This window comes from Nostoc sp. LEGE 12447 (genome assembly GCF_015206985.1).
Classification (GTDB): Bacteria; Cyanobacteriota; Cyanobacteriia; order Cyanobacteriales; family Nostocaceae; genus Nostoc.
On the sequence record NZ_JADEXT010000014.1, the window covers coordinates 1 to 115343 of the forward strand.

At 41.1% G+C, this 115343-nt stretch carries 93 protein-coding genes and 3 pseudogenes; 47 read left to right on the forward strand and 49 right to left on the reverse strand.

Annotation, left to right across the window (positions count from 1 at the left end; genetic code table 11):
* Positions 1-420: pseudogene (locus IQ274_RS16090) on the forward strand (hypothetical protein); the annotation flags it as partial.
* A gap of 239 nt (positions 421-659) precedes the next feature.
* On the opposite strand, the gene IQ274_RS16095 reads toward IQ274_RS16090, so the two are convergent.
* A complete protein-coding gene (locus IQ274_RS16095) occupies positions 660-1298 on the reverse strand; it encodes a Uma2 family endonuclease (RefSeq protein ID WP_194142851.1) in 639 nt (212 codons plus the stop codon).
* A 387-nt stretch (positions 1299-1685) separates the two neighbouring features.
* Positions 1686-7613: an AAA family ATPase gene (locus IQ274_RS16100; RefSeq protein ID WP_194142852.1), complete on the reverse strand. Its 5928-nt coding sequence runs from the start codon at positions 7611-7613 to the stop codon at positions 1686-1688.
* Positions 7614-7972: 359 nt separating this feature from the next.
* On the opposite strand from IQ274_RS16100, the gene IQ274_RS16105 reads away from it, so the two are divergent.
* The 4 genes from IQ274_RS16105 to IQ274_RS16120 all read left to right on the forward strand — a co-directional run bounded on the left by IQ274_RS16105 (position 7973) and on the right by IQ274_RS16120 (position 10833).
* Complete coding sequence (locus IQ274_RS16105) at positions 7973-8698, forward strand: pyridoxine 5'-phosphate synthase (RefSeq protein ID WP_194142853.1); 726 nt, start codon at positions 7973-7975, stop codon at positions 8696-8698.
* A gap of 118 nt (positions 8699-8816) precedes the next feature.
* Positions 8817-9536 (forward strand): SnoaL-like polyketide cyclase, encoded by a 720-nt coding sequence (locus IQ274_RS16110; protein WP_194142854.1) that lies wholly within the window; start codon positions 8817-8819, stop codon positions 9534-9536.
* A gap of 65 nt (positions 9537-9601) precedes the next feature.
* A complete protein-coding gene (locus IQ274_RS16115; RefSeq protein ID WP_012410129.1) occupies positions 9602-9931 on the forward strand; it encodes an MgPME-cyclase complex family protein in 330 nt (109 codons plus the stop codon).
* 224 nt (positions 9932-10155) lie between these two features.
* Positions 10156-10833, forward strand: coding sequence for a hypothetical protein (locus tag IQ274_RS16120; protein WP_185585794.1), 678 nt, complete (start codon positions 10156-10158; stop codon positions 10831-10833).
* A 111-nt stretch (positions 10834-10944) separates the two neighbouring features.
* Here the strand turns inward: IQ274_RS16120 and IQ274_RS16125 are convergent, their stop codons facing one another.
* The 3 genes from IQ274_RS16125 to folD form a co-directional block, all read right to left on the reverse strand.
* A complete protein-coding gene (locus IQ274_RS16125; protein ID WP_163938860.1) occupies positions 10945-11406 on the reverse strand; it encodes a divergent PAP2 family protein in 462 nt (153 codons plus the stop codon).
* 269 nt (positions 11407-11675) lie between these two features.
* Positions 11676-12608 (reverse strand): geranylgeranyl diphosphate synthase CrtE, encoded by a 933-nt coding sequence (gene crtE, locus IQ274_RS16130; protein ID WP_163938862.1) that lies wholly within the window; start codon positions 12606-12608, stop codon positions 11676-11678.
* A 187-nt stretch (positions 12609-12795) separates the two neighbouring features.
* On the reverse strand, positions 12796-13674 hold the full coding sequence (gene folD, locus IQ274_RS16135; RefSeq protein ID WP_163938864.1) for a bifunctional methylenetetrahydrofolate dehydrogenase/methenyltetrahydrofolate cyclohydrolase FolD: 879 nt from the start codon (positions 13672-13674) through the stop codon (positions 12796-12798).
* A gap of 250 nt (positions 13675-13924) precedes the next feature.
* On the opposite strand from folD, the gene IQ274_RS16140 reads away from it, so the two are divergent.
* The 3 genes from IQ274_RS16140 to IQ274_RS16150 all read left to right on the forward strand — a co-directional run bounded on the left by IQ274_RS16140 (position 13925) and on the right by IQ274_RS16150 (position 16104).
* Complete coding sequence (locus IQ274_RS16140; protein WP_175586993.1) at positions 13925-14413, forward strand: hypothetical protein; 489 nt, start codon at positions 13925-13927, stop codon at positions 14411-14413.
* Positions 14414-14437: 24 nt separating this feature from the next.
* Positions 14438-14872, forward strand: a complete 435-nt coding sequence (locus tag IQ274_RS16145; RefSeq protein WP_179074001.1) for an NUDIX hydrolase — start codon at positions 14438-14440, stop codon at positions 14870-14872.
* Between the two features lie 128 nt (positions 14873-15000).
* On the forward strand, positions 15001-16104 hold the full coding sequence (locus IQ274_RS16150) for an AI-2E family transporter (protein ID WP_163938901.1): 1104 nt from the start codon (positions 15001-15003) through the stop codon (positions 16102-16104).
* 65 nt (positions 16105-16169) lie between these two features.
* Here IQ274_RS16150 and IQ274_RS16155 read toward each other — a convergent pair whose 3' ends face one another.
* On the reverse strand, positions 16170-17642 hold the full coding sequence (locus IQ274_RS16155) for a sensor histidine kinase (protein ID WP_194142855.1): 1473 nt from the start codon (positions 17640-17642) through the stop codon (positions 16170-16172).
* A gap of 520 nt (positions 17643-18162) precedes the next feature.
* Here IQ274_RS16155 and IQ274_RS16160 point away from each other — a divergent pair.
* The gene (locus IQ274_RS16160) at positions 18163-19764 is read left to right on the forward strand and encodes an alkaline phosphatase D family protein (RefSeq protein ID WP_194142856.1); all 1602 of its coding nucleotides are present in this window, start codon (positions 18163-18165) and stop codon (positions 19762-19764) included.
* Positions 19765-19889: 125 nt separating this feature from the next.
* Here IQ274_RS16160 and IQ274_RS16165 read toward each other — a convergent pair whose 3' ends face one another.
* The 7 genes from IQ274_RS16165 to IQ274_RS16195 form a co-directional block, all read right to left on the reverse strand.
* Positions 19890-20141, reverse strand: a complete 252-nt coding sequence (locus tag IQ274_RS16165) for a hypothetical protein (protein ID WP_194142857.1) — start codon at positions 20139-20141, stop codon at positions 19890-19892.
* A 27-nt stretch (positions 20142-20168) separates the two neighbouring features.
* Positions 20169-20762 carry a Uma2 family endonuclease gene (locus tag IQ274_RS16170; protein ID WP_194142858.1) on the reverse strand — a complete coding sequence of 198 codons (594 nt, stop codon included), beginning with the start codon at positions 20760-20762 and terminating at the stop codon, positions 20169-20171.
* 28 nt (positions 20763-20790) lie between these two features.
* Positions 20791-21153: a PIN domain-containing protein gene (locus IQ274_RS16175; RefSeq protein ID WP_322745237.1), complete on the reverse strand. Its 363-nt coding sequence runs from the start codon at positions 21151-21153 to the stop codon at positions 20791-20793.
* 35 nt (positions 21154-21188) lie between these two features.
* On the reverse strand, positions 21189-21548 hold the full coding sequence (locus tag IQ274_RS16180; RefSeq protein ID WP_194142859.1) for a CopG family transcriptional regulator: 360 nt from the start codon (positions 21546-21548) through the stop codon (positions 21189-21191).
* A 62-nt stretch (positions 21549-21610) separates the two neighbouring features.
* On the reverse strand, positions 21611-22642 hold the full coding sequence (locus tag IQ274_RS16185) for a GTPase (RefSeq protein WP_194142860.1): 1032 nt from the start codon (positions 22640-22642) through the stop codon (positions 21611-21613).
* A gap of 153 nt (positions 22643-22795) precedes the next feature.
* Positions 22796-23110, reverse strand: coding sequence for a hypothetical protein (locus IQ274_RS16190; RefSeq protein WP_194142861.1), 315 nt, complete (start codon positions 23108-23110; stop codon positions 22796-22798).
* A 219-nt stretch (positions 23111-23329) separates the two neighbouring features.
* Positions 23330-25543, reverse strand: a complete 2214-nt coding sequence (locus IQ274_RS16195; RefSeq protein ID WP_194142862.1) for a phosphoketolase — start codon at positions 25541-25543, stop codon at positions 23330-23332.
* 189 nt (positions 25544-25732) lie between these two features.
* On the opposite strand from IQ274_RS16195, the gene IQ274_RS16200 reads away from it, so the two are divergent.
* From IQ274_RS16200 to IQ274_RS16225, 6 genes are all read left to right on the forward strand, one after another.
* Positions 25733-27115 (forward strand): cytochrome P450, encoded by a 1383-nt coding sequence (locus IQ274_RS16200; RefSeq protein WP_194142863.1) that lies wholly within the window; start codon positions 25733-25735, stop codon positions 27113-27115.
* Between the two features lie 489 nt (positions 27116-27604).
* Positions 27605-28981, forward strand: a complete 1377-nt coding sequence (locus IQ274_RS16205) for a cytochrome P450 (protein ID WP_194142864.1) — start codon at positions 27605-27607, stop codon at positions 28979-28981.
* Between the two features lie 102 nt (positions 28982-29083).
* Positions 29084-29842 (forward strand): DUF2993 domain-containing protein, encoded by a 759-nt coding sequence (locus IQ274_RS16210; RefSeq protein WP_194142865.1) that lies wholly within the window; start codon positions 29084-29086, stop codon positions 29840-29842.
* A 104-nt stretch (positions 29843-29946) separates the two neighbouring features.
* Positions 29947-31641: a beta-carotene ketolase CrtO gene (crtO, locus tag IQ274_RS16215; protein WP_114081230.1), complete on the forward strand. Its 1695-nt coding sequence runs from the start codon at positions 29947-29949 to the stop codon at positions 31639-31641.
* Between the two features lie 821 nt (positions 31642-32462).
* Positions 32463-33206, forward strand: coding sequence for a tetratricopeptide repeat protein (locus IQ274_RS16220; RefSeq protein ID WP_163932245.1), 744 nt, complete (start codon positions 32463-32465; stop codon positions 33204-33206).
* A gap of 78 nt (positions 33207-33284) precedes the next feature.
* Complete coding sequence (locus tag IQ274_RS16225; protein ID WP_194142866.1) at positions 33285-34148, forward strand: SDR family oxidoreductase; 864 nt, start codon at positions 33285-33287, stop codon at positions 34146-34148.
* Positions 34149-34242: 94 nt separating this feature from the next.
* Here the strand turns inward: IQ274_RS16225 and IQ274_RS16230 are convergent, their stop codons facing one another.
* The 4 genes from IQ274_RS16230 to gcvT form a co-directional block, all read right to left on the reverse strand.
* Positions 34243-35697 (reverse strand): hypothetical protein, encoded by a 1455-nt coding sequence (locus IQ274_RS16230; protein ID WP_194142867.1) that lies wholly within the window; start codon positions 35695-35697, stop codon positions 34243-34245.
* Positions 35698-35940: 243 nt separating this feature from the next.
* Entirely contained in the window at positions 35941-38922 is a 2982-nt protein-coding gene (gene gcvP, locus IQ274_RS16235) for an aminomethyl-transferring glycine dehydrogenase (protein WP_194142868.1), read from the reverse strand.
* 189 nt (positions 38923-39111) lie between these two features.
* Positions 39112-39501 (reverse strand): glycine cleavage system protein GcvH, encoded by a 390-nt coding sequence (gene gcvH / locus IQ274_RS16240; RefSeq protein ID WP_069072677.1) that lies wholly within the window; start codon positions 39499-39501, stop codon positions 39112-39114.
* A gap of 125 nt (positions 39502-39626) precedes the next feature.
* Positions 39627-40763, reverse strand: a complete 1137-nt coding sequence (gene gcvT, locus IQ274_RS16245; RefSeq protein ID WP_163932257.1) for a glycine cleavage system aminomethyltransferase GcvT — start codon at positions 40761-40763, stop codon at positions 39627-39629.
* 199 nt (positions 40764-40962) lie between these two features.
* On the opposite strand from gcvT, the gene IQ274_RS16250 reads away from it, so the two are divergent.
* Positions 40963-41460, forward strand: coding sequence for a pentapeptide repeat-containing protein (locus IQ274_RS16250; protein WP_163932260.1), 498 nt, complete (start codon positions 40963-40965; stop codon positions 41458-41460).
* Between the two features lie 103 nt (positions 41461-41563).
* Here IQ274_RS16250 and IQ274_RS16255 read toward each other — a convergent pair whose 3' ends face one another.
* On the reverse strand, positions 41564-43330 hold the full coding sequence (locus tag IQ274_RS16255; RefSeq protein WP_194142869.1) for a tetratricopeptide repeat protein: 1767 nt from the start codon (positions 43328-43330) through the stop codon (positions 41564-41566).
* A 355-nt stretch (positions 43331-43685) separates the two neighbouring features.
* On the opposite strand from IQ274_RS16255, the gene IQ274_RS16260 reads away from it, so the two are divergent.
* Entirely contained in the window at positions 43686-44993 is a 1308-nt protein-coding gene (locus IQ274_RS16260) for a lipid-A-disaccharide synthase (RefSeq protein WP_163932266.1), read from the forward strand.
* A gap of 41 nt (positions 44994-45034) precedes the next feature.
* Here IQ274_RS16260 and IQ274_RS16265 read toward each other — a convergent pair whose 3' ends face one another.
* The 4 genes from IQ274_RS16265 to IQ274_RS16280 all read right to left on the reverse strand — a co-directional run bounded on the left by IQ274_RS16265 (position 45035) and on the right by IQ274_RS16280 (position 51391).
* Entirely contained in the window at positions 45035-45421 is a 387-nt protein-coding gene (locus IQ274_RS16265; protein ID WP_163932268.1) for a hypothetical protein, read from the reverse strand.
* A gap of 149 nt (positions 45422-45570) precedes the next feature.
* On the reverse strand, positions 45571-48204 hold the full coding sequence (mutS, locus tag IQ274_RS16270) for a DNA mismatch repair protein MutS (protein ID WP_194142905.1): 2634 nt from the start codon (positions 48202-48204) through the stop codon (positions 45571-45573).
* A gap of 466 nt (positions 48205-48670) precedes the next feature.
* On the reverse strand, positions 48671-50221 hold the full coding sequence (locus tag IQ274_RS16275; protein ID WP_194142870.1) for a metallophosphoesterase family protein: 1551 nt from the start codon (positions 50219-50221) through the stop codon (positions 48671-48673).
* A gap of 198 nt (positions 50222-50419) precedes the next feature.
* The gene (locus IQ274_RS16280; RefSeq protein WP_194142871.1) at positions 50420-51391 is read right to left on the reverse strand and encodes a YegS/Rv2252/BmrU family lipid kinase; all 972 of its coding nucleotides are present in this window, start codon (positions 51389-51391) and stop codon (positions 50420-50422) included.
* Positions 51392-51583: 192 nt separating this feature from the next.
* Here IQ274_RS16280 and IQ274_RS16285 point away from each other — a divergent pair, with 192 nt between their 5' ends.
* Positions 51584-52006, forward strand: a complete 423-nt coding sequence (locus tag IQ274_RS16285; RefSeq protein ID WP_194142872.1) for a lysozyme inhibitor LprI family protein — start codon at positions 51584-51586, stop codon at positions 52004-52006.
* A gap of 176 nt (positions 52007-52182) precedes the next feature.
* On the opposite strand, the gene IQ274_RS16290 is transcribed toward IQ274_RS16285, so the two are convergent.
* A complete protein-coding gene (locus IQ274_RS16290) occupies positions 52183-52860 on the reverse strand; it encodes a response regulator transcription factor (protein WP_012410149.1) in 678 nt (225 codons plus the stop codon).
* Positions 52861-53235: 375 nt separating this feature from the next.
* Between IQ274_RS16290 and IQ274_RS36560 the strand changes: the two genes are divergently transcribed.
* Both IQ274_RS36560 and IQ274_RS16300 read left to right on the forward strand, forming a co-directional pair.
* A complete protein-coding gene (locus IQ274_RS36560; RefSeq protein WP_228058218.1) occupies positions 53236-53421 on the forward strand; it encodes a phycobilisome rod-core linker polypeptide in 186 nt (61 codons plus the stop codon).
* A 512-nt stretch (positions 53422-53933) separates the two neighbouring features.
* Positions 53934-54484 (forward strand): annotated as a pseudogene (locus IQ274_RS16300) (Uma2 family endonuclease).
* A 44-nt stretch (positions 54485-54528) separates the two neighbouring features.
* Here IQ274_RS16300 and IQ274_RS16305 read toward each other — a convergent pair.
* The gene (locus IQ274_RS16305) at positions 54529-55095 is read right to left on the reverse strand and encodes a Uma2 family endonuclease (protein WP_194142873.1); all 567 of its coding nucleotides are present in this window, start codon (positions 55093-55095) and stop codon (positions 54529-54531) included.
* Between the two features lie 106 nt (positions 55096-55201).
* On the opposite strand from IQ274_RS16305, the gene IQ274_RS16310 reads away from it, so the two are divergent.
* The 3 genes from IQ274_RS16310 (at position 55202) to glgA (ending at position 60153) form a co-directional block, all read left to right on the forward strand.
* On the forward strand, positions 55202-57466 hold the full coding sequence (locus IQ274_RS16310; RefSeq protein ID WP_194142874.1) for a PAS domain S-box protein: 2265 nt from the start codon (positions 55202-55204) through the stop codon (positions 57464-57466).
* A 143-nt stretch (positions 57467-57609) separates the two neighbouring features.
* Positions 57610-58581: a hydroxymethylbilane synthase gene (gene hemC, locus IQ274_RS16315; RefSeq protein WP_179074031.1), complete on the forward strand. Its 972-nt coding sequence runs from the start codon at positions 57610-57612 to the stop codon at positions 58579-58581.
* 132 nt (positions 58582-58713) lie between these two features.
* A complete protein-coding gene (gene glgA / locus IQ274_RS16320) occupies positions 58714-60153 on the forward strand; it encodes a glycogen synthase GlgA (RefSeq protein WP_163935250.1) in 1440 nt (479 codons plus the stop codon).
* A 319-nt stretch (positions 60154-60472) separates the two neighbouring features.
* Here the strand turns inward: glgA and IQ274_RS16325 are convergent, their stop codons facing one another.
* Positions 60473-61771 carry a HEAT repeat domain-containing protein gene (locus IQ274_RS16325; protein ID WP_194142875.1) on the reverse strand — a complete coding sequence of 433 codons (1299 nt, stop codon included), beginning with the start codon at positions 61769-61771 and terminating at the stop codon, positions 60473-60475.
* 281 nt (positions 61772-62052) lie between these two features.
* Between IQ274_RS16325 and IQ274_RS16330 the strand changes: the two genes are divergently transcribed.
* From IQ274_RS16330 to IQ274_RS16340, 3 genes are all read left to right on the forward strand, one after another.
* Positions 62053-62853 (forward strand): DUF1838 family protein, encoded by an 801-nt coding sequence (locus IQ274_RS16330; RefSeq protein ID WP_194142876.1) that lies wholly within the window; start codon positions 62053-62055, stop codon positions 62851-62853.
* Positions 62854-63306: 453 nt separating this feature from the next.
* On the forward strand, positions 63307-63546 hold the full coding sequence (locus tag IQ274_RS16335) for a hypothetical protein (RefSeq protein ID WP_163935259.1): 240 nt from the start codon (positions 63307-63309) through the stop codon (positions 63544-63546).
* A 32-nt stretch (positions 63547-63578) separates the two neighbouring features.
* Complete coding sequence (locus tag IQ274_RS16340) at positions 63579-64484, forward strand: HEAT repeat domain-containing protein (protein WP_194142877.1); 906 nt, start codon at positions 63579-63581, stop codon at positions 64482-64484.
* 87 nt (positions 64485-64571) lie between these two features.
* Here IQ274_RS16340 and IQ274_RS16345 read toward each other — a convergent pair whose 3' ends face one another.
* The 4 genes from IQ274_RS16345 to IQ274_RS16360 form a co-directional block, all read right to left on the reverse strand.
* Positions 64572-65180, reverse strand: coding sequence for a HEAT repeat domain-containing protein (locus tag IQ274_RS16345; protein WP_194142878.1), 609 nt, complete (start codon positions 65178-65180; stop codon positions 64572-64574).
* 231 nt (positions 65181-65411) lie between these two features.
* Positions 65412-65906 carry a bleomycin hydrolase gene (locus tag IQ274_RS16350; RefSeq protein ID WP_012410161.1) on the reverse strand — a complete coding sequence of 165 codons (495 nt, stop codon included), beginning with the start codon at positions 65904-65906 and terminating at the stop codon, positions 65412-65414.
* An 86-nt stretch (positions 65907-65992) separates the two neighbouring features.
* Positions 65993-66550, reverse strand: a complete 558-nt coding sequence (locus IQ274_RS16355) for a bleomycin hydrolase (RefSeq protein ID WP_163935266.1) — start codon at positions 66548-66550, stop codon at positions 65993-65995.
* A gap of 340 nt (positions 66551-66890) precedes the next feature.
* On the reverse strand, positions 66891-67061 hold the full coding sequence (locus IQ274_RS16360; RefSeq protein ID WP_012410163.1) for an NblA/ycf18 family protein: 171 nt from the start codon (positions 67059-67061) through the stop codon (positions 66891-66893).
* 299 nt (positions 67062-67360) lie between these two features.
* Between IQ274_RS16360 and IQ274_RS16365 the strand changes: the two genes are divergently transcribed.
* The 3 genes from IQ274_RS16365 (at position 67361) to IQ274_RS16375 (ending at position 69715) form a co-directional block, all read left to right on the forward strand.
* A complete protein-coding gene (locus IQ274_RS16365; protein WP_194142906.1) occupies positions 67361-67978 on the forward strand; it encodes a phycobiliprotein lyase in 618 nt (205 codons plus the stop codon).
* On the forward strand, positions 67975-68520 hold the full coding sequence (locus IQ274_RS16370) for a hypothetical protein (RefSeq protein WP_194142879.1): 546 nt from the start codon (positions 67975-67977) through the stop codon (positions 68518-68520). Before IQ274_RS16365 ends, IQ274_RS16370 begins: the two co-directional genes overlap by 4 nt.
* Positions 68521-68947: 427 nt before the next feature.
* Positions 68948-69715, forward strand: coding sequence for a phycobilisome rod-core linker polypeptide (locus tag IQ274_RS16375; RefSeq protein WP_163930099.1), 768 nt, complete (start codon positions 68948-68950; stop codon positions 69713-69715).
* A 242-nt stretch (positions 69716-69957) separates the two neighbouring features.
* On the opposite strand, the gene IQ274_RS16380 is transcribed toward IQ274_RS16375, so the two are convergent.
* The 4 genes from IQ274_RS16380 to IQ274_RS16395 form a co-directional block, all read right to left on the reverse strand.
* Positions 69958-70875: an RluA family pseudouridine synthase gene (locus IQ274_RS16380; protein WP_194142907.1), complete on the reverse strand. Its 918-nt coding sequence runs from the start codon at positions 70873-70875 to the stop codon at positions 69958-69960.
* A 418-nt stretch (positions 70876-71293) separates the two neighbouring features.
* Positions 71294-71623, reverse strand: coding sequence for a DUF952 domain-containing protein (locus IQ274_RS16385; RefSeq protein WP_194142880.1), 330 nt, complete (start codon positions 71621-71623; stop codon positions 71294-71296).
* Complete coding sequence (locus IQ274_RS16390) at positions 71620-72069, reverse strand: KGK domain-containing protein (RefSeq protein WP_190963773.1); 450 nt, start codon at positions 72067-72069, stop codon at positions 71620-71622. Before IQ274_RS16390 ends, IQ274_RS16385 begins: the two co-directional genes overlap by 4 nt.
* Positions 72070-72245: 176 nt before the next feature.
* Positions 72246-73760: a thioredoxin-like domain-containing protein gene (locus tag IQ274_RS16395; protein WP_194142881.1), complete on the reverse strand. Its 1515-nt coding sequence runs from the start codon at positions 73758-73760 to the stop codon at positions 72246-72248.
* Between the two features lie 33 nt (positions 73761-73793).
* Between IQ274_RS16395 and IQ274_RS16400 the strand changes: the two genes are divergently transcribed.
* Positions 73794-74708: a glutaminase gene (locus IQ274_RS16400; protein ID WP_194142908.1), complete on the forward strand. Its 915-nt coding sequence runs from the start codon at positions 73794-73796 to the stop codon at positions 74706-74708.
* Here IQ274_RS16400 and IQ274_RS16405 read toward each other — a convergent pair.
* Positions 74685-76334 (reverse strand): hypothetical protein, encoded by a 1650-nt coding sequence (locus IQ274_RS16405; protein ID WP_194142882.1) that lies wholly within the window; start codon positions 76332-76334, stop codon positions 74685-74687. The two genes, IQ274_RS16400 and IQ274_RS16405, sit on opposite strands and share 24 nt — an antisense overlap.
* Positions 76335-76872: 538 nt before the next feature.
* On the opposite strand from IQ274_RS16405, the gene psaA reads away from it, so the two are divergent.
* Both psaA and psaB read left to right on the forward strand, forming a co-directional pair.
* Positions 76873-79131, forward strand: a complete 2259-nt coding sequence (psaA, locus tag IQ274_RS16410; RefSeq protein ID WP_114081191.1) for a photosystem I core protein PsaA — start codon at positions 76873-76875, stop codon at positions 79129-79131.
* A 120-nt stretch (positions 79132-79251) separates the two neighbouring features.
* On the forward strand, positions 79252-81477 hold the full coding sequence (gene psaB / locus IQ274_RS16415) for a photosystem I core protein PsaB (RefSeq protein ID WP_114081190.1): 2226 nt from the start codon (positions 79252-79254) through the stop codon (positions 81475-81477).
* 154 nt (positions 81478-81631) lie between these two features.
* Here the strand turns inward: psaB and IQ274_RS16420 are convergent, their stop codons facing one another.
* The gene (locus IQ274_RS16420; RefSeq protein ID WP_194142883.1) at positions 81632-82051 is read right to left on the reverse strand and encodes a hypothetical protein; all 420 of its coding nucleotides are present in this window, start codon (positions 82049-82051) and stop codon (positions 81632-81634) included.
* 107 nt (positions 82052-82158) lie between these two features.
* Here IQ274_RS16420 and IQ274_RS16425 point away from each other — a divergent pair, with 107 nt between their 5' ends.
* From IQ274_RS16425 to IQ274_RS16435, 3 genes and pseudogenes are all read left to right on the forward strand, one after another.
* The gene (locus IQ274_RS16425; protein WP_194142884.1) at positions 82159-82365 is read left to right on the forward strand and encodes a hypothetical protein; all 207 of its coding nucleotides are present in this window, start codon (positions 82159-82161) and stop codon (positions 82363-82365) included.
* The gene (locus tag IQ274_RS16430) at positions 82365-82712 is read left to right on the forward strand and encodes a type II toxin-antitoxin system PemK/MazF family toxin (protein WP_194142885.1); all 348 of its coding nucleotides are present in this window, start codon (positions 82365-82367) and stop codon (positions 82710-82712) included. Before IQ274_RS16425 ends, IQ274_RS16430 begins: the two co-directional genes overlap by 1 nt.
* 27 nt (positions 82713-82739) lie before the next feature.
* A pseudogene (locus tag IQ274_RS16435) lies at positions 82740-82992 on the forward strand (DNA methyltransferase); the annotation flags it as partial.
* 131 nt (positions 82993-83123) lie between these two features.
* On the opposite strand, the gene IQ274_RS16440 reads toward IQ274_RS16435, so the two are convergent.
* Positions 83124-83318 (reverse strand): hypothetical protein, encoded by a 195-nt coding sequence (locus IQ274_RS16440; RefSeq protein WP_073640193.1) that lies wholly within the window; start codon positions 83316-83318, stop codon positions 83124-83126.
* 707 nt (positions 83319-84025) lie between these two features.
* Here IQ274_RS16440 and IQ274_RS16445 point away from each other — a divergent pair.
* Together IQ274_RS16445 and IQ274_RS16450 are read left to right on the forward strand one after the other, a co-directional pair.
* Positions 84026-85081, forward strand: coding sequence for an SGNH/GDSL hydrolase family protein (locus tag IQ274_RS16445; RefSeq protein ID WP_163930078.1), 1056 nt, complete (start codon positions 84026-84028; stop codon positions 85079-85081).
* Positions 85082-85166: 85 nt separating this feature from the next.
* Complete coding sequence (locus tag IQ274_RS16450) at positions 85167-85529, forward strand: DUF4864 domain-containing protein (RefSeq protein WP_194142886.1); 363 nt, start codon at positions 85167-85169, stop codon at positions 85527-85529.
* Positions 85530-85554: 25 nt separating this feature from the next.
* Here the strand turns inward: IQ274_RS16450 and larE are convergent, their stop codons facing one another.
* Positions 85555-86388 (reverse strand): ATP-dependent sacrificial sulfur transferase LarE, encoded by an 834-nt coding sequence (larE, locus tag IQ274_RS16455; RefSeq protein ID WP_163930074.1) that lies wholly within the window; start codon positions 86386-86388, stop codon positions 85555-85557.
* A gap of 198 nt (positions 86389-86586) precedes the next feature.
* Positions 86587-88416 (reverse strand): hybrid histidine kinase/response regulator HrmK, encoded by a 1830-nt coding sequence (gene hrmK, locus IQ274_RS16460; protein WP_163930072.1) that lies wholly within the window; start codon positions 88414-88416, stop codon positions 86587-86589.
* Between the two features lie 205 nt (positions 88417-88621).
* Between hrmK and IQ274_RS16465 the strand changes: the two genes are divergently transcribed.
* Positions 88622-89488, forward strand: a complete 867-nt coding sequence (locus IQ274_RS16465) for a branched-chain amino acid ABC transporter permease (protein WP_163930070.1) — start codon at positions 88622-88624, stop codon at positions 89486-89488.
* Positions 89489-89509: 21 nt separating this feature from the next.
* On the opposite strand, the gene IQ274_RS16470 is transcribed toward IQ274_RS16465, so the two are convergent.
* Positions 89510-89659, reverse strand: a complete 150-nt coding sequence (locus IQ274_RS16470) for a photosystem I protein PsaX (protein ID WP_012410182.1) — start codon at positions 89657-89659, stop codon at positions 89510-89512.
* 206 nt (positions 89660-89865) lie between these two features.
* Positions 89866-90786 (reverse strand): lipoyl synthase, encoded by a 921-nt coding sequence (gene lipA / locus IQ274_RS16475; RefSeq protein WP_163930103.1) that lies wholly within the window; start codon positions 90784-90786, stop codon positions 89866-89868.
* Between the two features lie 332 nt (positions 90787-91118).
* Between lipA and IQ274_RS16480 the strand changes: the two genes are divergently transcribed.
* Positions 91119-91805 carry a response regulator gene (locus tag IQ274_RS16480; RefSeq protein WP_194142887.1) on the forward strand — a complete coding sequence of 229 codons (687 nt, stop codon included), beginning with the start codon at positions 91119-91121 and terminating at the stop codon, positions 91803-91805.
* Positions 91806-92603: 798 nt separating this feature from the next.
* On the forward strand, positions 92604-98279 hold the full coding sequence (locus IQ274_RS16485) for an ATP-binding sensor histidine kinase (RefSeq protein WP_194142888.1): 5676 nt from the start codon (positions 92604-92606) through the stop codon (positions 98277-98279).
* A gap of 170 nt (positions 98280-98449) precedes the next feature.
* On the opposite strand, the gene IQ274_RS16490 is transcribed toward IQ274_RS16485, so the two are convergent.
* Positions 98450-99841, reverse strand: coding sequence for a cytochrome P450 (locus IQ274_RS16490; protein WP_194142889.1), 1392 nt, complete (start codon positions 99839-99841; stop codon positions 98450-98452).
* A 169-nt stretch (positions 99842-100010) separates the two neighbouring features.
* On the reverse strand, positions 100011-100979 hold the full coding sequence (locus IQ274_RS16495) for a terpene synthase family protein (protein ID WP_194142890.1): 969 nt from the start codon (positions 100977-100979) through the stop codon (positions 100011-100013).
* 641 nt (positions 100980-101620) lie between these two features.
* Here IQ274_RS16495 and IQ274_RS16500 point away from each other — a divergent pair.
* From IQ274_RS16500 to IQ274_RS16520, 6 genes are all read left to right on the forward strand, one after another.
* Entirely contained in the window at positions 101621-102943 is a 1323-nt protein-coding gene (locus IQ274_RS16500) for a response regulator (protein ID WP_228058214.1), read from the forward strand.
* Positions 102944-102972: 29 nt separating this feature from the next.
* Complete coding sequence (locus IQ274_RS16505) at positions 102973-104124, forward strand: FIST signal transduction protein (protein ID WP_163929262.1); 1152 nt, start codon at positions 102973-102975, stop codon at positions 104122-104124.
* 6 nt (positions 104125-104130) lie between these two features.
* Positions 104131-105174, forward strand: a complete 1044-nt coding sequence (locus IQ274_RS16510; RefSeq protein ID WP_194142891.1) for a sensor histidine kinase — start codon at positions 104131-104133, stop codon at positions 105172-105174.
* 153 nt (positions 105175-105327) lie between these two features.
* On the forward strand, positions 105328-105453 hold the full coding sequence (locus IQ274_RS37375; RefSeq protein ID WP_265578548.1) for a hypothetical protein: 126 nt from the start codon (positions 105328-105330) through the stop codon (positions 105451-105453).
* A gap of 108 nt (positions 105454-105561) precedes the next feature.
* Complete coding sequence (locus IQ274_RS16515; protein ID WP_163929260.1) at positions 105562-106104, forward strand: methanogen output domain 1-containing protein; 543 nt, start codon at positions 105562-105564, stop codon at positions 106102-106104.
* Positions 106105-106188: 84 nt separating this feature from the next.
* Complete coding sequence (locus tag IQ274_RS16520; protein WP_194142892.1) at positions 106189-107550, forward strand: ATP-binding protein; 1362 nt, start codon at positions 106189-106191, stop codon at positions 107548-107550.
* A 353-nt stretch (positions 107551-107903) separates the two neighbouring features.
* Here the strand turns inward: IQ274_RS16520 and IQ274_RS16525 are convergent, their stop codons facing one another.
* Positions 107904-109508, reverse strand: coding sequence for an NAD(P)H-quinone oxidoreductase subunit N (locus IQ274_RS16525; RefSeq protein WP_194142893.1), 1605 nt, complete (start codon positions 109506-109508; stop codon positions 107904-107906).
* A 3-nt stretch (positions 109509-109511) separates the two neighbouring features.
* On the opposite strand from IQ274_RS16525, the gene IQ274_RS16530 reads away from it, so the two are divergent.
* Positions 109512-109691: a hypothetical protein gene (locus IQ274_RS16530; RefSeq protein ID WP_163929257.1), complete on the forward strand. Its 180-nt coding sequence runs from the start codon at positions 109512-109514 to the stop codon at positions 109689-109691.
* 159 nt (positions 109692-109850) lie between these two features.
* Here the strand turns inward: IQ274_RS16530 and IQ274_RS16535 are convergent, their stop codons facing one another.
* The 6 genes from IQ274_RS16535 to IQ274_RS16560 all read right to left on the reverse strand — a co-directional run bounded on the left by IQ274_RS16535 (position 109851) and on the right by IQ274_RS16560 (position 115170).
* Positions 109851-110123: a hypothetical protein gene (locus tag IQ274_RS16535; RefSeq protein ID WP_163929256.1), complete on the reverse strand. Its 273-nt coding sequence runs from the start codon at positions 110121-110123 to the stop codon at positions 109851-109853.
* A 78-nt stretch (positions 110124-110201) separates the two neighbouring features.
* Complete coding sequence (locus IQ274_RS16540; protein ID WP_163929255.1) at positions 110202-111260, reverse strand: WD40 repeat domain-containing protein; 1059 nt, start codon at positions 111258-111260, stop codon at positions 110202-110204.
* Positions 111261-111394: 134 nt separating this feature from the next.
* Entirely contained in the window at positions 111395-112366 is a 972-nt protein-coding gene (locus IQ274_RS16545; RefSeq protein ID WP_163929254.1) for a CobW family GTP-binding protein, read from the reverse strand.
* Positions 112367-112735: 369 nt separating this feature from the next.
* Entirely contained in the window at positions 112736-113644 is a 909-nt protein-coding gene (locus tag IQ274_RS16550) for an alpha/beta fold hydrolase (RefSeq protein ID WP_163929266.1), read from the reverse strand.
* 94 nt (positions 113645-113738) lie between these two features.
* Positions 113739-114179, reverse strand: a complete 441-nt coding sequence (locus IQ274_RS16555; protein WP_012410198.1) for a SufE family protein — start codon at positions 114177-114179, stop codon at positions 113739-113741.
* Between the two features lie 472 nt (positions 114180-114651).
* Positions 114652-115170 (reverse strand): RNA recognition motif domain-containing protein, encoded by a 519-nt coding sequence (locus tag IQ274_RS16560; RefSeq protein WP_114081172.1) that lies wholly within the window; start codon positions 115168-115170, stop codon positions 114652-114654.
* Positions 115171-115343 lie beyond the last annotated feature (173 nt).

Here is a 115343-nt window from a genome sequence, read left to right on the forward strand (position 1 = left end):
AACAAGCGTCATTATTTAAATTACTACAAAAGGGGAATGAAGGGGCTGCCGACGGCAGCCCCTTCATTCCCCTCTAAAATGATTATCATTATTGGTGATGGAATAGTTTATTTTCTGGAAGTCCCTAGAGTTAAGACTTTACCTATTATTAACACGGAGGGTAAAACCTTCTATCCATACCAAAGACAAAACTTCGTGTCACCTGCTCAATGTGGTGCTGGTAAGCGTAACCGAGTTAATATCGAAGCAATTTACAGTAGTGAATATCCATTACCTGCTATTTTCTACGTAGTAGTTAAGCAAAATGGTCAAAGAGAACAGCAAGCTGGTCAAGCCTATGCCAATCTAATTTTAACAAAACAAGGGCAAGAGATGATAAAAAGTCTTCAACAAACTGGGAGTCTTGACGAAAATAATTAGGTGCTGATGCTTCTCTTTGCTGAATTTTTGCACAAAAACTCTATTGTACAGTTACCATTTTCGAGTTAGTCGTTAAACAGTAAAAATTCACTTTTCATCTGGCAATTGCACAAATCATGATATCAAATTAGTTAAAATTAAACAAAATAACTTTGTGCCGATTCAACCTGAATTTGGCAACTTTATTTAATAGCGATCACACTTCTTGATTTTTATATTTCAAAATAGCGATCACATTGTTATAAATTATCTTTAACCCAATCTCGAAAATTACGCATAGCTTGGCTTCTACCAATTGTTAAACACTGCTGTACATATTTATTCACTAATTCAATAATTGGAATATTAGGAAAATTAGGACTAGAGCCAGATTTTATATACTTACTTTCTTTTAGCAAATAAATCTCTAAACCTTGTTGTGTATGTCGCCAAAGTTCAGGAACTCCCAAAATTTTATAATTTTCAAATCGAGTGCGAGAAGTAATATCAATTTCGATTGCTAAATCTGGTGGTGGGTCTATAGTTAAATCAATGCGATTTTTTCCAATAACAGCAGCTTGATTTTGAATATAAAAACTAGTATCTGGTTCTACTGCTTGTTGCATCCGCTCATTTTGAAGCGTAGTCGAGCCAAAAGGTTCAAAATCTATTTGCAAAATTTCTAACAAAATTTTGACTAAATCACCAATAAGTTCTTTATCTTTTTCGTGTTCTGGTAGGGGAACCATAATTTCTAACCAACCATGACTATAAGAGATACGTGCAGCACGTCTTTCCCCCATTTCTTCTAAAATGTTTTCTAACTGCTGCCAACTAATATCTTTGAGCAACATTTGTTGACCAGGTTTAACAATAATTTGTTGCAGTTTTAAAAGCATATCACCTCAGAGAGTTGATGTAGTAGCTGTTACAGCAGATTAAATTCAAAAATCAACTTTCTTAAAGTATATCGTCTTTGAGAATGAGGGTAGAAATTAGCCAAAAAATCACTTGTATGATTTTTGTCTAGGTTTGTTGATAAAGCTTGAACAATAGCGATCGCACCACAACAAAATTTGCCAAAGTTTTAATTTCTGGCTTCTGAATGGCTAACCAATTATTAATATCATTCTCACCTTGCCGTGTTTTTAACAGTGCTTGCTGCTTGAAACTATCAGGTTTTTTCCTTCCCTTTACCCCAAAAACCGAAAAGTATTGAAGTGGAAATTACTCTAGCACTCAGCACGGGCTAAACGCCCCGCTACCGCTAAAGCACTCAGCACTAATTATTGTTGTTGAGTAGAAATTTGAATGACAAACTCTGTGCCCTGTCCAAGTTCTGAAGTGCAGGAGAGTGAACCGCCATGTCCTTCTACCACGATTTGACGAGCGATCGCTAATCCTAATCCAGTGCCTTTTCCTACAGGCTTGGTAGTGAATAAATGGTCAAATACTCGTTCCTTGACCTCCGGTGACATCCCCACCCCATTATCGGCAATCTTAATCAAGATATCCTGACCTGAGTTTGCTACACGGGTTTGAATGGTGATGCAATTGGGGTTAGCTAGAATTGCTTCCAAACTCCGTTCTGTATTGTATTGTTCAAGGGCATCAATGGCATTTGCTAACAAGTTCATAAACACTTGATTAAGTTGTCCAGCAAAGCATTCGACTAGGGGGAGTTTGCCATAATTCTTCACCACCTCAATTGCCGGACGATTTTCGTTAGCTTTTAAACGATGTCTCAGAATTAGAATAGTGCTGTCAATGCCTTCGTGAATATCAAAAGGAACTTTATAATCCTTATCTGCTCTGGAAAATGTTCGCAAACTGGTACTGATGCTGCGGATACGCTGAACACCCAATTTCATTGAGTCCAGTAATTTAGGTAAATCTTCACGTAAATAATTCAGGTCGATGGCATCAATTTCGTCTTTAATATCTGAGCCAGGATTAGGAAACTTCTCTTGATAAAGATTAATCAGTGCAAACAAGTCTTTAATATAATCTTTGGCTGGTTCAATGTTGCCGGCAATGAAACCAATAGGATTGTTTATTTCATGGGCGACACCTGCCACCAGATTACCAAGAGCAGACATTTTTTCACCTTGCACCAATTGCAATTGCATCGTTTGGAGTTCTCGCAAAGCTTGTTCTAATTGTTGCTTTTGCTGTTGCAGCAATTGTTGTGCTTGGTAGTATTCGGTGATGTCTTCAGAAGTACCAAGAATGCCAAAAACGTTTCCTTCTTTATCTCGTAGCGGAATTTTATTGGTATTCGACCAGATTTGTTTTCCGTCAGCTTTCAGCACGGTTTCTATAATGTTGAGTTCAGCTTGTCCAGACTCCATAATGCGGCGATCGCACTCTACAAAAGAATCTGATTGCTCACGAGTCCAGGAAAAGTCGTAGTCTGTTTTACCAATAACATTTTCAGACACTCCATTCTCAAAAGTTTGAGCATACTTATGGTTACAGCCTAAATAAACACTATTGCGGTCTTTCCAGAAAACAGACTGCGGGATATTATCGATAATTAACCGCAAAAATTGTTCCGTCTGTCTAAGGTTTTCTAAAATATCTTGTGCTTGCTGATAAAGTCGGGCGTTTTCCAGGGAGATTGCAGCTTGAGTACATAACAAATTGAGAATTTCGACGCGATCGCTGCTAAACGCCCCAGCAACCAGATTGTTTTCTAAATACAAAATCCCTAATAGTTTGCCTTGATAGAGAATCGGTGTACACAGCAAGCTTTTGGGTTGCTGACGCATGATGTAGGGATCAGCCATTAACATCGGATGCACTGTTGCATCAAGGATGACGGTAGGTTGCAGGCTGCGTTTAACCGCATAAATTAGGCTATGAGGAATGTCTGCGCTATCTTCTACAAAAATGGACTGTAACAACCTTGATTGCTGTCCAACTTCAGTGGTCGCCTCAACTAGCAATTTACCTTCTTTGAGCAGTAGTAACGCACACTTATCGGCTCCAGCATTTTCAATTACCACTTGTAGCAGCTTCGTAAGTAATTTATCCAGTTCAATTTCACTAGAAAGAGTTTGAGAGGCTTTGAGAACCGTTGCCAAATCTAGCATTACTGATGCACTGCTGCTAGATGTTGGTGATTTATTAGTGCTTGAGTGCAAGGTAGTAATGCTGTCAATATTTGCGATCGCAGAGTCACTTCGTGAACGCGTCTGTTGTAAAATAGGCGCTAGAAGCCTTGGATAACGTTGTTCTAAATCATCAACTTTGGCTTTAGCACCCCAGCGAGTGTAACAATAATAAGCATTAATCAAATATTCTTGGGCAATGCGTTCTTTGCCCCATTCTAAATAAAACTTAGCTGTGAGTTCATTAGCTAAAGCTTCCTCGTTGAGGTATTCGTTTTCTTTGGCTTTAGCAATGGCGCGATCGTAATACTCAATTGCTTCGGCTTTTGCCCCCAAAACTCGACATTTTTCCGCAATAACTAAAGCATGGCGGTGAGCTTGATTGCTTGGTGCATAATCCGCCCAAATGCTGAGTTTTTCTTGATGACCCCTCACGCGTTCTATAATGCTGATTTGGTCTGTCTTACTGGCAGTTGGGTAAACCGCTAATCGAACTAGTGCATCATAAAAGTAAAACAGAGGAAGAATCACTAGTCCTGTGATTGCGCCCAAATACGGTTCTGCAAGTTGGGCGTTTTGTAGAGCTTTTTCATAGTCTTGGAAAAGGTAGGAAAGGAAAAGTTTATTGAAATAAACCTGATATAGTCCTGCTCCCTGATTCGTTTTGACGTAAAGCTGAATTATTTCATCTTCGTGGCAGTATTCGCCAAGCAATCGCTCAGGTTCAAGCACAGCCTCCAACAAATTGACTACAACCTGATGATAAATACTTTGTGTGTGCAGACAGGTATCCTGGCGCAATTGCTGAATGACCTTGCGATGCACATCTATCGTTTGTCTTAAGGCAGATAGTTCCTGACCACTCCAGTAAGCTGTGTAGCAATAACACATCAGGCTGAGAGCGACATACTCGATATCACCGCTTTCTAGCCCACTGGCATAGGCTTGCAAATATCCTTCCAAGGTATATTTTGCAGGTTCTTGCCAATGTCTAAGGAAGCAGTTAAAGGCAAAAATGGTTTTAGCAGTTAGCTTGGGGGCATAGATGCGTTGCATAAGATTCATCCCCAGTTGCCCAAACCGATAGCCTGCGTCAATATCTCCCAATGTAGCAACCAAGGTCAACCCATACATTACATAGCCATGAGTCGATTCTGGAGCATTGCCGTATTCTACTGATAAATCGAATTCGGCAAAGATCACTAGAGGCAAAAGTTCAGGAGCAGCTTGGTAAGCCGCAGAAATAATACTGGATAAAATAACCATTGCCGCTTTTTTCTCCGGTGCGGCTATTTGCGGTAATTCCAACAAAGATTCAATTGACCTGCCATTAAGCAAGGTTTGGGTGTGCCTCAGTGCCTGTTCGATGTCTACTGAGGTGGGTTGTTCCGGCAAATACACTCCCAGATGCTTGAGGATTTCTCGTGCTAATTGCAAGGCTTCTAGCTGCTGATGTTGTGCCATACAAGCCTGGATTTTAATACTGTAGATATTTACCCGATCTAGCCAGGATTGAGCATGATTCAGTACCACATCAGCTAACTGTTCCATCTGTTCAAAATCGGTGCAGAGGTAAGCTGATTCTGTTGCTCCTTCATACAAGATGAGGGCGAGATTGTATTGGCTGTGCCAGCAATTACTCGTTAGTATGGCAATACCTGTGTTGAAATAGTTTAAAGCTGCTGCATAAGCTGTTGCACCCTTGGCTTTATGTCCAGCAGCCAGGTTTAACTGCGCGAGTTCCTGTTGCTCCTGCTGATCGCTAATCAAAGTGACCCCTTGATTAAGGTGGTTGACGATCGCAAAAATTTTCTCATCTCGTTCATTTACAGCCGTCGCTTGTTGCAGCAAACGTCCAATGTGCAGGTGAGTAACTTGCTTTTGATTGTCAGGAATTAGTAAATAAGCAGCTTGCTGAATGCGATCGTGAAGAAATTTGTAGCTGCTGGTTATTTTTCCATAGTCATTGTGACTATTTACCAATGATTGTTGTTGATAGAATTTGTAAACGTCACTGCTAGGAATAATAAATCCTTCTTGAAGTGCTTTCCATAACTTATCTGCCGTTTTTGCCTCAGACTGTTCAGAGACGATCGCTAACGTGGCTAAATCAAATTGGTTTCCCACACAAGCCGCTAATTTCAAAACTTCTTGAGTTTCTATTGACAACTTTTCAAGCTGAATTGCCATAAACTCTACTACATCATCAGTAAGGGCGAGCGATCGCACTTGAGCAACATCACATTCCCAACCCCCTTGACTTCCCGCCTTGGTAAGGGGGGACTGAGGGGGGTTAAATGTAATTAGTTTTTCTTGATGTAGAGCTTTGAGAAACTGGGTGCTGAAGAAAGGATTACCTTTAGTTTTGCTCAATATCAACTCTGTTAACGGTGTGGCTAATGCTAGGGAGCAGCTCAATGTATCTGCAACCAAGTGATTAACAGACGTTTGATCGAGAGGAGTTAAGGTAATTGTATTGACTGTAGCACCCAACTTCTGAATCTCTTGCAAAGTCAGCATCAGGGGATGTACTGGATTAACTTCGTTATCTCGATAAGCACCAATTAATAGTAGATAGCCGATGTCAACTTCACTCATTAACAAGTGCATTAACTTTAAAGAAGCAGAATCTGCCCATTGCAGATCATCAATAAAGATTGCCAATGGATGTTCTAAGGCAGTGAAGACTTGAGTGAATTTCAAAAACAGCGACTTGAAGCGATTTTGTGCCGCACTCCCAGAGAGTTCCGGCGCAGGAGGCTGTTTACCAATCATACTTTCCAGTTCTGGAATCACCTCAATCATCACTTGTCCGTTGTCACCCAAAGCAGAGAGAATTTTGCACTTCCACTGCTCGAATTGAGTGTCAGTTTCACTCAGCAGTTGCCTGATTAAGTCTCGAAAAGCTTGCACAAAGGCAGAGAAAGGAATGTTGCGTTGGAATTGGTCAAATTTACCTTTAATGAAGTAACCTCGTTGTCGCACGATTGGCTTGTGGACTTCGTTAACCACAGCAGTTTTGCCAATACCAGAGAAGCCTGCTACTAACATAATTTCAGTGCTTCCCTGACTGACTCTCTCAAAGGCATTCAGTAAGCTTTCAACTTCGTCTTGGCGACCATAGAGTTTTTCTGGGATGATGAAGCGATCGCAAATATCCCGCTCACCTAATTGAAAGGATTTGATTTCTCCAGTTTCTTGCAATTGAGACAAACATTTTTCTAAATCAAATTTCAGCCCTAATGCACTCTGATAGCGGTCTTCAGCATTTTTCGCCATCAATTTCATCACAATGTCACAAAGAACTTGGGGAATCTCTTCTTCCCCCCTGCCCCCTGTCCCACTTCGACTACGCTCAGTGACCACCTGCCCTCTGCCCCCTAATTTTTCTGGTTCCTTGGCAATATGACAGTGAACCAACTCCATCGGATCGTTAGACTCGAAGGGTAAGTGTCCAGCCAGCAATTCATAGAAGGTAACGCCGAGAGAATAGTAATCACTGCGATAGTCAATTCCGCGATTCATCCGTCCGGTTTGTTCTGGAGAAAGGTAGGCAAGAGTACCTTCTAAGACATTAGGACTGTGAATTTCTTGGGTTTCTCTGGGTAAAAGAGAGGCAATACTAAAGTCAATGAACTTGACTTGCTGAGTTTCTGAGTTGATGAGGATGTTAGCAGGCTTGATATCTTTATGGATAATCCGATGGCGATAGAGTCCGTCGAGAATATTGCTTAGAGCGATCGCAATTTCCAAAAACTCTGTCAAAGTATGTTGCTTACCCCTTATTGTTTCGTTCATCCAATCTCTGAGGGAAATACCACCAAAATCCTCCATCACCAAAGCATAGCTGTTACGGTAAGGTTCCAGGCTGTAGGGATGAACAATACCAGGTAAGTCAATATTTTTAGCGATCGTGTATTGATTGCGGAATAGCAGCAGATCGTTGAAGGTAGGATACTCCTGCTGTAGCAGTTTGATTACAACCGGAAGTTGATCAGCCTCTCGAATTGCACGATAAACTAAGGTTCTAGAGCCTGCATAAAGTTGTTCGCTAATTTGATAGTTAAAAAGCTTGTCCATCGGCTTAACTGCTATATTCATACTTCATCAACTCTTCATAAATTAGCTATTTATTTAAAGTATTGTGCCCAAAAAGTAGCTTTTGCTAACTCAGTTTTGTCAATGGAGGCAAGGGGGAGGAGGCAGAGGGCAGGGGGAGGAGGCAATACGGTTCGATTAAAGGGGAAAGGGAAAAGGTTTTGAATAAATTTTTACCCTTTACCCCTTACCCAGACCTCAAGGAAAGTGAAAAATGCTTATCCAAACCGTATTGGGGGAGGAGGTAGGAGATAGAAACTCTTTATATGTGACGCGTAAGCCCTATTTAAATCTCAAGCAAAACTTCCCCAATTTCCGGTAAAATCAATTTCTGAGGATTGTGGAATTGGGAGAAATTTGGGGTGCCTACACTTGGCGTTAACATTGACCACATTGCCACCATCCGGCAAGCGCGGCGGACGGTAGAACCAGACCCGGTAGCGGCGGCGGTGCTGGCAGAATTAGCGGGCGCTGATGGAATTACGGTACATCTGCGCGAAGATCGGCGGCATATCCAAGACCGGGATGTGCGTATATTGCGGCAAACAGTGCGATCGCATCTTAATTTAGAAATGGCCGCAACAGAAGAAATGCTAGCGATCGCTCTCGATATCAAACCAGATTACGTGACTTTAGTCCCCGAAAAGCGCGAAGAAGTCACAACAGAAGGCGGACTAGATATTATTGGCCAAATTGCTAGAATAGGTGAGATAGTCGATAAATTGCAAAGCGCTAGCATTCCAGTTAGTTTATTTATCGATGCCGAACCAGCACAAATCGAAGCATCTGTCAAGATACAGGCGCAGTTTATCGAATTGCATACCGGACAATATGCTGAGGCTAAGGATGAAAAAAATCGCCACCGAGAATTAGCCATATTAGCTAAAGGTTGTCAACAAGCGATTCAAGCTGGATTGCGAGTCAACGCTGGTCATGGACTCACCTATTGGAACGTCTATCCGGTGGCTGCGCTTCCAGGCATGGAAGAACTGAACATTGGTCATACCATCATCAGTCGGGCAGCATTAGTAGGTATAGAAAGGGCAGTCCGCGAGATGAAACAAGCTATCAGAGGTGACAGGGGATAGGGAATAGGGAATAGGGGAAGAAACTATAACCTATAACCTATAACCTGTAACCTATAACCTAGAGGGGTTGTCACTGCGAAATCTGGAAATTGGGATCAAATCTTCAGCAAAAACTTCTATGAGCGCAACACAGTCTAACAACCTGCCACTTTGGGTACAGGATAGAGATAAAGTGATAGCAGAAAGCACTGATGTCGAGTGGCGCTATCAGACACCGCCTGATTATTCTCGTTCCAAAGAAAATCTTGCCCAAGAAAGTATCCACAATCACCTTGAAGGTACACTGGAAGCGATCGTACAAAACTTAGTGCGAACCTTCGAGATGGAGGTATCTTTCAAAGCTAACCCACAACAGTGGTTATCTATTGTCAATGAACAGTTTCGAGTGAGTACCAATGGCGGAGTAGAGTATACCGCAGCAGATTTATCAGCCCAAGGTACTTACAATCTATTTATGCCTGATTCAGAGCATTACAAAGCTTCAGAAGAAACCTTTGAATCATCCGCAAAAGTCTTCCATACAACATTTCCCCAAGGATTTCCTTGGGAAGTTCTGGAAGTTTTCTCAGGGCCACCAAATGTCACATTCAAATGGCGGCATTGGGGACATTTTAACGGAGAATATAAAGGCCATGCACCTACTGGAGAGACAATAGAAATTATCGGCATGAGCATTGCAAAAGTTACCGATGACTTGAAGGTTATTTCCTTAGAACATTACTTCGACAATAATCTGTTCTTGGAAAAGCTAACATCTGGTGGCAAACAGACAAATGCCCAAAAGTCGGGAAGTGCTTGTCCGTTCAGTTCTTGGTTCAAGAAATCCCGTAAGAGTTAGTTGATAAGGGTACAGAATGTCGTACTGTGCCCTTACATTATTCACACAGCAACCAAAGGATGAAAATGCAAACATACTATTACGTTTTGGCTAGCCAACGCTTTCTTCTCCAAGAAGAACCTATACATGAAGTTATCAAAGAACGCACTCGTCACTACCACGAACAAGAAAAACAAATAGATTTTTGGTTGGTTGAGCAACCAGCTTTTTTGGAAGCACCCCAATTTGCACAAATCAAGGCAAAGTGTCCCCAACCATCAGTAGCAATTATTTCAACTAATCCCCAATTTATTACTTGGTTAAAACTGCGTTTAGAGTACGTTATCACTGGAGAATTCCAGGCTCCTTCTGAGACAATACCAGATGCTTTGGCATCGCTTGCTACCGTATCTTAAAAATGAGGAATGGGGCATGGGGAAGAGGTGATAGGTGACAGGTTATAGGGAATAATCTGTACCCTGTAACCTATAACCTATTCCCTTCTTTACTCCAATTTTATTTGCTAAGAAGAAAATATGTTTTGTAACAGTCCTTCCATTCCCACACTGAAGTAAGTAGGTTTTCAGCTTTTTTCTTATAAAATCTTCTAAGACACCTTGATTTACATAATCTAACTTTTGTGCATAGATTTCAGACTTTACCAAGTGTTTTAGGATTAGCGATTGCAGGGTTGATTGGTGGCATGAGTTCTGTTTTTGCCCAACAAGCCATTCCTGCTTGTCAACCACCGACTTCGGGTGAGTATCTTTTATTGGTAGTCAGTCCCACAGCTGATAATCAAAAGCAGTTGCGTAGCGCCTTACCGCCTGAACTCAAAACCATTACCTGCAAATATCTCAACGAAACTGTGACGCGGATAGGGGGGTTTAAAAAGATTGATGATGCCAATCGATGGGCAAGGTATGTAAGTAATATTGTTGGCTTGTCTGCTATCATCACCACTCGACCAACAACGGCAGATGTACAGCCGCCACAAACACAGGCACAAACACAGCCACAACTACAGCAACAGCCACTTCAGCAAACAGTTAACTATAATCCTCAAGCATTAGGAGAGGGTTATGCAGTTTTGGTAGATTATTACAATCGTCCTGAACTAGTAAATAGCGTACAGCAAGCAGTAGGAGGCAACGTCGGTTTTGTTTCTTATGGACAACGCCCTTACTTGTTGGCAGTTTATACCACCAATCAAAGTGAAGCATACAATACATTGCAGAAGCTGAACAATGGCGGTTTTGTTGCCAGCATAGTAGATAGCCGTAAAGTGATTCTGCTGCGCTCAACTGTGCGATTGTAGTGATATTAAGTTTTCTAGAATACTGATGCGATCTACCAAGTTGGTAATTTGTCAGCTGACAAATTACCAGTTCCCAATTAAAAATAGTCGCTCAAACAAGGATTTATTACCCTAGTTTAAATAAGCAAAACTAGCTAACCAACAAATGGTTATACCCAAAGCCGACCCAGCTATTACCTGAACTGGTGTATGTCCGAGTAATTCCTTCAGACGGTCTTGGCTAAAGTCTGGTTTTTCATGAAATAATTCATCAATCATTTGATTGAGGATACGAGCTTGCTTACCAGCCGCTTGGCGAACTCCGGCTGCATCGTACATGACGATGATGGCAAAAACCATCGCAACGGCAAAATCAGGAGATGCCCAACCAAGTGTTTGCCCTACACCAGCCGCTAGAGCTGTAACTAAAGCTGAATGGGCACTGGGCATACCTCCCGTTGTCACTAAAACACGGATATTCAGTTTGCGATTTTTGATGATCTCGACTACGAGCTTTAATGCTTGAGCAATTAAACAAGCGACCAGAGCAACCAGCAGCACCCGGTTGTCTAAAATGTTGCCTATGTCCTGCATGGTATTTTGGTTAGGTTAGTAAATATTAGCAGCGTTTGTTGGTTGAGGAAACATTTAGATTCAACCCAAAATCCAAAATTAACCTAGTACATCACGGCGAAAACAGATGAATTATTCAAAATTGTCTAAAAGCTGATTAAATTAGCTTTTTGAATTTTGAATTTTCAATTCTGCTGGGCGGTAGTAGTACAGTATCGTGTAAAGAAACCACCCATTCCCAATCAATGAAACCCTTACGGGATAAGAATTTAGAATTCCGCAAAGCGTTGCTAGTTATTGCGGCTAGTAATGAAATGAGCGATCGCTTGGAGTGGCTTGGCTCTGTCTCCAAATGGTTCTAATTCTGCACAAGCTACTTTAACTAGCTCTTGGGCTTTTAAGCGTGATTCTTCAAGTCCCCAAAGGCTAGGATAGGTCACTTTTTTTGCTTTTTGGTCTTTACCAGCTGTTTTGCCTAATTGCTCTTTTGTAGAAGTGATATCCAGAATATCATCTATGATTTGGAATGCTAGCCCAATATTTTCAGCATAACGGGTTAGTCGCTGCACATCTTCAGTTGATGCCCCAGCGATGATCCCGCCAGAAACTACGCAAGCTTCCAAAAGGGCGGATGTTTTGTGTCTATGAATGAAATTTAGCGTTTCTAGAGAAATATCTGATTTCCCCTCGCACTCTAAATCGACAACTTGACCACCGACCAAACCCGCTGCCCCCAGCGCCCGACCAAGACGAACAATTACCTGCAAGGTTAGCTCTCTGTTAACGCTTTGGGGGGTTTTGAGGGCAACCAACTCAAAAGCGAGTGCCAACAAGCCGTCCCCAGCCAAAATCGCCACATCTTCGCCATAGACTTTATGATTTGTCAGCTTTCCCCGACGGTAATCGTCATTATCCATCGCTGGGAGATCGTCATGAATCAAAGACATTGTGTGGATCATCTCCACAGCACAAGCTGTTGGCATAGCCATTTCGATAGTGCCGCCCATCATTTCACAGGTAGCAAGGCAAAGAATGGGACGTACACGCTTGCCGCCAGCTAATAACGAGTAGCGCATCGCCTCATAAATCTTTTCTGGATAAATGATGGGGATAGCCTGATCTAAAGCATTATCACAAAGCTTTTGTCGCTCTTTGAGATAGGCTACTAAGTTAAATGTGGCTTCCTCTGGTGGTGTCTTTTGAACGTTATCAGTTGCTACCATTCTTCAATTCCTGACACTTTGGGATTTTTGTCTTATACGTCACAATTTTAAGGTGCTGTGGGGCTGAAAAAATGAAGAGTTCACAATTATGAGTTAGGAATTAGGAGTTAGGAGTTGAGACGCGATTAATCGCGTCTGTACAAGAGTTAGGATTAATAATTCTTAACTTTTAACTCATCACTCTCTTTCATTTTCTTGCTGCTCTGGAATAGCTGGTGAAAGTATTTTGTAACAATATGGCAACAGTCATAGGACCAACACCACCAGGAACGGGGGTGATAAATCCTGCTACACCAGCAGTTGATTCAAAGTCAACATCGCCAATTAAGCGACTTTTGCCACTAGCATCGGTGACACGATTCATTCCCACATCTACCACAACAGCACCTGGTTTTACCATATCAGCAGTGATGAGTCCGGGACGACCTGCTGCTGCAATTAGAATATCAGCATTTTGGGTGATGCTTTTGAGGTCATGCGATCGCGAGTGAGCGATCGTGACTGTAGCATCAGCTTCTAGTAGCATCAGCGCCATAGGTTTACCCACCAAAATACTCCGTCCCACCACTACTGCCTGTTTTCCTTGCAATGGAATCTCATATTCCTGCAAAAGCCGCATCACACCATCCGGGGTGCAGCTGCGTAAACCGATTTCTCCCCGTACTAATCGCCCTAAATTAACTGGGTGCAGTCCATCAGCATCTTTATCGGGATCAATTTGATGTAACAGAGCCACACCATCCAAGTGCTTAGGTAAGGGTAACTGCACAAGAATTCCATCCACCCGTTCATCGTGGTTTAGTGCAGCAATGACCTCTTGTAACTCCCCAAAGGTAGTTTCGGTAGGAAAATGCTTACCAAAAGAGGCGATGCCAACTTTTGCACAGGCTTTTTCTTTATTGCGGACATAAGCGGCTGACGCTGGGTTGTCGCCAACCATTAACACTGCTAAACCAGGGGGTCGTCCAATTTCTGGTTGTAATTGTGTAATCGCTACAGAAAGTTCTTGCTGAATTTTTGCGGCTATTGCTTTCCCATCAAGGAGTTTGGCAGTTTTTGTTTCCATAAAAATTCCTAACTATAAATTAATTCGCTTTTTATCCAAAAGTCTAGAAGAAAAATATTGCTTATTGACTTTTAACTATTATTGTGTATTTGCTTGATGTTGTAGCGTTTCTCTCACAGTCAATCCATAATGCTTATTTTCTCAGATCAACGGCTTTATCTGAAGAATAAAGAATTGCAGGCTGAAATTCAGAACATTTTTTGCTCAGTTGAGAGCGTGTTTCTGAAACCGCAGAGAAAGAATATTATAGATGGGAACTGACCTAATGAAACTGGCGACAAAGCAAGCAGTGAAGCAAAAATTTGCTCAATCAGTGGCTTTCATGCAACAAACAAGAAATTTGTCCCTTTCGTTCTTATCCGCGCATAGTATTGTTTCCTACCGCCTGGGGTTGATTTTTTTATTGGTGGGAGGACTTTGTAGTTGTGGTAGTTTAACCTCATCAGGCTTGAATGGGACTAATTTCCAAATTGGTAGCAATGTCACGCCAATTCGAGAAATTAAACCAAAACAAGACAATCGGACTACAGTTTACATCCAAGGTCAGGTAGAAAAACAAGCTCCTCTGATGAAGCAATGGGCTTATCAAATTAATGACTCGACTGGCAAAATTTGGGTTATCACCAATCAAAAAAATCTAGCGAAGGGAGCGCAAGTGGTGATTAAGGGTAAAATTCGCTACCAAAGCATCCCTTTAGGTGGTAAAGAATTGGGGGAAGTTTATCTAGAAGAAGAGTAATCAGCAATTAAAAATTAATAATATATGAACAATCAACCGGTGCATGTAGCGATCGCAATTCTCTATCAAGAAAACAAGTTTCTCATGCAACTACGCGATAACATCCCCGGTATTCTCTACCCTGGTTACTGGGCGCTATTTGGCGGTCATATCGAACCTGGTGAAACCCCAGATGTCGCAGTGAAGCGAGAAATTTTAGAAGAAATCGGCTATGAGCTACCACCCTTTGTGGAATTTGGCTGTTATACCGACGAAAGAGTTGTCCGTCATGTCTTTCATGCACCACTATTGGTGGAATTAAATCAACTGGTTTTAAATGAAGGTTGGGATATGGGATTATTGACCCCAGAAGATATTCACCAAGGTAACTGTTATTCGCAAAACGCCCGCGAAGTACGCCCTTTGGGGAATACGCATCGGCAAATTATGTTGGATTTTATGGAGAGAAATCAATCTTAATAGGAATTGGGAATTGGGCATTGGGCATTGGATTATTAATTTTTCTCCCCCTGCTCCCTGCCCCCTGCCCCCCTGCCTCCTCTCCTAGCAGCCAAAATAAAGTTATAACTCTTGTGGAGTCATCACTAATGCAATCAGCAAACAAACTACCGCGATGGTTAACTATAGGATTGGCATTTCCGATTATTATTCTCAACGGTTGGCTATTGCTCCAGGTGGTGCAGTATTTTCAGCCATTGATTAGTATTATTGCCGCCGCCATTCTACTGGCATTTGTCTTGAACTATCCAATCCAGTTTTTGCAAGAACAAGGGGTAAAACGTAACCTAGCGATCGCAGGAGTGTTGCTTTTAACTCTAGTGATTTTAGTAGCTTTAGGCATTACCTTAGTTCCCTTAATTATCCAACAACTCGTTGAGCTAGCCAATATTTTGCCAAGTTGGATTGATTCTGGTACTCAGCAACTCCAAACTTTCCAGGATTGGGCGTTAAGTCAGCAACAGCTTCCCATTAATTTAAGCGGGTTATTTACCCAAGTTCTGGAACGATTATCTAACCAACTTCAGTCTTTCACTGGTAGAATTCTTGGTTTTGCCGTTGACACCATTGGTATTGTTCTCAATGTGTTGCTGGCGGTAGTGCTAACTGTCTATCTAATATTAAATGGCGAACGTCTTTGGGACGGAATATTTCAGTGGTTTCCCCATAACATTGGGTTAAGATTGCGGGAATTACTGCGAGAAGACTTCCACAATTACTTTATTGGTCAAGCAACATTGGGAGCCGTATTGGGGGTGACAATTACACTGGCGTTTTTGACGCTGCGAGTTCCCTTGGCTTTACTTTTTGGTATCGGGATTGGTTTATTTTCTCTCTTCCCCTTTGGTACAGGATTCGGTATTGCCATAGTAAGCCTTTTGGTGGCATTGCAAAACTTTTGGTTAGGAGTTGAAGTATTAGGTATAGCCGTTGCAATCGACCAAGTTAATTCTAATTTTGTTGCACCTCGAATTCTGGGTAATTTAACTGGTTTAAATCCTGTATGGGTAGTGATTTCTTTGTTGTTGGGGGCAAAGTTAGGAGGGGTGCTGGGTTTGTTAATTGCAATTCCTATTGCTAGTTTTATCAAGGATACAACAGATAGCTGGCGGGCTGGAGAGTTTAATAAGATAGATGATATCGTGTCAGAACCTGTTACAGTAACAAGTGAAACAGCAGGGACTTATAGTTAGAATTCAATATTTAAATAAAGAAAAACTGACTAAGAATGTCCCTTCTTTGGTTATTGTTTGTTTTTCTAAACAAGCTCAGAATTTAGGTGAATCGGAATTTCAATAATAAACTCAGTCCCTTTGCCAAAAGTTGATATACATTGCAGATGACCACCATGTTTTTCCACAATAATTTGATAACTAATAGATAAACCTAATCCAGTTCCTTTACCAACGGGTTTAGTAGTAAAAAAGGGATCAAATAATTGCTTTTGCAAATTCTCTGGAATTCCTGGGCCATTATCGGAAATGCGAATAATTACTTGATTGTCATTAGTGAGTTGAGTCCGAATACAAATTTTTCCTTTTTTATCCCTTACCAATGACGTAGGCGCTTCTCTACGAGACGCTGCGCGAACGCCTTCCCGCAGGGTATGACTAATGACAAATGACTCTTCTATAGCATCAATAGCATTCACCAAAATATTCATAAATACCTGATTGAGTAACCCAGCGTAGCACTCCACTTGGGGAAGATCGCCGTATTCTTTAATTATGTTGATGTTTTCACATATTTGGTTATTTTGAAGACGACTTTGTAAGATTATTAGCGTACTATCAATACCTTCATGGATATCAACTAATTTTTTTTCAGATTCATCAAGACGAGAAAAATTTCGTAAAGAAAGAATAATTTGCTCGATTCGTTTGGTACCAACCTGCATAGAAGTGAGAAGACGGGGGAGATCGGTAGTTAAAAAATCCAGTTCAATTTGTGCGATCGCAGTTTTAATTTCCGTTTCTGGTTCAGGATAAGATTGTTGGTACAATCTAATAATATTGAGCAGATTTTGACTATATTCGATGGCGTGAACAAGGTTCCCAGCAATAAAATTGACAGGATTATTGATTTCGTGTGCAATACCAGCAACAAGTTGTCCTAATGCAGCCATTTTCTCATTCTGAATTAACCGCGTATAGTTTTCTTGAAGATCACGAAAGCCTGCTTTAGCAACTCTAGATTGTTCCTCTACTTGTTGTAGCTGAACGAGTGTTAATACATGAATTTGGGAGTAGGCTAAGAGTAATTGATGAAAATCGACTAGCTTATATTTTCCACACGTGGTTTTGATCAAAATTGGCTCGTATGCAATTTGAGGTGGTCGTTGCAAAGTTATCTCAGTTGCTTTAACAATAGACGTATCCTCAGAAATTGCTAATATCTCTGTCTGGAAAAACTTGTAAAGAATTTTAATCGGTTTTGTAGAAAATAAAGCCAAACTGTAGGGGGAACTCATATACTCAAAAAATTTCCGCCGTGAAATCATCCCTACATACTCTTGATTATTATTGAGGATAATTCCTGGTAATAAAGGCTCTTGCTTAAAGAGCGTAACTAAATCATTCCCTGGACACTCTATTTCAATATGAACTTCCCAAGAGAGTAATTCTTGCAACGTTGACTCTAATCGCAAATTTGACTCATCAGTATTTGTTGTACTGCTAATAGTCGATATACTCTCATGTCTTGACTGTTGAGGTAATATTTCTGGCAACATTATGAATACCCGTCTCTATAATTTCAAAATTCATCAATCGTTATAAACTTATTTTTCCCAGATTGCTAACCAAAATTACAGTGTAGATGTGGGAATATAGAGTACCTCATCAAATCCAATACTTTTATGAAAGCGTAGACATTTAGCGGCTTATCATTAAAGGCTATTTCTCAGGTAAATTTTAATTAGGGTGCGTTAGTCTAAAGCAATAACACACAATTTTTATAGCGATGTGTTAAGCGCTACAAGCGTCTTTTTAGCTGCAAATTACATCAAAATATTCACTTAATAAAAAGGTTAAAATATAACCTTTTTATTGATGTTCTCTTTCTATTTAATATTAAACCAAGACCACTAGTAACAAGAGTACCACCTAATATTGTAGACTCAGGTACTTTATCTGTAAGACACACATTAAAAAATTTTATTAACCCTTAGATAACTAAATCTTTACTTTTTATTATAAAAAAAGTGGTAGAAGCTTATTTTGTAATACTTTTTAAAATTGCCATTATTTAATATGGAATCTCATAACCCATTGAGGCTAAACCGTCGCCAGTTTTTGCTACGTTCAGCGATTACGGCAGGTGGAATTATATCCACAAATTTGGCATCAAAATCACAAGTTTTTGCTGAAGCGCCTGCAATTATCACCTCAGATAAAATGCGTCCTGCTATACCTTACGGCGTAGCTAGCGGAGATATTTCTAACGATAGTATTGTCATTTGGAGTCGTTGCGATCGCCCCGCCAAAATGATCGTAGAATACTCTACCAGCGAATCTTTTAGAAATGTGCAGCGAGTTGTCGGGCCCAATGCTTTACAAAATAGCGACTTTACAGCACGACTTTATCTGAGAAACCTGCCACCAGACCAACAATTATTTTATCGGGTAATCTTCCAAGACTTAGATTATAAAGGCACTTACAGCGCTCCTGTCAAAGGCTCTTTCCGAACTCCCCCCAAATTTGGGCGAGATATATTCTTTGTTTGGGGTGGCGACACCGCCGGTCAGGGATGGGGAATTAATCCTGATTTTGGTGGGATGAAAATTTACGAAACCATGCGTCAACTTAATCCCGACTTTTTCATTCATTCTGGCGATAATATTTATGCTGATGGCCCCATTCAATCAGAAGTGAAGCTAGACGACGGCACAATCTGGAAAAACATTACCACACCAGAAAAATCAAAAGTAGCAGAAACTCTTACAGAATTTCGTGGCAACTATATTTACAATTTGTTGGATGAAAACATCAAGCGTTTCAACGCTGAAGTTCCGATATTGGCACAGTGGGACGACCACGAAACAAGAAACAATTGGTATCCTGGACAAATTATCCTCAATGATGACCGTTATACAGTTAAAGATGTTAACTTGCTAGCTCAAAGAGCAAGGCAAGCATTTTTGGAATACCTGCCTATTGGGTATACAAATAATGAGCCAGACAAAACGAGAATTTATCGCTCCTTTAAGCATGGCCCATTATTAGATATTTTCATGCTGGATGAGCGTACCTATCGGGGGCCGAATAGCCCTAATAATCAGCCAGTACCCAGTAAAGATACAGAATTTGCGGGTAGAACACAAATACAATGGTTAAAAAGGCAATTGCTGTCATCAAAAGCAACATGGAAAGTGATTGCTAGTGATATGCCTCTGGGATTGATAGTTAGAGATGGTAGCACAAACTTTGAAGCTTGGGCTAACGGAGACGGCCCGGCTTTAGGAAGAGAACTGGAACTTGCAGATTTACTCAGATTTATCAAAAATAAGAATATCCAGAATGTTGTTTGGTTAACTGCTGATGTACATTATGCAGCAGCCCACTATTATGACCCCAGCAAAGCACAGTTTACAGACTTTAAGCCTTTTTGGGAGTTTGTCGCCGGGCCTCTGAACTCTGGCACATTTGGGCCAAACCAACTAGAAAATACCTTTGGCCCCCAATTGATATTTCAAAGCCTTCCTCCAGGTACAAAAGCAAATCGTCCCCCAAGTGAAGGTTTGCAATTCTTTGGAGGAGTCAAAATTGATGCTTATACAAAGGTGATGACTATAACATTGCGTAACTTGGCTGGGGAGACTGTTTACAGTGTAGATTTGCCGCCAGAAAAATAAATCATCCAAAGCGTGGCGAACTATTAAAACAAGGGGTAAAATCCCCTTGTTTAAGGTAAACAAATTCTCTTTTCTCGGTGTACTCTGTGCCTCTGCGGTTGATTAAAAATTGTAGTCAGAGTAAGTTACCCATGAATATGAAGAAATAGGGAATAACCACTGGCAGCAAAAATAAAAAGGATAGCCGCAGGAAAAATTACTACATCCCTGACAATAAATAAAATCCAATCTTTTCTTAGTTCTTGTTTAAATTTAAGTTCTCTCAGCTTTCGCTCAAGTTCTACGTCTTCTTGTGACTGCAAACTTTCAGGTGATAAAATTAATGGATTGTCGCCTGTACTGGCAATTATTTTTGATAAATCTGTTCTATCTGTCATGCTATTTAGACACCAATAATTAAAATATTACTGTCGAATTTCTTTAATAAACTCTGTCCTTGCTTCAATTATTGAAGGCATTAAAACGTAACGTTCTAACAAATTTATATCTAGTTCTGGTAGTAATTGACTTTGAGTAACTTGCTCATAGTTATCATTATTGAGATGATATACAGATAACTGATTATTTTCCCAAAACCAGACTTCAGTAATTTGAAACCGCTTGTACTTTTCTAATTTATCTATGCTGCCACTGGTAATATTTACTTCAATTGCTAAATCAGGATTTTCTTTTTTCTGCCCTATATAATAAGATTCATCAGGTTCAAATGAAGCACCCTTTTCTTTAGCGCGACGAGTAGCACTACCTACAGGGATAAAATTTATACCTTTCTCAAAAAAGTAAGCTTCCAGCAATATAGCGATTACTTTTTTTAGCATCTCATGTTGTTCACCAAGAGTCATAAATTCTACACACCCATCAAGATAAGATATCCGCAAACCTGGCGCATCTGCTGTTAAGGCTTCAAGTTCCTCAAATTCTTCCCAAGTGTAATGTCCAGGTAAAAGAAATCTCTGTTCTTGGAGGCTGGTGATTTTATCTAGGGTTTGTGGAGTCATAGTTAATATGCCTACTTTTGCTAAGTTTTTAAGGCAGAATCCAGTTTTCAAATTTTAATCCATTGATGCGTTCGTAGTGACGAGTATTGTTTGTGACTAAGGGGTAATCTTCTGCAAGTGCAACACTAGCAATTAATAAATCAAATTCAGCAATTATTTGTCCTATTCTACGGAGTTCTGCCTTTAATTCACCATACTTTTTCAGAGCAGGATTAGTTAAAGGTAGAACGGGTAAGTTTTGAATAAAGTCTTCTGCACAAGTTAAATTTTCCACTATTCGTTGAGAATTATAAGCACCAAAATACAACTCAGCAACTGTGATGCTACAAATATAAATTTGCTCCCATCCTATTTCTCTAACTTTAGTTCTGACTGAATTAATATCTTTAATTCAATAAATACAAGTATCGGTATCAAGTAAATAAGTCATAGACTAATATCATTGTTAGAAATAGTCCGGCTATCATAAATGTCTTTGACTATTTCCTCAGCAGTACGTTCATCTTCCCAAGGGCCAAGCCTTTCCATAAATGTGTCTAGTGGATGAGGTTTTGGCTGCTGTTCAGACGAGAGGATGATTTCATTCACTATCAATTGATTTGCTTCTGGAACTCCTAATTTTTTGGTTTCCTCTTTAGCTATAACCATAATTTGCATCAAGGTTATAGCCTGACGCAGAACATCACTTTTACTTGTGCCTATTTTATTTGCTAGTTCGTCTAGTATCTGATTTAGTTCAGGCGACAAATCTAAGTTTAAGCGAACCATCTTTTGAATGTTAGTCATGGTTCCATCATTATGTAAAATCTTAAGTACATTATAATTGGCTGAGGCTGCAAGATTGATTTTTAACTAAAAAAGTAAAAAATACCTCCTAAAGCAGCACCTACTACACCACCAATTGCAGCACCAATTGGCCCACCAGCTACTGCTCCAATAGTTGCACCTGCCACTGCTAAGGCTGGAATAACCTCTATAATTTTTTGCTTAATTAATTCTTTTTGTATGCTATTAAATATAAAATCATTAGCATCAAATTCACGATTTTCATCTTTATCTTGAGATTCGGATGGATTATAAAAAGTCCAGTTTGGATCTCTATTATTTTTATGAGATTGTGTTTTATTTATTCTAGAAGCAGTTGCCATCAAAAAAGGGATTGCACCTCTTTCAGACATTCTTATAAATACTTGCGTATACAATTCTTCTAACCATCTTTTACCATCTGGTGTTGTTTGACTTTTATTATCTACAGCAACTGAAGGGATTTTATTTGCAATTTCATGACCTATATGTTTTGCAATTTCATCTCTAATACGCTTAGTTCTTTCCCGTAATTCTTCTAAATAGTCGTCAGCTTTATTAGCGCGTGTAAAAATGATTACAGAATGTTCCCAAACTTTTGGTGTGAATGCTTCTGAAATAATTTGTATACCTTTTTTTTCATCCTCACCAACTCTTGAGTCATCAAGACGAGTTACAAACCAAAGTAAATCTATTTGCTTCACTTGATTTTGAATTAATTCTATATACTTTTGGTTATTTCCTTTTTCTGGGATATCATCACACAGTCCAGGCGTATCAATTATTGAACATTTAACACCATTTATTTCATGCTCATATTCCTGAACTTCCATTGTTGTAGCATCATATTTGCCTACAGGAGCAATTTCCTGATTCAGTAATGAATTAACAGTACTAGATTTACCAACACCTGTTTTACCTAGTAAAAGAAATACGAATTTTTTGTCTTTAGATAGCTGTAGTTTATCAATTAATAAACTTAATAATTCTCCAAAAGAAGAAGATATAGATTCTTTGCTTTCTGCCAACTTCTTTATAATTTCATCCACGAGCTTTTTAGCTGTCTCATTAAGCATATAGTTTATATTTCTAGTTAGTTTTTATACATACTAATGCATTGAAAGCATAAAAATAACCGTAAATATACGCTTCAAAATACCAATCTACTCGGCATCTATCCACGTATATATCCGGTTAAAAATCAGACTTTTCTACTTACAAAATCCAGCTTAATACACTAACCCGATCGCACTTTTACTCAAGTCTCCACATTCCCCACGCTTCCAGATAAAAATATCACCCTTCGTCCTAGCTACAAAAATCAAGTTTTGCGACTTGTAAACTAAGTTTCTGACTACAAAAGTAGCTTTTGCGACATCAAAAGTAGCTTTTGCGACATCAAAACTAGCTTTTGTGACTTCAAAACTAGCTTTTGCGGCATCAAAACCAGCTTTTGCGACATCAAAACTAGCTTTTGCGACATCAAAACCAGCTTTTGCGACATCAAAACCAGCTTTTGCGACATCAAAACTAGCTTTTGTCAAATAATTTCAGCAAATCTACTCCCATTTTTCCTGCTTGCTAAGTTCTCTTCAATAAAAAAACGCAAATATACGCATTCCGACGCAATTTTCAGCGTTTCTATACGTATAAATGCGATAAAAGTAGAACAATTCCAGCTCTATTTAATGGGCGTTGCTGAATCTAGGGATGAAACGCAAAGGAAAATTCAATAAAATCATCCCATATTTATGCAACATCATTTAATGAACTAACGCGATCGCACGTTTCGTTAACGCTTCAGCAGTCAATCCATTAAATGCCATCAACTCACCAGCACTCGCGGTAGTCTCCCCACGCTTCCACGCAAAGGTGTCGCGCTTCGCTGTACTCCGTAACAGAATTGGTTCTAGCATCCCCGCAGCACCACCAGTAACTGCAATTAGGGCATCGCCATCAAATAATTCGGCAAATGCTGCATCATCCAAGAAACCGCCTTCGGGTTCAGAACAAGTATCCCAAGCAGTATCATGGCTACGGTACAAATGCCGAGGATTGATCACAGAAACAATCTTCGCACCAATACCTTCAGTTTCTAAGAAAGCAGCAGCTTCAAATACTGGTATTAATGTTAAATCGCCAATTACAGCAAACACTACTTGTTTATCACCAGCGACTTCATGTAATAGCACTGCACCATCGCGCAAACCTTGACGAGTTTGTTCTAAAGTTGTGCGAATTGGCAATGGTGATTTACTTGCAGTAATCACAACTCCCTTATTCTTAGTTTTCAATGCCCAGTCATAACAAGCTTGAATACTATTAGCATCAGGTGGAAATAATGGGAAAACATTTCCATTTCGCATCAACGAAGCAAAGTAAGCTTCAATTTCTGGACGTTGGTGAGTCCAACCATTGCGCCCTTGCTCTAATGCGCCTGCTGTGAATAAAGTAATAGTCGAGGGAGTTTGACGGCGCAATTCTGCCATTGCTTGGGTTACAGTTTGCCAAATTGGTAATCCGTTGATGGCAAAAGATTCGTAAGAACACCACAAAGTTCTCGCACCCATTAACGCTAAACCCGCAGCTAAACCGGCACAAGCATCTTCACTCAATGGTTCATAAACTTGTCCATTTGGTGCTTGGTTATATAAGTCGTCGGTTGTGGGGTGGATAATCTTTAATGCTTGGTTGATATTAGCAATTCCAGATGCTTCATTACCATCGGCGTTGGTGACAAGAAAATTCCGATCTTTATTTCCAACTATTCCTACCAATCGTCCCATTGCGGTTGTGGAAACTTTTGGTTCGCCACCAACTGCATATTCTTCTAAAGGTAATTCGCCTAATTCTGGCAATGGAAATTCAAATTCTGTCACTACAGTTTTCGCTGCTGGGCCACCACCGGCGCGTTCGGCATTTGTTCTGACTAATTGCCAAGCTTCCGCAGACAAAGCACGGGTTTGCAATGCACTGACAATATGCGGCGCATCCAACGTATCTTTAGGATACAGGTTGTGAGATTTTGCCCCGCGCGCGTGGACTCCTGCACCTTTGAGTTGTTTAATAATGAAGACGGTAAGTTTACCACCTAACGCCGATCGCGCTGCTTTATCTACACCCGAAAGTACTGCTTGTGTAAATTCTAGACGTTTCTCAAAGGAAAAGGCGGTGCTATCAACGTAATCCCCTGGTTGGTTTTGCTCGTCGAAATCTTTAGCATCCACTAACACGACTTCATCAAAACCGTTACCTTGCCAATATGCCTGCATCTGTTCATTGGTTTTGAGGGAAACCATGCTGTGATGTTCTTGGCTGTAACCGTTCCACACCAACACTGGCAAGAAGTTGGTGGCAGCAGGATAAGCAGTATGGAAGTGAGCGATCGCACTTACAATATAAGGCTCACCCAATCCACCATCACCAACTGTAAAGGGGAACAACTTATCTTTGTGTAATAGTGCAGCCGCCATTGCAAAGTGTTGTCCTTGTCCCAAAGGCCCCGCAGGTGCGAGAATACCGGGGATGTAACCAGACAGGTGTCCTAAGAGTCCGTGCTTTTCACGGAAGCGATCGCGCAATTGTTGGACTGTAAAAATTCCCATGTCCTCTAGCGAACGATCCAAGAACATGGCACTATAAAATCCGGGGGCGTGGTGTCCCACTTCAGTAATAATGTTTTTGTATCCCAGCATGACAAGAGATGCGTAAGCTTCTGCTTGGCTGGCGAATCCGCCGGGATGCCCAGAAGCCTTGCTAGCGGTAACTTGCAAAGTCAGGTAGCGCAGGGCATCGGCAGCTAGTAAAGTTTGATATACAGCTGCTTTGTCTGTGGTCGATGCGATCGCTACTTTGCCCGACTCGATAGCAGGTGTTGCACCATAAGTTTCAAAATCTGGTAACGCTTCACCAAAATATTGAATTCCTTCAGAAAAATTGGGAAGCGCTGAAGATGCTTTTGTGGAGATTGCAGTCATGCTGAGTACCTTGTGACGATGAGATGAAACTGTAGATGCTCGTTGAATTTAACAAAAATTTTACATCTTTCAGGCTGTAACAGTTTATTGCTTTTTTGTACCCTCAGTATAAGTAACTCCAATCAACAGAAATTTATAAGTTGCAGTTAGTTAAAGTAAGAACAAGATATAAATTAACAAAAGAGTTTTATGAAATTACCAAATGGCCCGCAAAGCCCACCAGTTATGCAGATGCTACGCTGGATTACCAGCCCCATGTCATTTATGGAAACTTGTGCCAAAAGATATGGGGACATGTTCACCATCAGGTTAGACAGCAAATCTCCGCCACTGATATTTGTCAGTAAACCTGAAGTGCTAGAGCAGATTTTGACAAACGATACCAAGGGGTTAGAAGCACCTGGTGATACAAATGCGGTGTTTGAATCTTTGCTTGGTAAGCATTCTGTGATTACCATTAGTGGTGCGGAACATCAACGCCAACGGCAGTTGTTATTGCCACCTTTTCACGGTGAAAGGATGCGAAGCTATAGTCAAATAATTAGTGATATTACCGAGAAAGTCATTAGCCAACACCAGATAGGGCAACCTTTCAATATCCGGTCTGTTACCCAAGCTATTACCCTGCGAGTGATTATGCAAGCTGTGTTTGGGCTAGATGAAGGCCCACGCGCCGAAAAATTACAGCATTGTTTGGCTGAAATGCTGGAAAAAGGAAGTTCTGTGTTGAGTGCCGCTTTGCTTTATTTTCCAGCTTTGCAAAGGGATTTTGGCCCGATTAATTTCTGGGGAAAGCAGATGCGCCGACAGCAGGCAGCTGACGAACTTATATACGAAGAAATTCGAGAACGTCAAGAACAACCAGACCCATCACGCACAGATATCCTCAGCTTACTCATGGCAGCTAGGGATGAAGCAGGTCAACCAATGACTGATGAAGAGTTACGCGATGAATTAATGACTTTGTTGGTCGCAGGCCATGAAACCACAGCAACAGCCTTAGCATGGGCATTTTACTGGATTCAAAAAATACCATCAGTACGCCAAAAGTTACTGCAAGAACTAGATAGCTTGGGTGATAACCCAGATCCTGGCACCATTTTTAAATTACCCTACCTCAACGCTGTTTGTTCCGAAACTTTGCGAATTTACCCAGTAGCAATGCTGACCTTTGCCAGAGTAGTCAGAACACCTCTATCTTTGGGTGGCTACGAACTTGAACCAGGTATAGGTGTTATTGGTTCAATTTACTTGACCCACCACCGAGAAGATTTATACCCCGAACCTAAGCAGTTTAGACCAGAACGCTTTTTAGAACGGCAATTTTCTCCCTATGAATATTTACCTTTTGGGGGTGGTGCAAGACGCTGTATTGGTCTAGCATTTGCCCAGTTGGAAATGAAGCTAGCACTCGCCAAAATCCTTTCCACCCGCGAATTAGAACTAGTTGACAATGGTGACGTGCGACCTAAACGCCGTGGTTTAGTGACAGGCCAAGATCGTCCCATCCAGATGGTTGTCACCAGCCAACGTCAGGTAAAGTCTCCCATCCTACAGACAACCACTGTTTGATGCTGGGGGGTTTGATGGTTGCGTTCAGGGAACCTTCAACTTTCATCTATATATTTAGATAGATTTTCAATGCTTTTAAATAATCCCCCATAGTCCTCTTTTAAGGAGATTTATGGGGGATTTTAATATATTGCAACTGTAAAAAGAATGAGTTTTAAAACCGAGTACATATAGCAATACCAAATCTTTTAACATCACCAAAAGACGTATTTTTCGTGGATATATACCAAAATAATTGAGTAAGCTTCTTCTATAAATACCTCTAAAAATTTGGTAAAAAATATTATTATTATCTTTGTAAAACTTCATGTTAATGCTTTGTAAGCATGATTAACTTAGCGGTAATTAACTCCCGAACATCTCCCCAAAGTATTAAAAATGTTTGCTCTAATTCCCTAATGAAAAATTAAGCCTAGGAAGGATCTAGGCTTACCTCAAGCGTATTGAATTATTTGCAGCTTACTAAACCCTAAAAGTATGGAATAAATAATGAAAATACTTCATAGTCTAACCACACCAGCATTGCTGCAAACTCTGCAATTAATTGCTCAACCCACAAAAACTTTAGAAAAGTATGCTGCGAAGTACGGTGATATTTTTACCATGCGGGTAATGGGTTTAAAGTCACCACCGATAGTATTTTTTAGCCATCCCCAAGCAATTAGTGATTGTTTTGCCATCCCTGCACACAAGTTAGATTTTAAGAAAGCAACGCATGTGTTTAAACCCTTGTTTGGAGAGAATTCTATTGTATTTCAAGAAGCGCGATCGCACCAACAACAACGGCAGCTATTGTTACCAGCATTTCATGGCGATAATTTAAAATCTTATGGACAAGCAATTTGCCAAATTACTGAAAAACTTACACAAAGTTTGACATCAGGTGTAGATATTTTTATACACAAATTAATGTCAAATATCACTTTAGAAATTATCTTACAAGTGGTGTTTGGTATTACTCATGGTGCGCGTTATCAACAATTAAAAGAACAATTGAGTTCTTTATTAGAAGATGTAACTAAACCTTGGTATTCTAGCTTGTTTTTCTTTCCTTTGCTTCAACAAGATTTAGGCGCATGGAGTCCTTGGGGAATTTTCTTAAAAAGACGAGAGAAAATTGACAAACTCATCTATGCAGAAATTTCTGAAAGACGTTGGCAAAATGATGCTATGCGTACAGATATTCTCAGTATGCTGATGTCAGCGCGTGACGTAAATGGCCAACAGATGACAGATGAGGAATTACGCGATCAACTAGTTTCATTATTGCTGTTAGGTTATGAAACTACATCTGGTGTATTAGCCTGGATATTTTATTTAATTCACTCTCATCCAGAGGTTAAACATCGGCTAATGCAAGAACTAGATACTTTAGACAATCTCACAAATTCTGAAGCAATTGCACAATTACCTTATCTCACCGCCGTTTGTCAAGAAACACTGCGAATTCATCCTATCGCTTTAATTTGCACACCACGAATGGTAAAAGATAGTGTGGAAATTATGGGGCAGAAATTTACATCAGAAACAGTTTTAGTTCCCTGTATTTATTTAGCACATCGCCGAACCGAGACTTACCCTGAACCAGAACAGTTTCGTCCAGAAAGATTCCTCAACCAAAAATTTTCACCTTACGAATATTTACCCTTTGGTGGAGGTTATCGCGGTTGCATTGGTGCAGCATTTTCTATGTATGAACTAAAATTAGTAACAGCCATAATATTATCTCATTTTGAATTAAGCCTTATTGATAAACGTCCATTGCATCCAGTCCGTCGTGGTATTACAATTGTCCCTAGCGGCGGTGTAAAAATGGTTGTTACCAAAAAGGCAAAACTTAAAAGACAAACAATACTTTCTACTTGATTACTCAATCCTCCAATTTGCATATACCGCAATGTAGATCCGCTCCTTAGCATCTAGACTTTACAGTAACTAGTAAGAGGACATTTAGGAGATTACTAATTCATGTCTGACGAGCATCGGTTGGAGGAAAAATTTTTATCTCAGGAAGCTGAAAGAAGAATATCTGAAAAGCTAGATGAGGCCGAAAAAATAGAAATAGATGTACAAACCGATCTGTTGAAAATAGTTCAGGGGCAGGCGGATGGAGTTTCGATTGCAGGCCAAGGATTAGTGATCGAAAAAGATGTTCGGGTACAGGAAATAAAACTGCAAACAGAAAGTATTGCCATTAATCCCTTAAGCGCTATTTTTGGTCAAATAGAACTGAATGAACCAGTAAATGCTATTGCTCGCATTGTACTCACAGAAGTAGATATGAACCGCGCTTTGGCATCAGATTTTGTTAGCAGTCAGATGCAAGATTTTGATTTGGATGTAGATGGCAAAATTGTGAGTTTTAAGGCACAAAAAATTGAAATATTTTTACCTGGTGATGGAAAAATAGAATGTCAGGGAAGAGTGCTGTTAAAAGAGATGGGAAATACTCGCCTTTTGGCTTACACTGCGATCGCACGTCCACGGACTAGTTCACAACCCGCGATGCTGGAGAGTTTTAACTGTACTGAGGGAGGAGGAATTTCCATAGAAGTAGTTACTGCTTTAATGCAGAAAGCAAAAGAATTGATGAACATACCATATTTTAAATGGGAAGATATGGTGTTTCATATTAAAGATATAAAAGTGGAAACTGGTAGTTTAATACTGATGGTAGAAACTCAAGTGAGGCAAATACCATCATCGTCAAATTTCTCATCTACTTAGTAGAATCAACATTAATTAAAGATAATTTTTGTTACTGAAGGATGATGTAAAAGTAATAAAATGTTTCTACTATTTAGAAAGCTACTTATTTCTAAATTCCAACTATGCAAGAGTATGATGTTGTGCTGATCGGTGCTGGACACAATGGGTTAGTTTGTGCGGCTTACTTGTTGAAAGCTGGTTATAGCGTTCTGTTATTGGAAAAGCGTTCTGTTCCAGGTGGTGCAGCAACAACTGAAGAATGTTTACCGCAAGAGGCTCCTGGATTTAAATTTAACTTGTGCGCTATTGACCATGAATTTATTCACTTGGGGCCGGTTGTTGAAGAATTAGAACTAGAAAAATATGGCTTGCATTATTTGGAGTGCGATCCAGTTGTTTTCTGTCCTCATCCTGATGGCAAGTATTTCTTAGGGCATAAGTCGTTAGAAAAAACTTGTGCAGAAATTGCTCGTTATAATGAACGTGATGCCAAAAAATACGCAGAATTTGTAGACTTTTGGCAACGAGCAATCGGTGCAATGATTCCGATGTTTAATGCACCGCCAAAGTCAATTATAGATATCGTTGGCAACTACGATATCAAAAAATTCAAAGATTTATTTTCGGTTATTGGTTCGCCAAACAAAACGCTGGACTTTATTCGCACTATGTTGACCAGCGCTGAAGATTTGCTTAACGAGTGGTTTGATGAAGAATTTCTAAAAGCGCCACTAGCCAGATTAGCATCAGAACTTGGTGCGCCACCATCGCAAAAAACCCTTGCCATTGGTGCAATTATGATGGCGATGCGTCATAACCCTGGCATGGCCCGACCTCGTGGCGGAACTGGTGCATTAGTGCAAGCTTTAGTGAATTTAGTCACAAGTAAAGGTGGCGTTATTCTCACAGATCAACATGTTGAAAAAGTTTTAATTGATGATGGCAAAGCTGTTGGTGTGCGGGTTGCTGGTGGTAAAGAATATCGCGCCAAATACGGGGTTATATCTAATATTGATGCCAAGCGATTGTTCTTACAAATGACTGATAAAAGCGATGTTGATGGAGCCGACCCTGATTTATGGGAAAGATTAGAACGCCGCATCGTTAACAACAACGAAACCATCCTCAAGATAGATTTAGCTTTAGATGAACCACTGCATTTTCCACACCACGCCCACAAAGATGAATATCTCGTTGGCTCTATCTTGATTGCCGATTCCGTGGCTCATGTAGAACAGGCTCATAGTAAATGCACTTTGGGAGAGATTCCTGATGCTGACCCATCAATGTATGTGGTGATGCCTAGTTATTTAGATCCAACATTAGCACCACCAGGTAAGCACACTGTATGGATTGAGTATTTTGCCCCTTATCAAATTGCTGGTGCAGAAGGCACTGGTTTAAAAGGTACTGGCTGGACAGATGAATTGAAAAACAAAGTTGCAGATAGAGTGGTTGATAAGTTGGCAGACTATGCACCAAATGTCAAAAGTGCAACTATCGCCCGTCGTGTAGAAAGTCCAGCAGAACTAGGAGAAAGATTAGGCGCATACAAAGGGAATTATTATCATGTTGACATGACTTTAGATCAGATGATATTCTTCCGTCCCTTACCAGAAATAGCCAACTATAAAACGCCAATTGATAATCTATTTTTGACTGGTGCTGGTACTCATCCAGGTGGTTCGATTTCGGGAATGCCGGGACGCAATTGTGCCCGCGCTTTTTTACAAGCAAAACATCCTATTAGCCAAACCTTGAAGGATGCAAGAGATTCGATTAAGTCAACTGTCGAGTCAGTGTTTGGAATTAATTAGGCGTTACAAAGATAAAGCCTCATTATTATCTATTTCTTGCCTTCATGTCTTTGTACTGAAAACATAATTTTGGTATCACAAAGATATGAAGGTATTATTTAAAGTATTGTCTTAGATTAAGAATCTGTTTCGATGTTTGTTCGTGCAACGTGGCGTAGACGTACTTATTTGCGTGGGTAGAAAAGAGGCAAGAGGCAATAGGAAAGAAGGTTTTTTAGTTGTACGGAGTTTTTTTTTAAATAAAATATGAGTCCTATAGACTTTACAACCAATAAGTTACATTGATAGACTTCTCATAATTTTTGCAAATATAACGCTGATAGTCATCATTGAGAATCAGTTATTGGCATCCCCCCAACGACAGATGTTAATCTGATGCGGTTTTAAGTTGCATAGTTTCAATCGCTAACAAAGAGGCAAAGACGTAATTTGAATGATGATTAGCTTAGATAAATGCTTGAAAAATGAAGCAACTAACATCATTGTTTAGCGAAAACTATTACGATCGCCTATGGCGGGTGGTACACCATTGCACTCTTAGAAAATTACCAAACACTTGCGATGTCTACAACAGGCGACATTTAGCCAATATATACAACACAAATAATTGTTTTTTTAATGAAATAGGTACTAAGTAATTGCTTTATGTAGATTTAATATGATAATCTAGCCTACGCTTGATTTTAATAAACATCTATGCGTCGTTAACAAAGCTCTTTCTGAAAAGATAAGTGAATTAATGCGTAAAAACTAGTGTATTTTGATAATACTCAAAAAAAGAACGAATTTTAACATCATCTCATAAGTTTTGTAGGTACAGCATGATTGTTCAGCGCTGCTTCGTTGCATCTGGTTTGATAGCTTTCTTCGCATTTGGTTGTAATGGTGGGGCAAACTCATCAATAGAAAATACTACACAAGTTGTCCAAGAAAGTAATGTAACCCAGCTTTTCGTAGAAGCGAAGGCTACCCAAAAAGCAGAAGACTTTTTTCATCAAGGTAATAATTTATTAGATGGACAACGTTATGAAGATGCAATAAAAGTCTACGATAAAGCGATCGCCATCAAAGTTGAGAGTTCTGAAGCTTGGATTAACCGTGGCATAGCTTTAACATCGTTGCAACGCTACAAAGATGCTCTTGCATCTTACGATAAAGCGATCGCCATCAAACCCGACAAATATGAAGCCTGGTATAATCGTGGCATAGCTTTGACATCGTTGCAGCGCTACAAAGACGCGATCGCATCTTACGACAAAGCGATTGCTATCCAACCCAACAAATATCAAGCCTTAATTAACCGAGGCATAGCTCTGACAAAGCTACATCGCTACCAAGACGCGATCGCATCTTATGATAGAGCGATCGTCATCAAGCAAGATTTGCACCAAGCATATTACAATAAAGCTTGCTCTTATGCTTTACAAAGCAATCTGGAATTAGCAATTGAGAACCTAGACAAAGCAATCAAGCTTGTTCCTGATAAATACAAAAAATTAGCAAAAACTGACCCAGACTTTAGCAAAGTGCGTAGTGAAAAGCAGTTTCAAGAATTAATCCAATAGTATTTTATCACTACAACTCAGTGTAGAATATAAGCCTGCTGTAGAAAGGATTTTTTCTTGAGCGGTTTACGGTTAGACATGAAAAAATTGTTAATCACCGGGGTAAGTGGTTTTTTAGGATGGCATCTTTGCCAGCTTGCCAAACCAGAATGGGATATTTATGGCACTTATTTATCCCATCCTTTAGAGATTCCTGGTATGAAAATGTTAAAAGCGAACTTAACAAATTTTCAGGAATTGAAACGCATATTTAATGATGTCAAACCAGAAGCAGTTATTCATACTGCTGCACATTCGCAACCAAATTTTTGTCAAACAAACCCCAAAGAATCCCACGCAATTAACGTCATCGCATCCTGCAATATTGCCGGACTTTGCGCGGATAATTCTATTCCTTGTGCTTTTACCTCAACCGACTTAGTTTTTGATGGTTTAAATGCTCCCTATCAAGAAATAGATGCCGTGTGTCCTGTCAATCTTTACGGTGAGCAGAAAGCTATAGCTGAAGCAGATATGCTAGAAAGGTATCCCATGACCGCAGTGTGTCGAATGCCGTTGATGTTTGGTGCGGCGACACCCACAGCTAAAAGCTTTATTCAGCCATTTATTGAGACTTTACAAGCAGAAAAAGAACTAAGTTTATTTATTGATGAATTTCGCACCCCAGTAAGTGGAACAACCGCCGCCAAAGGACTTTTATTAGCATTAGAAAAAGTTAACGGCATTATTCACTTAGGTGGCAAAGAGCGGATTTCACGTTATGATTTTGGACAGATATTAGTGGAAGTATTTCAACTTCCTAGCACTGGTCTGAAATCCTGCCGACAACAAGATGTGAAAATGGCAGCACCTAGACCAACAGATGTTTCTTTGGATAGTTCTAAAGCTTTTGCATTGGGGTATCAGCCTTTATCTTTAAAAGAAGAATTGGAAATGCTATAGTTGCTGGCACTTAAACAATGGGATTTAGACAAAAATTCAGCCCATCAGCAAGTAGAGCAATTTCTAGACTATTTAGTGGACAATTGCTTGATCTTTATTCCGCAGATTCAATAAGAATCACTTCCTCTCTAGGGATATATCTACCGCCATAGGCAAAACGCACTTTTCCATCTTGGGCAATATCATTGATTTCCTCTCCCTTGGGATTCCACCAATTAGGCGCATCAATCCAGGCGCATCTGTCACCTATTTTAAGTCTTTGTATTCGACTTGCAGTTTCCTGGCTCCAATCTTTTATTGGGTTGAGTATATTGTAAGGAATTATTTCTGTCTTAATTCTCTTTATCCAAGGGGTATTACCTTCTTCTTTTCCTAATTCAGTCTTTTTGCATGAGCTTGTCGTAGATATAAAATCTGCTTCTGAGATAAATAAGTTTTTAAAGTCTATCCACTCATAACGCTCTACACTTTGCCCTAGCAAGACAACTTTTGCTCTATGGGTATTAATATCAAACTCTATTGCAGCCCCTATATGTCCTTGATGTGTTTGACACAGTAGCTTGAGTTTCTGAAGTAACTCTAAATCTAATTTTACTAAAGGTGTTTCATATCTCTTTGTATTATCGTCATCACCATCAAATCGTTCGACTGTATCGCTCACATGTAAAATAGAAGGCTTGCCAGTAAAACCCATGTCAAATATTATAGGGTCTTTGAGTAGTTTTTCATGTTCAAGTATTGCTTGATATATAACTTCTGCTGTTGTGTCTGTAGTTACATCACTGATTTCGTTATGTCTGCCTATAAGCTTGTGCTGATTAAATTGAATGTCTCCATATATATCTTTTTCCTCTATATAGATGAATCCGGTTCTAGTATCTTCCAAATGTGTGATTTCATGATGAGTTGCAACTTTTTGAATATCCTGAGCCATTCCATAAGCTTCTAGACATGAAGCTAACAGTACTGCTTGAGTTGCACCCAGACCACCAACACCTTTACCCCATTCATCAGCAGATCCTCTTCTGCTGATTTCCCCAATTGCGTAAATTGTTGCTCCTACATGGTTACTTTTATCTTTTTCTACCCTTGTTGTAATAGAATTAAAACTTGTAGGGGAAGTCTGTATTTCGTAATTTAGAAAACCTGCTCCCTTTTTATTAACAAGTGCAATATCAGTCCTTCTGCCCGGATATTGGTATTCTTGAATTGACTCAAACTTGTCTTGTTTAAAGTAGGTTTGAGTAGTTGCATTAAGTATATTTTCTGCTCTACTTTTGGCATATTTATGTACTGCACTTTCGCTTCTAGTACTGAAAAATTTGTTGCTGATACAATCTATTTCTGTTTCTTGTGCTTCTTCTATATTGACGTTATGAGAAAAATGTCCACAAACCCAGAATGATGTTTCTTTGCGTGTTTTATGGTGTGCTTTTTTATAGAAAAGTGGGCGATCGCAGAATATACATGTGAAAATTTCATCCTTATCGTAGAGGCTCAATTGAGCATCGACAAAAATACGGTTCTTATTTAATGCGTATCGAACCATATATACTAAATTCCATAGCTAAGTAAAAAATATCAATAGCTATAAAATATTATACTAATTTTTTGTAAGCTCACCCTGGATAATTACTTAATTTATCTCTTCTTTGTAGTTCGTTTAATAAATATTACCTGCATGTTCATGGAGAATTAGTGTCTTGGGACGAAACAAAATCCATACCATTATTGCGAGACTCCAAATAGTAGCCGCCTTTCTGTTTACAGAAAGGCGGTTAGCGCTGAGGTACTACGAATAAGCATCCATTGGCAGACAAGAACAAACAAAATTCCGATCGCCAAAGGCTGCATCAATGCGACCGACAGCTGGCCAGAATTTATACTCACGAGTCCAAGGCGCAGGATAAGCAGCTTGTTCGCGAGAATAAGGATGATTCCATTCTCCGGTAATCAGACTTTCGGCAGTGTGGGGTGCGTTCTTCAAAACATTATCTTGGATATCCACCTTGCCAACTTCTATTTGGGCAATTTCTTGGCGAATAGCAATCAACGCATCACAGAAACGATCCAACTCTTGTTTAGATTCACTTTCTGTAGGTTCTACCATGATTGTACCCCCAACAGGCCAGGAGACAGTCGGCGCATGGAAACCGTAATCGATCAGACGCTTGGCGACATCATCGATTTCGATCGCAGCTGATTTTTTTAGCGATCGCAAATCTAAAATACATTCATGGGCAACTAGACCATTTTTCCCCTTATACAAAACCGGATAGTACGATTCCAGTCTCTTAGCGATGTAGTTAGCGTTGAGAATCGCCACCTTAGTAGCTTGGGTTAAACCATCTGCACCCATCATGGCGATGTACATCCAAGAAATCACCAAGATACTCGCACTACCCCAAGGCGCAGCCGCCACAGCACCAATATGCTGGGTACTGGGGATTAGGGATTGGGGATTGGGAATTTCTTCTTTCCTATTCCCCAGTCCCCAGTCCCCAGTCTTCACAACAGGATGTCCGGGGAGAAAAGGCACGAGATGAGAGGCTACCCCAATGGGCCCCATACCAGGGCCACCGCCACCATGAGGAATACAGAAGGTTTTATGCAAGTTTAAATGGCAGACATCCGCGCCAATATCTCCAGGACGGCAAATTCCCACTTGGGCGTTCATATTTGCCCCATCCATGTAAACTTGTCCACCGTGACTATGGACAACAGCGCAGATTTCCTGAATTGGTTCCTCAAATACACCATGAGTTGAGGGATATGTCACCATTAAGGCAGCTAATTCATTGCTGTGTTTTTCTGCCTTAGCCTTCAGGTCAGCAACGTCAATATTACCTTGTGAGTCACAGGCAACTGCCACCACCTTCATCCCGCACATCACCGCACTCGCTGGGTTTGTCCCGTGTGCAGAAGTGGGAATCAAACAAACGTTGCGGTGTGCTTCACCCCGATTTTCGTGATATTGACGAATGACTAAAAGTCCGGCATACTCACCCTGAGAACCAGCATTTGGTTGCAGAGAAATTCCCGCAAAACCAGTAATTTCAGCTAACCATGCTTCAAGTTGCTGGAATAGGATTTGATAACCTTGCGTTTGCGACGCAGGGGCAAATGGATGAATCTTGCCAAATTCTTCCCAACTTACCGGAATCATCTCAGCAGTTGCGTTTAACTTCATTGTGCAAGAACCCAAAGGAATCATCGATGTTGTTAGCGACAAGTCCTTGCTTTCTAGCTTGTGCAGATAGCGCAACAACTCCGTTTCTGAGTGATAGCGGTTAAATACAGGATGAGTGAGATAGGTGCTGTGACGGCTAAATGGTTCACCGCTTAAACCTGATTGCTGAGTTATCCATTCCATCTCTTGCACATTCAAAACAAACCGTAGCTCATCTGTCCCCGCAAAAATCTGGCATATATCTCGCACATCATCCAATGTGGTAGTTTCGTCCAGTGAAATACCAACAGTAGATGTATCAAAAATACGTAGATTAATTTGACGAGCTTCAGCAGCTTGTAGAATTTCTTGCAGAGGTTTGGTTCCTAATTCCACCTTTAGCGTATCAAAGAAAGGTTTAGAACTGATGCTGTAACCTAGTCGCTGCAAGCACTCTGCCAAAATCAAAGTCAGGGAATGTATCCTCTGAGCTATTGTCTTAAGTCCATCTGGCCCATGATAGACGGCGTACATACTTGCCATTACCGCCAGCAGAACCTGTGCAGTACAGATATTACTAGTAGCTTTCTCGCGGCGGATGTGCTGTTCGCGGGTTTGCAAGGCAAGACGTAATGCAGGCTTACCTTGAGCATCTTTTGAGACTCCCACAATTCGCCCTGGAACCAGCCGCTTATACTCTTCCTTCGTCGCAAAGTATGCCGCATGAGGCCCCCCAAACCCCAACGGAATACCAAAGCGCTGGGTGCTACCGACAGCAATATCAGCGCCAAATTCCCCAGGAGGGGTGAGCAAAGTTAAACTTAAAGGATCTGCTGCTACCGTCACCAATGCACCCTTAGCATGGGCTTTTTCTATAAAAGCGCGGTAGTCGTAAATGGTGCCATCACTAGCGGGATATTGAAGAACAGCCCCAAAAATTGGTTGATCAAAATCAAATGTTTGATGATCGCCGACAATGATCTTAATTCCTAATGGTTTAGCCCGTGTTTGCAACACGTCGATAGTTTGGGGATGGCAGTCATGAGAGACGAAATAAGCATTTGCCTGATTTTTGGAGACACCATAGCTTAGACTCATTGCTTCAGCTGCGGCTGTGGCTTCATCCAGTAACGAAGCATTGGCAATTTCCAAACCTGTGAGGTCGATAATCAAGGTTTGAAAATTTAGCAGCGCTTCTAGTCGCCCCTGGGCAATTTCTGGCTGATAAGGAGTGTAGGCAGTATACCAACCGGGGTTTTCCAAGATATTGCGTCCAATCACAGGTGGGGTAATAGTGTCGTAATATCCCATACCAATGTATGAACGGAAAACCTGATTTTTGGCAGCAACTTTTTTTAACGATGCTAGTGCTGCATACTCACTTTCTGCTTCTGGTAACTTTAGGGGTTGCTTCAACCGAATTGCCTGTGGAACTGTTTGGTCAATTAGGGCATCCAGGCTGGGAAACCCCAAAACCTTAAGCATTTGCTGGATGTCATCGGAGTTAGGACCAATGTGTCTTGGCACAAAACTACTTAACTTTTGACTTTTTTCGTCCAGCACTTGCTGCTCATTAGACTTGAGAATAGGGGCGTTCAATACCACAAATTACTCTCCAGATGGTACTATTTAATATTTTGCAATAAATACTCTTAAACTGGGGGCTGAGACTGGGGATTCGGAAGATATTGGATAGGTGAATAAGAGTAATTGTTAATTACCTCCCCCACTCACCTACTCCCTTACTCTTCCACTCAGCACGGGCTAAACCTTAGCTATCCGCTAACAGCACTCCTACTCCCCTTCTACTTGTGCGCGGTACTCATCTGCTGTCAAGGCATCTTCAACTTCACCAGGGTCATTGACGCGCACTTTCAAAAACCACCCTTCTCCATAGGGGTCTTCTGAAACTTCTTCAGGAGAATTAATTAAGGCTTCATTACGTTCTATAACAGTGCCTGTGACTGGTGAATTCAGTTCTTCAACGGCTTTCACTGATTCAATTGTGCCAAAGTTTTCCCCCCTGGTAAGAGCGTCGCCAATTTCTGGCAGTTCCAAAAAGACGATATCACCCAATTCATGTACGGCAAACTCAGTAATGCCAATGGTGGCAATTTCGCCATCTATTCGCACGTATTCATGAGAATCCAAGTATCTGAAATCTTGAGGATATTCAAAAGACATATCACTTCCTCTCCCTTATCAAAAAAATTATTGCCCCAACAGTCATCCAAGCCATATATGGTAATGAACCTTACTGTAGATTGAGTAACTCACAACACATTATTCCTCAAAAACCTTGGCGCTTGTTAGTTAGCAGCACGATTTTTTGACCGATAAAAAGGACGTTTAACTACAACTGCTGGGTAAGCTTTGCCGCGAATTTCGACTTCTAGCTGCTGACCAACGGTTGCTAATTGGGTAGGAACGTAAGCTAAAGCAATGGGATAACCCAGTGTAGGCGATAGAGTGCCACTAGAAACTTCTCCCACAACTTTACCTGTGGATAACACTTGGTAGCCATGACGGGCAATATTGCGTCCTTGGGTTTGTAAACCCACCAATCGACGCTTCACTCCCTTGGATTTTTGCTCTGCTAAAACTTCTCTTCCAATAAAATCACCTTTGGTATCTAAGTGGACTAGCCACCCCAAACCTGCTTCTAAGGGTGTGGTGGTGTCATCAATATCTTGTCCGTAAAGTGCCATCGCTGCTTCTAGGCGCAGAGTGTCTCTTGCACCAAGTCCACAGGGGATAACACCACTTTTATGGAGACTTCGCCACAATTCTACTCCCACATCTGGGTCTACCATCACCTCAAAGCCATCTTCTCCGGTGTAACCTGTGCGGGCCAGGAAGGCAGGTTTGCCTAGTAGGGTTGCTTCTAAATGTCCGAAGGCTTTGATTGGTTGTAAGTCTTCTTGCACTAAAGGTTGGAGATATTTAATCGCTTTTGGCCCTTGCACGGCAATTAAGACTTTATCTGGTGAAAGGTCTTGGAATTGCACTTTATCCAGGTCAAGATGTTGCAAAATCCATGCTTTATCTTTACCAGAGGTTGCTGCATTGACGATGATAAATGCCTTTTGTATACCAGTGGTGTCTTCACCTTGGTAATAAACAATGATGTCGTCAATAATTCCCGCTTGGTGGTTTAACAATACGGTGTATTGTGCTTGACCGGGTTGCAATCGGCTCAAGTCTGAAGGCACTAGAGACTGGAGTTGGGAAATGAGATTTTTACCTTGGAGGGTAAATTTACCCATGTGGGAAATATCGAACATTCCGGCTGTATTTCTTACAGCCTCATGTTCGCGGCTAATGCCACTAAATTGTACGGGCATTTTCCAGCCACCAAAGCTGGTAAAGCGGGCTTTGAGTTCTACACCCACTTGATATAAAGGGGTTCGCGCCAGAGATTGGGTGTTGTCTTCTTGATTAGCCACAGGTAATTTTGCGATCGCACCTCAACATCTATCATCCTACGAGAGATTAGGGAAGAGGTGACAGGGAACAGGGAAGAGGTGACAGGTGACAGGGGACAGGTGATAGGAAATAATCTGTACCCTGTAACCTGCACCCTATTCCCTTCTGTAAGGTTTAATAGTTAATAGTAAAAGTGTTGAGATTTATTAAGAAGAGATTATGAAATATTGGCGACTGTTAGCTAGCTTTGTCTTAGCTATGGTTCTTTTTTTGTTTCCCCTATCGGCACAAGCTGCAAGTTCTTCTAGTATTACCCGTTCTGTGGGTAATGATGAACTCAAGGGTAAGGATTACTCTGGTCAAAGTTTAGTTGGTACTGAGTTTACCAATCTCAAATTAGAGAATGCTAATTTTAGCAATGCTGACTTACGTGGTGGCGTGTTCAACGGTACCCTATTGGAGGGAGCAAATCTGCATGGTGCTGATTTTAGTGAAGGCATAGCTTATCTCACAAGGTTTAAGAATGCTGATTTAAGTGATGCGGTGTTGACCGATGCAATGATGCTGCGTTCTATTTTTGATGATGTAAATGTCACAGGCGCTGATTTTACGAATGCAATTTTAGATGGGACGCAAGTGAAAAAGCTTTGTGTTAAAGCAAGTGGGGTAAATTCTAAAACTGGTGTAGATACTCGCCAGTCTTTAGGATGTAAGTAAAATCTAACCCCTCTTCTTCGCTGGTGGAGAGGGGGATATTTTATTTACGAATTACGAATTACGAATTAGGCGCAGCGTTCGCGTAGCGTGCCGGAGGCAATCGCTAGCGATATGCTTCTCTTAAAAAGCTGGCATAATTTGCCCGAATCGTCATAGTAGTAGGATGACCTACACCTAAAGTCCGTTCGCAAATTTTCAAAGCTTGCTCAAATAAGGGTTTGGCTTTCTTGTAGCGTCTTGTCTGACGGTAGAGTGATGCGATATTGTTCAGGCTAATGGCAACATCGGGATGTTCCTCTCCCAGTACGCGTTTACTCAGTTCTAAAGCTTGCTTATACAAAGGTTCGGCTTTACTGTAGCGTCTTGTCGATTCGTAGAGTTGCGCTAAATTATTCAGGCTAGTGGCGACATCAAGATGGTTGTCTCCTAGCAGGCGTTTTCTCATTTCTAAAGCTTTCTTCAGCAAAGGTTCGGCTTTGCTATAGTGTCCTGTGTAACAGTACAATGCTGCTAAATTGTTCAGGGTAGTGGCAACATGGGGATGTTCTTCTCCCACTAGGCGTTTCCACAGTTTTAAAGCTTGCTGATACAAAGGTTCGGCTTCTTTGTAGCGTCCTGTAGATTCATAGAGTAATGCCAAATAGCTCAAGGTAGTGGCAACATCGGTATGTTCCTCTCCCAACAGGCGTTTTCTCAGCTCTAAAGCTTGCTGATAAAGTGGTTCAGCTTCGCTGTAACGTCCTGTAAAATCGTAAAGTTGCGCTAAATTGTTCAGGCTAGTGGCGACATCGGGATGTTCTAAACCAAGACGATTTTTAGTTAGTTCTACACACTGCTGCAACCAAGGTTCTGCTTGCTGATAAAGTCCTTGACCTTGATAAAACCAGGCTAATTTGGTAAATAGAGTAATGAGATTTTCATCGCTCACATACTGGGATAAGTGGGTTGCAACTTCTGTTATGTGCGGGATATGTGGAGTGAAATTGACAATATCTTCAGGGGTAAGCTGTTGCGGAATTAGCTTTGCTACCTCTAACATCATCGCTGCAAATTTAGTTTTTGCTTCATTCGCCTCACCTGATTCCTCCAACTTCATTTGGAAAAGTTGCCGAATCGTTGGATTTAGATGATAAATTCCTTGATTTTTTTGTTGTAGTAAATGTAATTCCAGTAAGTCGGCTATAGCTTTCTCCCAAAGTTCTTGTTTTTTGTCATCTTCTACCGTCCCAATAGATAATGGAATGTCAGCTAAGGCACACAAACTTAGCAAACAGCCAAAGCTTTTTGCATTTTCATCCAACTGTTCCCAACTCAACTCAAAAGCTTCAGCTACACCGTCTTTATCAGGCATCAATGAGTTATCATTGACCACGTTTTCATGTTCCACTCGCTTTTTCTCTAGCCGCTTCAGTAGTGTTTCCAGAGACAAATCTGGCATCTTATCCAGATATTGCCCTACTAACTCTAGCGCTAAAGGTAAATATCCTAAAAATTTACAAATTCTTCTCGCAATCCAAGGTTCTTTTTGCAGTCTTTCCCGATCCACTAGCGTTTTTAATAATTTCATCGCCGCTAATGGTTTAAGGATATTCAATTCGCTATTATATTTTGCTGTCAGGTAAGATTGTAACTTTTGTAGTTTGTCCCGACTGTTGGAAATTGTTAACTCAGGATAGTTTTGGACAAACTTGTTATATACTTCATCTAGCAACTTTTTGAAAACAGCAATATCAACGTTTAATTCGCTAGCAAGTTTCGCTTCACTTTTACCTAAGTGTTCAGTCTGAAAACACTCTACAAAAGCTGCTGTTTGCTGTAGGGATAAGCTATGGGTAGCAGCTTCTTTGGCTAGAAAATTAGCCCATTGCATAAACAGTTTGTCAACTTTATTTTAGATTCTACTTCGTCTACATTGGGAAATCTCCTCCCTTGGGGGTGGAAATCCTATTTACATAGAAAGATTTCAAAGCAGCGGCTTATGGTTAGTAATCTTCATTTGAGCCTCTGAGGGTGAAGGTTGAGCCTTTTAACCTCAAATTTTGAGTTTGGATATCACAAGGGCCAGGTAGTATTTACAATGAGCTACGCCTACGCTCTATTTTTACTGTACTTTGGATACAGGTATTAAATTCTAGTTACAAATGATACTATCGCTGATAACTTAGGAACGAATTAATTAATATTTGCCTCTTGAGTAATGATCTCTAACTTTTGACCATTAACTAATGACTCAAGTAGATATTCTCATCCTATCAAATGGCCCTGGTGAGGTAACAACCTGGGTGCGCCCAGTAGTAAGGGCATTGCGGCAAAAATTCGGCGATGACCGAAATCAAGTGAGGATCAGTGTAATCTTATCACCTTGCTCAAATGCTAGTGGTAAAGAAGCTGCGATCGCACTTTCTTACCCAGAAGTAGATAGAGTACAGGCCGCAGAGCATTTTTGGCAATTTTTGCTTTGGGGTAAAACTATTGACAATTGGGACTGGAGAAGTCGCGGTGTAGTTGTTTTTCTCGGTGGCGATCAAATTTTCCCTGTAGTTATAGGTAAAAAGCTCGGATATCGCACAGTAGTTTACGCCGAATGGTCAGCCAGGTGGCATAACTGGATTGATCGTTTTGGCGTGATGAAACCTGAAGTTGCAGCCCGCGTTCCTGAAAAATATGCTCACAAATTTACCGTTGTGGGTGATTTGATGGTAGAAGCTAGTAGTCATTCGTCCAACGACAAAGGACAGATGACTAATGACATAGACCCTTCAGCGACTTCCCACAGCGTAGGGAAAAAGACTGAATTGATTGGTCTACTCCCTGGATCAAAAGCAGCAAAATTAGCCCAAGGAGTACCATTAATTTTAAGTATTGCCGAATATGTTCACGCGAAAAGACCGCAAACTAAATTTGTAGTTCCTGTAGCCCCAACTTTGGATTTACAAACTTTAGCTAGTTTTGCCGATCCTCAAAGGAACTCTATTGCTGAAATCTTTGGTTTTGGTGGTGCTTCCTTAATTGTCCCAGAGGACGATAGAGGCAAAGCATTGCTCAAAACAGCAACGGGCGTAACTGTGGAACTGTGGCAAGAAAACCCCGCATATCACTTATTATCCCAGTGCTGCATCTGCTTGACTACAGTGGGAGCAAACACTGCCGAACTCGGTGCTTTAGCAGTGCCAATGATTGTTTTGCTGCCAACCCAGCAACTTGATGCCATGCGTGCTTGGGATGGTTTACCTGGGTTGTTAGCAAATCTGCCAGGGGTAGGTACACTTTTTGCTAACGTAATCAATTGGTTATTCCTAAGATTCGTGAGACGCAAAGGTTTATTAGCATGGCCAAATATCTGGGCACAGGAAGAGATAGTACCAGAACTTATGGGTAGAATTCAACCAGCAGAAATTGGGGAAATGGTTGTAGACTTATTAGCCCATCCAGAAAAATTGGATGATATCCGCGCTAAACTCCGTAATATTCGTGGCGAAAGCGGTGCAGCCCTGAAGATAGCGCAGATTATTTGCGAGGAAATTGAGAAGTAGGAGGAGAAGTTGCAGTCAGTTTTTTCTGTTCATCTCTCTGCTTAATCGGAAGATTCTCCATCCCTGCGCCCAAGTTCATAAATGCCGGCACCCATACAAGCTAATATTCCTGTACTAATTCCCCAACTCTCACCTAAACTAATTTCCAGACCCCAGTTACATAAAGCACCAACTACCAGAAAAGGCGTGATGCTAAATAATGAGGCGTAGAAAGCATTTTGGGCTTCTCTGCCTTTGCGAGTCTTTTCAAACTCTGTTTGGCTAGTATAAAGCGATCGCTCGGCAAAGTTAAACCAACGGTTGAGTTGTTCGATTACCCATTGATTGACAGGGGAAAAACCTAGATATAGCGCCAATGACCACAAACTCGCTCCGGCGATCGCGATCGTGTCTAACTCAAAGGAAAAAGGCAAAATTTCAGTCAGCATTGCTTATGGGAGTCCTGCAAAGGGTCAACTTTAGCTTTTAGTAGATGCTAAAAAAACCTCTTGTGCAATTTTAAGCATAAAGGTCAACAAGATTTCAACTAGTTGGCAACTCTTCTTACCAAGTTAAGTAAATCCAGTCAGTTAAGATATCAATCCAGATTTTGCAGCCCCATCGCAATCTTACTATGTTTCTCAATTTGCCCCATCACTTGTTTGGCTCGTTGAATCACCACTGCTGGTAAACCCGCCAATCTTCCCGCCTCAATACCGTAAGACTTATCAGCACCTCCCGGTTGGACTTGGTGTAAAAAGATAATTTGGTCGGGTAATTCTTTCACCGTCACTTGATAATTAGCCACATTCGGCACAATGCTAGCTAGTTCATTCAATTCATGGTAATGAGTCGCAAAAATCGTTCGCGCCCGAATATCCACTGCAATATATTCCGCCACGGCCCAAGCGATGGAAAGACCATCAAATGTTGCTGTTCCACGGCCAATTTCATCTAATAATACCAGCGACCTAGATGTGGCATGGTTGAGAATATTCGCCGTTTCATTCATTTCCACCATAAAAGTAGATTGACCAGTTGCAAGATCGTCTACTGCACCTACACGAGTGAAAATGCGATCGCATATTCCTAATTTGGCAAACCTAGCTGGTACAAAACTACCAATCTGCGCCATTAACTGAATCAATCCCACCTGACGCAAATAACAACTTTTACCACTAGCATTTGGCCCGGTGAGGATAATCAAATCGGGATTGTCATTTGTCATTTGTCCTTGGTCATTTGTTATTTGTTCTTGATTATCTGCTAATGACAGATGACTAATGACTAATGACTCTTGACCTAATTGAGTTGAATTCGGCACAAAGAAACCCGCAGGTAAAGACTGTTCCACCACCGGATGACGACCATCAACAATGTTTATTTCCCTTCCTGACAACATTTCTGGACGACAATAACCTTGATGCACTGCCAACTCAGCTAAACCACACAATACATCCGCCGCCGCCACTGCACGAGATAGATTGCGAATTACTTCCGCCTCTTGTGCTACCTCTTCGCGCAACGCCGTAAAAATCTCATATTCCAACTGATTTAAATCATCCCGCGCCGAGAGAATCCGGGCTTCTCGTTCTTTCAAATCTGGGGTGATGTAACGTTCCTCATTGGTCAGGGTTTGCTTGCGGATGTAATTAGCAGGTACTTGGTCAGCTTTGGTGCGGGAAATACTAATGTAATAACCAAAAGTTTTATTAAATCCTACCTTCAATGTCGAAATTCCCGTCTTAGCCCTCTCCTCAACTTCTAAGTTGGCAATCCATTGCTGGTCTGCTTCTACAGTCGCTTTTCTTTCATCCAAAAGAGGATTTACACTAGGGCGAATTAATCCGCCTTCTTTGATTAGTATGGGTGGCGACTCCACAAGGTGCGCGTGTAACTTTTGTGCTAATTCTTCTAACACACTTGGGACTTTCTGCAAAGCTTTGAGGAATGGAGAATGCGCTTCAGTAACTAAATGAGATAATTCTGGTAAACGTGAGAGAGAATCTGCCAAAGCTACTAAATCTCTAGCATTGGCTGTACCAGAACCAGCCCTTCCTGTAAGGCGTTCTAGGTCATAAATTTGGCGTAACAACTGCCGCAAATCTTGACGCAGAGGTGTATTTTCCATCAATTCTTGGATGGTATCAAGACGTGCCCGAATGCCTTTAATATCGAGTAGTGGTTGCAATAACCACCGCCGTAAAGCCCGCCCACCCATCGCTGTACTAGTTCTATCCAATGACCAGAGTAGGGAACCATGAAAAGTTCCATCCCGGACGGTTTGGGTAATTTCTAGGTTACGGCGGGTTTGACTATCAACAATTAAGTAGTCGGTGACAGTGTAGGTGCGGAGTCTTTGCAGGGGAACTGGGTTTTCTTTTTGGGTATCTTCCAAGTATTCTAAAAGACCACCAGCCGCACGAACAGCGAGGGGAAGATGATCGCAACCGAGTCCTTCAAGCGATCGCACTTTAAATTTCTGCAATAATCTAGGTCTAGCTTCGCCTTGAGAAAATGGAACTTGCGATCGCAAACTATAGCAAAATGATGGTGGCAAACACTCTGGTAGATGAGGTGAAGTTTCTCCCGGACGTAGCAAGCTACCCAAATCAGGCGCATTTGTTGGAACTAGCACCTCTGAAGGTTGCAAGCGCATTAATTCCTGGGTCAAATGTTCTAAATCACTACCTTGAGTTGTCAGAAATTCCCCTGTGGAGATGTCTGCATAAGCTAAACCCCAATGATTTGCGGCAATTACTACTGCTGCAAGGTAATTATTGCGACTGGATTTCAGCATTCCTTCTTCCAGCAAAGTGCCTGGGGTAAGAATGCGTGTTACTTCCCGCCGCACCAATCTACCAGCAGCTTCCGAAGCATCTTCCACTTGGTCGCAAATTACAACTGCATAACCTTTTTCTACTAGCAGCGTCGCGTAACGTTCCCAAGCGTGATGCGGAACACCAGACATCGCCACCCGTCCCTGTTCGCCAGCTTGTTTGCTAGTGAGAACTAATTCCAATTCTTGTGCTAGTTTTACAGCATCTTGGAAATAGCATTCAAAGAAATCTCCTACCCGATACAACAATACCGCGTGAGGATATTTATCCTTCGTCTCGACGTAGTGCAGGTACATTTGACTTAGCTTACTGCGATCCACCTGTTGATGGTCAGAAATAAAAGTACTTGCGTCGGGTTTGGTAGATGGAGTTTCAGAGTGAGAGGCGGTCATAGATGCTATCGAGTTACGCACGGAAATTCCACAATATCCGATGATAACGTGATGTGAAAGTTGAATGGCGATCGCTCAAGGATATTTTACCAAGAAGGGGAAAAGGGGAAAGGGTAAGGGGCAAGGGAAAAAGAAAAAACTTTTCCCCAGAAGGTATGCCCCTATTTTGAAATATGGAGAACAAAAAAGAAGATTTTTGAGACACATAGTCCCGGATTTCTCACGTATTGTGTGGGGAGTGTGGGAGGTGTGGGAGGCAATGCAGCGTTCATTGATATGCAGTTATTCAATTCCTCCTCTTTCTCCCCACACTCCCCACACCCCCCACACTCACGCTCATTTCTCACTTGTGAGAAATGCGGGGTAGTGCGATAACTTAGCAGCGTCCATGTCTTGAAACACCTGTTTTTAAATATGGGGTTCCCTTTCCCCTTTCCCCCTTGACCTTTCCCCCTCTTTTCCATCTTTAGATGATCAGTGGCTCAAGTTCACGATTATGCCATTGTCGCTGATGCCATTCGGCAACCAAAGGACGGACAATAAACTTAGGCTGCCCATCGCCTTTAACGTCAATGCGTAAACCTGAATAAGGTCGTCGCTTCTGAGAACCTTGACCGTTGCGACCAATGAAGAGATGCGATCGCGCCACTAATTTATTCTCCTCCATTAAATCTGCTCCCTCAATCCTTTGGCGGCGCAAACTAAACCCGCTACCACCACAAACAAGCCAGTGGATACCAGAATCAGCGTGTCCTGTATCCATTGTCTCAAGATGTTCTAAACAGTGGGCGTGACCGTTTAATACCAAATCAACCAAAGGACGACCCTGATTTAGAGAACCTATTTCTTTCGCTACTGCATCCAGCACACCACGAAAGCGATCGCGAATGATTAAAGTTTGTGCTTGTTCCCACTTTGTCGCCTCAGTTACATAAGGAGGATGATGGAAATAAATCACTCTTCCCCGAACTTCTGAATTATTCCAAGATTCAATTAATCTCTTTTTGAGCCAGTCTAGTTGTTCAATATCAGTCTGAATTGTTTTATTAGCAGCTAGTTGTTTCTCGATATCAACAATAATTTCTTCAATTTGTGACAGCTTGGCGTGGTAATCGTCTAATTGATCGGCTTCAATGGGGTTTTCAGGACGAAGCTTGGCCGAGGTTTCAATAATGTACTGCTTTTCTTGTTCTAAATCTTCACGGCGCTTTTCTAAGATTTTGCGATCGGCATCACCTTGTTTTGTTTTAGGTAGAGGTGGTGGATCGTTAAATGTATTAGAATCCAAGGCGAAGAAATCAATCCCGCCATAGCGAAAAGTGTAATAACGATTGGGAAGCCGGGTAAAATGCCCAGGTTCATACTTAAGACAAAGACCTGTATCTGTCTTACCTGTGTAGTGCTGATCTAAATGGCTGCTTAACTCTCCGGAAAGTTGCAACGCCTTCAGATAGTCTATAAATGCGTGTGCGTAGGCTTCACCGGTTCCTGAGCCATGCAAACCCACATCTAGGTCTAAGCGCGATCGCAACAGGCGACGGATGGGTAATGTTGTGAGAGAGGCCAAGCTCAATAAAATGGGCAAGTTATAATAATCGTGATTTCCCGGTACTGGTAAAATGGGCAGCTTAAAAATCATCTGATCATAAGCAATCCGCTTCGGATGCTCTCCGCCCAAGATAAACTCTCGGTAAGGCTCGATGAAGTTTTGCTGGTAGTATTCACTCGAACCCACTAAGTAAATTACATCCCCGGTATGCAGCATAAAACGGGATTCATCGTGATGAGGCAACATCAGTTCAGCTATCTGTCGTTGGGGATTGTGTCCCCGATGCTTACCAGAACCACTATCACCCACAACTAAAAATGAAAACTCAGGATTATCTTCTTGACCATCCTCCAACACCATGCGAGTTTGGTCGATGTTCCGTTCCACAATTAACGGATCTTGCCATCTGACTCGCTGATTCATTTTACGAATTTTGTTAGCGATCGCTGGATCTGATACAAGTTTCAATGCAACATACTCCTGAATCTTGAATTGCAGGGGGCAGGGGGGCAGGGGAGCAGGGGAGGCAGGGGAAGCAGGGGGGGACAAGGGGACAAAAGTTTAGAACTTACAACAAGTCTTTCCCCTTGTCCCCAGTTCTCCTTGTCCCCAAGTCCTCTTTCCCATTCCCCATTCCCCATTCCCCATTCCCCATTCCCAATTCCCTTACTCTTCTACCCTATCTTTCATCTCAATAGTCAAATTAGGGAGTCCTTCTAGTTTTTCGGTAGGCTCAACTTCTTCTACTAATGGCACAAAAATCTTCAATCCACCTGGTATACACTTAATTTCTACTGGTGTTGTGCCGACTATTTCACCATCTAAAACAACCTTTTGTGGTGGCTCAGTTGTAATTTTAAATTGTTTGGCTCGCAGAAAGCCAATATCATCCCGTTCTACGGCGTTACCTGTAGAAGCCGTTTGGAATAGATGGAATGTAGCAGCGATCGCTCCTGCTTTGTTGGCTGGAGCTACAATCGTTAAATCTAGTAAGCCATCATCATAAACCAAACCTGCTGGCCCCTGAGCTAAGACTGAAGTGGGAGGCGCGGCATTTGCGACTGTGACTGCACAGGCACTAGTTTTAATTATTCTGTCTTCTGTTTCAATTTCAACATCAAATTTATGTAAGTTTCTCAGTTGCTGAATTCCAGCGAAAACGTAGGCCATCATTCCAAAGCGATTTTTGGCATCTCGGTCTGCCAATTCTACAGTTTCAGCTTCAAAGCCAATACCTGCCAAGAGTACCATTGGGCGATCGTTGCAATAGGCTACGTCTACATGACGGGTTCCTCCCTGCAAAATTGTTTCACACGCACCTGCGATCGTGTCAGGAATTCCCAAAGCTGTAGCAAAAGCGTTTGCTGTTCCTCTGGAAATGATGCCAAATGAAATATCAGTACCCACTAAAGCCGCCGCCGCTGCTGAGAGAGTCCCATCTCCCCCCGAAGCAATGATTGTATCTACCCCTCGCTCTACGGCTGCATAAGCTAGTTGATCTGCATCAATTTCTTGAGTTGTGAGATGAATATCTAGATCAATATCTGGCTCTAATATTGCTCGAATTTCTGCCAGTTCTATATCTGGGTCTCCCTGACCCGCAACTGGATTAAAAATAAGACAGGCGGAACGATTCATAAAATATAAAAGCTAAACTTTAGATCACTAAAATACCAAATTCTTTCTAGCATTCTTGTGAAATTTTGCCTTCCTTCTGACGGCTGGTTTATCTTTTGTAACAAGTTTATAAGTCTTCGGCGTTGAAACATATCAATGCTGCACATTTTGGTATCTTTTGTCTATACTTGCCTAAACAATAAAATTTTTGTCATGCGTCAATTATTACTAGTTTTGGCAAGTATGCTAACTCTTAGCAGTTTAGATACCCCTTCAATGACAATGGCAGGCACAACGCCTGATTTAACCCAGATTCGCCTAGTTCAAAAATTTAACTGCAATAATCCTCAAACTCAAGCAGCAATTAATGAATGCGCGAAGTTATCTTATCAGAATGCAGATAAAAGACTGAACCGAGCTTATCAACAATTGCTACCTACCTTAGAAAAATCTAGGAAACAGAAATTGATTACTGCACAACTTGCATGGTTAAAGTTTCGAGATACCAATTGTGAGTTTGAAAGAAGTAAATATGAGGGAGGGAGTATTGCCCCTAGTATTTATGCTGGGTGTCTAGAAAATATCACAAAATTGCGTACCCAAGAATTACAAGAATATCTTAAATCTGACCCTTAAGTACCTTAAATAGAGTATTTCACAAATTCGTAGCGAAAAAAACTGAAACCTCTGCGAGCCTCTGTGCTACTCTGCGTTGAAAAAAATAATATTTTTAAACTCAGAGTCAAAGCAAACAAAGCAGAGTTTTTGCTAATAGCTGAAATCTTCTCAAGTGGTCTATATAATACAACATTTTATTCGAGTTGTTTAAGACGATAGCCAATACCATGAACTGTTTCAATAAAATCTTCAAAAGCTCCGGCTGCTTTGAGCTTCTGACGCAGGCTTCTGAGATGAACTTTCACAGCATGTTCTTCTGGAGGTGACTCTAGCGACCAAATATGTTCAATAATTACGCTGCGACTAAGGACACGACGACCATTTCGTAGCAATAACTCTAATATGCCGTACTCTTTTGGGGTTAAATGTAGCATATTTTTCCCATAACTCACTTCATAAGTGCTGGGGTTGAGGTGCAGATTGCCCCATTCCAAAATCGGTGGCGATGAAACGTTACCCCGACGAAGCAAGGCGCGAATTCGGGCAAATAGTTCTTGCAAATCCACTGGTTTAACGACATAATCATCAGCTCCCGCATCGAGTCCGGTAATTTTATCGCTAACGGTATCACGCGCAGTAAGCATGAGAACAGGCATACTGTAGCTGTGCGATCGCAGTCGATGGCATAAACTAATTCCATCTAGCTCTGGTAACATCACATCAAGCAGCAGCAAATCATAATCCAGCATTTTGGCTTGATTCCATCCAGCCTCACCATCTGTCACCACATCAACCATATAACGCTGGTCTGTAAGGGCTTCTGCTAAAGTCTCGGCAAGGCGTACATCATCTTCAACTAAGAGAATTCGCATAATTTTTTTTTAACCATACAACTTATGTTTAAAACTATCTGTGGACTCCCATTGAGAAAATATTGCAAAAAGTAACAATTTCTAGTTTTCGTTGCTTCTTTCCGATTTCTTTACCATTTCATGAGTGATTTCCTTACTTTTTATATGTAATTTTCTATTCTATGTAGGTTTTTAATAACCTCCTTTAGACGTTCCGAAAGAACTCTATGTTTAGCCAGGAGATTTTCAGAAAATGACTTTTGGGCAAAGTTCACATTTAGGTGTCAGCCTGTTTGAAGACAATCACTCAACTGGAGGAGTACCTGGTTATTCAGCAGAAGAACTTGAGGTTATTATCAGGCTTATATATAGACAGGTTTAGGAAATACGTATGTGATGGAAAACGAACGGCTCACTGTGCCTGAGTCACAGTTTAAGCGGAGCGAAATCAGCATCCGTAAATTTCTCCGTCTGGTAGCAAAGTCAGAGTTATATACTTCCCGGTTTTTCAGCAATTGTCCTCGTTATCGGGCAATTGAGTTGAACTTTAGGCATTTGCTCGGTCGCGCTCCACTTAACTGAAAAAGGCTGAATAGACGATTAAGCGTTTATTTACGCCTTTGTGCGAGCTAAAAAAATGCTTTATGCAAGAAATCTATTTATCCAAAAATCGATGTAACTAATTGCATTCATCTCAAATTATTTGAAGCAAAACAATGTTGCCGCCACAAGCACATAAAAAGCTCCAATGTTGGATAAGAAGCCGTCATTTAATATGTTCCGGTCACTTTTTTATATTTGAAACTATAGACTATTCTTGCGTTGATAGATTTACTGACTGTATAGCCGCTCTAGGAGGAACATTAATTTCTGTTGAGCCGATTGACAAAATTTGGATGGGCGACCATCGACAGGTTCTTCTTTATCGTGTCAAAGCCAGTTTGTTTACACCTTGTCATCAGTTAAGGCAATACTGGTTTAAGTATGGTGGTTTGTACACTAGATTTGATAAAAATTGTTAATTTGCTTTGATTTATAGCGACTTATATAATTACGTTAATACGTATGTTATTAGGTAATAAAAAATTGTCTCTATGACCGTAACTCCAGTTAAGTGGACAATAGATGAATATCACCAGATGATTGCGGCAGGTATACTAGATGATCGGCGTCTAGAACTACTAAAGGGAGAAATAGTAGAAATGCCACCGAAAGGAGAACCTCATGCCTACTTCAGCAGTGAAGCTGAGGAGTATCTGATTCAACTTTTAGACAATCGTGCCACAGTTCGCCCTAGTAAACCGATTACCCTTCCTAACAATTCTGAACCTGAGCCTGATATTGCTGTTGTACAAAGATTGAGACGTGAATATTTAGAACATCATCCCTATCCTGAAAATATCTTTTGGTTGATCAAATATTCAGATTCCAGCTTAGATAAGGACTTACAAATAAAAACTAAAGTCTATGCTGAAGTAGAAATTCCTGAGTATTGGGTAGTTAATCTTAGAAAGCGACAACTTATAATATTTAGATATCCTCAAGATGGAGATTATGCTTCAAAAACCACATTAACTGGAGGTACAATTTACCCACAAGCATTTCAGATTTGGCTATATCAGTAAGTTTAATTGTGAGTATTTAGAACTAGAAACCGATTATTTAGCGGTAATTCTAATATATATATTCTCACTCTGCTTTCATCTTTAACCATCCAAATACTTGTTCTACTGTCAACTCTAAATCAACACCATCTAGAACAGTCAATCTATCTTCTCTATGACAAAATTCTGGTTGTTGATGTGGTTTAAATATGAGAACTGAGCGATCATCAGGATCGATTAACCATCCTAGCTGACAACCATATTTTAGGCAGTGTAAAATATTATTGGTAACTCGATTAGAACTTTGATCTGGAGAAAGAATTTCAATTGTCCAGTTTGGAGCAATTAACACATCATCTACAGGTTCTCCGTTATCGTCAAACTCAATTTGTTGCCAACGAATAACCGCTACATCTGGAACAATTGAGCGACCACCAAAAGTACAACGCAACTCTGGAAAAGCATAAGCGATTTGCTTTTTCTCTGTGACTTCATTAATCCCATTAATCAACTTACCCTGAAGTCGGGAGTGGCGAGTTTTCGGCATTGGTTTTTGGATAATCTCACCATCAATATAAATACTTGCAGGCTTTGTTTCTGGTAATTTCAAAAATTCTTCTAGGGTTAGGGATGCAGATTTTGCAACACTCATGATTTCTGCCACTCCGAAAGTCCTACATCCAGTTTATCAACGTTCGGAACTAATGGATGAGCAGAAAACAGTAAACTAAATCAGATGCCTGTAATTTTTCTTATCCATGCCCGATTTTAGTATTATCAATCTCGCTCCAATCGGTGTTGGCTTTAGCATTATTGCATTAGGGATAATTTACTATTTTCTCAACCTAGAAGTAACTAGAAGGCAACGAGCAGAAGTGATCCTGCGGCAACAAACTGAGCGGGAACGGTTGGTAAACCAGATTGCTCAACATATTCGTGAGTCTTTGGAGTTAGAGGAGGTTCTGACTACCACAGTTTCAGAAGTGCGCGAGTTTCTTCAAGCAGATCGGGTGTTAATTTATCGCCTTTGGGAAGATGGGACGGGTAGCGCAATTACTGAAACAGTTTTACCTGAATATACAAGAATTTTAGGAGAAACCTTTCCAGAAGAAGTGTTTCCGAGAGAATATCACCAAGCGTATTCATTGGGGAAAACCCGCGCGATCGCTAATGTTGAACAAGCTGATGTCGAATCATGTCTGGCAGACTTCGTGAAACAATTTGGTGTCAAAGCCAAGTTAGTAGTGCCAATTCTCCAAGAGAATCGGGAAGCAGATAAACAACGCGATCGCAAAACTCCTGCTTCTTCCCCTTATCTTTGGGGCTTATTGATTGCTCATCAGTGCGATCGCACCCGCGTATGGGAATCTTGGGAAATTGAATTGATGAAGCAACTTGCAACCCAGGTGGCGATCGCTATTCAACAATCAGAACTTTACAAGCAGCTACAAACACTCAATGCTGAATTAGAACACCGCGTTCAACAACGGACTCAAGAGTTAGCCAAAGCTAATGTCTCTCTCAGAGCAGAAATAGCTGAACGTCAACGCACCCAAGCAGCATTGCAAGCTTTGATTACTGCCTCTCCTCGCGCTATTTTCACACTTGATTTAGAAGGGAATGTGAAAATCTGGAATCCGGCTGCTGAACGGATGTTTGGCTGGACAGAGGCGGAGGTAATCGACCATCCTAACCCAATTTTTTTAGACGATCAATTAGAAGAATACAACACTCTGCAAGAAAGTATATTACAAGGAACAACTTATACCAGAGTGGAATTGCGCCGCTTTAAAAAAGATGGCACTGCGATCGATATAGTTTTCTCTGCTGCTCCCTTGCATGATAGTGACGATAGTATCAACGGTATGGTGGCAGTGATTGCTGATATCACACACCAAAAGCAGCAGGAAGAACAGGTAAGGTTGCTGCAATCTGTGGTTGTAAATACAAATGATGCTGTAGTGATCACTGAGGCTCAACCTGTTGGCGAACCGGGGCCAAATATTATCTATGTTAATGAAGCATTTACCCGAATCACAGGTTACAGCCTGCAAGAAGTTTTAGGTAAAACGCCCCGTATCCTTCAAGGAGCAAAAACAAGTCGGGCGGAACTAGATAAAGTTTGGACTGCTCTTTCTCGTTGGGAAACAGTTACCGTTCAGGTAATTAACTACCGCAAAGACGGCTCGGAATTCTGGAATGAATTTAGCATTGTCCCCGTAGCCGATCAAAATGGCTGGTATACCCACTGGATATCAGTACAACGTGACATTACAGGGCGCAAGCGGTTAGATGAAATTCGGATGGCGCTAGAGCGAGAGAGAGAACTTAGTGTGCTGAAAACACGTTTTTTCTCAATGGCATCTCACGAGTTTCGTACACCTCTAAGTACTGCCTTAGTAGCGGCTCAATTGCTAGAAAGCTGTCAGGATGAATGGGATAACTCTTCTAAGCGACTGAGAAACTTGCAGAGAATTCAACTCTCTGTCAAAAATATGGTTCAAATATTAGATGATATTTTAACCATTAACCGAGCCGAAACTGGAAAACTAGAATTTAATCCTAAACTCCTAGATTTAGAAGAATTTTGCAGTGATTTTGTCGAAGAAATGCGCCTAAGTACTGGTGAGAGGCACACACTTAGCTTTGTTTGCCAAGGAAAAGCTGTTCCTGCCTCAGTAGATGAAAGGTTGTTGCGTTCTATTCTCTCTAATTTACTGCTGAATGCGATTAAATATTCTCCTGAAGGGGGGAATGTTCATCTTAGTCTGGAGTTTAAATCAGATACGGTGATTCTCCAGGTGAAAGATCGGGGTATTGGGATTCCGTTAGCGGATCAAAAGCAGCTGTTTGAGCCGTTTCATCGTGGCAAAAATGTCAAAAGCATTCCTGGTACTGGATTAGGATTGGTAGTGGTGAAAAAGTGTGTGGACTTACACCAGGGTCATATTAACATCACTAGTGAAATAGGAATTGGTACAACTTGTGCGATCGCTCTTCCACTAAAAGATAAGTCTAATTAGTATTGTTCGAGATTCCTCAAACCAGCTTTTGGTAAAGAATTGTAATCCAAAATCCAAAATCTAAAACCCAAAATTCTTATGAGTCCCTGACTACGGTAGTCTAGATGAGAGTGAATTTATCGCCTTGTTTGATATATTGTTTTATGACTTCAGTTGTTTCTAGTCCCCCACGCACTATTCGGATCGGTTCACGCAAAAGCCAACTTGCTCTAGTTCAAACCTATTGGGTACAAGAGCAACTCCAAAAAAGCTTTCCTGATATCACTTTTGAAGTCCACACCATGTCTACCCAAGGCGACAAAATCCTTGATGTAGCATTAGCTAAGATTGGCGATAAAGGACTTTTTACTAAAGAACTTGAAGTTGGAATGCTCAATCAAGAGATTGACTTTGCGGTTCATTCCCTCAAGGATTTGCCGACTAACTTACCAGAAGGATTGACACTGGCAGCAATTACTGAACGGGAAAATCCAGCCGATGCCTTAGTTGTGCATGAAAAGCACAAAGATAAACAAATCGATACTTTACCCGAAGGTGCAGTAATTGGGACATCTTCGCTGCGGCGGTTAGCACAGTTACGCCACCACTTCCCCCACTTTACTTTTAAAGATGTGCGGGGAAATTTGATTACACGATTGGCAAAACTGGATGCAGGCGAATACGATGCCTTAATTTTGGCAGCCGCAGGATTAGAAAGATTAGGAATGAGCGATCGCGTTCATCAAATTATCCCCAAAGAAATCTCTCTCCACGCCGTTGGACAAGGTGCATTAGGGATAGAATGTCGTGCTGATGATAGTGAATTGCTAACTCTACTCAAAGCCATCGAACATCCTGCAACACGCGATCGCTGTCTTGCCGAACGTTCTTTTCTACGCTCTTTAGAAGGCGGATGTCAAGTACCTATTGGTGTAAATACAGAAATATCTGGTGAGAATTTGACCTTAACAGGCATAGTTGCCAGTATAGATGGTCAAAAGTTGGTAAAAGATACCGTCACTGGAATTGCCAACAATGCCGAAGCGTTAGGCATAGAACTAGCAGAGTTATTACGGCAACAGGGAGCGCAAGAAATTTTATCAGAAATTTTTGCGGTCATTCAACGCGGTTCCTAAGCAATTGGGCAAGCCGATGTGATTAGATAAGAATTGATCGTCGTTGTACCAAAGACGCGACAAATTGCGTTGGTCACGATCATCAAGTTAATTTGACAATTTATAGACAGAATCGGGGAAGCAAAAATTACCATGCGGATTCTATTTGTTGCAGCAGAAGCAGCACCCATTGCGAAAGTAGGAGGAATGGGTGATGTTGTTGGGGCATTACCCAAATTTCTGAGAGAAATGGGGCATGATGTGCGAATATTCTTGCCTTACTATGGCTTCCTGCCAGACAAAATGGAAATTCCCAAAGAACCCATCTGGCGGGGGTCTGCCATGTTCCAGGAATTTGCTGTTTATGAAAGCGTTCTGCCTGGTACTGATGTTCCCTTGTACTTATTTGGACATCCCGTCTTCCTACCTCGCCGCATTTATTCTGGAGATGATGAAGACTGGCGGTTCACTTTCTTTTCCAATGGTGCAGCCGAGTTTGCCTGGAATTACTGGAAACCAGAAATTATCCATTGTCATGACTGGCATACGGGGATGATTCCGGTGTGGATGCACCAAGATCCAGATATCACCACAGTCTTTACCATTCATAACCTGGCTTATCAAGGGCCCTGGCGTTGGTATTTAGAAAAAATTACTTGGTGTCCTTGGTATATGCAAGGACACAACACAATGGCCGCAGCAGTACAATTTGCCAATAAGGTAAATACAGTTTCGCCCACTTATGCCGAGCAAATCAAGACAGCCGCTTATGGTGAAACATTAGAAGGTTTGCTGTCCTTTATTAGCGGTAAGTTATCTGGGATTATCAACGGGATTGATACCGAAGTTTATAATCCCGAAAATGACAAATATATTGCCCAAACCTTCACTGCTGATACTTTAGATAAACGCAAAGCCAACAAAATTGCTTTGCAAGAAGAAGTAGGATTAGAAGTCAACTCCAAAGCCTTTTTAATTGGGATTGTTACCCGATTAGTGGAACAAAAAGGCATTGATTTGATATTGCAAATCCTCGATCGCTTTCTATCTTATACAGATGCACAGTTTGTTTTGTTGGGAACAGGCGATCGCTACTATGAAACTCAGATGTGGCAATTAGCATCCCGTTTTCCCGGACGCATGGCAACTTACTTACTGTATAACGATGCCCTGTCCCGTCGGATCTACGCCGGTACTGACGCTTTCTTAATGCCTAGTCGTTTTGAACCATGCGGTATTAGCCAAATGATGTCTTTGCGCTACGGTTCTGTACCTATTGTTCGCCGCACAGGTGGATTAGTTGACACCGTAAGCCATCACGACCCCGAAAATGCCGCAGGTACTGGTTATTGCTTTGACCGCTATGAACCGCTAGACCTTTTCACTTGTATGATCCGAGCTTGGGAAGGCTTCCGTTTCAAACCGCAATGGCAAGAACTACAAAAACGGGGCATGAATGAAGATTTTAGTTGGTATAAATCTGCTAAAGAGTACGTCAAGTTGTACAGGTCAATTTATGGTTTGCCAGAAGAAGAGGAGACAGCAAAACCAGAGTTAGTGTTAAACGAAGCAGTTACCACTAGTAAATCCTAAACTGGCAGGGGCGTACATTTCTGCGTCCCTAGCATTTATGACTAGTGAGTTCCACGAACCTCTCCCTACCTTGAACTAAAGTTCAAGTCTGTCCCTCTCCGACTCGGAGCTACGGTGTACACACAAGTCTTATAAAGTTGTCTAACAGTGTTTCGATCCCCCCTAACCCCCCTTAAAAAGGGGGGAAATTTCTTCAAGTCCCCCTTTTTAAGGGGGATTTAGGGGGATCAGATGATTTGTGTGTACACGGTAGCCGACTCGGAGAGGGAAGGTTTTACTTAGTAAAGCCAGGGAGAGGTCTTTTCATTCAGCTAATTAGTTAGACAATATAAGCCGTCGAATTCATATATTGATTACTCGTCGCTTTCGCTCTAATTAACCAGTCACCATCATTAGCGCAAATTTGCCGACCAGAGGAATATCCTAAGCGGTCTAGCGCCAATAAACAAGCATATTTTAAATCCCAAATAGGGGTATTGAGACAAATTTTGATTTCAGGAATTGCTCGTGCATCACCCAATTCACCAAGAGCGATCGCACACGCCGCACGAGATTTCTGAAACTGAGGTTCGCGGTTGTGCAGGTTTTCTATTAACAAATCGTAGGCGGGAGCATATTTCAGCCAACCGAAAAGTTTCATGACATGATAATGAGCGCCATAATCGTTATATGCTTTATCCCCATAAGTTGTTAAAAGTGCTTGAGGTGCTTCTTGGGGATAGATATCTAGTAAAGTTTTTGTCGCCAAATAGCAGCGTCCAAAATCAGTTTCGTAGAGTTCATTAATGACAAAATCTAATACAGGGATCGCATCATACTCATGTACTAAATCAAGGTCGTTAGGATGATCGTAAAGTACTTTTTCTAAGTAAGGTTGAATTTCTGTAAAGGTAATTTCACCACTGGGAACGCCTGCATCCAAAAGCATTCGCAATCCTCGCAAGCGAAACACCAAAGATACAGGACAACGAGCAATTTCTGGGATGGCTTTGTAGTAGCGTGCATCAATCAAGTCTTGAATGCAACCGCGCCGTGAATTGACGCTAGAACTTTGCAGCAGCGCCATCACCTCAGTGATTTGGGAGTAGTCACCGCTAAAACGACAAACTGTAGCGATCGCAGCACTACGCGTAGGTTCGTCTTTAGCTTGAGTAAATTTATTTACACGTTCTAGAGATGGCTGATAGTCAGCATTCGCTAAAGTGTGAATAATAACTCGATAAATTTGACCCGGTTTATCCAGTAGTTGTGCCACTTCTTCAAGAATTTCTGGATCTTTAGTCCCGATTTCTCCGATCGCCCACACAGTATTTTCAACAGTATAAATATCATCATCTTTAAGACACTGCCGAATTACAGGTAAAGCTGATTCAGCCTGCAATCGCCCCAGGCTTTCCACAGCCTTGCGTCGGACAATACGATGGTCTAACTCATCAGGATTACTATTTTCAATCGCTCGTACCAAAGCCGCGATCGACTGTTCAGTGGGATAATTAATCAGATGGGAAACAGCAATATACTTATCAGAAGCGTCTTCGAGTTGTTCTAATGGTGTATCGATAATTGCGATCGCTTGTTCTTCTGTTAGCCCAAACATTTTAAAAAAACGTTTATCCATTGATCTATAAATGGCTAGTGGATAATTGCTCAGAGTTCATGTTTACTATCGTACTAGGGACTGGGGACTGCAAAATTTTTTTGTGTAAGCTCTGTTAGATGAACGTTGCTATGTCTAGCGACAAACCGCTTTGCATCTTCGTAGTCATTTTAAAATGATAAGAGTCCTATAAGACTCATATTTAATTTTTGCGAAGTTACGTACAACAAAAAAGTCTTTTTTCCCGTTGCCTATTGCCTTTTAAGCCAAATTAGTTCACAAATAAAAGCGGATGCTTATATATGAATGATTATTCAGATGATTATGAATTTAATAACCTCGATTTTTACAGAAAAAATCATGGGTTACAGCTTTATTACAACTGGTCTGGGGAAATTTGGTGGCAAGAAACACCAGACAAGCCAAAAGAAAAATTGTTTTCTATTATTGGGATGAATGCTACCAAAGTATTTCTCAAACCCGATCCTGAACATGGCGAAGTCGGGTATCGCATCAATAGAGAGTTGGGTTTATTTTGCGATCCAGATACTCAAGAAATTCTGCACTTTTGGAAGTCACCAACAGCAAGTCAACCAGTACCAGTAGTTCACATTGCTAACCGCATTGTCCAAGGTTCAGTCAAACCAAAGAAATTTGTTATACCCAAAGGCAAGGGATATATTACCTCGGTTATGGAAATCCCTTTAGAATACCCACATCCTTTAGCAGGAGATAGTAAATATTTAGATTATTGCCCTGGAGAAAAGTTTAAGGGAGTTGAATACTTTATATCAAATACCTGCCGACCTAATGCCACTGAAGTCCCGCCGGCAAAATGGGCGAGAGACTGTCCTTGGTTGCCCTGGATGAAGTTAGGTTATGCTCATCCAGCTAAATTAAGATTTGAAACAACAATATTTAGAGTAGATTCTTTTGAGCAGCTTCATCCTAGCTTGGTCGAGTTGGTGAGGGAAAAGGTACCAATTTATGAATTCACACCAACAGAAAGTGATGAACCTAATGTGACGAGCATTCAATACTTTAAGAAAAATTTTGAATCCTACTTGCGAGGAGATATTTTTCCACTAGAGGAAACATCTTAAAATAATTGGGAATGGGGAATGGGGAATGGGAATTGTGCGATCGTAAATAGACATTGCTGTAGGGGCACAGCATTGCTCATTGGTGTCAACTTAAGCCCTGGCAAATGGAATTCACGGCTATACAGGCAAAGTTCGCCTCCTCGGACTAAAGTCTAATTAAGGTTTTGAAACCCACGAAGGTGGGTTTTGTTTGTGTAGAAGCGGTTTCTAACCGCCCGTTTCGCGTTAAGTTGACTTTTGAAGATTTCTATCAAAAAGCTTTACCAGTGGTAACGCGATCTGAGAAGATCGGAATATATGCATTTGTCAGCGACTAGTTGAGTTACCTCTTGCCAATCGTGCAATTTCATGTATCTGCTAAGTGCTGATCTTTAGCAAGTAACCAAATATAAACGATAGTCGAACACTAACTACACATCATTCATATAAACACGCATTTAGGAAACAAAAGTTATGGATGAAACCTCAGAATTCACAACAACCGATAACATAACTCCTCAAGATGTCGCGGAAGTGATTGCAGAACTTGAGCTATATCGGGAACGTCTAGTTCAAGAAACTACAGAAACAGCAAAACGAGCGAAGTTGATGAGAGTTAATGTTATGGCACAACTGGAGCCTGAACTTGCCAAAATTGATTCTGCTCTCCAGGAACTGCGTAATCAGCAAGCTGCTCTGAGCGTCAATAACTAGTAATCATCTTGATAATTTAGCTAGAAGTCATAATGCTCGACTCCAAAACTCAATCCGGGGAGGATTCGTTACATCTTTCCCAGGCAGAAACCGATGCAATACTAGCAGCAGTGAATGAGCAATTAGGCTTAAACTCCTTCAACCCTGACGATCAAGAGCTACTCAAGAAGATGATTGAGAGTATGGGAGACTCACGGGGGATGGTTAGGTTGAGTTTTGCAGAGGCGCTGGGTAAAGTTGGTAAACCAGCGACCCCTTTGTTAATGGAAGCTGTGGCAAATCACCCCAACCCAGTTGTCCGCAGAGCCAGCGCCAAAACCCTGACACTGATTGCCGATCCGATCGCAGTTCCCACCTTGGTTAATGCCCTCCTAAATGATGAAGATACAGTGGTCAAAACTTCGGCCGTGGGAGGGCTTGCCAAAATTGGTGAGGCAGCTGTGCCAGCATTGCTAAAAATCTTAGCGTCAACAGAGTATCCAGAAAGTGCTAAAGGACATGCTGTGTGGGCGCTGGGATTTATTGGAGCAGAGGCGAAGGAGCATTTATATCGAGAAATTAACTCAGACTCGGCCGATGTTCGCGCTGCGGTGGTGGGTGCGATCGCTAAAATTGCTGAAGAAGTTACTGAAGAAGGAGCATTTCACATTCTAGTGAACGCTCTCACCGATTCATCTCTAATGGTGCGGTGTGAAGCGGCATCTGCTTTGGGTAGTCTGGCTTATCAACCCGCGATTCCTAATCTAGTTGAGTTACTGCATCATCCCGATTGGGAAACCCGAAAAGCGGCGGCTCTAGCATTAATGAAAATTGGCGATCGCACTGCTTTAGAACCCCTACAAGCCGCATTAACCCAAGAACAGGAAGCAGGAGTTCAGGCGGTGATCGAGTTGGCGATTTCTCAAATTGAGAGACAGTTAGAGGAAAATGCTTGGTAATGACCAGTACTTTTGACCAATTTGCTTATAGCAGTCTACTGGCTGAAGTTGCTCCAAGATAATTTAGACAGAAGAAGAGTGCGATCGCTATCCTCTTTTATAATTAATCACCTGATCTAATCGGGGCAAAGCACTCACTGCTGATTCACGAACATACGGATCGGCAGATTCATCATTAGTTAATGCTGTCAACACTTCCACTCCCCGCATATCACCCATCGAACCCAGTGCATTAACAATCGCCACAGCCAGCGCAACATTATCTATTGTTTTTAGAGCTTCAGCCAAAATATCAAAGGCAGGAGAACCAATTTCACCCAGTGCCATTACTGACGCAATATAGACAACGGCATTTTGATCGTTGAGCGCTGTCTTCAATCCCTCTAACCCCTCAACCGGGAAAGGAACATCTGGATGGTTAGCAGCAACCTGTGCCAGAGCCTTAGCACAACTACCCCGAATGGTTGCATTCTCGCTATTTACTAATGAATCTACCAATGATGGGACAGCATCTGTACCAATAGCACCAAGTGCCTTAACAGCAGCACGACGGTAAGTCACATCTTCTTCATCCAAAATACCCATCAAGCGAGAAATCGTATTTTCATCACGAACATCAGCCAGTTCCCACATGGCTCGTTCTCGCAGATTAGGGTTGGGGTGTTTTAACTGTTCAAATAATGAATCTATTGTCATAAAATAAAATTTTTCCGTTGAAATCCCCCAAGTTCGATCATGAATTACGAATTACGTTAGCGCAGCGTTAGCGACGCAGGAGCGTCATTACGAACTACGAATTAAAAATTAGTAACAACTGAGGGACTCTTGATCAATCACTCAACCAGATACAGGCAAAGCAACAGATTGAGAGTCCCTGAGTTTTAGAGTATGACGATCGCTCGTCTACGTCTAGTCAAATCCTATTACTTATGAAAGGGAGTTGATTACGTAGTCGAGAAGAGCGCGGAACTCACCTAATGCTTGAGGAGACAAGTCACGAGGAGAACAAGCGCGATCGCGAGTGTAAGTCAACGCAGTAACGTAGGGAGCAGTAGGTAGACCCAAAGAGCGGTAAACTTCACGAGCGCCTGCAATACCCCACTCATCCAGAGGGCCAGTACCGCCCACAACTAAGCTGTAGTTGATCAAGCGTAGGTAGTGCTTGATGTCGCGGAAGCACTTGTCTTTTTTAACTTGAGTGTCGCCAGCTTCACCTTCTTGGGTCAAGTAAGGATATTTCTTAAAAGCAGCATCATAAGCTTCTTTAGCGACTGCATCAATACCAGCAGCCAACTTTTCAGCAGCTTCTAAACGAGCGCTAGCGCGTTGAATGCTACCTTGAACGGATTCTAGATCAGAGGTGGTTGGAAAACGACCTGCTGCATCAGCAGATCCAATAACCGTAGTGATAACTGATTTCATTGCTTTTTATACTCCAGATTAGATGTGATCGGGTTTTGTATTTCAGTTGGCTTGACTAATAGGCTTAAGACATTAGCGATTAGCAATTAGCTCAGAGCAGAAATAACGCGATCGAAGTAGCTAGCAGCTTCAGCAGCTAGAGCAGAGCAGTCGCCTTGAGGAGTGTCAATCTTGCGGAATCTTTTGCCAGCGTTAGCTTCAGTATTGGTGTTGGTGATGTGAGCAACGCTGATAGCCTTCAGGATTTGGAAAGCACGTACAGAAGATCCAGTAGGTACGCCCAAAGCTGTGTAGGTTTCTTTCAGACCGTTCAAAGCGCGATCGTCTAATACAGAAGAATCGCCAGCCAATAATGCATAAGTTACATAGCGCAGAACGATTTCAGCATCACGTAGGCAAGCAGCCATCCGGCGAGTGGGGTACAAGTTACCACCAGCTTGAAGCAAACCTGTGTTTTCACAAGCAATACCAGCAATGGCATCAGAAACTGCACAGCTAGCGTTGCTGGCGATCGCATTCACAGCATCAAGGCGCTTGTTGCCTTCAGCAATGAAAGACTTAAGGGCTGCTAAGTCAGCACCACCGATAGGAGCGGTTTTGGCATCAGCCGCAATTACAGCTCTGGAAAAAGCATCAAGAACCATGAGTTCTCCTTAATATTCACAAATGGCGGATATTATTTCTGGCGTGTTCTCGATCAGAATTAACTGCGAGTAGCCAAACAAAAACATAGGGGATCAATAGTGCCCTAGTCTTTACTATGAGAGAGAAAGTAATAATCTGTAATATTTAATTTGGGTATTGGGAGAGGCACAGGGTGCAAGGAGAAGAATTAAAAATTACTTCTTTCCCTTCTTTTCCCTCTGCCGCCTGTTCCATTACTCTCTGCCTCTTCCAATGCCTAAAAAATTAAGACTTACGCATTTAAACGGAACTTTGCCACTGCGTAAGTCTTAAGGAAAGGATATTCTTTTTTTTACTTTATCAAGCTTGTTTTAGTAAATGTTTGACCAAATTATCTTTTACCATCATCTGCCGTAAAACTTCTAACAAAAATTCTTGAGCTTCTTGTTGGCTCAAACTCTTTACCTGATCTTTCAAGTTTTGTAAGCGAAATTGTTGCTCTAATGTTAATTCGACTGGGAAATCCATCATTCACTCCTCTGATTGACTGAATCGAAGGTATCTGTTGTTACTAGTAATGTGAAGACGATCGCTTTCAACTATTTTAGCACTCAGATATTAAACTGTCTACATTGTCAAGCTATAAAGAATAGTCATTATAAAAATTTACAATTGTGTAACAACATCTCTATCTAACCCTTTGTAGGGAGTTTCTTGAAGCTGATCGCTAATAGCTGTAATGTTTAGAATGTTTATATACCAATAACTGTAAAAAGAAAAAACACGTATAACATCATCCGCAGGAGTCATAAGTAGGAGTCAGAAGATTGATAGACGCAATGGAATTTTTTCAGCTAAGTGCTGGTAAGTGGCGATCGCAACGAGCAACTCATCATCTGGCGTTCAAGCGCTCAGAGACGGGAGAATCGGATATACAAGTAGAAACTCTGGAAGCCAATCATCCAGAAATCATTGAACTGTGCCAGTATCACGAAATTGACCCCAGCCTTTCAGTAGGAGGGTCACGTGTGCGTTGGCTAGGCACAATGGCTTGGGATAGAGAGAACGAAGAGAACCATCAGGGGAAAACTATATTTGCGATCGTGCCTGATAAGGATAACCCCAGGGCTGGCAAATTACTGCGCGAAAGAGGCTATGCCGAAATTGTGCCTGTAGTCGGTCTTTTTCACATGGATGATGAAGATGGACTAGTGTTGACAACCGAATACGAAACAATGAGTTCCATTGAGAGGTTCTGGTTTGCCAGCCCAAATATGCGACTGCGAACCAGTACAGTAAAACGGTTTGGTGGCTTCAGTACGGCATCGTTTTGTACTGAAAGCCGCATCGAAAGTTCTGTTGAGGTTTCCGGCACAGAACAGATAACAGAAAGACTTGAGCAGGATATTCTAGAAAAAAAACAGTTTTATTCAGTTCTGGGTTGGTGAATTATCTCAAGCAAAGTGATGCTTTTACTCGTGGGCAAGATTATCTGCATCGGGTGCAGAGACTTGCCCTAGAGCCGGGGATGGTGGATGTGTTCGATAACCTGCGCGATCGCATCCCCATTTGTACTTGGATTGGCGAAAATATTAACACCGTAAACGCTCAGATCAACGCCTACTTAGAGGTTTGTCATGAGTGCTTTCATCCGCAAGAGCGTCGCCACATCCAAATTTTTGCAGTCCCCATAGCTCAATCTTTTGGTATAGACGGGCTGTGCAACATTCTCACAAATCCAATCACTATTCTGGTAGATGTCGGTCGAGTTGCACCTAAAGACTGGTTTGGTGTAGTCGTCCATGAATATGCCCATGCCCATCTAGGAGACTTTGGTCACAATCAGCAGTTTGCTAGCATCCTATCTCATCTATGTTTAGGACTGGGATTAGAACCACCCTACTGGCAGGAAGGAATGGAAGCAACTTTGCGTAGCTGGCCTTACTGTAAGTCAACCATAGATCCTCTGGAATTTTGGATAGGTCGTTGAAGGGGGCAGGAGGCAGGGGGGCAGGGGAGCAGGGGAGTAGGGGAGGCACTGGAAGAAAAACTATTAATTATTGTCTAATGTCTAATGCCCAATGCCCAATTTCCAATCTTCTATTAATTTCTTTTGCTAAATGTTAAATTTTATTGCTTCGGTTAAAAAAAGTGAAACTCAATCTTCTAATCTGAAATATGTGAATAAAATTTTTTAGTCATTTACAGTAACTATTAAGCTGGAAGTTGCACTACTTTTTTTATTGATTAGCTATGGGTTGAATCCAGTGTGCTAATCGTTTTTCATACCCAATACTTAAAATCACCCTTAGTTAAGTTTCGTGAAATTTTATCAGAATCTGAGGTTCTGATACAACTACTCCCTTAATATGTGATTTAAAGTTGTTAACTTTAATTAAGAACATGGAGGCTTTAGAATGGCAATTCCTCTGTTAGAATATGAACCTTCAAGTCAAAACCAGCGTGTCGCTGGATATGAAGTACCGGGTGATGAACAGCCCAGGATTTTTACTACAGACAATATCCTGTCTCCATCAGATTTAGGCGATCTGATCGAAGCAGCATATCGTCAACTTTTCTTTTATGCTTTTGCTGCCGATCGCGAAACATATTTAGAGTCTCAACTCCGTAATGGACAAATTACAGTACGGGACTTTGTTCGTGGATTGGTGCTTTCCAATACCTTTAAGAAAAGCTTTTACGACCTCAACAATAATTATCGCTTTGTTGAGCAAGTAATTCAGCGCGTTCTAGGACGTGACCCATACAACGAGCGGGAAAAAATCGCTTGGTCAATTGTGGTCGCTACCAAGGGTATTGTAGGCTTTGTTGATGAAGTTCTCAACACTGAAGAGTACCTGAGCAATTTTGGATATTCCACAGTGCCCTATCAGCGCCGTCGGATACTGCCATCTCAATCTACAGGTGAGTTGCCATTTAACATCAAATCTCCGCGATACGAAGATTACCACCGTGCCAAACTGGGTTTCCCCCAAATCATTTGGCAGGTCGAAGTACGCAGATTCCTTCCACAAGAGCAAAAGCCAAAAGCTGGCGATCCAGCTCTATTCTTGAATATGGCACAAAGTGTCAATGCAACTGGCAATACGCCACAAAGAATCTCGTCATTCAACATCGATATCGAAAAGTCTGTACCTTATCGCCAGTTAGCTGGAATTAAGTAACAATTTTTGGTCGGCGGCTGTCTAGTACATCGCTTTGATCATTTTATAGCGTGCATGAGTCTTGGGTTATGTAGGAGTTTCATTTAGGTATAACTAGTGAAACAGACTCTATCCCATGTCTGATGCACGCTAGTTGTTAATGGGAATGGGGCATTGGGCATTGGGCATTGGGCATTGGGGTATGGTTTTTTGTTAATGCCCAATGTCTTTAAAAATAGCGTTATTTTTAGACGTGGGATGAGCTAAAGTGTAGTCCGTCTTTTTAGCATCTCCAAAAGTTTTGTAAATTGGGTGGGAGGGGTAGCTGTCACCTCAATCATCTCGCCGGATAGGGGATGCTGTAATCTTAGCCGCCAAGCGTGTAGTGCTTGACCGGACAAATTTACGCCCACTGAGTGACCAGAACTATAAACTGGATCGCCGACAATGGGATGACCCATTTTGGCGCTATGGACACGAATTTGATGGGTGCGTCCAGTCTCTAGTTGGAAGCGGATTAAAGTGAAATTACCAAGGCGTTCTAATACTTGCCAATGAGTGACAGCAGATCGTCCGCCTTCTTCAATAGGCATAATAGCCATTTTTTTACGGTCTTGTGGATGGCGACCAATGGGTAAGTCAATTGTGCCACTCTCAACTTTTGGCGCACCATAAACCACGCCCAAGTATTCTCTGCGTGCAGTTTTAGCTTTGAGTTGAGCTTGTAGGTGATGATGGGCAACTTCTGTTTTTGCGATCGCGATCGCTCCCGTTGTATCCTTATCCAATCGATGCACAATTCCCGGACGTTGGACTCCGCCAATCCCTGGTAAATTGGGACAGTGAGCCAATAAAGCATTTACCAGTGTGCCATCTGGATGACCGGGTGCGGGATGGACAACTAAGCCTGCGGGTTTGTTGAGAATAAGTAATTGGTCATCTTCGTAGAGGATATCTAAAGGGATATCTTCTGCTAGCAGTTCTAGGGGTTGTGCTTCTGGTATTTCTAGAGTGATGCGATCGCCTAGTTTGACATTGATCTTCTTAGAAGTGCAAACTTTATCATTAAGTTGGACGTTACCCTGTTCGATTAACTGCTGGATGCGCGAACGGGATAAATCTGGTAATTCTTGTGAAAGGAAACGGTCTATGCGATCGCCTTTAGTGTCGGTGCAGTGTATCGTATTACTGGAGGGAAGTATGCTAGGTGCTACATCCTCTATATGAGAAGACAAGCGTTCGCTATTTTCTTGGATTTGTAAATTAAATTCGGTCACAATTGCTCTGGATTATTAATTCCCCGTTCTTTAAGTAAAGCGCGGAATCTCTTTATTTGGGTGGTTAGAAACCTAGTCTACACAAGCAAAGCCGACAGAGGTGGGTTTCAAAACCTTAATTTTGACTTAAATTTTGTTTGTATAGGGGTAAATTCTATTCACCCTAGCTGTCTTGTATTTGTTCTCTTAACCATTGTCGAAATGATCTAAGTGCTGAACTTGTTCCTGTGGTTCGTGCCATTTCCACAAACCTTAAATTCTCTCCATCTCTCCTCCGTGTTCTCCGCGCCTCTGCGGTTCGTTATCCTAAATCTATAACTTCTTACGGCAACTCAAACAAACCATCTTCCCCAGCTTCAAAATCAACCACTTGATACACAGCATCAACATTTAACTCACCATAAATGTGAGGAAATAATTCGCCGATTTCAGCCTCTTCATAACGAATTTCAGCTTGTACTTTCTCAGAATCAATCAAAAGTATTACCAATTCTTTTTGATTATTAAAAAATCTCTTTGCAACTTTGAGTATTTGCGTTGCTTTTGAACAATGTATAAAACCTTCACTTTCTAACGAATCAGCGCGATAGCTACCGAGTATTTTCGCGTCTTCCCATTGTTGGCGTTTGGTAATGTGGAGGATAGTATTCATGTTGCTTGTATCATTTTACGAAGATCATCTAAAGGTGATTCAGTTTTATTAGGATTATCAGGATAAAATTCTAACACTACAGTAATATTCAGTTTGCCATTTTCTTTACCAAATTTATGTTGTATACATGGAGAAATAATTTCTGTAGATACTTTTATTATTAGTTTCCCTGATTGCCAGTCTGTAGAGCCAACTTTGAAAACTCGACAGTTTATACCTTTACTAGAAGATTGCCATGTGATATCTTCAGATTGGAAACTGTCCTCGTTTATGCACAACTTGTGAAAACTTCCTGAAATAGTGCTATTAGCATTATCTAATGTTGTATTAAATTTTTCTATAAAATTTTGAGATATCAACTCTTTAAATCTGCTAACAATATATGTATCTTTATTAAATAATAGAACATCAGCATCAAAATCTAATAGTTGGTATGTCTTGTTCATATTAATCACAGTAGTCAATTTAAATTAGGAAGTAGCAGTATTATACTTTAAATTAATTAGCTATTTTAATCGGTAATTGTTAATATTAATCTAGTGATAATACTGATATTAAAGCCGCTAAAAACTCAAGCAGAGGCGTAGAGTTTTTCTTTGTGCCTTTGCGTCATATTATCATTCTATAAATTTGGCGGAATACAAATATCCGGCGCACATAACCCAAAAAACTCTAGTGTTGTCACCTCAAAGGTATTCAAATCTAGACGGCGGATAGCATGATTATTAGTATCAGCAATATATAGATATGAACTGCTAGCACTCAATCCCGAAGGTTCAAAAAATCGGCTATTCTTACCTTGTCCATCTTGTAAACCCGCAATACCATCTCCTAAGACTGTTTGACAATTGCCGCTAGGACTAACTAATTTAATTTTGTGATTATAGGTATCTGCAATCCATATAAAATTCTGAGCAAATTCCACTCCTAAACAGTGTTGTAAACGGACATCTTCACCTTGTCCATCAACGTCACCAAAACCAAATAGACCCCCACTACCGCAAACGGTTCGCACTTGATACGGTTCGACAATTCCAACACCACGAATTGAACTAACTTCACTGTCAGCGATATATAATTCTTTTCCATCGGTGCTAATACCACTGGGTTGAGCAAAGGCAGATTCAGTAAGTGAACCATCAACGCAAGCTTCTGCACCAGTACCAGCATAAGTTTTAATCATGCTAGTTTCTAAATCCATTTCCCAGATTTGATGTGGCCCAGCCATTGCAATAAATAAGGTATTTCCCACTTTCACTAAATCCCAAGGGGAATTGAGCGCAGTTTCTAAACCAACACCGCCATGAGGATGAATATTCCGGCTTTGTTCACCAGTTCCTGCGATCGCACTTACAACTTGACGCTTCAAATCAACTCGGCGCAGGGTATGATTTTCTGTATCAGCAACATAAAGAATTTGATTTTCTGCATCATAAGCCATTCCCTGTGGTGCAAAAAACTGCGCTTCGTTAAAAGCACCATCGGTTAAGCCAGATTTTCCAGTACCAATCAAATACAGAATTTCGCCGTCGAAGCTACTCATAACCACGCGATGATGTCCAGAGTCAGCGATGAACAAACCCGCTTGGGTAGCTAAAACTTTACCAGGAAAAGCTAGGGGAGTAATTAATGGCTGGCGCTGTTTCTCTAATATCAAACTAAGTTCTTGAAAATTAATTGTGCCTTTATCTTGGTGTTGCTGAATTAATTTTTGAATCAACTCGTCTAAAGTGTCATGGTTTGCTTCACCAGAAATCTGGCTAATCACGTAACCTTCTGGATCAATAATTATTAAAGTAGGCCAAGCACGTACAGCATATTCTTCCCAAAGTCGAAAATTGCTGTCAACTATAACTGGGTGTTCAACGTCGTAGCGCAGGATAGCTTGGCGAATATTTTCTGTTTCTTTTTCATTGTCAAATTTGGCAGAATGGACACCAACAATGGTAAGGCTATCTTTATATTTCTGTTCTAAATATTTCAGGTTTGGCAGAATATGCAGACAATTTATACAGCAGTATGTCCAAAAGTCTAAAATTATGACTCTACCCTTGAGTTGTTTAAGAGACAAGGGTTTGTCAGTATTGAACCAAGAGTAATTTTGTGGTAATTCTGGCGCTCTAACACGGGGAAGCATAGTAATTCGTAATTTAACGTGGCTGTATCTGTTGTGAAAAAACTTGATAAATTAACTACTACGGAGTTATCAGCTTGGGTACAACAAGCTAAAATTCAGGCTAAACAGGGACGAGTTATCGATCGCATTCCGCAATTAGCTTTAGCCGATCCTGGTTGGTTTGCAGTTCACGTCTGCTGTGAATCAGGGAAAAATATCAGCTTTGGGGATACCGCTTGTGTCTTCCCGCTTATGAGCGTGATTAAGACATTTTCTTTACTTTATCTGCTGGAACATTTTGGCGCAGAAGCGGTTTTTGGCTGGGTTGGGGTGGAACCATCGGATGCACCCTTCAATTCTTTAGAACAATTAGTTAGCGATCGCGGCCGTCCCCGTAACCCGATGATTAATAGTGGGGCAATCACCCTCGCTGATAAGTTACCAGGAAAGGATGCTACTCAACGCACTCTTTTATTTTGTCAATGGCTCAACCAATTAGCAGGTTGCCAACTCAGTTTAGATGGAGTAATGCTGGCTTCAGTGCGATTAACACGTTCAACAGCCAATGAAGCGATCGCAAACTATCTTAGCGAAACAGGTTATTTAGAAAATCTTGAAATAGCACTTGATACTTACGAACAAATATGCTGTATCTCTGGGCGAGTTGAAGATTTAGCTCTGTTAGGAAAACTTTTAGCTTGTGAAAGTGGGTTAGTTAATCCACAAAATCGCCGGATTGTCAATGCTGTGATGTCAAGTTGTGGACTTTATGAAGCTTCTGCCGAGTTTGCAGTCAGAATTGGTCTACCGATGAAATCAGGGATTGGTGGTGGACTTGTTGCAATAGTCCCAGGTGAGGGAGCGATCGCTTGCTACAGTCCTGGGTTGGATAATATGGGAAATCCTGTAGGTGCGATCGCATTTGTTGAGGCTTTAGCGCAAGAGTTACAGTTGAGTGTCTTTGCTTAATTCTGGTTTTTCTGCTTCGGGAGCCCTTATCTTAGGTAACGGCGTTGATTCAGGAGTTGGTGTTACCTCTGGCTGTGGTTCTGGTACAGGAGACTCAATAATCTCTGGCAGTGCAGGTGGCAAACTAGGAGATGGCGCAACTGTTACTTGTGGAGTAGGTGTCTTGCTCGTTCGACGCTTAAAAAATCCGCCAAATTTAGATTTTGTTGGCTGAGGCGTAACTTTTTCAGTTGACGGTGTTGATTCAGGAGTTGGTGTTACCTCTGGCTGTGGTTCTGGTGTTGGCGTAATTATTTCTGGTGCTGGAGACTCAATAATCTTTGGCAGTGCAGGTGGCAAACTAGGAGATGGCTCAACTGTTACTTCTGGAGTAGGTATCTTACCCGCCCGACGGTTAAAAAATCCGTCAACTTTAGGTTTAGTTGGCTGAGGCGCAACTTTTTCAGGTAGCGGCGTTGATTCTGGAGTCGGCGTTACCGTTGGCTGTGGTTCTGATGGTGTCGGAGATAAAGTAGGAGATGGTACAACCGTTGGAACTTCCAATTTTGGTTCTTCTGGCTGTGTTTTAGATTCTTTCGGAGCTTCAATTTCAGGAATGGGCTGCTTTTCTAGCTTCGGTTGGATTTGGGGTGTTTTTTCAACAGAAGGCGTAGGTGTAAGTTTATAATTCGGGTCTACAATGCCACGTACCTCATCTGCTGTGAGTTCTCCTCTGACAATTTTCGACAAAGTATCTTTACCCTTTGGCTGGAAGTCAATGACTCGGACTGTGGTATTGAAGACATTTTTGAGAGGATTTCCCTGATTATCGAGAAATTCTAGCTTTATCCAGTTTTTACCAGTTTGGAAGCCTTTAAGATAAACTGCCTGCCAGCGATCGAAAACAAAGCTTTCACCATTAATTGTGACGCGGATGCGCCAATCACTAAATCCTTCGTTAGTGTTTTCCTTGTCAACGAGGTGTAGGGGAGCGTTAGTGAGATAAAAGTCTAGTAAGATTGGCTCTGCTCCGTAGCTACTTTGAGGACGGCTGTAAGTTAGCAGAGGTAACTTGGGATCTGCGTTATTGTCGTCTGTTTTGGTAAAAACGTGAAATGTTGTCTGGGCATAAGCCCCTTCATTCTTAAAGCTTTCATGCCAAGGACGAGAGGCAAAAACACGCAGGGTATGAGTACCTGGGGACAACTCTGGCAAAACCAAGGGTTGATTCAGGTCGTAAACAGGAATATAAGGTTGGTTATCCAGAATTACATGGAGATGTGGCCCCAGTTGTAATTGTGGGTCTTTAAATATTGGTAGATCCTTAACCTGAAAACTCGCTGTAACTTTATTATTTTGGAAAACTTCATCAGGTCTTGGAGTCAGAATTGCCACTTGTGGCTGATAAACTTCCAAACTTGGACGCAGTGCTTGGATAACAGATGGTGGAGAAACTTCCGAAAATTGCTTTGAGATTTGAGAAATCTGTGGAGGGTTTTCTCTATAACCAGTAGATACTTCCTGGCTATCGGCTTTCTCACCGCAACTCGTCAAGCTTAATACCAGCACCAATGTCATTATCCACCTGAGAATCGGGAACCTCTCAGGGAGGAGCTTCTCTAACACCCTTTTCTGCCACGAGTTCATGCGTTGCACCCAGTGATAGTCTTCGACAATTCACAGATTATTTTCGCTCAAACTGTCCATCTGGCACTATAGCCCAAAAGGTGAAATCTACCTCACATTCCCTAAGTTTTCATATATCTATTTCAGTAAATTTTAAAACAAGTCATACTTTTTACAGCTTTTTACTTACAACAATGGAAAGATGACACAAATGTTCATGAGTAATAGCAGTAAAAGCTGGAATTCGAGTGTATACAGCAAAATCATAAAACTTACGAATTGTTATTCTTTGTAAATTAAAATGGTTAATCTATTGACTTTTAGACAAATAGTTTGGAGTTAAAAGGCAGATAAGACGGTAATTTCAGCAATATTCCACCAAGTTTGAATTATTGTTAAAATATCTCCAACAAAGTGCAGGTGAAGACTCTATAATTCAACGAGAAACAACTCTCCACATAGGGTCTTCATCGCGGCTTCAGTAAAATTCTGAGTATGCGGTAATGGTTCACTTTGTGGTATTCATGATTCCTCATTCCTTATCAAGAGAGGAGGTCAAATGACAATAAGTCCTCCGGAGCGAGAGGAAAAGAAGGCAAGAGTAATCGTCGATAACGATCCAGTTCCAACCTCATTCGAGAGATGGGCGCAACCTGGACACTTTGACAGATCCTTAGCCAGAGGTCCCAAAACCACCACATGGATTTGGAACCTGCACGCACTCGCCCATGATTTTGATACACATACAAGCGATTTAGAAGACATATCCCGCAAGATATTCTCAGCCCACTTCGGCCACCTAGCCGTAGTGATGGTTTGGTTGAGCGGGATGATTTTCCACGGCGCGAAGTTTTCTAACTACGAAGCTTGGCTAAGTGACCCGTTGAACGTTAAGCCTAGCGCTCAAGTCGTTTGGCCCATTGTTGGACAAGACATTTTAAACGGTGATGTTGGCGGTGGTTTCCACGGTATTCAAATCACCTCCGGTTTGTTCCAAGTATGGCGTGGTTGGGGGATTACAAACTCCTTCCAGCTTTATGTAACTGCGATCGGTGGCTTGGTATTAGCAGGCTTATTCCTATTTGCCGGCTGGTTCCACTACCACAAACGCGCTCCCAAACTGGAATGGTTCCAGAATGTGGAGTCGATGCTGAATCACCACTTGCAAGTATTGCTAGGTTGTGGTTCCTTGGGATGGGCAGGCCACTTAATCCACGTGTCCGCACCGACCAACAAGCTTTTGGATGCAGGTGTTGCTCTCAAAGACATCCCCTTGCCCCACGAGTTCATCTTGAACAAAGACTTGTTGACCGAGTTGTATCCCAGCTTTGCTGCTGGTTTAGCACCTTTCTTCACCTTGAACTGGGGTCAGTATGCTGACTTCCTTACCTTCAAGGGCGGTCTGAACCCAGTAACAGGCGGCTTGTGGATGACTGACATCGCTCATCACCACTTAGCGATCGCAGTTCTCTTTATCGTTGCTGGTCATCAATACCGTACCAACTGGGGTATTGGTCACAGCATCAAAGAGATCCTAGAAAACCACAAAGGTCCTTTTACTGGTGAAGGTCACAAAGGTCTCTACGAAAACCTGACCACATCCTGGCACGCTCAGCTGGCTACTAACCTGGCCTTCTTGGGTTCACTGACCATCATCATCGCGCATCACATGTACGCGATGCCCCCCTATCCATATTTGGCAACTGATTACGCTACACAGTTGTGCATATTCACTCACCATATTTGGATCGGTGGCTTCTTGATTGTTGGTGGAGCAGCTCACGCTGCGATCTTCATGGTGCGGGATTACGATCCAGTTGTGAATCAAAACAACGTATTGGATCGGGTAATTCGTCACCGTGATGCGATTATTTCTCACCTGAACTGGGTATGTATTTTCTTAGGCTTCCATAGCTTTGGACTTTACATCCACAACGACACAATGCGTGCATTGGGTCGTCCTCAAGACTTGTTCTCTGATACGGGGATTCAATTGCAGCCGGTATTTGCCCAGTGGATACAAAATATCCACGCCTTGGCTCCTGGTACAACTGCACCTAATGCCCTAGAACCAGTTAGCTATGTCTTTGGCGGCGGTATTTTGGCTGTTGGCGGTAAAGTGGCAGCTGCACCCATTGCTTTGGGCACAGCCGACTTCCTAATTCACCACATTCACGCTTTCACCATTCACGTCACCGTCCTAATTCTGCTCAAAGGTGTGCTGTATGCCCGTAGCTCTCGTCTGATTCCAGACAAAGCAAACCTGGGCTTCCGCTTCCCCTGCGACGGTCCTGGTCGTGGCGGTACTTGCCAAGTGTCTGGTTGGGATCACGTATTCCTCGGACTATTCTGGATGTACAACTCCCTGTCTATTGTAATTTTCCACTTCAGTTGGAAGATGCAATCAGATGTTTGGGGAACCGTAGATGCAGATGGTACTGTGACTCACATCACTGGTGGCAACTTTGCCCAAAGTGCTATTACCATCAACGGTTGGTTACGGGACTTCTTGTGGGCACAAGCTACACAAGTCATCAATTCCTATGGCAGCGCGCTATCTGCCTATGGTCTACTCTTCTTAGGCGCTCACTTTGTCTGGGCATTCAGCTTGATGTTCCTGTTCAGTGGTCGCGGCTACTGGCAAGAACTGATTGAGTCCATTGTTTGGGCGCATAACAAACTGAAGGTAGCACCAGCAATTCAGCCTCGCGCTCTGAGTATTATTCAGGGTCGGGCTGTAGGGGTAGCTCACTACCTCTTGGGAGGAATTGCCACAACTTGGGCATTCTTCCATGCACACATCCTTTCAGTAGGGTAGCAATCAGTTATTGAGTGCTGAGTACTGAGTGCTGAGTCAAAACTCAGAACTCAGGACTCAGAACTCAGGACTCTAGACGCTGATATTTGATGGCTAAAGGTCAGAGGATTTATTAAACCTATGGCGACAAAATTTCCGAAATTTAGCCAGGATCTCGCACAGGACCCGACGACTCGTCGGATATGGTATGCGATCGCTACAGGCAACGATTTTGAAACCCATGATGGCATGACGGAAGAAAATCTTTACCAAAAGATTTTCGCAACTCACTTCGGTCACTTGGCAATCATCTTCCTGTGGGCATCCAGCCTCCTGTTCCACGTAGCCTGGCAAGGTAACTTTGAACAGTGGATTAAAGATCCCCTTCATATCCGTCCCATCGCCCATGCGATTTGGGACCCCCACTTTGGTAAACCAGCGATCGAAGCTTTTACCCAAGCGGGCGCTAGTAATCCGGTAAACATTACCTACTCTGGTCTCTACCATTGGTGGTATACCATCGGTATGCGGAATAACGGCGAACTGTACAACGGTTCAGTGTTCTTGCTATTATTCGCTGCTGTATTACTGTTTGCTGGTTGGCTGCACTTGCAACCCAAGTACCGTCCTAGCTTGGCATGGTTTAAGAGCGCTGAACATCGCCTAAACCACCACTTAGCAGGTTTGTTTGGTGTTAGTTCATTGGCTTGGGCTGGTCACTTAATTCACGTTGCTGTCCCCGAAGCTCGCGGTCAGCACGTAGGTTGGGATAACTTCCTGAATACCCCACCCCACCCAGCCGGTTTGACACCATTCTTTACAGGCAACTGGGGTGTTTACTCTCAAAACCCTGACACTCCTGGACATATCTTTGGGACATCGCAAGGTGCAGGAACTGCAATTCTGAGTTTCTTGGGTGGTTTCCATCCCCAGACAGAAGCTTTGTGGCTAACTGACATAGCTCACCACCACCTAGCGATCGCAGTTTTATTCATTGTTGCTGGTCACATGTACCGGACAAACTTTGGGATTGGTCACAGTCTCAAAGAAGCATTGAATGCCAAGAGTTTCTTTGGTATTCCAGTTGAAGGGCCGTTTAACCTACCTCACCAAGGTATTTACGACACCTACAACAACTCCTTGCACTTCCAATTGGGTTGGCACTTAGCAGCGCTAGGTGTTGTTACTTCCCTGGTAGCGCAGCACATGTACTCCATGCCTTCCTACGCATTTATTGCGAAGGACTACACAACCCAGGCAGCGTTGTATACGCATCACCAGTATATTGCTGGATTCCTGATGCTTGGTGCTTTTGCTCACGGTGCGATTTTCTGGGTACGTGATTACGACCCAGAGCAAAACAAAGGTAACGTGCTTGACCGCGTGTTGAAGCACAAAGAAGCGATCATTTCCCACCTCAGTTGGGTATCTCTTTTCTTAGGCTTCCACACCCTTGGTCTGTACGTACACAACGACGTAGTAGTTGCTTTCGGTACTCCTGAAAAGCAAATCTTGATTGAGCCAGTATTTGCTCAATTCGTCCAAGCTGCTAACGGTAAGGTGCTGTATGGTTTAGATACTTTGCTATCTAACCCCGATAGTATTGCTTACACAGCATGGCCTAACTACGCTAACGTTTGGTTGCCAGGTTGGTTAGATGCCATTAATGCTGGTACTAACTCCCTGTTCTTGACAATTGGCCCTGGCGATTTCTTGGTACACCATGCGATCGCTTTAGGTCTGCACACCACCACCTTGATCTTGGTCAAAGGTGCTTTGGATGCCCGTGGTTCTAAGCTGATGCCCGATAAAAAGGACTTCGGCTATGCCTTCCCTTGCGACGGCCCCGGTCGTGGCGGTACTTGCGACATCTCAGCATGGGATTCCTTCTACCTTGCTACATTCTGGATGCTCAACACCATTGGTTGGTTGACCTTCTACTGGCATTGGAAACATCTCGGTGTTTGGCAAGGCAACGTAGCTCAGTTTAATGAGAACTCTACATATCTCATGGGCTGGTTCCGCGATTACCTCTGGGCTAACTCCGCTCAGTTAATTAACGGTTACAACCCCTACGGCGTGAATAACCTGTCTGTCTGGGCTTGGATGTTCCTGTTTGGACACCTAGTTTGGGCTACTGGCTTCATGTTCTTAATCTCCTGGAGAGGTTACTGGCAAGAGTTGATTGAAACCCTTGTTTGGGCACACGAACGCACTCCTCTAGCTAACCTAGTTCGCTGGAAAGACAAGCCCGTGGCTCTGTCCATTGTTCAAGCTCGTGTAGTTGGTCTAGCTCACTTCACAGTTGGCTACATCGTAACTTACGCCGCATTCTTGATTGCTTCTACTGCTGGTAAGTTCGGTTAATTCGGCTGCTAGTTTTGTAGATAAGTAATAAAAATCCCCTGCCAGAAGGTGGGGGATTTTTTTTGAAATTCGGTAAATTCAAGATTATGATGCTTCTGACTTTTTATGCTAAAAAGTTTTATACACCAAAGCTAATTGTTAGCTTATGGTTTTTCTATTTAATATTTTCAATAAGTATGTTAACTATACTTTTAAATTTGGAATCACGATGATGACCGCACATCGCCAGAAAAAAGTTGGAAGAACCATCTTTCAGCAATACATAATAAAATTCATTATGATTAGTCATTATTCCATGTTCGGTGTCTGATTCTAGCTCCATAATGCCATTCTCTACTAAACATTTAATCATGAGGTCAAATTTATCTACAGAGATACCTGTCTTTTTGCAAATCTTTCGTACAGGATTTTCTTCGGCTGTTTCACCTGTCAAACTTTGAAAAAAGTAGCATTCTCCAGTTGGGAACTTCCACCACATTTCTACATCAATACCATTGCCTAACCATGTCCTTAGCCGATAAACATACTCTAAAGCACCTGTTAAACCCTCCATATATGGTAACGTTATATCCATATTTTTATTTTCCAGATATAAAACATGGCATTTGCTGGATTCCCCTGTTTCTGTATTTAGCTTAAAATTATACTTAAATGATAATGACAAAATATGTGAAATAGAATATGAACACTAAACTTGTTGAGTCACTGTTGCAAGTTATCCTATCTCTCTCTAATGATGAGCGATCGCTTTTGGAAGAAAAACTATTTTTCGATTTATCAGAGCCTTTAACCAGTGACTTAATGCAACTTGCCCAGACTGGAGGAGCCTTTAACTTTCTTGAAAATGAACCAGATATATACTCACTTGACGACGGAGAACCTATCTAATGTCTCTCCAAAAAGGTGATATCGTCTTGGTTCCATTTCCATTTACAGACTTGAGTGGAACAAAGCTACGCCCTGGTTTAGTTTTATGGATAGACACCATAGGCGATGATGTAACTTTATGTTTTATTTCATCTCAAAATATAAGTAGCTTGAGTCCAGAAGAGTTCATTTTAGAACCTTCAGATCCAGATTTTACTAGTACTGGATTACGGGTTGCTTCTAAAGTTAGGGTTACTCGAATAACTACCATAGAGCGTAGACTAATCACCAGAAGAATAGGTAAATTAGGAGCAAGTCAAATTCAGCAGTTGAATACAGTGATTCTTCAAGCTCTGAAACTGACATAATCTTAAATGTGTTACATCTTATTTAGACATCATATTTCTCATAAATCCCAAAAGGATAACCAGGGTGCAATTCCGCCAAATTTGCTATAAATTGCTAATACTGAATCGAATAGTGCTTATTTACGACACTGCAAAGCAGCCAAAATTAGACCCTATCAGCCCGTTATCCTCAAGGGTTTGCTAAGTTTTCATCAAATTCTTAACTTATGAAGCTGATATGGTGTTAGATCCATTTGCAGGTTCTAACACAACTGGGTTTGTTGCTGAAACTTTGCAACGTTAATGAATATCTTTTGAAATTAACGAAATTATGTAATGGGAAGTTGTTATTGTTTTAGCCAATAATCAAATTAAGTAAATAGTCACGAATGACGAGTTAAAATTTATAACTCCTCACTCATAACTACTCGCTTAAATTTCTCCATTTACCTGCATTTGGTGAACTTGATCGGCTAGCTCTTGACGACCTTGATCGTCTAGTTTATCAATAGCTAGCATTCCCATAAGAATCACTTCTTTCAGTGTTAAACGTGTCGAATGTGCCTGTTTTTGCACAATCTCCTTAATAATTGGACTGACACCAATCGCTGTACTAGCTCTAGCCACGGGAGAACAAACACTAATGATTAAGCCTAAATATTAGCACTTCCAATGAAGTTATTTTCTATAGTTAAAACTTAATTTAAAGGTGTTTCAACTCATACTTCTACAGACAAATATCAACTTGAAATTATATATTACAGAACTACAATACAAGTACAGAGAATTGCTCTAATACTGGACAATCTGTATCAAACCCTAAATCATCCCATCAAACCTAAGAACCAACTTTTGGATGAAGATAAATTTAACTTTTGTTATACCAGTACAATCTGTATAATTTATGATCGCACTATAGATGACTTTATAATTATCCCAAACCAGTTTGAGCGCCTAACTTTTTTTAGAGCAAGTTCTTAAACATCAATAATAATAACCTTTTGCTTGCTCACAAAGAGCAGATCGTCGTATGATATCAACTAATCGCAAACTTATACACACTTATAATATTTGTGGACACTGAGTTATAAAAAATGGTTGTTTTGTAAAAATAGTGCTTTAAGTACCAGTATTTTCGCAAATCAGACTTGTATACCACCGAAAAAACCTTATTTTAAAGAGATCGTAAATTGTCTAAGATAATCTCCTCAACACGCTTTACAGAACTATACAGTGTAAATAAGAATAATAACTTAACCGAAGTAAAATTTTCCTGAATACAGGCAACTAATGCTGTGATAGGGAAAAGCAGTGAGTAGAGGAGAGAGAAAGCGATGAGGGACCCTTATCTGTTGGCAGCAGGCTTGTTAACAGGATTAGCAATACCAGCATCGGCTCTTCCACATTTGTCGATTGTCCTGCCAGAAAGTTCTAGATTCCTGTGGGATTTAAAACAAGGCTCGCAGACAATAGTAAGTAGACAAATCATCCCCAGCGTTGATCTCTCCTTACCAGAACTCAGTGGGCAAGCGTTCCAACCCCTAAAAAATTCGCAGCCGACGGTAGACGAGAAAAACGTCTCTAGCGTACCCGAACTCAGTAGTGAAGGATTACCAGCCTCAACAGAATCATTAGTCAAACCCAGTGCCCAAGCAGCTGGTATTTCATTGACATCTGGTAATCAACTTTACTACCAAAGATTGGCGGCTCTGAAAACAGGTCAGATTTATACGCGCGTAGATAGTGATAATTTGCAATCTTTGTGGGAGTCGATCAGGAAGCGTCAACTAACTTATGATGACTGGAAAAGTTTATTAGCTTTAGAAGCTAGAGCGATCGCTCAAGGTCAAGGTGCAAATCATCTAAGTATCTTAGTTGGTGATTCTTTGAGTATGTGGTTTCCTAGAGAAAAACTGCCTACTGGGAAATTGTGGCTTAATCAAGGTATCTCTGGAGATACTTCCAGTGGGGTTTTAAAAAGGTTGGGGGCATTTTCGGCAACGCGGCCGGATGTGATTTATGTCATGGCTGGGATTAACGACTTACGCAAAGGCGCTAGTGATGACACAATTTTGCGTAATTATCGCCGGATTGTCCGTCGTTTACGGGATTCTCACCCAAAAGCTCAAATCATTGTCCAATCAATTCTGCCTACTCGCCTAGCAAAACTTTCCAATATCCGCATTCGTCACATCAACACCCAACTAACCCAAATTGCTAAACAAGAAGGCGCTAATTATCTAAATATTTATAGCTGGTTTACTGATATGGAAGGCAATATGCGCCCAGAGTTGACCACAGATGGTTTGCACCTGTCGCAAGAGGGTTATGATGTATGGCGCTCGGCATTACAGCAGATAGAATACAAGGTGACTCAGCGTGAAGATTAAGCGATCGCTCGACCCTTGAAGCGATGTCTACGATGGTCACTGAGCCAAGTTGAAGTGCGGGCTGCGCCTACGCAATTTTAGATTTATGGAAATTACCGACAACGATGCCATCACCATACGTTCTCTAATTGAAAACCAATTGGCAGCCTTTAAAAAGGATGATGCCCAAGGCGCTTTTGCCTTCGCCAGTCCAGGAATTCAGGCGCAATTTGGTACCCCAGAAAATTTTATGCAGATGGTGAAGATAAGTTACCCAGCAGTATACCGTCCTCGCTCTGTCTTTTTTGAGAAGATAACAACCATCCAGGAAAACATAACTCAGCCAGTGCTACTACTTGCTCCTGATGGAATTCCCTTGAGAGCTTTATATCTTATGGAAAAACAGCCGGATAATGCCTGGAGGATTAATGGCTGCTTTCTAGTTTCTGTAGAAGGTAAAGAAATATAAACTGGATCTCTATAAAACCAAAATTTTATAATTTAACGCCCAAGACTTCCCGATTATTCAAAACCTGATTCAACTTACCACTGCGATAACCTTCCAAATCCAGAGTTACGTAAAGAAATCCAAAATCCTGAAATACAGAAACTACTTTTTGCAAATCTGTCGTTAACACAAACTCTTTAATTTGTTCTGGTGATAATTCAATGCGTGCTGTATCACCTTCTGATCGCACGCGCAAATTTTGCCAACCCAGCTTTCTTAAGAAAATTTCTGCTCTACCAACTCGTTGTAACTTAGCAACAGTAATCTCTTCACCATAAGGAAACCGAGAACTTAGGCAAGGTTGAGCGGGTTTATCCCACCAAGGTAAACCGAGTTGTTGCGAAAGTTGCCGAACTTCAACTTTGGTAACACCCACTTCAGCTAAAGGCGATCGCGCCCCTCTTTCTTTCGCTGCCTGAATTCCTGGGCGATAATCATGCAAATCATCGGCATTTACCCCATCCACTACGTAGGGATAACCCAACTGCAAAGCTAAAGGTTTGAGAGTGTCGTGCAACTCACTTTTACAAAAATAACAGCGATTAACCGGATTAGATGTGTAATTGGGATTTTCCATCTCGTGAGTCTGGACTATTTTATGAGCAATCCCAATAGTTGCGGCTTGAATTTTGGCATCTTCCAACTCTTCTGGCAACAGCGAAGGAGAAACAGCCGTGACAGCCAGAGCGCGATCGCCCAAGGCATCATAAGCAATTTTGGCAACCAAAGTGCTATCAACGCCCCCAGAGTAGGCAATCAATGCCTGCTCCATCTCTTCAAATAAGGCTTTTAATTGCTCAAATTTTTCTGTCAGCATCATTTCCCAATCCTACTCAAACCCTATAGCACCCAACAATTTTTATTGTAGTCATTTGTTATGTTATGGGGCATTGGGCATTGGGCATTGGGCATTGGGAATTGGGCATTGAACATGAAGAAGAGACAAGGAAGAGGGGGGAGACAAGAGAGAGACTTGTTCAATAATTCCCCCCTGCCCCCCTGCTCCCTACCTCTCTCTCTATATTGGCGGTTTGCTGTACTTGGCTACCAGACTGGCTAAAAGTGGTAAATCAATCGGTTTAGAAATATAGTCATTTACTCCGGCTGTTAGACAGGTTTCGCGATCGCCTTTCATCGCCATTGCTGTTTGAACAATTACCGGAATCGTCTGATATTGCTCGTGTTCTCGCAGTTGTCGTACCAAATTAAGACCATTTCCATCTGCCAGAAAAATATCCATTAAAATCACTGCTGGGTCTAGCTTTGTTAGAGCTTCCCACATCTCGGCAGCATTCTTAACCCAAGTCACCTGATATCCTAATTTCCGCAGATAAATTTGCATCAAATCAGCGTTGGGTAAATCATTTTCTACCAACAAAATATCTACAGAAGAACTAGGGGTGAAAGGCAAAGGAGATAAGAAGTACTTTGCCTCCCCTGCCTCCCCTGCTTCCTCATCTCCCCCCACTCCCACCTCTTGCTTAAGGGGAAGTAAAAGGGTAAAACGGGAGCCGCTATCTACTTCAGATTCCACTTTCACAGAACCACCGTGAATTTGGGCGAGTTTGCGAGTCACTGCTAAACCCAAACCAGTCCCCTCAGAACCACCAGCGACAGCCTTAGCAATTTGGAAATAGGGTTCAAATAATTGAGTCTGGTCTTCTTGGGAAATACCACTGCCAGTATCCCAAACTGTAAAATGTACAGATCCACCTTTGGGAACAACCTGTAAGCCAACACTTCCTTTGCTGGTGAACTTTAAGGCATTGAAGAGTAAATTCAACAGCATTTGCTTGAGTCGCAAAGAGTCGGCTACTAGGCTTGTGATATCGGGGTCAATTTCTAGGCACAGTCTTAAACCCTTATTAGCGGCTTTCTCTTTCACCAGTGCCAAAACATTGCTACATAGCAGTGGTACATCTACACTTTCCCACTGCACCTCTAGCTGGTTTGCTTCAATTTTTGAAAGATCCAAAATATCATTAATCAGAGCTAGCAAGTGCTTGCCGCTAGACTGAATGATATTTAAATACTCCCGTTGACGTTCTATAGTTGGTTCGTATCCTGGAGCTAAAAGCAGATGGGTAAACCCAATAATAGAACTAAGCGGTGTGCGAATTTCGTGGCTGGTGTTTGCCAGAAACTGGTTTTTCAACTGATTGGTGCGCTCCAATTCTTGATTGGAGTTACTTAACTCTTGATATTGTTGCTGCCAAGATAGGATATGTCTCAGTTGTACCAAAGCTGTTGTACAGTAGTTGGCAGACCTGGACATCAATTGCGATCGGAGTTGGGCTTTTGATTCTATGAGCGACTCACGATCAGAACTTAGGGGCGCTGCGGCGATAATTAGCCAACCCATAACGCTGCCAGAATCATCAGCTAACCGCCAAGCGCTTGGTGGCTGTTGATTCTCAAGTTGATGTAAATCTTTGAGTTCTATAACCTCTTGCAATCTCAACAGCAGCTTTTTTTCTGCTGTCAGCACATCTACAAATAAAGGTTGTGAGTTTTGAGATGGAGAACGAGAAACATAGCAAACTGTGGCTACAGTTTCTTGTGGTTGAAACATAGCAATGCCGACGGCATAATCTGTAAGTGCCAGATTAGCGCTGTTCATTACACTGTTAATCTCGTTAACCACAGCTTGGAGAACTTCTGATTCTGCGGTTTCTGCCTGTAGGACATTGTTACAAACAGAAAGCAGATAATAATTAAGGCGACTTTGCAACTGGTTCAAGCTGCTCTCCAGCCACAACTTGGCGCGAAGTTGCTGAATTGTTGTCAAAAGTTTTGGCGTTGCATCTATCTGTGAGTTTTGGTCTGGTAAGCTTGAGTACTGCTGCATGGTCAACTAGACCGCTTAACAAATTTAGCTTCACATAAAAATCCGAAAAGGATTTTATGTATATTAGCGGACAATTCTTTTTTATTTATAAACCATAACTTATGTTGTTATAAACCATAACTTATGATGTCGAATTTAGCAGCTAGTCCAAAAAAATTATTATCTGAACCACTGACCTAAAATTTGTGAAAGCAACTTAAGACTTATGGATACACAATTCGCGCAACTAATCGTCAATGGGATTGCGGTAGGGAGCATTATTGCTCTAGCCGCAGTCGGACTGACTCTTACTTATGGAATTTTACGGTTATCTAACTTTGCTCATGGTGACTTTTTAACTTTAGGAGCCTATCTCACCTGGCTGATCAATAGTATTGGAGTTAATATTTGGCTGTCAATGATCTTGGCGGCGGCGGGAACAGTAGCAGCAATGCTGTTATCGGAAAAGTTATTGTGGTCAAAGATGCGCTCTATCCGTGCTACTTCCACTACGCTGATTATTATTTCTATCGGGCTTGCCTTATTTCTTCGCAATGGGATTATTTTTATCTGGGGTGGCAAGAACCAAAACTATAATTTACCTGTCACCACAGCTTTAGACATCTTTGGTTTAAAAGTACCGCAAAATCAATTATTGGTATTGGGGTTAGCGATACTAGTAATTTTTGCGCTGCATTACCTGCTGCAAAATACCAAAATTGGTAAGGCGATGCGAGCAGTTGCTGACGATCTGGACTTAGCCAGGGTTTCAGGTATTAATGTTGACCGAGTAATTTTCTGGACTTGGCTAATTGCTGGCACTCTTACGTCATTGGGAGGCAGCATGTATGGGTTGATTACAGCCGTGCGTCCAAATATGGGATGGTTCTTAATTTTACCGTTATTTGCCTCAGTGATTCTTGGGGGGATTGGCAACCCTTATGGTGCGATCGCAGCAGCTTTTATCATTGGCATCGTCCAAGAAATTAGCACCCCCTGGCTGGGTTCACAGTATAAACAGGGTGTAGCACTGTTGATCATGATTTTGGTGCTGCTCATTCGTCCCAAAGGTTTATTCAAAGGAACGATTTGAGCAGCACCATTCCACTTCTAACTACTCAATAATGTGGAAATAGTACGCCGCTACCAAGAAATTGATAGCTAGCAAGAATATTGCCCAGCCTGTGCGATAGGCGTAGGGAGGTTTTGCTCCACTGTCGGCAACTGCGGAATTTGCAGGATTCTTCGTTGTTTTAGCAGTCATAATGCGATTCTCCTAATGTCATGACTTTTTAAGAAATACCAAACTGGCGTACCAAATACCCAAATTCTTTAAGAATATTTGTGTGAATTTGGAAATTGGGCATTGGGAATTGGAAATTGGGAATTGGGAACTGGAAATTGGGAATTGGGAATTAGTTATTTACCTCTGCCCCCTGCCCCCTGCTCTCTGCCTGTTCCCCTTGCTCCCTACTCCTCATTCCCCACTCCCTCTTCTCCAGCATGATAGGAACTGCGAACCAGAGGCCCAGAACGGACATGGTTGAATCCCATTTCCCATGCTAATCTGCCGAGTTGAGCGAATTCCTCTGGAGTCCAATATTTTTGGACTGGGAGATGTTCAAGAGTTGGACGCATATACTGCCCAATAGTCAAGCGATCGCACCCTACAGCCCTTAAATCAGCCATTGCTTCGACAACTTCATCAAGTGTTTCGCCATGTCCCAGCATCAAACCTGATTTGGTAGGAATTGTCGAATCGATTTCTTTAACCATAGCAAGTACCAAAAGCGAGCGATCGTATTTGGCTCCCCGGCGCACTGGCCCAGTTAATCGCCGCACTGTCTCGATATTGTGATTAAAACAAGCTGGTTTGGCTTCTACAATCATCGCTATGCGTTGGCGTTGACCTGATTCTCCTACACCTGCACCGCCCCAAAAATCTGGGGTCAGCACTTCAATGTGAGTCTCTGGGTTTAACTGACGGATAGTAGCGATCGTCTCCACAAAGTGAGCTGCGCCCTGATCGGGCAAGTCATCACGGGCGACAGAAGTCAGCACTACATAACGCAATCCTAAAAGCTGTACTGCCTGTGCAACCTTTTGGGGTTCCTCTAAATCAAGAGGCATCGGTGCATGACCTTTATCTACTTGGCAAAAAGCACAAGAGCGTGTGCAAGTAGGCCCCATTAGCAAGAAAGTTGCAGTTTTTTGGGCATAGCACTCTCCCCGGTTGGGACAGCGACCTTCTTCGCAAATTGTGTGGATTTGGCGCTGCTTAATAATGCGTTGTACGGTAGAGATTTCACTGGCTTTACCGATAGGACGACGTAACCAGCTAGGCATTGCCGCAATTTCAGACTTTAGTTCGGCTTGTTGTGACGAAATCATAGACATCCAAGCAAGATACGGGTATAAAGTAGTGGTCTTTCAATGGACAAATGATAGACAAGAATAGACGCAGAAGACGGTCTTAATATCTCCGTGTCTCCGTGTCTTTATATGCTTTATGCCTTAGAACAAAGCTAAAGCCTTAAATATCACCATGACATAAATCGAAAAGGGCGCCAGCAAAAGTTTTACAAAACACCTCTAGTAATGTCATTTATACCGAAATATACTATCCCCCAATTGCTAGAAATTTTGTATATAGTGGGAGGATTCTCAAGGACAATCGGCAAAGCCGCTATTTACACTTAAAGTTTCTGTTAGAGCAAACAGTCGTGGCAAGCAACAAGATTTTAGTTATCGATGACACTACAGTTGTCAGAGTAAAAGTACGAGAAATGTTGCCTCCGGGCAATTTTGAGGTACTGGAAGCAAAAGACGGTTTGGAAGGACTAAATTTCATTCTTCAGGAAAAACTCAGCTTGATTATGCTGGATTTTCTGTTGCCTAAAATGAGTGGCTGGGAGGTTTTCCAGAAAGTTCAAGCCGATCCGGAATTAAGAAAAATTCCTTTGGTGATCATGTCTGGTCGCAAGGAAGAAGTAACTGAGAAAATCACAGAACCCTTTGAATACTTTGAATTTTTGGGCAAGCCTTTTGATCAGAAGCAACTAATTAACGCAATTAAGTTAGCTATGAGTAAGGCGAAACAGCCGCGCCCAGAATTAGTCGCAGTAGGAGCAGGGGTTGCTGTTAAAAATAGCACAGTTGCTACTTCTAGTGTTGCTACTACTACGGTAGCAGCCCCTAGCGTTGCAAATACTGCTACCCTAGCAACTCCTACTGCTGCCAATATTGCGATGCCTACGGCGGCAAGCAACGCAACCCCTACTGCCGGAGGAGTCTCTGAAGCAGAAATTAATGCGTTGAACGAGAAAATTGTCAAAATGCAAGCTGAAATCGATGGCTTGAAGAAACAGCTAACTCAAGTTGTTACCTTTATCAAACAAAAAATAAAGTAGCGTTTGTATTCATTATTATTATCGCAGCCGAAATACCCCGTTCATCATACTGGGTGTGCTATTAAAAGCGGGTAAAAATAGTTAATTCAAAAATACTTATCTTGACAAATGATCGTTGACAACAAAATTCAAAAACAGGAAAAAACTACATAAACTACATATAGGGGTAATTAATAAATTGCCTCTATATTTAATTTTGTGTAAGTTTTATAGGTGCCTCTTCAAAAATAAATATAGCAATCCGATTTGATTTCTGTTCGCGCAGCGTGGCGTAGCCATAATTATTTGCGTGGTGCACGTTCGCGTTGGCGAAGCCTCTCGTAGAGAAGCGAAGCGCAAGCGCGATAGGCAGGCAATAGTCAAGAAGGCTCTTTGAGCTATATTGATTTTTTCAAAAATAAAATATGAGTCCTATAGTATCAGTTGTTAGTCTACTGAAACAGTCCTAGACCAACTAAACCTGCCGCAGTTTGTTCTTAACCTAAGAAAAACGGCAGGCTTTTTATTGGTTAGTCTTCCAGACATACAATCTGCATCATAACTTGACAAATAACCTACAGATAGAAAGCAGTAATACGGAACATTTGCCAGATACAGTTAGTAAAAACATTTTTACTAACTTATGTTTTTATACCCAAATTAGTCTATTCAAAATTACATAGTTCCAGAGAAGATATGTATTAAAAAATTATTTTTATTAATACAAATTAAACAAATGAAATTATTATTTCATGATAATGATAGCCTTCGCACGGGAATACTAAGACATAGAAACAAGAATTATGAGCATAGGCTGCAATGTTAGTAGTATTAGATACATTATATGCGTTCCCTGGCTATCACATCACCGAGCAAATATACTCAGGTAGTAAAACTCTAGTTTATCGGGGCATTAGAGAACAAGACCAAAAACCAGTTGTTCTCAAATTAATGCGGAATGAATATCCTACGTTCGCGGAAATCGCCCAGTTCCGCAATCAGTATATCATCACCAAAAACCTCGATATTCCTGGCATACTCAAAACCTATAGCCTAGAAAGCTACCGTAACAGCTACATCTTAGTTATGGAAGATTTTGGCGGCATTTCCCTGCAAGACTGGCGAATAGAGAACAAGGAAAAGAAGGAAAACTGTCTTTCCCTCAATGAGTTTTTCAACATTGCGATTAAAATTGCTTCTACCCTTGAGGGACTACATCGCGATCGCATCATTCACAAAGACATCAAGCCTGCCAACATCCTAATAAACCCAACCACAGATGAAGTAAAAATCATCGACTTTAGCATTGCCACCCTCCTACCAAGAGAAATTCAATTTCTCACGAATCCCAACATCTTAGAAGGTACTCTGGCTTACATTTCTCCAGAACAAACTGGAAGGATGAACCGGGGTATTGACTACCGGACTGATTTTTATTCCCTTGGTATTACCTTCTTTCAACTCCTCACTGGACAGTTACCCTTCACTACTAAAGATCCGATGGAGTTAGTTTACTCTCATATCGCTAAACAACCGCTAAAAGCCAGCCGGATTAATTCTAAGATTCCGGCAATTTTGTCTGAAATGATCGGTAAACTAATGGCGAAAAATGCCGAAGACCGCTATCAGAGTGCTTTGGGGTTAAAGCATGACTTGGAGGTGTGCCAAAAGCAGTGGCAAGAAACAGGAAATATTGCACCCTTTGAAGTAGGCATGAGGGACATCTCAGACCGTTTCGTAATCCCTGAAAAACTCTATGGTCGCCAAGGTGAAGTTGAAACCCTACTCGCTGCTTTTAAGCGTGTAACAGAAGGGGCAACAGAAATGATATTAGTCGCGGGTTTCTCTGGCATTGGCAAAACTGCTGTAGTCAATGAAGTCCACAAACCGATTGTGCGACAGCGTAGTTACTTCATCAAAGGAAAGTTTGACCAGTTTCAACGTGACATTCCCTTATCAGGATTGGTGCAAGCTTTTAGAGATTTAATCGGGCAACTACTCTCAGAAACTGATGCCCAAATACAACAATGGAAAGCCAAAATCCTGCGGGAATTGGGTACACAGACTCAGGTAATTATCGATGTAATACCTGAAGTCGAACAGATTATTGGTAAGCAAGCTCCGGTTACAGAACTCTCTGGTAGTGCTGCCCAAAATCGTTTCAATTTATTGTTTCAAAAATTCATTCAAATCTTCACAACTAAAGAACATCCCCTAGTTATCTTTCTTGATGACTTGCAATGGGCAGATACAGCATCTTTAAAAATAATTCAGTTACTAATGTGTGAAAGTATTTCATCTTCTTTGGCCAGAAATGCAGAAGACACACATGAGAATCAGGGAGGTTTATTGTTAATTGGTTCTTATCGAGACAATGAAGTTTTCAAAGTAGATCCGCTTTATTTGACACTACAGGAAATTGAAAAAGCCGGAGCAGCTATTAATACAATCACCTTAGCACCTTTAAATCAAGGTGATTTAAATAATCTCATTGCTGATACTCTGCATTGTGCTGAAGTAGTCGCAGTTCCTCTTACCCAGATGGTGTTTGCCAAAACCAAAGGCAACCCATTCTTTTCCGTGCAATTCCTCAAGTCTTTACACGATGATGGACTAATTGTATTAAACTTTGATGTTGGCCATTGGCAGTATGATATTTCCAAAGTTAAAGAGTTAGCTCTCACAGATGATGTAGTAGAATTTATTGCCCTACAAATAGAAAAATTGCCAATATATACCCAAAAGGTTTTAAAACTAGCTGCCTGTATTGGTAATCAATTTGACTTAAATAGTCTAGCGATCGTCAACGAAAAATCTGTAGTAGATACAGCATCAGATTTGTGGCAAGCCTTACTTGAGGGACTAATCTTACCACAGACTGAAAATTACAACATCTTTGCGAAAGAAAATACTAATCAAGAATTCATTGTTCATGGAATAGAATCCATAGAATTTTCTAGTTCTAATTTACAGCTACCTAAATATAAATTCGTACATGATCGGGTGCAGCAAGCAGCTTATTCTTTGATTCCTGAAGAACAAAAAAAGCCAATACACTTAAAAATTGGGCTACTGTTATTGAATAGTATTCCTGTTGCAGAACAGGAAGAAAAGATTTTTGAACTTGTCAATCAGTTTAATATCGCAATAGAATTCATCTCTCCTCAAACAAAACGAGATGAACTGGCCCAGATGAATCTAACTGCTGGAAGAAAAGCTTTAGCATCAACAGCTTATCCATCTGCGGTTAAGTATTTAACTATGGGTATCCAACTCTTAGCAAATGATAGCTGGGAGACGAAACATTATCTCACCCTGGCTTTATATGAAACTGCAACGGAGGCAGCATATTTAGCTGGCAACTTTGAACAGATGGAGCAATTAGCAGAGGTAGTGTTGGTGCGTAAACCACTGCTAGAAAAAGTGAAAGTTTATGAAGTAAAAATTCAGGCTTATGGGGCGCAGAACCAAGCTTTGGAGGCTGTAAATACTGCTCTAACCTTTTTGAAGCTTTTGGGAGTGGAGTTTCCTGAAAATCCAGGACAGTCTGATATTCAGCTAGCAATGGCGGAATTAGCATTAAATCTTAATGATAGGCGCATTGATGACTTAATGAACCTACCGGAGATGACAGAATCCCAGCAGATAGCAGCTATGCGCATCCTATCGGCTGTAACTGCTGTAACCTATTCAGTCACTCCTGAGCTGTTTTTGCTGATTGTTATTAAACAAATCAACTTATCTCTCAAATATGGTAATACTTCCTCGTCTGCTTATGCTTATGTTGCTTACGGAGTAATTCTCTGCGGAGTAGTAGGAGATATTGAATCTGGCTATCAATTTGGCAAATTAGCTTTGAGCCTTTTAGTTAAATCCAATGTTAAGGAAGTTAAAACTAAGATTATGATGGTGTTCTATACAGCTATCTGGCATTGGAAGGAGCATACTAAGGAAATATTAAAACCTTTGCTTGAGGCTTACTCTGCTGGGCTAGAAACTGGAGATTTAGAACATGCAGCCTATTGTCTTAATAATTATTGCTATTCTACATATTTTATCGGTAAAGAACTAGTAGAGCTGGAACGGGAGATAGCAACTTACAGCAATGCCATCAGACAAATCAAGCAAGAAACAATATTTAACTGGAATAGCATATATCAGCAGAGTACTTTAAACTGGCTGGGAAATGTTGTAAATCCATGTTATTTGATCGGTAAAGCATATAATGAGGAAATAATACAGCCGCTTCATTTTCAAAGCAATGATGCTATAGGACTTTTATATTTATATTACAATAAATTGCAATTATGCTACTCATTTCATGAGTTCCCTCAAGCGGTTGAAAATGCTACTTTGGCAGAAAAGTATTTATATGGTGGTATAGGACAGCTAGTTTTTCCTCTTTTCCATTTTTACGATTCACTGGCTAGACTCGCCGTGTATTCTGAGGTATCTGCTTCTGAGCAAAAGCTTATTCTTGATAAAGTACAAGCTAATCAGGAAAAGATGCAAAAATGGGCACATCATGCCCCCATGAATTATTTACACAAATATTATCTTGTAGAAGCTGAACTGCATCGAATCAGGGATCAATATATTGAAGCAATGGAATCCTATGATCATGCTATCTCCCTTGCAAAAAAACATGAGTATATCAACGAAGAAGCTCTTGCTTATGAACTTGCGGCTAAATTTTATCTAGAGTGGGACAAAGATAAAATTGCTCAAACTTACCTAACTGATGCCTACTATAGCTACGTTCGCTGGGGAGCATTAGCCAAGGTTGACGATTTGGCAAAACGCTATCCCCAGTTACTTGCTCCCATATTTCAGCAAGAAAAACTGAGTAGCCATTCTAGCCAGGAAAGCACTTCTTTCAATAACACATCTATCTCATCTTTATCTACTTTGAGTAATCAGCAAACTGTTATTGGTTCGAAGACAAGTATTTCTGATTCTCTGGATTTAGCCGCATTCATTAAAGCATCTCAAGCGCTCTCTGGAGAAATCGAGCTCGAACGACTACTTTCTACTTTGATGGAAGTTATTATGGAGAATGCAGGAGCTTCTAAATGCGCTTTAATTTTGAGCGAAGGTGATAACTTAGCATTAACTGTCACAGCTGTTTGTTCAAGTTCAAATTTTGAGCATACCTACACTGAGTTTCCATCAACCTCCCTTGAGTCAAGCTACGATGTTCCCATTACTTTGATTAACTACGTTAAACGCTCTAGAGAAATCTTGGTTATTGATGATGCAAGGGCTGTTTCTTTTCTAGCAAGTGATAACTACATTATTAGTGAAGAACCTAAGAGTTTATTGTCTATACCTCTTCTAAATCAAGGTAAATTGATTGGGATTATTTACCTAGAAAATCATCTGACAACAGGAGCATTTACACGCGAGCGCGTAGAAGTACTCAAACTCCTCACCACTCAAGCAGCAATATCCCTAGAGAATGCTATCCTCTACAAAAATTTGGCACAAGCAAAAGAAAGCTTGGAGGAATACAACCATACCTTAGAAGAAAAAGTTCAGGAAAGAACGCAGGAACTCAACGACAAAAATAACTATTTACAAGAGACTCTACAGGAATTACAGCGTACCCAAATTAAATTGATTCAAAGTGAAAAAATGTCTTCTTTAGGACAAATGGTTGCTGGCATTGCTCATGAAATAAATAACCCTATTAACTTTATTCATGGCAATATTAATCACGCTGGTGAGTATGTCCAAGATTTGCTTGATTTGCTAGTTGTTTATCAGCAGGAATATCCCCATCCTTCGCCTTTACTTGAGGAGAAATATGAGGAGATTGATATAGATTTTCTAGCAGAAGACTTGCCAAAGATTCTAGATTCAATGAAAGTGGGGAGTTCGCGTATCCGAAATATTGTTTTGGGCTTACGTAACTTTTCTCGCTTAGATGAATCTGAGATGAAGCCTGTAGATATTCATGAAGGGATAGACAGCACCTTAATGATTTTACAACACCGACTTAAAGAAAATAGCAATTTTCCTAAAATTGAAGTTATCAAAGAATATGGTAAATTACCAGAAGTTATTTGTTACCCTGGTCAACTAAATCAGGTGTTTATGAATATCCTGAGTAATGCAATCGATGCTTTAGAAGATGCATTTGTCATTGGTTATCCATCCTTAATAAATGACAAAAAACAAATAATAAAGGACATAGACGCATCAGAGGCTTCTGATATGGTAGGAAAAATTCATATCTTTACTGAACTAACAGATTCTAATACGGCGAGAATTCGGATTGCCGATAACGGTTCTGGTATGACAAAAGCAGTGCAGCAGAAAATCTTTGACCCATTTTTTACCACCAAGCCAGTAGGAAGTGGTACGGGGTTGGGGTTGTCCATTAGCTATCAGATTATTGTGGACAAACACAAGGGTAGTTTAACCTGTGATTCTTCATTAGGAAACGGGACTGAGTTCATGATTGAGATCCCAATGCAACAGTCAGATATCTAGACTAGTAACGCTTCTTTGAAAATACAGAGTTGGGTTAAGTAAAGCCAAACCTAACACTTGGAAGTTTGTCGAGTTTTGCTCCGCTCTAACCAACCTACAATTCTAAAAACCCAGTTTGTCACAAAAACTGGGTGATTTCTAAGACTTATCAAAACAACTTTGGTAAGCTACTAGGATATGGGTGTAGTTGTCATATTAACTAAAGACTCTTGACGGGCACGTCGTCCTGTAATTACCATCTTGACTCCACTGGAAGGCGCAAGGGTAAAACCTCGACGCTTAGGCCGCTCTGGATGCCGATCAACTAGCGCCAAGTGATAGCGTGACAAAACGGTTGCTAATACTAGTTTCATCTCAAATAGAGCTAAAGCCTCACCAATACAACGACGCGCACCACCACCAAAGGCCAGGAATTCATAGGGAGAAAATTGACGTTCGACAAAGCGCTCTGGTTGAAACTCGTTAGGCTGGGGATATAAATCCTCTCGCTGATGAGTGAGATAAATACTGGGAAGCAGAACAGTTCCAGGCTCTAAAGGATGTCCCAATAATTCAACGGGTTCTTGCACTACTCTGGGAAACGAAAACATTGTAACGGGGTGAATTCGCAAGGTTTCATTACAGACAGCTGTGAGATATGGCAGTCGGTAAATGCTCATAGGATCTGGAGAATCACCGAGAGTATCCAGTTCTTGGAGCAGTTTTTCATGGACTAAGGGCTTTTGGTGAATCCAGTACAATCCCCAAGCCATTGCCGATGCCGTAGTTTCATAACCGGCAAGTATTAAGGTTATTAACTGATCCCGCAACTCCTGAACCGTCATCGGTTGGCCCGCTTCATCCCGACATGATATCAGCAAAGAGAGAATATCGATGCGTTCTGGGTCGGCTTGTTGCTGACACTCGGCAATTTCAGTGTAGAGAAATTGATCAATTTGTTCTCGATTGCGTAGGAACTTTCCCCAAGGACTCCAAGCTCCTAAATCTTGTTGCAAGAATGAGAAAAAGAATAAGCTAGAGGTAAAAGGTGATTGGAAAAGCTCTAACAGCAACGGCAATAGTTGCCTAAGTTTTTGAATTTTTTCTCCCTCATACAAGCCAAAAATAGCCTGTAAAATGACTTGCTGGGATATATCCTGTGTTAGATTACGTGCTAAAAAGGGCTTATTTAGTGGTAACTGACTAAAGATTTTTTCAGACACATTACAGACTAGCTGACCATAGGCTTGCATCCGCTCTCCATGAAAAGAGGGTGTCACCAGTTGTCGTTGGCGTTTGTGGCGATCGCCCTCCAGCATCACCACTGAATAATTCCCCAAAAGCGGCTGCAAAATCCCGTTGAGTTCCCCAACAGCGGCAAACTTCTTTCTATCATTAGTTAAAATTTCCTGGATTGCCTTGGGATGGTTCACAAAAACTACTGTGTCACCAAAACCGATTATTTTTCCGGTAAAAATATCGGGATACTGTTGAGCTGCATTTTCCATATAGCTAACAGGGTCATTAACCCACTGAAGCTTTTGTAGTAATGAGGGAGTTTTGAGAGGATTAGGTAGTTGCATTTAATGTTTCATTACTGAAATTGTGCTAAGTTATCGCCCTTATTTTTAGAGTAATAATTGACTATTGAAATTTTATATTCAAATGCTCAAATCTCAGAAATACAAGCAGAAAAAAGTATAAGTAAAATGTGCAAAAGTTTCCTGCTTTGATTAAAAAATTGCAATTTTTTTAACATTTAATTACCTCTAGCTTTTCAGCAGTATGATAGCGAGTAGATTGAGCGCACCAAGCGAGATTGGCACTTATCCAGCTATGCAATCCTGATATATATTTTGCGAGTTCAGCATCTTCTTCTTCTCCAAAATTTGGAATAGATGCTTCTAAATTCATCATATTTAGCACGTCTTGATCGTGGATTTCAGCAGCACGATTGATTGCTTGTACTAAAGGCAAGTTTTCTTGATAATGCAGTACTAATACTAAATTATGAACGTCACCATCTTCCATTTCCCTGAGTGCAGAGAAAATATCATTACCCCAGCAAAGAACCTTATTTGCCTTCAGTTTTAGTTCTTTCACGATGTCGTGTTCTCGTACAAAATCAGAAATTATTAAATGGTCGCAAAATTCAATCAATTCGATAACAGGCTCCACCCCTCCGGCTAATATACGTATCGCCATATAAGTGTCAATATCAGGTACAACTCCCTGTATACGGTTAGTTGCTTCCTCGACACATCCTTGGAAGTAGCCTTTAAAGCTACAGAGAAAGTGATGAAACCATTTTGTGTTTCCTCTTTCGAGTATTCGATGTCTTAAGTTACTTAAGGCATGAGCAAGGGGTACATCTTGATTTGTAAGTTCTTTCCCATTTAATATTCCCAAAAATATATCGTGAAAACCCTTTAGTCGTTCAGGTTGTTTTCTTAAATCTGATAAATCGCATTGGTCATCCCAAATAAATAACCAACTCAATAAATCATTTGCAATCTTCAGTTCTTCAAGCTGGCAGGAAGGGTAAGTACTTGCAGCTAATAAAAAAAATTTTGCCTTGCAAAAACGTTGAAAAGATGATTTATCTGGAAGTAGTTTGAAACGAAGTACCCATTCAAGAGAGTATTCTTCTAGAACATCAACATACTTATTCATCAGGGATGGAAATGGGCAGTATAAATCATGTGAAAGTAATTGATTCATAAAAATAGATTGGTTAGAATTAACGAACATAAATTACAAAACAAGAAGATTAACAGACTCATAGAGAGCCTATATAAATCTTTTTGAAAATAATTCAGTTTAAGCCCATACGCTCTACAGTATGGAAATGATATTCACGTTGATTTGAGTGGTGCGTAAATCTATCTGAATATTTCAAAACTTAATCAGTATTGTTAAACTTTCTTTGAAAGAAGATAACCGCAATTACACGTAATTATATTTTTTCTTATAAAAATATTAATATTAGAGGCTATTCATAATAAATACTGTTGACTAACTGAAAAAAATAACTTATGTCATCCACTAAATTGTTCTGAGATAGCACAATTTTATAAAAAGACAAGGGTAATAATGACTAATTTTAGAGCGATCGCCTTCATGCAAGAGGAGCTGCGACTCTAGTGAAAGTGCAGATTTGTAGTTAATGGTCATGTTGGAGCGATCGCTTCCGTAGTCGCATAGAGCAATTTGGCGTGAGAATGTTGCTGTTATCAGAGTTTTTGGGAACTATATGGTTGTAAGAGGATAAATTTGCCAGTCAGTCTGCAAAATAGATGTGACTTAGCTGCGATCGCAGGCAATAGTAAACAATAAATAAGGAGTTAAATTAATTTAAATACATGAATTATAAGCCATATCTACAAATGCTTAACCTCCCAGAAGATAGTTTAATTTTAGTGGTGGATGATACCACTACAAATTTAGGAATTGTCTTTGACATATTAACTAATGTTGGTTTTAAAGTTGTTACAGAAAATGATGGCAATAGGGCACTCAAGCAGGCTGAAGAGCAATTACCTGATTTAATTTTATTAGATGTAATGATGCCGGGAATAGATGGATTTGAAACTTGTAAAAGACTGAAAGAAAATTCAGCTACTTGTGATATTCCAGTAATTTTTATGACAGCTAACTCTGATACTAATAGTAAAGTTAGGGGTCTAAATATAGGGGCAGTTGATTATATTACTAAACCCTTTAATGAAGAAGAATTACTAGCTAGAATTAAAACCCATCTGCAATTACGAAATCTTACAAAAACTTTAGAGAAACGAGTTGCAGAAAGGACAGCAGCATTGTCTAGGGCATTAAAAGACCTACAAGAGTCTCAACTTCAGCTTGTGCAGACAGAAAAAATGTCTGCTCTTGGTCAGTTAGTAGCAGGAGTTGCTCATGAAATTAATAATCCAGTTAGTTTCATTCATGGAAATCTCGGACATGCTTCAGTATATTTTCAAGACATGGCTAATATTATTAACCTCTATCAGCAGTACTATCCAAATCCGGTATCAGAAATTCAAGAGGAAATTGCAGGGATAGATTTGAAGTATATGCTTTCCGATTTACCTAACTTAATTTCTTCAATGAAAGAGGGTGTTCAACGCATTCGTAATATTAGTACTAGTTTGAGAACTTTTTCTCGCGCAGATAGCGATCGCAAAGTTTCTTGCAACATTCATGATGGCATTGACAGTACAATCATGATTCTTAAACACCGTTTAAAAGCATCCGAGAATCGACCTGATATTCAAATAATTAGAGATTACAAGAATTTACCAGATTTAGAATGCTTTATCGGACAGCTTAATCAGGTATTTATGAATTTATTAGCTAATGCTATTGATTCTTTAGAGGAGTCTAATATAGGACGAACTTATATTGAAATTGAAGCAAATCCTAATCAAATTTTTATTCAGACTACTCTCAATGAAAACAATAATTATATTCTAATTCGGATTAAAGATAATGGGGTGGGAATGTCGGCTGATGTCCAGCAAAAAATCTTCGACTATTTATTTACCACTAAGCCTGTTGGTCAAGGTACAGGATTAGGATTATCAATTGCTCATCAAATTGTTGTCGAAAAACATGGAGGAACTCTGGAGGTAAATTCAGCACTAGGACACGGTTCAGAATTCATCATCAGGCTTCCCCTTTCCTAATCATACTAAATGCCGTTATCGGAATCTTTATGTTTAAAACAGCAGTAGGTCACAGTAACGATCCAGATTCTCTGTCAGCAATTGAAGAAGTTCTTCAGCAATGTATCAGTTCCCTTGGAGGAGATATACCAAAAGCTGGGATTCTTTTTTCTGCGATTGACTTCGAACATGGTCTCATTTTGCAGCAAATTCGTCACGTTTTTCCAGGTATTGAGTTGATTGGTGGAACAACAGATGGAGAAATTTCTTCAGTCTTAGAATTTCAGCAAGACTCAATCACCTTAATGTTATTTTGCTCAGACGAAGTTGAAATTCATGCAGGAGTTGGACGCAAAGTTTCAGGCGATCCAATTGCTGTAACTAAACAAGCTATAGAGCAAGCCAAAGCAAAAAGTACTGAAACTCCAAGGCTATGTTTAACTCATCCAGAGAGTCTTACAGTTAGTGGTGTATCTATATTGCATGGCTTAAAATTAGCTCTTGGTCAAAATGTGCCGATATTCGGTGGTTTAGCAGGCGATCAGTCCAGATATCAAAATACATATCAATTTTTTAACACAGAAGTATTAAGTGATTCTGTACCAATTCTGCTTTTTTCGGGCACAATATTGTTTTCTCATGGTGTTGCAAGTGGTTGGCATCCTATCGGTCAAATAAGCCAAGTGACTAAAATAGATAAGAACATACTCTATGAAATAGATGGTAAACCAGCTTTAGATTTTTATCATCATTATCTAGGTTTACTTCCTCCTTCAATGGAATATCCTCTAGCAGTATTTGATCGGAATGGAGACAATTTTTATATAAGAGCGCCGATTGCTTACAATCAGGAATCTGGTAGCATCACCTTTTTTGCAGATATTCCCGATCGAGCTGTAATTCAAATTGCAGAAGCAGGTTATGAAGATATTTTGGTAGCTTCCAAAGCATCATTCATGAATGCTTTAAATAGTTATCCAGGTGCAGAACCAAGTGCTGTTTTATTTTTTTCATGTGTAGCTCGTCGGCAAATACTTGGTACGAGAGCAAAAGAAGAGTACCAGAATACAAAACTCTGTTTAACTTACCATTTACCTGCTTGTGGATTTTATTCTTATGGAGAAATTGCTCCTATAGATCGAATTAGCGAGACACAATTCCACAATGAAACTTTTGTAACTTTAATTTTGGGAACTCGATAGAAGCTTATGGAATTTGTGGATTACCAACAAGAAAATAAGGAACTAAAAAAAGCGAATAGAATTCTCCAAAAGCAATTAGAGCGTTCTGAAGTAGACCGGGTAAAGCTAGAAGAGACAAATGAAAAAAAAGAATATTTGCTCAGGAAAGTAATTGCTGAATTAAAAGAATATCAAAACAATCTAGAAGAAAGAACCCATGAACTAGAAATGATGCTTCTTAATCTTCAGATAATGCAGAATAAAATGTCTAGTTTGGGAAGTCTAGTTGCAGATGTAGCTCATGAGATTAACAATCCAGTTGGCTTTATAGAAGGTAATCTGGCTCCGGCTCAAGAGTATATTCAGAATTTGTTACATCTGATCGACCTATATCAAAAAACCTATCCTCAAGCATCTCAAGAAATTCAAGAAATAATCCAAGTAATGGATATAGAGTATGTGCGCGAGGATTTACCTAAACTAGTTTCATCAATGAAAGAAGGTACTAATCGCATTTCTAGTATTAGCAATAGCTTGCGAAGTTTCTCTAGAGCAGATACAGAACAAAAAGTTCTGTTTAACCTTAATGAAGGTATTGATAACACTCTTTTTATTCTCAAGCATCGCTTGAAAGATAATAAGATTCGTCCTGCTATTCAAGTAATTAAAAATTACGGTGAGCTTCCTCCCTTACCATGCTTTCCAGGACAATTGAGTCAGGTATTTATGAATTTGTTGGCAAATGCAATTGATGCTTTAGATGAGTCGAATTCTGGATTGAGTTTTGATGAAATTAATAAAAGTCCCAATCAAATTATAATTCATACTGCTCGAAACAAAGATGAAAATCACGCATTGATTAGGATCCAAGATAATGGTGTAGGAATGTCGTCGGATGTTCAGCAAAAAATATTTGGTCATTTGTTCACAACAAAACCTGTGGGGAAAGGAACAGGATTAGGATTATCAATTGCCTATCAAATAATTGTTCAAAAACATAGGGGAATTCTAGAAGTAAAATCTATCTTAGGAAAAGGTTCTGAGTTTATCATCAGCATTCCTATATCTTAAAACAGGAAATTTATCAATTATTACTATTAATTAAAATAAATATTTAATTTAGAATCAGGCGATCGTGAACTAATAATTTGTGGCCCATAATTGGTAATTAAATGCGCTTTTAGAAAAACAAAATTCATTTATTTAAAACAGAAAAGCTTTATCATGATTGTCAGTGAGCTGGTTTATTTGAGAGTGAGAATTGGTTTGAAGCTAGAAGAGACTTTGCAAAACTGGGAACTATCGCAACGACAAGATTTAGAATTTGCGATCGCTATCACAATTTATTAGAAACACAAGCAAGCACCAAATTCTTTAAAGAAAGGTATCAACCAGTTACTTTATGGTCATTTTGGGGAACTCTATAACTGTAGTTCCAAGATTGTGTTCTCAAAATTTATGACTAATGCACTTAATCATTCGATAGCCACGCTTAATGTTTCTTTAGAACGCGATATATTTTTACGTACATTAATTAGAGAATTATCTGGCACTTTGCAGGATGTAGTTGGCTTAGAAGAAGCTTCTGGATTTATTAGTGTAGTTGGTGAAAGGATGGCTACGCAGCTTGACCAAGATTACAAATCTGCTCTGGAAGTCTCTAAACTCTCTCGTAAGCAGGTCGCTGATGTCTTGATTGATTTAAAAAAACGAATCCAGGGCGATTTTTATGTTGTTGAGCAGGATGATGAAAAAATTGTCTTTGGCAACCGCGTCTGCCCATTTGGGGAAAAAGTGCTTAATCGCCCTGCCATGTGTATGATGACTTCAAACGTCTTTGGGACGATCGCAGCTAATAATCTGGGATATGCGAAAGTAGAATTGCAACAGACAATAGCACAGGGTGCTTCGGGATGTAGAGTTATTGTTTACTTAAAATTTACAGAAGAGGCAGAAGATGCAGAAGGTCGAGAATACTTTAGGGGAATAGAATCCGTGTAAATTCTTCCTCACTAAACTAACCATAGGATACAAGCTTGAGTGCAGATATGTAAATTAGAATCGAACCCTGAAATTGGAAGCCCCATGACTCCCGAACAATTTCTTGAATTTGCCAGAGTTTTACCAGAACCTTTGCTCCTGGTGAGTGGAGAGGGTCAGTTGCTCGCGACCAATCAACCAGTAGCAGATATGCTGGGGTTACGTCGTCAGGAACTGCGGGGGAAAATGCTCATTGAACTTGTAACTCAGTCTGTTGACGATGTTGTCAAGTACCTGCAAGCTTGTTCAAGTAGTAGAGCAATGGTTATTGGCTCCTTGACTTTGCGAAAGAATGATGGACAAACCTTAATATGTCGTAGTCAAGGAGCCGTTATTCAACCTTGGTCTCCTGAATCTTCAAGTTTAATTCTCTTACGCTTAGAAAATAGAACTTTAGCTAGCAGTAATTTCGTTCTCCTAAACCAGAAAATCGATGAGTTAGCAAAAGAAGTTCAGAGACGTAAACAAGCGGAGGAAGCGCTGTGGAAAGCTAATCAAGAGTTAGAAATTCGGGTTGAGGAACGTACAACTGCTTTACAAGAAACACTAAACGAACTACAACTTACCCAAACTCAACTTATCCAAGCTGAGAAAATGTCTAGTTTAGGTCAGATGGTTGCTGGTATTGCTCATGAAATAAATAACCCCGTCAGTTTTATTTATGGAAACCTCCACCACGCCTATAAATACACTCATGATTTACTGAAATTGGTGCAAATCTATCAACAACTTTGTCCCAATACTCCTCTAGAAATCCAACAGGAGCTAGAAGAAATAGACTTAGATTTTCTGATTCAAGATATAACTAAACTCTTCCAGTCAATGACAGTGGGAACAGAGCGAATTCAGGAAATTGTTAAATCACTACGTAACTTTTCCAGACTGGATGAAGCAGAGCTTAAACAAGTCAATATACATGAAGGAATTGATAGTGCTTTAATGATTTTGGAGCATCGATTCCAAGCTAGGCATGAGTATCCAGAAATCAAAGTGATCAAAAAATATAGTCAGCTACCTAATGTAACTTGCTATCCTGGTCAACTTAACCAAGTGTTTATGAATATTCTTGCTAATGCGATCGATGCACTGGAAGCGCTGGCAGTCAATTCACAAACAACTGACAATCAAAAGCTGACAAATAATAATCCCCAAATTCAAATCAAAACTGAGGTAATCAATGAAAAATGGATTGCGGTTAGTATTGCTGATAATGGTTTGGGAATAGATGAACAAGTTCGCTCAAAGGTATTCGATCCATTTTTCACTACCAAAACCGTGGGTAAAGGCACAGGACTAGGGCTATCTGTAAGCTATCAAATTATAGTTGAAAAACATGGCGGACAACTGAGCTGTTTTTCTGTTCCAGGAAAAGGTGCAGAATTTGTTATTAAGATACCTGTTAACTAAGTCTCATAAAATTTTAGGACTTACGTAAAAGAATTACCCTTACAATTTTGCGTAAGTTCTATAGGTGCATCTTCATACAGAATTCAATACTGCTCGAAGCAACACATTCTTGGGTAAAGACGCGATTCATCGCGTCTCTACAGATGGTCTATTTGTCGCATTCTTTTTTCAAATTGGTATTAAAGGTTTTTTCTTTCCCCCGCCCCTTATCCCTAGAAGGTACCCCACCTTACCCTTTTCCCCAAAACCCGACAAGTATTGATACAGAATTGGTATTAATAGATATGAAAAACGCCTGTCTGCTAATTAGCAGACAGGCGTATCTTTGAGTACAAAGTTATATTGAGAATCGGTTAAATCTTAGCGGTAGAATCAACTGAGGGGTGAGACTGACTAACCGAATCTAACTTTGGCAAAAGCAGCAGATTTTGTGCTTCTACATGACTGTTGATTGTTGCTTGCAAAAATGGGGTATTGGAGATGGAATTATTAGCCAATGTAAACAGTGGATTTGACAAAATCCCTGCTAGGGAAGTGGCAATTAATGTTACCACCAACCCGACTTGCAAAGGTCTTAGTCCAGGCAAATCCCAACGCACTTGTGGATAATTCTTTACCGCGTCGGACATTTCATGGGGTTCTTTGACTACCATCATCTTAACTACGCGAATGTAGTAGTAGATAGAGACGACAGTGGTAACTAAGCCCAGCAAGACTAGCCAATAAAGTCCTGCTTGCCAACCAGCCCAGAATAAGTAAATCTTGCCGAAAAACCCAGCTAATGGTGGAATACCACCCAAGGAAAGCAGGGCAATACTCAACCCCAGTGTTAAGAGTGGGTCTTTTTGATATAAACCTGAGTATTCGGCAATCTGGTCGGTTCCTGTCCGCAGTGAGAATAGGATGATGCAGGTAAAGCCGCACAAATTCATGAACAAGTAAACCAGTAGGTAAAATATCATACTGGCATACCCAGCTTGTGTGCCAGCAATCAAGCCAATCATCACAAACCCAGCTTGGGCAATGGATGAATAAGCTAGCATTCGTTTCATGCTGGTTTGGGCTAGGGCGACTACATTACCCAAAATCATGCTGAGAACGGCTAAAGCAGTGAAGACAAATCTCCACTCATCTGCAACAAGAGGGAAGGCTGTTGTCAGCAAGCGGATGGCTAGGGCAAACCCAGCTGCTTTGGAACCAACAGATAAAAAGGCGATGACTGGGGTGGGAGCGCCTTCGTAAACATCTGGTGTCCACTGGTGGAAGGGTGCAGCGGAGATTTTAAAGCCAATACCTGCGATCGCAAAAACTAGAGCAATCACTAAACCTAAAGATTGTCCCACTTTCGCTGTGGCAATGCCATTAGCGATCGCACTTAATTCAGTTTGTCCTCCAGATAATCCATACAGCAGTGATACACCGTACAAAAATACTGCTGTACTGGAAGCTCCAATTAACAAGTATTTCAGCGCCGCTTCATTGGAGCGGGGGTCACGCTTGGTATAACCTGTCAACAAGTAAGATGAAATACTCAGGGTTTCTAGGGAGATGAAAATCATCACCAACTCACTAGCCCCGGATAAAAACATCCCTCCTAAAGTAGCACTCAGCAAAATAGCGATGAATTCGGCTAAAGGAGTACCGCTTTGATCGACGTAGCGAATTGACATCAGTATAGTCACAGCCGCAGACAAGGCAATGATGCCGCGAAAGACGATACTTAAGTCATCACCATTAAAGCCACCGGTAAAAGAGATGGGATTAGGATTGTCCCATTGAAAATATAGGGCGACAATGGAAGCAAATAAACCTGCGATCGCTAGATATCCAATCCAGCGGGCGGATGTACGCCCCAAAATCAAATCAACAATCAAAACCCCCAAGAGGGTGAGAATAACAATCCCCTCTGGCAAAATCGTTCCAGCGTTCAACTGGGATGCAATATTAGCAAAATCCATGAGATGTATAGGTTTTGGCGATTAGACATTAAGGCTAACTCTGTTCACTCTAGCAAGTTTTCTAATCCCCGGACTAGCTCTTTGAACAAGAGCTTAACAGCTTGGGTGCAGATTGCGATCGCCTACGGCATACTGTTCGCGTTCGCACCAACTTCACTAGTTTACCAGCAGGTTTCTCAGTAGTTAGGGATTCGCCTAAATACTTTCCTACTTGGTTTTAAGGTATGACCTTAATTAAATAATGATGCCGCAGCTGCGATCGCTATATACAAAAAGCTAATTAATAATTAATAAGGGCACAGAATTGCTGTGCCCCTACAAGATTTATAACTTCTAACTTTATTAAAAACCGACTGATGGCAGCTTGCCTTGTAGCGATTGAAATTTAGACTGAACACAGTTTGCACAATTGCAACCAACTTGATCAATAATCGGATTGGATGTTTGAATCAAGTTCGGGGTTGCCAGATCAGAAATTTGTTGTGTAGACGCTACAGTAACAATTTGTGTAGCATATAGAGATTTGAGGCTGGATGCGTGTACTGGATTAACTATCAGCAGCATGGATACCAGAAATGCGGGACAAGCAAGTAAAATCAGTTTCACTATGTTCATAATTTACACAAAAATACCTTTGGTCATACAGCATAACCAATAAATTGCAGAGGTTCAACTTTAATTACTGAGTATTATTTAACTGCGCCCAAATCCTTGACCTCGTAAAACCTTTGACCAAATAACCAATTCGCCTTGCTCACCGCCTGCGGCCAGTAATTTGCCTTGGGGATGCCAAGCTAAGGTCGAAAAACCTCCTGAGACACCTGTGATAATTTGAGATACTTCCTTGGCTTGGTTCCACAAACACAACCAGCCGTCAGCAGCAGCAGAAGCAAGAAGGAAGCTTTTAGGTGCAAAGGCGATCGCATTGATCACACCCACATGATTTGTTAATACTCGTGCTTCCCAACCTAAAGTATCATCCTCTAGTTTCTCCCACACCACAATACCTTCAACACTGGAAGATGCCAGGATTGGCGCACCTACTTTAGTCATAGCTTCTGACCATGCCAATTGGCGAATTTTTCCAGGGAAACCACGCATCACCCAAGGGTCGGGATTGTTCCATTCTAAAACGGTGACACTACGATCCATGTTGCCAGAAGCGAGGAATTTACCATCGGGCGACCAAGCCATCGCTAAACTGACAGTAGTCATATCTAGGCTGTATGGTTCCTCATCCCAGTTTTGACTATGCCAAATCTTTACTCCCTTATAACCACTAATGGCTAAGTATTGTCCGTCAATGCGCCAATCTATACCCAATACTGAAGAGTTGTCAAAATTCAGCGTCACGACAATTTCATGAGTATCTGCATCCCAGACTTGGACGTACCGCCCCAAACTAAAAGCCAGTTGGTTACTGGTGTAATTCCAAGCTAGTTTGTCAACCCATGCGGGGGCATTTTCTAAGGTGGCGATTAATTCAGTGTCGCGCCAAATTTTTACTTGTCCATCTTGTCCACCAACGGCTAAGAATTTTCCATCTGGGGAAAAGGCGAGACAGTCTACTGATTTACCGTTACCAGCTTGTAAAGTTGTGAGTTCGCCATCATTCCACAGAACCACTTCACCGGCGGCGGAAGTTGCTGCTAAAGTTTTAACTTTTGGCGACCAAGCGATCGCAGTTACATAATCTGAAAGTGTCCCCGAATAGTGTTGTTCAAATTCCTTTGATTTGGTTGTGGAGTTCATAGTTATTGGGTACTGGGGAATAGGGACTAGGGACTGGGGAATAGGGATTAGGGACTGTGGGGAATAGGGATTAGGGACTGGGGACTAGGGAGTAAACTTTTCCCAATCCTCAATCCCCAATCCCCAATCCCCTTTTACGCTAGACAAGCGAGAAAATCTTGTTTGAGTTTGGCTGCATCAAGGTTGCGACCGATAAAGACTAGTTCATTTTTGGGGGTTTCGCTGGGTTTCCAGGGGCGATCGGGTTTGCCATCAAATATCATGTGTACCCCTTGGAATACAAATCGATTATCTTCTCCAGCAATATTTAAAATGCCTTTCATCCGAAAAATATCTGGCCCTTGGGTACGCAGTAACTCGGAAAGCCAAGTGTTTAATTTTTCTCCATCCACAGCACCTGCTTCTACTAAAGCCACAGAATAGACGGTTTCATCGTGTACGTGGGCATCTTCTCCCAAGAAATCTGGATCAATTTCTAATGCGCGTTCTAAATCAAAGGCTTTTACACCCAACAAAGCATCCATTCCTAGTTCAGAATTTTGGGTACGGTAAATTTTTGCGATCGCATTCATCGCCCGAATCCGTGTTTCTAATTCATCTAACTCTTCTGGCGCTACCAAATCTGTTTTATTAAGTAAAATTACATCGGCAAAAGCAATCTGTTCTTGGGCTTCGTCTGCATCCCAATGCTGCCAAATATGCTTGGCATCTACCACTGTCACCACCGCATCTAGAGACAGTTGGCTTTGCAAATCTTCATCAACAAAAAATGTCTGAATCACTGGCGCAGGATCGGCTAATCCAGTCGTTTCAATTACTAAATGATCAAATTTATCGCGCCGCTTCATCAAATTGCCAATGATGCGAATTAAATCGCCGCGCACTGTACAACAGATACAGCCATTATTCATTTCAAATATTTCTTCATCGGCATCAATAATCAATTGATTATCAATACCCACTTCCCCAAATTCATTGACAATCACAGCAACTTTTTTGCCGTGTTCGTAGGTGAGGATGTGATTGAGTAGAGTCGTTTTACCTGCTCCCAAGTAGCCTGTAAGAACAGTAACGGGAACTGAATTGTCGATTACGTCAGCCACCATACTCTAAATTCCCCTTATCTCACCTTATGGATAATCATTATCACATATCATAAATCTTTTTATATTTTTGTGCGAACTTGCTGTTACTTTGGGTTTCAGCAAAATCATCACATAATTTAATCAAGAAACATTTTATTTTTATGCATCTGTAATAAGTAATAAATATAGGACTTACGCAAGATTACACGCTGTAGGGGCAATACTCTGGGTATTCGCCTTTGGATTCTCGTAGAGTAGTCGCTTTGCGTCTACATGAATTACCACTACAGTAAATCTAGGCTTTCACTGCCTTTTTGCGTAAGTTCTATAATCTTAATTTTGCACCTTGGTGCAAAATTGTTCTTTGGATCTTGGTGCAAAGATTTAATTTTATGGAGATAATAAAAAATCTTGAACTACTTCTAAAACAACGGCTGGGTATTCTTCATGCAATCCCAGAGAACCAGGGATAACAACACTTCTCACTCCTGGTAAAGCTACCAAAGCGTTCATTTCTTCTCGTGATTTAGGAGGACTGGATTCCCCTATTACTACCATGAGCGGTACAGTTAAAGACTGCACAAGTTCCAAAAAATCAGATTGTTCGTGTACAGCATCAAGATTACCAGTTACAAAGGCAGCAGATGCAAATCGCGCTCCTGGTTGTTGAGTTGTGTGCCACTTCTTCTCAATAAAACTGGGTGTAACTTTAGCCGCGTCAGTAAAGACATGACGACGATACATGAAACTTAAGAAGGATGGGGTAGTGTTGAGTTTGTAGAGAGCTTGACCAAGTATAGGCGATCGCACCAATCCTCTCACCATGCCAGCTATTTGCTGACTTGCGCCCATTGTCGGCAAAGGCCCACGCCAAGTAGGAGCTAACAACACAATCTTTGAGAAAGCAGCTTGTTGTTTGACAGCTAATTGTAAAACGTAACTAGCAGCATGGCCAGCCGCCACCACAGTAATGGGAGTATTAAAAACAGCTTTGACAAAATCTTCCAGAAATTGCTGATATATTTCCGGTCGGTAATCCAAGCTAGGGCGAGAAGATTCGCCAAATCCAGGCCAATCTATGGCTAAAACCTGAAAATTGGGAGCTAGTAATTTGGCAAGTTCGCCTACTTCTAAACGCGTCGAAACACTGCTGAAAGATGGTAGTAGCAATAGCGGTGAACCTTTACCAAGGGTTTCATAAACAACGCGCAATTGCTGATTTTCCCAATTCCAGAGATATTCTTGAACTACTCCACCAAAGCTAGTAGCAGGAGAGGTAGATAATACATTGGTTGACATGACACTAAATTTTGGTAGTTGTACCTTATTGGTCATTTGTCCTTTGTCCTTTGCAAATGACCAATGACTAATGACCAATGACCAATAACCAAGTTTAGCTAGGCAAATCTAACTTACATTCCAATGCTTTTTTCTGCATGGTCTTAAAAATATTGTAAAACCCATTAGCACGGGAGGGTGTCAGACTAACATTTAAGCCTGTTTCTTGAATAAAATCTGGAGTAAGTTGGACAATTTCAGTTGGCGTTAGTCCCTGCAATCCTTCAACTAGCAGCCCTACTAAACCTTTGGTTAACTGGGAATCAGACTCGCCCTGAAACACAACCTTACCGTCATTCAAAGTTGCTGTGATATAAACTTGAGACACGCAACCAGGAACTTTATTTTCGGGTAATTTATCAGCTTCTGGGAACTCATTGAGCTTCTGAGCATACCAGATTAGCTGTTCGTAACGCCGCTTCGGTTCAGAAGCGCGTTGAAAGCGCTGGACAATTTTAGCAAGCGCAGGTGGCAAAGAATCTAGAGTTGAGGACATAACAGAAGCTGCAAATGATCGGTCTTACCTTGAGTGTAAATTATCTGGAGAGCAATGCCTACGGCGGTCACTGACTTTTACTGAGCGCAGCCGAAGTAGCTTTGTCGTTCGCGCAGCGTCTCGTAGAGAAGTGCGGGCTGCGCCTACGTGCCTCTAATTCTCTTGGCATTATGAAGCTAGCGATTAATTGACTATAACTTGTCAAATCCAGATAATTCCTGCGTAGGCGCAGCCCGCCGTAGGCATCGCACTTATCTTCAGTTACCTTTTTAATGCGTCTAATCGCAAAAACTTAATTTTTTTATAAGCAGGCTTTAACAGCAACTTTGTACAAGTTACGTTGTATCGATATGCACTTACAAAAATAGCTGCAAGTAGCTTTTAACTAAGCAGCCAGATGATAATCAACAATTAAAAATTAAAAATCAAAAAAAATTCTGACTTTTAATTTTTAATTTCTCTCCCTCAAGGATTAATTCGTAGTTTGTGCAGCTAGCATCTGCTTCAGCTTTTCTAATTCCGAAGCCCAACGAGGATCGGGACGAATAGCGTCTGAATCGGTAGTTGTTGTGGTGCTGTTGTCGCGAGAACCGCCGCCACCGCCGCCACGACGGGGCTTTTTAGAGCTTTTCTCCCGACGGCTACCTTCTCTACCTTCTCTATTAACGCTAGGAGTGGGCGTACTACTACCAGCCAGAGTAACTGGTTTAGGAGCTTGTTCGTCGCCCTCTTCACCCTTTGTCCGAGGTAATGCCTTTTCTAGCTTAATGGCAGTGTCTTTAAACATCTGACCATTATACTTTTCAATGATTTCGTCAGCTTGTTCGTCATTGTTGACGGTAAGAAAACCGAAACCACGGCATTTGCCAGTTTTGCGGTCTTTAATTAATTTAGTAGTTACAGCTTCACCTTCTGCTGCAAAAACTGCTTGCAAATCTTGACGATCGATTTCTTCTTTAGGCAAATTACCTATATATAGGCGAACGGACATGAACTATACCTCCAGAGTTAAATGAACATGGCAAGGCGAGAAAACAATCACTTGGCTTTGGCTTTTAATTTAAATAGATGCTATTGACCAAGACTGCCATCAACCAATTTTTTGCTCGAAACTGTCAACCTATACAATACAGTTTTTCGTCGGGATCAAGCTTGTTTAATCCA

Excerpts from the sequence above, each read along its gene's own strand:
- IQ274_RS16095 (WP_194142851.1), bottom strand. The coding sequence starts at position 1,298 with ATGCTTTTAAAACTGCAACAAATTATTGTTAAACCTGGTCAACAAATG.
- IQ274_RS16100 (WP_194142852.1), bottom strand. The coding sequence starts at position 7,613 with ATGAATATAGCAGTTAAGCCGATGGACAAGCTTTTTAACTATCAAATT.
- IQ274_RS16110 (WP_194142854.1), top strand. The coding sequence starts at position 8,817 with ATGAGCGCAACACAGTCTAACAACCTGCCACTTTGGGTACAGGATAGA.
- IQ274_RS16115 (WP_012410129.1), top strand. The coding sequence starts at position 9,602 with ATGCAAACATACTATTACGTTTTGGCTAGCCAACGCTTTCTTCTCCAA.
- IQ274_RS16125 (WP_163938860.1), bottom strand. The coding sequence starts at position 11,406 with ATGCAGGACATAGGCAACATTTTAGACAACCGGGTGCTGCTGGTTGCT.
- crtE (WP_163938862.1), bottom strand. The coding sequence starts at position 12,608 with ATGGTAGCAACTGATAACGTTCAAAAGACACCACCAGAGGAAGCCACA.
- folD (WP_163938864.1), bottom strand. The coding sequence starts at position 13,674 with ATGGAAACAAAAACTGCCAAACTCCTTGATGGGAAAGCAATAGCCGCA.
- IQ274_RS16140 (WP_175586993.1), top strand. The coding sequence starts at position 13,925 with ATGGGAACTGACCTAATGAAACTGGCGACAAAGCAAGCAGTGAAGCAA.
- IQ274_RS16145 (WP_179074001.1), top strand. The coding sequence starts at position 14,438 with ATGAACAATCAACCGGTGCATGTAGCGATCGCAATTCTCTATCAAGAA.
- IQ274_RS16150 (WP_163938901.1), top strand. The coding sequence starts at position 15,001 with ATGCAATCAGCAAACAAACTACCGCGATGGTTAACTATAGGATTGGCA.
- IQ274_RS16155 (WP_194142855.1), bottom strand. The coding sequence starts at position 17,642 with ATGTTGCCAGAAATATTACCTCAACAGTCAAGACATGAGAGTATATCG.
- IQ274_RS16160 (WP_194142856.1), top strand. The coding sequence starts at position 18,163 with ATGGAATCTCATAACCCATTGAGGCTAAACCGTCGCCAGTTTTTGCTA.
- IQ274_RS16165 (WP_194142857.1), bottom strand. The coding sequence starts at position 20,141 with ATGACAGATAGAACAGATTTATCAAAAATAATTGCCAGTACAGGCGAC.
- IQ274_RS16170 (WP_194142858.1), bottom strand. The coding sequence starts at position 20,762 with ATGACTCCACAAACCCTAGATAAAATCACCAGCCTCCAAGAACAGAGA.
- IQ274_RS16180 (WP_194142859.1), bottom strand. The coding sequence starts at position 21,548 with ATGACTAACATTCAAAAGATGGTTCGCTTAAACTTAGATTTGTCGCCT.
- IQ274_RS16185 (WP_194142860.1), bottom strand. The coding sequence starts at position 22,642 with ATGCTTAATGAGACAGCTAAAAAGCTCGTGGATGAAATTATAAAGAAG.
- IQ274_RS16195 (WP_194142862.1), bottom strand. The coding sequence starts at position 25,543 with ATGACTGCAATCTCCACAAAAGCATCTTCAGCGCTTCCCAATTTTTCT.
- IQ274_RS16200 (WP_194142863.1), top strand. The coding sequence starts at position 25,733 with ATGAAATTACCAAATGGCCCGCAAAGCCCACCAGTTATGCAGATGCTA.
- IQ274_RS16205 (WP_194142864.1), top strand. The coding sequence starts at position 27,605 with ATGAAAATACTTCATAGTCTAACCACACCAGCATTGCTGCAAACTCTG.
- IQ274_RS16210 (WP_194142865.1), top strand. The coding sequence starts at position 29,084 with ATGTCTGACGAGCATCGGTTGGAGGAAAAATTTTTATCTCAGGAAGCT.
- crtO (WP_114081230.1), top strand. The coding sequence starts at position 29,947 with ATGCAAGAGTATGATGTTGTGCTGATCGGTGCTGGACACAATGGGTTA.
- IQ274_RS16220 (WP_163932245.1), top strand. The coding sequence starts at position 32,463 with ATGATTGTTCAGCGCTGCTTCGTTGCATCTGGTTTGATAGCTTTCTTC.
- IQ274_RS16225 (WP_194142866.1), top strand. The coding sequence starts at position 33,285 with ATGAAAAAATTGTTAATCACCGGGGTAAGTGGTTTTTTAGGATGGCAT.
- IQ274_RS16230 (WP_194142867.1), bottom strand. The coding sequence starts at position 35,697 with ATGGTTCGATACGCATTAAATAAGAACCGTATTTTTGTCGATGCTCAA.
- gcvH (WP_069072677.1), bottom strand. The coding sequence starts at position 39,501 with ATGTCTTTTGAATATCCTCAAGATTTCAGATACTTGGATTCTCATGAA.
- IQ274_RS16250 (WP_163932260.1), top strand. The coding sequence starts at position 40,963 with ATGAAATATTGGCGACTGTTAGCTAGCTTTGTCTTAGCTATGGTTCTT.
- IQ274_RS16255 (WP_194142869.1), bottom strand. The coding sequence starts at position 43,330 with ATGCAATGGGCTAATTTTCTAGCCAAAGAAGCTGCTACCCATAGCTTA.
- IQ274_RS16260 (WP_163932266.1), top strand. The coding sequence starts at position 43,686 with ATGACTCAAGTAGATATTCTCATCCTATCAAATGGCCCTGGTGAGGTA.
- IQ274_RS16265 (WP_163932268.1), bottom strand. The coding sequence starts at position 45,421 with ATGCTGACTGAAATTTTGCCTTTTTCCTTTGAGTTAGACACGATCGCG.
- mutS (WP_194142905.1), bottom strand. The coding sequence starts at position 48,204 with ATGACCGCCTCTCACTCTGAAACTCCATCTACCAAACCCGACGCAAGT.
- IQ274_RS16280 (WP_194142871.1), bottom strand. The coding sequence starts at position 51,391 with ATGAATCGTTCCGCCTGTCTTATTTTTAATCCAGTTGCGGGTCAGGGA.
- IQ274_RS16285 (WP_194142872.1), top strand. The coding sequence starts at position 51,584 with ATGCGTCAATTATTACTAGTTTTGGCAAGTATGCTAACTCTTAGCAGT.
- IQ274_RS16290 (WP_012410149.1), bottom strand. The coding sequence starts at position 52,860 with ATGCGAATTCTCTTAGTTGAAGATGATGTACGCCTTGCCGAGACTTTA.
- IQ274_RS36560 (WP_228058218.1), top strand. The coding sequence starts at position 53,236 with ATGGAAAACGAACGGCTCACTGTGCCTGAGTCACAGTTTAAGCGGAGC.
- IQ274_RS16305 (WP_194142873.1), bottom strand. The coding sequence starts at position 55,095 with ATGAGTGTTGCAAAATCTGCATCCCTAACCCTAGAAGAATTTTTGAAA.
- IQ274_RS16310 (WP_194142874.1), top strand. The coding sequence starts at position 55,202 with ATGCCCGATTTTAGTATTATCAATCTCGCTCCAATCGGTGTTGGCTTT.
- hemC (WP_179074031.1), top strand. The coding sequence starts at position 57,610 with ATGACTTCAGTTGTTTCTAGTCCCCCACGCACTATTCGGATCGGTTCA.
- glgA (WP_163935250.1), top strand. The coding sequence starts at position 58,714 with ATGCGGATTCTATTTGTTGCAGCAGAAGCAGCACCCATTGCGAAAGTA.
- IQ274_RS16325 (WP_194142875.1), bottom strand. The coding sequence starts at position 61,771 with ATGGATAAACGTTTTTTTAAAATGTTTGGGCTAACAGAAGAACAAGCG.
- IQ274_RS16330 (WP_194142876.1), top strand. The coding sequence starts at position 62,053 with ATGAATGATTATTCAGATGATTATGAATTTAATAACCTCGATTTTTAC.
- IQ274_RS16335 (WP_163935259.1), top strand. The coding sequence starts at position 63,307 with ATGGATGAAACCTCAGAATTCACAACAACCGATAACATAACTCCTCAA.
- IQ274_RS16340 (WP_194142877.1), top strand. The coding sequence starts at position 63,579 with ATGCTCGACTCCAAAACTCAATCCGGGGAGGATTCGTTACATCTTTCC.
- IQ274_RS16345 (WP_194142878.1), bottom strand. The coding sequence starts at position 65,180 with ATGACAATAGATTCATTATTTGAACAGTTAAAACACCCCAACCCTAAT.
- IQ274_RS16350 (WP_012410161.1), bottom strand. The coding sequence starts at position 65,906 with ATGAAATCAGTTATCACTACGGTTATTGGATCTGCTGATGCAGCAGGT.
- IQ274_RS16355 (WP_163935266.1), bottom strand. The coding sequence starts at position 66,550 with ATGGTTCTTGATGCTTTTTCCAGAGCTGTAATTGCGGCTGATGCCAAA.
- IQ274_RS16360 (WP_012410163.1), bottom strand. The coding sequence starts at position 67,061 with ATGATGGATTTCCCAGTCGAATTAACATTAGAGCAACAATTTCGCTTA.
- IQ274_RS16375 (WP_163930099.1), top strand. The coding sequence starts at position 68,948 with ATGGCAATTCCTCTGTTAGAATATGAACCTTCAAGTCAAAACCAGCGT.
- IQ274_RS16385 (WP_194142880.1), bottom strand. The coding sequence starts at position 71,623 with ATGAATACTATCCTCCACATTACCAAACGCCAACAATGGGAAGACGCG.
- IQ274_RS16390 (WP_190963773.1), bottom strand. The coding sequence starts at position 72,069 with ATGAACAAGACATACCAACTATTAGATTTTGATGCTGATGTTCTATTA.
- IQ274_RS16395 (WP_194142881.1), bottom strand. The coding sequence starts at position 73,760 with ATGCTTCCCCGTGTTAGAGCGCCAGAATTACCACAAAATTACTCTTGG.
- IQ274_RS16405 (WP_194142882.1), bottom strand. The coding sequence starts at position 76,334 with ATGAACTCGTGGCAGAAAAGGGTGTTAGAGAAGCTCCTCCCTGAGAGG.
- psaA (WP_114081191.1), top strand. The coding sequence starts at position 76,873 with ATGACAATAAGTCCTCCGGAGCGAGAGGAAAAGAAGGCAAGAGTAATC.
- psaB (WP_114081190.1), top strand. The coding sequence starts at position 79,252 with ATGGCGACAAAATTTCCGAAATTTAGCCAGGATCTCGCACAGGACCCG.
- IQ274_RS16420 (WP_194142883.1), bottom strand. The coding sequence starts at position 82,051 with ATGGATATAACGTTACCATATATGGAGGGTTTAACAGGTGCTTTAGAG.
- IQ274_RS16425 (WP_194142884.1), top strand. The coding sequence starts at position 82,159 with ATGAACACTAAACTTGTTGAGTCACTGTTGCAAGTTATCCTATCTCTC.
- IQ274_RS16430 (WP_194142885.1), top strand. The coding sequence starts at position 82,365 with ATGTCTCTCCAAAAAGGTGATATCGTCTTGGTTCCATTTCCATTTACA.
- IQ274_RS16445 (WP_163930078.1), top strand. The coding sequence starts at position 84,026 with ATGAGGGACCCTTATCTGTTGGCAGCAGGCTTGTTAACAGGATTAGCA.
- IQ274_RS16450 (WP_194142886.1), top strand. The coding sequence starts at position 85,167 with ATGGAAATTACCGACAACGATGCCATCACCATACGTTCTCTAATTGAA.
- larE (WP_163930074.1), bottom strand. The coding sequence starts at position 86,388 with ATGATGCTGACAGAAAAATTTGAGCAATTAAAAGCCTTATTTGAAGAG.
- hrmK (WP_163930072.1), bottom strand. The coding sequence starts at position 88,416 with ATGCAGCAGTACTCAAGCTTACCAGACCAAAACTCACAGATAGATGCA.
- IQ274_RS16465 (WP_163930070.1), top strand. The coding sequence starts at position 88,622 with ATGGATACACAATTCGCGCAACTAATCGTCAATGGGATTGCGGTAGGG.
- IQ274_RS16470 (WP_012410182.1), bottom strand. The coding sequence starts at position 89,659 with ATGACTGCTAAAACAACGAAGAATCCTGCAAATTCCGCAGTTGCCGAC.
- lipA (WP_163930103.1), bottom strand. The coding sequence starts at position 90,786 with ATGATTTCGTCACAACAAGCCGAACTAAAGTCTGAAATTGCGGCAATG.
- IQ274_RS16485 (WP_194142888.1), top strand. The coding sequence starts at position 92,604 with ATGTTAGTAGTATTAGATACATTATATGCGTTCCCTGGCTATCACATC.
- IQ274_RS16490 (WP_194142889.1), bottom strand. The coding sequence starts at position 99,841 with ATGCAACTACCTAATCCTCTCAAAACTCCCTCATTACTACAAAAGCTT.
- IQ274_RS16495 (WP_194142890.1), bottom strand. The coding sequence starts at position 100,979 with ATGAATCAATTACTTTCACATGATTTATACTGCCCATTTCCATCCCTG.
- IQ274_RS16500 (WP_228058214.1), top strand. The coding sequence starts at position 101,621 with ATGAATTATAAGCCATATCTACAAATGCTTAACCTCCCAGAAGATAGT.
- IQ274_RS16505 (WP_163929262.1), top strand. The coding sequence starts at position 102,973 with ATGTTTAAAACAGCAGTAGGTCACAGTAACGATCCAGATTCTCTGTCA.
- IQ274_RS16510 (WP_194142891.1), top strand. The coding sequence starts at position 104,131 with ATGGAATTTGTGGATTACCAACAAGAAAATAAGGAACTAAAAAAAGCG.
- IQ274_RS37375 (WP_265578548.1), top strand. The coding sequence starts at position 105,328 with ATGATTGTCAGTGAGCTGGTTTATTTGAGAGTGAGAATTGGTTTGAAG.
- IQ274_RS16515 (WP_163929260.1), top strand. The coding sequence starts at position 105,562 with ATGACTAATGCACTTAATCATTCGATAGCCACGCTTAATGTTTCTTTA.
- IQ274_RS16520 (WP_194142892.1), top strand. The coding sequence starts at position 106,189 with ATGACTCCCGAACAATTTCTTGAATTTGCCAGAGTTTTACCAGAACCT.
- IQ274_RS16525 (WP_194142893.1), bottom strand. The coding sequence starts at position 109,508 with ATGGATTTTGCTAATATTGCATCCCAGTTGAACGCTGGAACGATTTTG.
- IQ274_RS16530 (WP_163929257.1), top strand. The coding sequence starts at position 109,512 with ATGTATAGGTTTTGGCGATTAGACATTAAGGCTAACTCTGTTCACTCT.
- IQ274_RS16535 (WP_163929256.1), bottom strand. The coding sequence starts at position 110,123 with ATGAACATAGTGAAACTGATTTTACTTGCTTGTCCCGCATTTCTGGTA.
- IQ274_RS16540 (WP_163929255.1), bottom strand. The coding sequence starts at position 111,260 with ATGAACTCCACAACCAAATCAAAGGAATTTGAACAACACTATTCGGGG.
- IQ274_RS16545 (WP_163929254.1), bottom strand. The coding sequence starts at position 112,366 with ATGGTGGCTGACGTAATCGACAATTCAGTTCCCGTTACTGTTCTTACA.
- IQ274_RS16550 (WP_163929266.1), bottom strand. The coding sequence starts at position 113,644 with ATGTCAACCAATGTATTATCTACCTCTCCTGCTACTAGCTTTGGTGGA.
- IQ274_RS16555 (WP_012410198.1), bottom strand. The coding sequence starts at position 114,179 with ATGTCCTCAACTCTAGATTCTTTGCCACCTGCGCTTGCTAAAATTGTC.
- IQ274_RS16560 (WP_114081172.1), bottom strand. The coding sequence starts at position 115,170 with ATGTCCGTTCGCCTATATATAGGTAATTTGCCTAAAGAAGAAATCGAT.